General features: G+C 49.3%; 96 protein-coding genes and 2 tRNA genes (1 of these 98 running past the window's edge). 38 read left to right on the forward strand and 60 right to left on the reverse strand.

All coding sequences use genetic code 11. The features are described 5' to 3' along the window. On the reverse strand, positions 1-2,576 hold a 2,576-nt coding region (gene ppdK, locus OCV81_RS01955; protein WP_148328074.1), incomplete at its 3' end, for a pyruvate, phosphate dikinase. Between the two features lie 234 nt (positions 2,577-2,810). On the opposite strand from ppdK, the gene rlmD reads away from it, so the two are divergent. From rlmD to OCV81_RS01975, 4 genes are all read left to right on the forward strand, one after another. Then, positions 2,811-4,229: a 23S rRNA (uracil(1939)-C(5))-methyltransferase RlmD gene (gene rlmD, locus OCV81_RS01960; protein ID WP_148327914.1), complete on the forward strand. Its 1,419-nt coding sequence runs from the start codon at positions 2,811-2,813 to the stop codon at positions 4,227-4,229. Between the two features lie 51 nt (positions 4,230-4,280). Continuing rightward, complete coding sequence (locus OCV81_RS01965) at positions 4,281-5,201, forward strand: RluA family pseudouridine synthase (RefSeq protein ID WP_148327916.1); 921 nt, start codon at positions 4,281-4,283, stop codon at positions 5,199-5,201. A gap of 10 nt (positions 5,202-5,211) precedes the next feature. Beyond that, on the forward strand, positions 5,212-5,835 hold the full coding sequence (locus OCV81_RS01970) for an HAD family hydrolase (protein WP_148327918.1): 624 nt from the start codon (positions 5,212-5,214) through the stop codon (positions 5,833-5,835). A 187-nt stretch (positions 5,836-6,022) separates the two neighbouring features. After that, positions 6,023-6,448, forward strand: coding sequence for a hypothetical protein (locus OCV81_RS01975; RefSeq protein ID WP_239464655.1), 426 nt, complete (start codon positions 6,023-6,025; stop codon positions 6,446-6,448). 194 nt (positions 6,449-6,642) lie between these two features. Here OCV81_RS01975 and OCV81_RS01980 read toward each other — a convergent pair whose 3' ends face one another. The 18 genes from OCV81_RS01980 to OCV81_RS02065 all read right to left on the reverse strand — a co-directional run bounded on the left by OCV81_RS01980 (position 6,643) and on the right by OCV81_RS02065 (position 26,058). Continuing rightward, complete coding sequence (locus OCV81_RS01980; RefSeq protein WP_148327920.1) at positions 6,643-7,530, reverse strand: F0F1 ATP synthase subunit gamma; 888 nt, start codon at positions 7,528-7,530, stop codon at positions 6,643-6,645. 5 nt (positions 7,531-7,535) lie between these two features. Beyond that, positions 7,536-9,125, reverse strand: coding sequence for a F0F1 ATP synthase subunit alpha (gene atpA, locus OCV81_RS01985; protein ID WP_148327922.1), 1,590 nt, complete (start codon positions 9,123-9,125; stop codon positions 7,536-7,538). A 95-nt stretch (positions 9,126-9,220) separates the two neighbouring features. Continuing rightward, positions 9,221-9,775, reverse strand: a complete 555-nt coding sequence (locus OCV81_RS01990; protein ID WP_148327924.1) for a F0F1 ATP synthase subunit delta — start codon at positions 9,773-9,775, stop codon at positions 9,221-9,223. Between the two features lie 7 nt (positions 9,776-9,782). Next, positions 9,783-10,286 (reverse strand): F0F1 ATP synthase subunit B, encoded by a 504-nt coding sequence (atpF, locus tag OCV81_RS01995; RefSeq protein WP_148327926.1) that lies wholly within the window; start codon positions 10,284-10,286, stop codon positions 9,783-9,785. Positions 10,287-10,304: 18 nt separating this feature from the next. Continuing rightward, positions 10,305-10,559 (reverse strand): ATP synthase F0 subunit C, encoded by a 255-nt coding sequence (atpE, locus tag OCV81_RS02000; protein ID WP_072542418.1) that lies wholly within the window; start codon positions 10,557-10,559, stop codon positions 10,305-10,307. A gap of 46 nt (positions 10,560-10,605) precedes the next feature. Next, positions 10,606-11,622 (reverse strand): F0F1 ATP synthase subunit A, encoded by a 1,017-nt coding sequence (gene atpB / locus OCV81_RS02005; RefSeq protein ID WP_148328078.1) that lies wholly within the window; start codon positions 11,620-11,622, stop codon positions 10,606-10,608. Further along, complete coding sequence (locus OCV81_RS02010; protein ID WP_262639955.1) at positions 11,582-12,043, reverse strand: hypothetical protein; 462 nt, start codon at positions 12,041-12,043, stop codon at positions 11,582-11,584. Before OCV81_RS02010 ends, atpB begins: the two co-directional genes overlap by 41 nt. A gap of 99 nt (positions 12,044-12,142) precedes the next feature. Then, the gene (locus OCV81_RS02015) at positions 12,143-12,388 is read right to left on the reverse strand and encodes a F0F1 ATP synthase subunit epsilon (RefSeq protein ID WP_072542415.1); all 246 of its coding nucleotides are present in this window, start codon (positions 12,386-12,388) and stop codon (positions 12,143-12,145) included. Positions 12,389-12,425: 37 nt separating this feature from the next. Then, the gene (gene atpD / locus OCV81_RS02020) at positions 12,426-13,955 is read right to left on the reverse strand and encodes a F0F1 ATP synthase subunit beta (RefSeq protein ID WP_148327930.1); all 1,530 of its coding nucleotides are present in this window, start codon (positions 13,953-13,955) and stop codon (positions 12,426-12,428) included. Between the two features lie 327 nt (positions 13,956-14,282). After that, a complete protein-coding gene (locus tag OCV81_RS02025) occupies positions 14,283-14,696 on the reverse strand; it encodes a hypothetical protein (RefSeq protein ID WP_148327932.1) in 414 nt (137 codons plus the stop codon). A gap of 62 nt (positions 14,697-14,758) precedes the next feature. Further along, on the reverse strand, positions 14,759-15,946 hold the full coding sequence (locus tag OCV81_RS02030; protein ID WP_148327934.1) for an ABC transporter permease: 1,188 nt from the start codon (positions 15,944-15,946) through the stop codon (positions 14,759-14,761). 20 nt (positions 15,947-15,966) lie between these two features. Further along, the gene (locus tag OCV81_RS02035; protein ID WP_148327936.1) at positions 15,967-16,611 is read right to left on the reverse strand and encodes an ATP-binding cassette domain-containing protein; all 645 of its coding nucleotides are present in this window, start codon (positions 16,609-16,611) and stop codon (positions 15,967-15,969) included. Beyond that, positions 16,612-18,108 carry a DUF4836 family protein gene (locus OCV81_RS02040; protein ID WP_148327938.1) on the reverse strand — a complete coding sequence of 499 codons (1,497 nt, stop codon included), beginning with the start codon at positions 18,106-18,108 and terminating at the stop codon, positions 16,612-16,614. A 29-nt stretch (positions 18,109-18,137) separates the two neighbouring features. Then, positions 18,138-18,839 (reverse strand): 16S rRNA (uracil(1498)-N(3))-methyltransferase, encoded by a 702-nt coding sequence (locus OCV81_RS02045; protein ID WP_148327940.1) that lies wholly within the window; start codon positions 18,837-18,839, stop codon positions 18,138-18,140. 2 nt (positions 18,840-18,841) lie between these two features. Next, positions 18,842-19,513 carry a bifunctional nuclease domain-containing protein gene (locus tag OCV81_RS02050; RefSeq protein WP_148327942.1) on the reverse strand — a complete coding sequence of 224 codons (672 nt, stop codon included), beginning with the start codon at positions 19,511-19,513 and terminating at the stop codon, positions 18,842-18,844. Positions 19,514-19,539: 26 nt separating this feature from the next. Then, positions 19,540-20,799 carry an MFS transporter gene (locus OCV81_RS02055; RefSeq protein ID WP_148327944.1) on the reverse strand — a complete coding sequence of 420 codons (1,260 nt, stop codon included), beginning with the start codon at positions 20,797-20,799 and terminating at the stop codon, positions 19,540-19,542. Between the two features lie 19 nt (positions 20,800-20,818). Further along, on the reverse strand, positions 20,819-23,284 hold the full coding sequence (locus tag OCV81_RS02060; protein ID WP_148327946.1) for an SLBB domain-containing protein: 2,466 nt from the start codon (positions 23,282-23,284) through the stop codon (positions 20,819-20,821). A gap of 446 nt (positions 23,285-23,730) precedes the next feature. Beyond that, the gene (locus OCV81_RS02065; RefSeq protein WP_148327948.1) at positions 23,731-26,058 is read right to left on the reverse strand and encodes a transglycosylase domain-containing protein; all 2,328 of its coding nucleotides are present in this window, start codon (positions 26,056-26,058) and stop codon (positions 23,731-23,733) included. A 194-nt stretch (positions 26,059-26,252) separates the two neighbouring features. Between OCV81_RS02065 and pyrB the strand changes: the two genes are divergently transcribed. The 7 genes from pyrB (at position 26,253) to mtgA (ending at position 31,815) form a co-directional block, all read left to right on the forward strand. Further along, the gene (gene pyrB / locus OCV81_RS02070; protein ID WP_148327950.1) at positions 26,253-27,194 is read left to right on the forward strand and encodes an aspartate carbamoyltransferase; all 942 of its coding nucleotides are present in this window, start codon (positions 26,253-26,255) and stop codon (positions 27,192-27,194) included. A 28-nt stretch (positions 27,195-27,222) separates the two neighbouring features. Further along, positions 27,223-27,681 (forward strand): aspartate carbamoyltransferase regulatory subunit, encoded by a 459-nt coding sequence (pyrI, locus tag OCV81_RS02075; protein WP_148327952.1) that lies wholly within the window; start codon positions 27,223-27,225, stop codon positions 27,679-27,681. A 2-nt stretch (positions 27,682-27,683) separates the two neighbouring features. Then, the gene (locus OCV81_RS02080; protein WP_148327954.1) at positions 27,684-28,253 is read left to right on the forward strand and encodes a flavin reductase family protein; all 570 of its coding nucleotides are present in this window, start codon (positions 27,684-27,686) and stop codon (positions 28,251-28,253) included. Between the two features lie 4 nt (positions 28,254-28,257). Next, the gene (locus OCV81_RS02085; protein ID WP_148327957.1) at positions 28,258-28,995 is read left to right on the forward strand and encodes a porin family protein; all 738 of its coding nucleotides are present in this window, start codon (positions 28,258-28,260) and stop codon (positions 28,993-28,995) included. A 31-nt stretch (positions 28,996-29,026) separates the two neighbouring features. Next, a complete protein-coding gene (gene glyA / locus OCV81_RS02090) occupies positions 29,027-30,307 on the forward strand; it encodes a serine hydroxymethyltransferase (protein WP_148327959.1) in 1,281 nt (426 codons plus the stop codon). Between the two features lie 17 nt (positions 30,308-30,324). After that, a complete protein-coding gene (locus tag OCV81_RS02095) occupies positions 30,325-31,041 on the forward strand; it encodes an OmpA family protein (RefSeq protein ID WP_148327961.1) in 717 nt (238 codons plus the stop codon). A gap of 84 nt (positions 31,042-31,125) precedes the next feature. After that, entirely contained in the window at positions 31,126-31,815 is a 690-nt protein-coding gene (gene mtgA / locus OCV81_RS02100; RefSeq protein WP_148327963.1) for a monofunctional biosynthetic peptidoglycan transglycosylase, read from the forward strand. 6 nt (positions 31,816-31,821) lie between these two features. Here mtgA and OCV81_RS02105 read toward each other — a convergent pair whose 3' ends face one another. After that, positions 31,822-32,442: a trimeric intracellular cation channel family protein gene (locus OCV81_RS02105; RefSeq protein ID WP_148328080.1), complete on the reverse strand. Its 621-nt coding sequence runs from the start codon at positions 32,440-32,442 to the stop codon at positions 31,822-31,824. A gap of 36 nt (positions 32,443-32,478) precedes the next feature. Beyond that, the gene (locus OCV81_RS02110) at positions 32,479-33,945 is read right to left on the reverse strand and encodes a DUF3078 domain-containing protein (protein WP_148327965.1); all 1,467 of its coding nucleotides are present in this window, start codon (positions 33,943-33,945) and stop codon (positions 32,479-32,481) included. A 296-nt stretch (positions 33,946-34,241) separates the two neighbouring features. Between OCV81_RS02110 and OCV81_RS02115 the strand changes: the two genes are divergently transcribed. The 5 genes from OCV81_RS02115 to OCV81_RS02135 all read left to right on the forward strand — a co-directional run bounded on the left by OCV81_RS02115 (position 34,242) and on the right by OCV81_RS02135 (position 40,309). Then, positions 34,242-35,840: a CTP synthase gene (locus OCV81_RS02115; RefSeq protein ID WP_148327967.1), complete on the forward strand. Its 1,599-nt coding sequence runs from the start codon at positions 34,242-34,244 to the stop codon at positions 35,838-35,840. Positions 35,841-35,869: 29 nt separating this feature from the next. Continuing rightward, positions 35,870-37,726 (forward strand): membrane protein insertase YidC, encoded by a 1,857-nt coding sequence (yidC, locus tag OCV81_RS02120; RefSeq protein ID WP_148327969.1) that lies wholly within the window; start codon positions 35,870-35,872, stop codon positions 37,724-37,726. 182 nt (positions 37,727-37,908) lie between these two features. Further along, positions 37,909-39,999: a S9 family peptidase gene (locus OCV81_RS02125; RefSeq protein ID WP_148328082.1), complete on the forward strand. Its 2,091-nt coding sequence runs from the start codon at positions 37,909-37,911 to the stop codon at positions 39,997-39,999. Positions 40,000-40,124: 125 nt separating this feature from the next. After that, positions 40,125-40,199, forward strand: a tRNA-Pro gene (locus tag OCV81_RS02130). Positions 40,200-40,234: 35 nt separating this feature from the next. Beyond that, positions 40,235-40,309: transfer RNA gene (locus OCV81_RS02135), tRNA-Pro, on the forward strand. Positions 40,310-40,366: 57 nt separating this feature from the next. Here OCV81_RS02135 and OCV81_RS02140 read toward each other — a convergent pair. The 4 genes from OCV81_RS02140 to recR all read right to left on the reverse strand — a co-directional run bounded on the left by OCV81_RS02140 (position 40,367) and on the right by recR (position 42,915). Continuing rightward, positions 40,367-40,795 (reverse strand): hypothetical protein, encoded by a 429-nt coding sequence (locus OCV81_RS02140; RefSeq protein WP_148327971.1) that lies wholly within the window; start codon positions 40,793-40,795, stop codon positions 40,367-40,369. Positions 40,796-41,300: 505 nt separating this feature from the next. Beyond that, complete coding sequence (locus tag OCV81_RS02145; RefSeq protein WP_148327973.1) at positions 41,301-41,816, reverse strand: GNAT family N-acetyltransferase; 516 nt, start codon at positions 41,814-41,816, stop codon at positions 41,301-41,303. 7 nt (positions 41,817-41,823) lie between these two features. Further along, the gene (locus OCV81_RS02150; protein ID WP_148327975.1) at positions 41,824-42,285 is read right to left on the reverse strand and encodes a hypothetical protein; all 462 of its coding nucleotides are present in this window, start codon (positions 42,283-42,285) and stop codon (positions 41,824-41,826) included. Between the two features lie 12 nt (positions 42,286-42,297). Continuing rightward, positions 42,298-42,915, reverse strand: a complete 618-nt coding sequence (recR, locus tag OCV81_RS02155) for a recombination mediator RecR (RefSeq protein ID WP_148327977.1) — start codon at positions 42,913-42,915, stop codon at positions 42,298-42,300. A 112-nt stretch (positions 42,916-43,027) separates the two neighbouring features. Between recR and yihA the strand changes: the two genes are divergently transcribed. Further along, complete coding sequence (gene yihA, locus OCV81_RS02160; protein ID WP_022354146.1) at positions 43,028-43,639, forward strand: ribosome biogenesis GTP-binding protein YihA/YsxC; 612 nt, start codon at positions 43,028-43,030, stop codon at positions 43,637-43,639. A 64-nt stretch (positions 43,640-43,703) separates the two neighbouring features. Here the strand turns inward: yihA and OCV81_RS02165 are convergent, their stop codons facing one another. Beyond that, positions 43,704-44,492, reverse strand: a complete 789-nt coding sequence (locus OCV81_RS02165) for a DUF4738 domain-containing protein (protein WP_148327979.1) — start codon at positions 44,490-44,492, stop codon at positions 43,704-43,706. Between the two features lie 20 nt (positions 44,493-44,512). Next, complete coding sequence (locus OCV81_RS02170) at positions 44,513-45,826, reverse strand: UDP-glucose dehydrogenase family protein (protein ID WP_148327981.1); 1,314 nt, start codon at positions 45,824-45,826, stop codon at positions 44,513-44,515. Positions 45,827-45,945: 119 nt separating this feature from the next. Here OCV81_RS02170 and OCV81_RS02175 point away from each other — a divergent pair, with 119 nt between their 5' ends. The 6 genes from OCV81_RS02175 to hydF all read left to right on the forward strand — a co-directional run bounded on the left by OCV81_RS02175 (position 45,946) and on the right by hydF (position 52,882). Continuing rightward, entirely contained in the window at positions 45,946-47,085 is a 1,140-nt protein-coding gene (locus OCV81_RS02175; protein ID WP_148327983.1) for an HU domain-containing protein, read from the forward strand. 18 nt (positions 47,086-47,103) lie between these two features. Then, the gene (locus OCV81_RS02180) at positions 47,104-47,643 is read left to right on the forward strand and encodes an FHA domain-containing protein (RefSeq protein ID WP_148327984.1); all 540 of its coding nucleotides are present in this window, start codon (positions 47,104-47,106) and stop codon (positions 47,641-47,643) included. A 67-nt stretch (positions 47,644-47,710) separates the two neighbouring features. Continuing rightward, positions 47,711-49,186, forward strand: coding sequence for a 4Fe-4S dicluster domain-containing protein (locus OCV81_RS02185; RefSeq protein WP_148327986.1), 1,476 nt, complete (start codon positions 47,711-47,713; stop codon positions 49,184-49,186). A gap of 3 nt (positions 49,187-49,189) precedes the next feature. Then, complete coding sequence (gene hydE, locus OCV81_RS02190) at positions 49,190-50,236, forward strand: [FeFe] hydrogenase H-cluster radical SAM maturase HydE (protein WP_148327988.1); 1,047 nt, start codon at positions 49,190-49,192, stop codon at positions 50,234-50,236. 14 nt (positions 50,237-50,250) lie between these two features. Further along, positions 50,251-51,669, forward strand: coding sequence for a [FeFe] hydrogenase H-cluster radical SAM maturase HydG (gene hydG / locus OCV81_RS02195; RefSeq protein ID WP_148327990.1), 1,419 nt, complete (start codon positions 50,251-50,253; stop codon positions 51,667-51,669). A gap of 28 nt (positions 51,670-51,697) precedes the next feature. After that, positions 51,698-52,882, forward strand: coding sequence for a [FeFe] hydrogenase H-cluster maturation GTPase HydF (hydF, locus tag OCV81_RS02200; protein WP_148327992.1), 1,185 nt, complete (start codon positions 51,698-51,700; stop codon positions 52,880-52,882). Positions 52,883-52,898: 16 nt separating this feature from the next. Here hydF and OCV81_RS02205 read toward each other — a convergent pair whose 3' ends face one another. After that, a complete protein-coding gene (locus OCV81_RS02205; protein ID WP_148327994.1) occupies positions 52,899-53,546 on the reverse strand; it encodes a hypothetical protein in 648 nt (215 codons plus the stop codon). 136 nt (positions 53,547-53,682) lie between these two features. Continuing rightward, complete coding sequence (ric, locus tag OCV81_RS02210; protein ID WP_148327996.1) at positions 53,683-54,411, reverse strand: iron-sulfur cluster repair di-iron protein; 729 nt, start codon at positions 54,409-54,411, stop codon at positions 53,683-53,685. A gap of 177 nt (positions 54,412-54,588) precedes the next feature. Here ric and OCV81_RS02215 point away from each other — a divergent pair, with 177 nt between their 5' ends. Beyond that, positions 54,589-55,842 (forward strand): GTP-binding protein, encoded by a 1,254-nt coding sequence (locus OCV81_RS02215; RefSeq protein WP_148327998.1) that lies wholly within the window; start codon positions 54,589-54,591, stop codon positions 55,840-55,842. A gap of 112 nt (positions 55,843-55,954) precedes the next feature. Here OCV81_RS02215 and OCV81_RS02220 read toward each other — a convergent pair whose 3' ends face one another. The 7 genes from OCV81_RS02220 to OCV81_RS02250 form a co-directional block, all read right to left on the reverse strand. Next, positions 55,955-57,283 (reverse strand): glycoside hydrolase family 28 protein, encoded by a 1,329-nt coding sequence (locus OCV81_RS02220; protein ID WP_262639965.1) that lies wholly within the window; start codon positions 57,281-57,283, stop codon positions 55,955-55,957. A 36-nt stretch (positions 57,284-57,319) separates the two neighbouring features. Beyond that, positions 57,320-57,493 carry a hypothetical protein gene (locus OCV81_RS02225; RefSeq protein WP_262639966.1) on the reverse strand — a complete coding sequence of 58 codons (174 nt, stop codon included), beginning with the start codon at positions 57,491-57,493 and terminating at the stop codon, positions 57,320-57,322. 174 nt (positions 57,494-57,667) lie between these two features. Then, positions 57,668-58,186, reverse strand: a complete 519-nt coding sequence (locus OCV81_RS02230) for an HD domain-containing protein (RefSeq protein WP_148328084.1) — start codon at positions 58,184-58,186, stop codon at positions 57,668-57,670. Between the two features lie 23 nt (positions 58,187-58,209). After that, the gene (locus OCV81_RS02235; RefSeq protein WP_022354851.1) at positions 58,210-59,205 is read right to left on the reverse strand and encodes a quinone-dependent dihydroorotate dehydrogenase; all 996 of its coding nucleotides are present in this window, start codon (positions 59,203-59,205) and stop codon (positions 58,210-58,212) included. Between the two features lie 251 nt (positions 59,206-59,456). Continuing rightward, positions 59,457-62,885, reverse strand: coding sequence for an AAA family ATPase (locus OCV81_RS02240; RefSeq protein ID WP_148328000.1), 3,429 nt, complete (start codon positions 62,883-62,885; stop codon positions 59,457-59,459). A gap of 6 nt (positions 62,886-62,891) precedes the next feature. Further along, positions 62,892-64,106 carry a metallophosphoesterase family protein gene (locus OCV81_RS02245; protein ID WP_148328002.1) on the reverse strand — a complete coding sequence of 405 codons (1,215 nt, stop codon included), beginning with the start codon at positions 64,104-64,106 and terminating at the stop codon, positions 62,892-62,894. A 5-nt stretch (positions 64,107-64,111) separates the two neighbouring features. Next, positions 64,112-66,556, reverse strand: a complete 2,445-nt coding sequence (locus tag OCV81_RS02250; protein WP_148328004.1) for a S9 family peptidase — start codon at positions 66,554-66,556, stop codon at positions 64,112-64,114. 85 nt (positions 66,557-66,641) lie between these two features. Here OCV81_RS02250 and OCV81_RS02255 point away from each other — a divergent pair, with 85 nt between their 5' ends. The 5 genes from OCV81_RS02255 to aat are packed head-to-tail and all read left to right on the forward strand — an operon-like array spanning position 66,642 to position 71,359. Next, positions 66,642-67,439 (forward strand): M48 family metallopeptidase, encoded by a 798-nt coding sequence (locus OCV81_RS02255; protein WP_148328006.1) that lies wholly within the window; start codon positions 66,642-66,644, stop codon positions 67,437-67,439. 15 nt (positions 67,440-67,454) lie between these two features. Beyond that, positions 67,455-68,135 carry a glycine zipper family protein gene (locus tag OCV81_RS02260; protein ID WP_148328008.1) on the forward strand — a complete coding sequence of 227 codons (681 nt, stop codon included), beginning with the start codon at positions 67,455-67,457 and terminating at the stop codon, positions 68,133-68,135. A gap of 32 nt (positions 68,136-68,167) precedes the next feature. Continuing rightward, complete coding sequence (locus OCV81_RS02265) at positions 68,168-68,476, forward strand: ATP-dependent Clp protease adaptor ClpS (protein WP_022353114.1); 309 nt, start codon at positions 68,168-68,170, stop codon at positions 68,474-68,476. 14 nt (positions 68,477-68,490) lie between these two features. Then, positions 68,491-70,707, forward strand: a complete 2,217-nt coding sequence (locus OCV81_RS02270) for an AAA family ATPase (RefSeq protein WP_148328010.1) — start codon at positions 68,491-68,493, stop codon at positions 70,705-70,707. A gap of 10 nt (positions 70,708-70,717) precedes the next feature. Next, positions 70,718-71,359: a leucyl/phenylalanyl-tRNA--protein transferase gene (gene aat, locus OCV81_RS02275; RefSeq protein ID WP_148328012.1), complete on the forward strand. Its 642-nt coding sequence runs from the start codon at positions 70,718-70,720 to the stop codon at positions 71,357-71,359. Between the two features lie 70 nt (positions 71,360-71,429). Here the strand turns inward: aat and proS are convergent, their stop codons facing one another. From proS to OCV81_RS02290, 3 genes are all read right to left on the reverse strand, one after another. Next, positions 71,430-72,920, reverse strand: coding sequence for a proline--tRNA ligase (proS, locus tag OCV81_RS02280; protein ID WP_022353111.1), 1,491 nt, complete (start codon positions 72,918-72,920; stop codon positions 71,430-71,432). Between the two features lie 89 nt (positions 72,921-73,009). Next, positions 73,010-74,260: an ABC transporter permease gene (locus OCV81_RS02285; protein ID WP_148328015.1), complete on the reverse strand. Its 1,251-nt coding sequence runs from the start codon at positions 74,258-74,260 to the stop codon at positions 73,010-73,012. After that, on the reverse strand, positions 74,257-75,459 hold the full coding sequence (locus OCV81_RS02290) for a pyridoxal phosphate-dependent aminotransferase (protein ID WP_148328017.1): 1,203 nt from the start codon (positions 75,457-75,459) through the stop codon (positions 74,257-74,259). Before OCV81_RS02290 ends, OCV81_RS02285 begins: the two co-directional genes overlap by 4 nt. Before the next feature lie 201 nt (positions 75,460-75,660). On the opposite strand from OCV81_RS02290, the gene OCV81_RS02295 reads away from it, so the two are divergent. From OCV81_RS02295 to OCV81_RS02310, 4 genes are all read left to right on the forward strand, one after another. Then, positions 75,661-76,899, forward strand: coding sequence for a fucose isomerase (locus tag OCV81_RS02295; protein WP_148328019.1), 1,239 nt, complete (start codon positions 75,661-75,663; stop codon positions 76,897-76,899). An 80-nt stretch (positions 76,900-76,979) separates the two neighbouring features. Next, the gene (locus OCV81_RS02300; RefSeq protein ID WP_148328021.1) at positions 76,980-77,462 is read left to right on the forward strand and encodes a DUF4494 domain-containing protein; all 483 of its coding nucleotides are present in this window, start codon (positions 76,980-76,982) and stop codon (positions 77,460-77,462) included. A 19-nt stretch (positions 77,463-77,481) separates the two neighbouring features. After that, positions 77,482-78,150 carry a YggS family pyridoxal phosphate-dependent enzyme gene (locus OCV81_RS02305; RefSeq protein ID WP_148328086.1) on the forward strand — a complete coding sequence of 223 codons (669 nt, stop codon included), beginning with the start codon at positions 77,482-77,484 and terminating at the stop codon, positions 78,148-78,150. A 13-nt stretch (positions 78,151-78,163) separates the two neighbouring features. Continuing rightward, entirely contained in the window at positions 78,164-79,141 is a 978-nt protein-coding gene (locus tag OCV81_RS02310; RefSeq protein ID WP_148328023.1) for a dihydroorotate dehydrogenase-like protein, read from the forward strand. Between the two features lie 90 nt (positions 79,142-79,231). Here the strand turns inward: OCV81_RS02310 and OCV81_RS02315 are convergent, their stop codons facing one another. After that, positions 79,232-80,317, reverse strand: a complete 1,086-nt coding sequence (locus OCV81_RS02315) for an HpaII family restriction endonuclease (RefSeq protein WP_148328025.1) — start codon at positions 80,315-80,317, stop codon at positions 79,232-79,234. A 460-nt stretch (positions 80,318-80,777) separates the two neighbouring features. Here OCV81_RS02315 and OCV81_RS02320 point away from each other — a divergent pair, with 460 nt between their 5' ends. Continuing rightward, a complete protein-coding gene (locus OCV81_RS02320) occupies positions 80,778-81,239 on the forward strand; it encodes an alanyl-tRNA editing protein (protein ID WP_022354057.1) in 462 nt (153 codons plus the stop codon). Positions 81,240-81,251: 12 nt separating this feature from the next. Then, positions 81,252-82,175, forward strand: coding sequence for a DNA/RNA non-specific endonuclease (locus OCV81_RS02325; RefSeq protein WP_148328029.1), 924 nt, complete (start codon positions 81,252-81,254; stop codon positions 82,173-82,175). A 26-nt stretch (positions 82,176-82,201) separates the two neighbouring features. Here OCV81_RS02325 and OCV81_RS02330 read toward each other — a convergent pair whose 3' ends face one another. Genes OCV81_RS02330 through OCV81_RS02345 form a run of 4 tightly spaced genes read right to left on the reverse strand, consistent with a single transcriptional unit; the run spans position 82,202 to position 88,363 of the window. Next, positions 82,202-82,702 carry a hypothetical protein gene (locus OCV81_RS02330; protein ID WP_148328031.1) on the reverse strand — a complete coding sequence of 167 codons (501 nt, stop codon included), beginning with the start codon at positions 82,700-82,702 and terminating at the stop codon, positions 82,202-82,204. 12 nt (positions 82,703-82,714) lie between these two features. Then, positions 82,715-84,049, reverse strand: a complete 1,335-nt coding sequence (locus tag OCV81_RS02335) for a TolC family protein (RefSeq protein ID WP_148328033.1) — start codon at positions 84,047-84,049, stop codon at positions 82,715-82,717. Between the two features lie 42 nt (positions 84,050-84,091). Next, entirely contained in the window at positions 84,092-87,235 is a 3,144-nt protein-coding gene (locus tag OCV81_RS02340; RefSeq protein WP_148328035.1) for an efflux RND transporter permease subunit, read from the reverse strand. 9 nt (positions 87,236-87,244) lie between these two features. Then, positions 87,245-88,363, reverse strand: a complete 1,119-nt coding sequence (locus OCV81_RS02345; protein WP_148328037.1) for an efflux RND transporter periplasmic adaptor subunit — start codon at positions 88,361-88,363, stop codon at positions 87,245-87,247. Between the two features lie 223 nt (positions 88,364-88,586). Between OCV81_RS02345 and OCV81_RS02350 the strand changes: the two genes are divergently transcribed. Next, entirely contained in the window at positions 88,587-89,483 is an 897-nt protein-coding gene (locus tag OCV81_RS02350; protein ID WP_148328039.1) for a helix-turn-helix domain-containing protein, read from the forward strand. Positions 89,484-89,501: 18 nt separating this feature from the next. On the opposite strand, the gene OCV81_RS02355 is transcribed toward OCV81_RS02350, so the two are convergent. From OCV81_RS02355 to OCV81_RS02390, 8 genes are all read right to left on the reverse strand, one after another. Continuing rightward, positions 89,502-90,176 (reverse strand): ABC transporter ATP-binding protein, encoded by a 675-nt coding sequence (locus tag OCV81_RS02355; protein ID WP_148328041.1) that lies wholly within the window; start codon positions 90,174-90,176, stop codon positions 89,502-89,504. A gap of 52 nt (positions 90,177-90,228) precedes the next feature. After that, on the reverse strand, positions 90,229-92,601 hold the full coding sequence (locus tag OCV81_RS02360) for an ABC transporter permease (RefSeq protein WP_148328043.1): 2,373 nt from the start codon (positions 92,599-92,601) through the stop codon (positions 90,229-90,231). Positions 92,602-92,624: 23 nt separating this feature from the next. Continuing rightward, positions 92,625-94,172, reverse strand: coding sequence for a TlpA family protein disulfide reductase (locus OCV81_RS02365; RefSeq protein WP_148328045.1), 1,548 nt, complete (start codon positions 94,170-94,172; stop codon positions 92,625-92,627). A 39-nt stretch (positions 94,173-94,211) separates the two neighbouring features. Continuing rightward, complete coding sequence (locus tag OCV81_RS02370) at positions 94,212-96,620, reverse strand: ABC transporter permease (protein ID WP_148328047.1); 2,409 nt, start codon at positions 96,618-96,620, stop codon at positions 94,212-94,214. A 15-nt stretch (positions 96,621-96,635) separates the two neighbouring features. Further along, on the reverse strand, positions 96,636-98,984 hold the full coding sequence (locus OCV81_RS02375) for an ABC transporter permease (protein ID WP_148328049.1): 2,349 nt from the start codon (positions 98,982-98,984) through the stop codon (positions 96,636-96,638). A 20-nt stretch (positions 98,985-99,004) separates the two neighbouring features. Further along, positions 99,005-101,386, reverse strand: a complete 2,382-nt coding sequence (locus tag OCV81_RS02380) for an ABC transporter permease (protein ID WP_148328051.1) — start codon at positions 101,384-101,386, stop codon at positions 99,005-99,007. A 178-nt stretch (positions 101,387-101,564) separates the two neighbouring features. Continuing rightward, positions 101,565-102,815, reverse strand: coding sequence for an efflux RND transporter periplasmic adaptor subunit (locus tag OCV81_RS02385; protein WP_148328053.1), 1,251 nt, complete (start codon positions 102,813-102,815; stop codon positions 101,565-101,567). Positions 102,816-102,827: 12 nt separating this feature from the next. Then, positions 102,828-104,261 carry a TolC family protein gene (locus tag OCV81_RS02390; protein WP_262639986.1) on the reverse strand — a complete coding sequence of 478 codons (1,434 nt, stop codon included), beginning with the start codon at positions 104,259-104,261 and terminating at the stop codon, positions 102,828-102,830. A 214-nt stretch (positions 104,262-104,475) separates the two neighbouring features. Between OCV81_RS02390 and OCV81_RS02395 the strand changes: the two genes are divergently transcribed. Both OCV81_RS02395 and OCV81_RS02400 read left to right on the forward strand, forming a co-directional pair. Next, positions 104,476-105,843, forward strand: coding sequence for a sigma-54-dependent transcriptional regulator (locus tag OCV81_RS02395; RefSeq protein WP_148328055.1), 1,368 nt, complete (start codon positions 104,476-104,478; stop codon positions 105,841-105,843). Next, complete coding sequence (locus OCV81_RS02400; protein WP_262639977.1) at positions 105,840-107,114, forward strand: sensor histidine kinase; 1,275 nt, start codon at positions 105,840-105,842, stop codon at positions 107,112-107,114. The genes OCV81_RS02395 and OCV81_RS02400 overlap by 4 nt, the downstream gene beginning before the upstream one ends. A 17-nt stretch (positions 107,115-107,131) precedes the next feature. Here OCV81_RS02400 and OCV81_RS02405 read toward each other — a convergent pair whose 3' ends face one another. The 8 genes from OCV81_RS02405 to def form a co-directional block, all read right to left on the reverse strand. Beyond that, the gene (locus tag OCV81_RS02405) at positions 107,132-108,283 is read right to left on the reverse strand and encodes a lactonase family protein (protein ID WP_148328058.1); all 1,152 of its coding nucleotides are present in this window, start codon (positions 108,281-108,283) and stop codon (positions 107,132-107,134) included. A gap of 13 nt (positions 108,284-108,296) precedes the next feature. Beyond that, a complete protein-coding gene (locus OCV81_RS02410) occupies positions 108,297-109,058 on the reverse strand; it encodes an EFR1 family ferrodoxin (RefSeq protein ID WP_148328060.1) in 762 nt (253 codons plus the stop codon). A gap of 379 nt (positions 109,059-109,437) precedes the next feature. Continuing rightward, positions 109,438-109,788 (reverse strand): 50S ribosomal protein L20, encoded by a 351-nt coding sequence (gene rplT, locus OCV81_RS02415; protein WP_072542913.1) that lies wholly within the window; start codon positions 109,786-109,788, stop codon positions 109,438-109,440. A gap of 106 nt (positions 109,789-109,894) precedes the next feature. After that, the gene (rpmI, locus tag OCV81_RS02420) at positions 109,895-110,092 is read right to left on the reverse strand and encodes a 50S ribosomal protein L35 (protein WP_072542914.1); all 198 of its coding nucleotides are present in this window, start codon (positions 110,090-110,092) and stop codon (positions 109,895-109,897) included. A gap of 69 nt (positions 110,093-110,161) precedes the next feature. Then, positions 110,162-110,743 carry a translation initiation factor IF-3 gene (gene infC / locus OCV81_RS02425; RefSeq protein ID WP_148328062.1) on the reverse strand — a complete coding sequence of 194 codons (582 nt, stop codon included), beginning with the start codon at positions 110,741-110,743 and terminating at the stop codon, positions 110,162-110,164. A 103-nt stretch (positions 110,744-110,846) separates the two neighbouring features. Next, the gene (thrS, locus tag OCV81_RS02430; protein ID WP_022354171.1) at positions 110,847-112,787 is read right to left on the reverse strand and encodes a threonine--tRNA ligase; all 1,941 of its coding nucleotides are present in this window, start codon (positions 112,785-112,787) and stop codon (positions 110,847-110,849) included. Between the two features lie 75 nt (positions 112,788-112,862). Next, a complete protein-coding gene (locus OCV81_RS02435) occupies positions 112,863-114,869 on the reverse strand; it encodes a tetratricopeptide repeat protein (RefSeq protein WP_148328064.1) in 2,007 nt (668 codons plus the stop codon). After that, positions 114,866-115,343 carry the 3' portion of a peptide deformylase gene (def, locus tag OCV81_RS02440; protein WP_072542917.1) on the reverse strand. 77 nt of this gene lie beyond the right edge of the window, so the window shows 478 of its 555 coding nt (coding positions 78-555); its start codon lies beyond the right edge, outside the window — the gene reads right to left on this strand; it ends in the stop codon at positions 114,866-114,868. The genes OCV81_RS02435 and def overlap by 4 nt, the downstream gene beginning before the upstream one ends.

The raw sequence follows: 115,343 nt of genomic DNA on the forward strand, positions 1-115,343 counted from the left end.
AGATCGGGACGTACCGAACGGCCTTTGGCTACGGCCATCTCGATGAGCTGTCCCACTCCGTTCTGGTCGAGCACCTGGAACGGGTCGACCTTCAGAATCTTCTTCTCCAGGTACACCGGCAAGAAGGAAGCGATGTCGTCGCGCGAATAACCGAAGGTCATCTGGGTCAGGTCGTTCGTACCGAAAGAGAAATATTCGGCGTGTGAAGCGATGCGGTCGGCGGTCAGGGCAGCACGCGGCACCTCAATCATGGTACCCACCTTGAACGGGATTTCCACGCCTTCTTCCTTGAACAGCTGAGCAGCCGTAGCACGAATCACTTTCTCCTGCGCCTCAAACTCATACAGGATACCGATGAGCGGCACCATGATTTCCGGATGCGGGTCGTAGCCTTCCTTCTTCAGCTCGCAGGCGGCACCCAAGATGGCGCGGGTCTGCATCTCGGTGATTTCCGGATAAGTATTTCCCAGACGACAGCCGCGGTGACCCAGCATCGGGTTGTGCTCGCAGAGGTTGTCCACACGCTGGCGGATGTATTCCACAGTCACGCCCATGGCCTCGGCCATTTCTTCCTGCCCCTTCAGGTCGTGCGGCACGAACTCATGCAACGGCGGGTCGAGCAGACGCACGTTGACCGGCAGTCCGTCCATGGTCTTGAAAATTTCCTTGAAGTCGGCTTTCTGATAAGGCAACAGCTTGTCGAGGGCTTTCTTGCGGCCTTCCACATCCTCGGCCAGAATCATTTCGCGCATAGCGATAATCTTTTCGTCGTCGAAGAACATGTGTTCCGTACGGCAGAGTCCGATACCTACGGCACCGAAACCGCGGGCATCCTGTGCGTTGCGCGGCGTGTCGGCATTGGTACGCACTTTCAGGCGGGCGTACTTGTCGCAGAGTTCCATCAGTTCGGCAAAGTTGCCCGACAGCTTGGCCGGCTGGGTCGGGATTTCTCCGGCATACACATAACCGTTGGTTCCGTTGATGGAGATGTAGTCGCCTTCCTTCAGCACCACCCCGTCGATTTCCACCGTACGGGTCTTGTAGTTCACGTTGATGGCTCCGGCACCGGATACGCAGCACTTACCCATACCGCGAGCTACGACGGCTGCATGCGAGGTCATACCTCCGCGGGCGGTCAGGATACCTTCTGCAGCCTGCATACCGGCCAGGTCTTCCGGTGAAGTTTCGATACGTACCAGCACCACGCGATGACCGCCGTCATGCCATTCGGCTGCATCTTCAGCAAAGAAGACAATGCGTCCGCAAGCAGCTCCCGGAGAGGCCGGCAGACCACGGGTCAGGACACGGGCACGTCCCAGCGCTTCCTTGTCGAACACCGGATGCAGCAGTTCGTCGAGCTTGTTCGGCTCGCAACGCATCAGGGCCGTCTTTTCGTCAATCATGCCCTGGTGCAGCATTTCCATGGCGATGCGTACCATAGCGGCACCCGTGCGCTTTCCGTTACGGGTCTGGAGGAACCAAAGCTTGCCTTCCTGTACGGTGAACTCCATGTCCTGCATGTCGTGGTAATGGTTCTCCAGCTTGGTCTGAAGCTCGTCGAGTTCTTTGTAGATGGCGGGCATGGCTTCTTCCATGGAAGGATACTTGGCCACACGTTCCTCTTCCGAGATGCCTTGCAGTTCAGCCCAACGCTGAGAGCCGATTTTCGTAATCTGCTGCGGTGTGCGGATACCAGCTACCACGTCCTCACCCTGAGCATTGATCAGGTATTCCCCGTTGAACAGGTCTTCTCCGGTAGCGGCGTCGCGTGAGAAGCAGACACCTGTGGCCGATGTCTCGCCCATATTACCGAAGACCATGGCCTGCACATTCACGGCTGTTCCCCACTCTGCCGGAATGCCTTCCATCTTGCGGTAGAGAATGGCGCGCTCGTTCATCCATGAATCGAATACGGCACAGATGGCGCCCCACAGCTGTTCGTAGGCGCATGACGGGAATTCCTGTCCGGTCTGTTTCTTCACGGCTTCCTTGAAGCGGACCACCAGCGTCTTCAGGTCGTCCACGTCGAGTTCGTTGTCCAGACGCACGCCCTTGGCCTTCTTCACGTCCTCGATGATGGCTTCAAACGGGTCGATGTCTTCCTTGTTCACGGGTTTCATGCCCAGCACCACGTCGCCATACATCTGCACGAAGCGGCGGTAAGAATCCCAGGCGAAGCGCGGGTTGCCGGTCTTGCGGGCCAGTCCCTCCACCACCTCGTCGTTCAGTCCCAGGTTCAGGATGGTATCCATCATTCCCGGCATGGACGCTCTGGCACCCGAACGTACGGAAACGAGCAACGGGTTTTCCACATCGCCGAATTTCGACTTCATCAAAGTTTCCACTCCCTTGATGGATTTCTCCACGTCGTCTTTCAGCAGGGCAACCACATCGTCTTTTCCTTTCTCAAAATATTCGTTGCAGACCTCCGTGGTGATGGTAAATCCCGGAGGTACAGGTACACCAATCAGATTCATTTCGGCCAGGTTTGCCCCCTTTCCACCCAGCAAGTTTCTCATGTCAGCTTTTCCTTCGGCATGTCCGTTTCCGAAGGTATAAACTCTTTTCTTTTCCATGTTTTCTTATATTGATAAGGTTGAATAATGTTTTTTCCGTTGGTTAACGAGTGTGTTTTTCGTTGGTCAACGGCGCAAATCTATACATATTTTATTACATTACAAATTTTACAAAGATATTTTTCGACATATTTTGCAACATAGACTTTGCAAAATCAACTTCTTTCCAAAACATAGCAGAATGTCAGGAAAAATGTATAAATTTGCTCCCAAATTGGTTTTATTGAAAAGAACGTGGCAAGAAAGAAGAAAGAACTTCCTTTATTGGAGAAAGTGACAATAACAGACGTAGCCGCAGAAGGCAAAGCCGTGGCTAAAGTGAATGAACTGGTAGTATTTGTCCCGTATGTAGTGCCGGGCGATGTAGTCGATTTACAGGTGAAACGCAAGAAGAACCATTATGCCGAAGCGGTAGCCGTGAAGTTCTATGAAAAATCACCCCTGCGCGTAGAGCCGTTCTGCTCTCACTTCGGGGTGTGCGGAGGATGCAAATGGCAATGTCTTTCTTACGAGGAACAGCTCAAGTACAAGCAGAAACAGGTGTTCGACAACCTCACCCGCATCGGGAAGGTGGAACTGCCGGAATTCCGTCCCATCCTGGGTTCGGAAAAGACCCGCTTCTACCGCAACAAGCTGGAGTTTACGTTCTCCAACAAGCGCTGGCTCACCGAAGAGGAGGTGAAGCAGGACGTGAAGTACGACCAGATGAACGCGGTGGGATTCCATATCCCGGGGGCGTTCGACAAGGTGCTGGCCATCGACAAGTGCTGGTTGCAGGACGACATCTCCAATCAGATTCGCAACGCAGTGCGCGACTATGCCTACGCGCACAATTTCCCGTTCTTTGACCTGCGCTCGCAGGAGGGCTTGCTGCGGAACATCATGATTCGCACCTCGTCTACGGGCGAGCTGATGGTGGTATTGCAGTGCAAGGTGACGGGCGACGACGACCGCCGCAAGATGGAGGAAATCTTGCAGTTCATGGCCGACCAGTTCCCGCAGATTACTTCGCTGATGTATGTCATCAACAACAAGTGCAACGATACCATCGGTGACCTCGACGTGGAGGTGTTCAAGGGCAACGACCACATCTTCGAGGAGATGGAAGGACTGCGCTTCAAGGTGGGACCAAAATCGTTCTACCAAACCAATTCAGAACAAGCATATAATTTATATAAGGTGGCGCGCGAGTTTGCCGGACTCACGGGCAACGAACTGGTGTACGACCTCTACACAGGTACGGGTACCATTGCCAACTTCGTGGCACGGCAGGCACGCAAGGTGGTGGGCATCGAGTATGTGCCCGAAGCCATCGAGGATGCCAAGGTGAACTCAGCTCTGAACGGCATCGACAACACGCTGTTTTATGCGGGCGACATGAAGGACATCCTCACCAACGACTTCATCGCGGAACACGGACGTCCGGATGTCATCATCACCGACCCTCCCCGCGCGGGCATGCACAACGACGTCATCGACGTGATTCTGGCCGCCGAGCCGAAGCGTATCGTCTACGTAAGCTGCAACCCAGCCACACAGGCACGCGACCTCCAGCTGCTCGACGGCAAATATAAGGTAACCGCCGTACAGCCGGTCGACATGTTCCCCCACACGCACCACGTGGAGAATGTGGTACGCTTGGACCGCCGTTGAACGCACAGTATTTACCCAACTGATAACTAACCCAAGATTACGATACACAAAGTGGCAAGAAGAAATACAAACGGCCGGCGTCCCCTTCCGCGGGCTGCCGCCAGATATACGGTCTATCCGGTCACCGAACCGGCGGAACTGATGGAGTTCCTCATAAAGAAGATGGCAGGCATCAGCCGCACACGTGTGAAGGCTTTGCTGACCAACCGCGTGGTTATGGTGGACAACAACATCCAGACGCAGTACAACTATCCCCTCAAGCCGGGCATGAAAGTGCAGGTGAGCCGGGAAAAGCATAACCACGAATTCCGTCATCCGATGCTGAAGATTCTCTACGAAGATGCGTACCTCATCGTGGTGGAGAAGAAAGAGGGACTGCTCTCCGTGGCTACCGACCACCAGAAGGAACGTACCGCACAGCATATCCTCAATGAGTATGTGAAGCGGGAACACCGCAACAACCGCATCTTCGTGGTACACCGCCTCGACCGTGAGACCTCGGGCATCATGATGTATGCCAAGGACGAAAAGACACAGCACACGCTCCGCGACAACTGGCACGACATCGTGTACGACCGCCGCTACGTGGCCATCGTCATGGGCGACATGGAGAAAGACCAGGGCATGGTACGCTCCTGGCTCACCGACCGCAAGCTGTATGTCAGTTCCTCGCCGGTGGACGACGGGGGAAAACTCTCCATCACGCACTACCGCACCATCAAACGGGCCAATGGCTACTCGCTCGTGGAACTGCAGCTGGAAACGGGTCGCAAGAACCAGATTCGCGTACACATGCAGACCCTCGGACATCCGATTGTGGGCGACACACGCTACGGCTGTGAGACCGACCCGCTCGGACGGTTGGCGCTTCACGCTTTCAAACTCTGCTTCTACCATCCACTCACGGGCGAACGCATGGAATTTGAAACACCTTACCCAGGTTCGTTCAAAAACCTGATGCTGAGAAAATAAAAACGACATTATGATAAAAAATCTGATTTTCGATTTTGGAGGGGTAATTGCCCCTATCAGCCGCGAAAAAGCCGTAGAGGCCTTTATCCGACTGGGACTGGCGGATGCTGACCAACGCCTGGACAAATATCACCAGACGGGTATCTTCCAAGAGCTGGAGGAAGGAAAGATTACAGCGGACGAATTTCAAACAAAACTGGGAGAACTGTGCGGACGTACACTTACATGGGAAGAAACCCGAGAGGCATGGATGGGTTTCTTTACGGGACTGGACGAACGTCTGCTTGACTGCCTTAAGGAACTGCGTAAACGCTATAAGCTATTCGTGCTGAGCAATACCAATCCTTACGTGATGGATTGGGCATGCAGTCCTGAATTTTCATCGAAAGGAAAACCGCTGACGGATTTCTTCGACAAGCTTTATTTGTCGTACCAGATTGGAATAACAAAACCTGACCGGCGGATTTTTGACTTTCTGATAGCTGATGCCGGCATCGACCCGACAGAATCGCTCTTCGTAGACGATGGTGCTGGAAACGTGCAGGCAGCTCATGCACTGGGATTCCAGACGTATTGCCCGCATAACGGCGAAGACTGGCGCGACGCACTGACCGTACTGCTCCAGAAGGCCTGACCAATTCAAACAAAAAGAAACCTCGCTGCCCTGCATCGTGCTTCCCTCACGGTGTGGGGCTTCTTTTTGTACCGATATCCCTACTCCCAATAGGGAAATTCCTTGGGAAGAATAGGAAAAATCATTCGTCTATATACTTTTCCCCATGTATCTTTGCCTTATCAAGAAAACCAAAACACAAAGAATTATGAAAACAAAGGCACGAAAATTCATGTATATAGCGATGCTGTTGCTCGTCACACTCGCTCTCCCCTCATGTGAGGTAGATTTGTCACTGGGTAATCATACTTTGGAATACCGTGAACGTACGGCTTACCTTTGCAGTTCTGACTGGCAGGATGACTGGTACGACGACTACGGATACCACCGCTTCCAGGTGCTGCGCTTCTATGCCGACGGCACGGGCGAAGACTATCTCCGCGTACAAGATGCCTACGGACGGTGGGACGAATACCGCTACACCTTCGTGTGGGACTGGTACGACGCGTTCTACACCAGCATCCGGCTGAACTATGGCGGTGGCGATTATTCCTACATGGACCACATCCAACTTGGAAACGGACGTCTGGAATGCCAACTAGATGGAGCCTGGGTTAGTTTCTATAATTATTAAAAAGAGATGAAATAAAAAAAACACGAAAAGAGATGAACAAAGTGACAACCAGTTTGTTATATAATTAAAAGACCGAGCATTTTCATGTTTTCTTTTTAAGATAATTAATTTTTTAGTTTATTCGTTCAAAAAAAAACGTATCCTGCCAAAAGGCAGTGATACGTTTTTTTATGCATTGCAAGAACCCAACCGTGTCAGGCCATTGTCCCACCCACGATATCCAGCAGTTCATTGGTAATAGCCTGCTGGCGGCTCTTGTTGTAAATCAAGGTCAGTTCCTGTATCAAGTCGTTTGCATTATCCGTAGCAATCTGCATAGCCATTGTACGGGCAGCATGTTCTGAAGCTGTAGAGTCCAACAGCACGGTGTAAATCTTCAAACGAAGCACCTTCGGCAAGAGCTCCTGCATCACCTGTTCCGGTGAGGGTTCGATGATGTAGTCGGCCTGCATTTCGTCGGCAGCCCCTTCCGTATCGTCCACCTTCGCTGCATTCAGTTCCAGCGGGAGATACGTCTCGCGGGTCAGAATCTGCGAAGAAGTCGACTTGAAGTGGTTATACAGCAGCTCCACCTGCTGGATTTCACCGGCGGCAAACCGTTTCATCAGGTCGGCGGCCAAATCGGCAGCTTCCTTGTAATTGGGTTTTCCACTCATGTGCTGATAATCGCCAGCTGAAACCACGCCTTCCATCTTCTTTACCGCGTCGGCTACCTTTCGGCCTACCGGGTAAATCAGAATGTTTTCGCGGCCTACTTGCCGGCCATACTCTTCTACTACCTCATTCAAATGACGAATCACGTTCACGTTGAATCCACCACATAAGCTGCTATTGGATGCAAACACGACAACGGCCACTTTCTTCACCTCACGCTTCACTGCAAAAGGCGACTCCACGGTGAGCCCCGCACCCAGAAAATGATCGAGCATGCGATGCAACCGGCGCTCGTAAGGAAGCATGTTTTCAATGGCCTCCTGCGCCTTGTGCAGTTTAGACGAGGCCACCATCTTCATCGCTGAGGTAATCTTCAGCGTGCCGTTGATTGAGTTGATTCTTCCTTTAACTTCTTTCAGTGATGCCATGAGAATTATGCTTTAAATTGTCTGGCAGTTTCTGCCGCTACTTTTTCGATAATGGCTGTAATGTCGTCGTTGATCTTTCCAGCTGCCAGCACGTCGAGTACGTCGGCCTGATGGTTCGCACGCAGAGTCGTAAGGAAAGCATCCTGGAATGCACGTACCTTAGCGATAGGGATGTCACGCATCAAGCTGTGCGTACCACAATACAGGATAGCCACCTGCTCGCCCACCGGCATCGGTGAGTACTGCGGCTGAATCAGCAACTGGTTGTTCTTACGTCCGCGGTCGATGGCCATGGCTGTGACAGGGTCCATGTCGCTGCTGAACTTGGAGAAAGCTTCCAGTTCACGATACTGAGCCTGGTCGATTTTCAGCGTACCGGCCACTTTCTTCATACTCTTGATCTGTGCGCTACCACCTACACGGGATACAGAGATACCTACGTTGATGGCCGGACGGAAACCTTGGTTGAACAAGTCAGTTTCCAGGAAAATCTGACCATCGGTAATAGAAATCACGTTGGTCGGGATATAGGCAGACACGTCGCCGGCCTGCGTCTCGATAATCGGGAGGGCAGTCAGTGAACCGCCGGCCTTCACCTTGCCTTTCAGGCTAGCAGGCAGGTCGTTCATCTGCTCAGCCACTTCCTGCTGGCTGATAATCTTGGCTGCACGTTCCAACAGACGAGAGTGCAGATAGAAGATATCACCCGGATAAGCCTCACGTCCGGACGGACGACGCAGAATCAAAGACACCTCACGGTAAGCCACGGCCTGTTTTGACAGGTCATCATAGACCACAAGGGCATGACGGCCGGTATCACGGAAGTACTCACCGATGGCGGCACCCGCAAACGGAGCGAAATACTGCATAGCAGCCGGGTCGGAAGCCGTGGCAGCCACCACGATGGTATAGTCCATGGCACCCTTTTCACGCAGGGCGTTCACGATGCTGGCCACCGTAGAACCTTTCTGACCGATGGCCACATAGATACAGTACACCGGATTTCCGGCTTCAAAGTTCGCACGTTGGTTGATGATGGTATCGATGGCGATGGCGGTCTTACCCGTCTGACGGTCGCCGATAATCAACTCACGCTGTCCGCGACCGATAGGAATCATCGCATCGATGGCCTTCAGACCCGTCTGCAACGGTTCGGTTACCGGCTGACGGAAGATAACTCCCGGCGCCTTGCGCTCCAGCGGCATTTCGCAGAGCTCGCCGCCAATCTCACCGCGTCCGTCCAAAGGCACGCCCAGAGGGTCGATGACACGTCCCAGCATGGATTCGCCCACGTTGATGGAAGCGATATGCTTGGTACGCTTTACAATCATCCCCTCCTTAATCTGGTCGGTCGGACCCAGGAGCACGGCTCCCACATTGTCCTCCTCCAGATTCATCACCGTTCCCATGATACCGTTTTCAAACTGCAGCAACTCGTTGGCTTCCGCATTACGCAGACCGTAAATACGTGCCACACCATCGCTCACCTGAAGTACGGTACCTACTTCGTCGAATTTCAGCGAGTTGTCAATCCCCTTCAACTGTTGGAGCAACACCTCGGAAACTTCGCTGGGTTTTATTGTATTTTCTGGCATAGTTCTTTTTAATTAATAATTAATAATGAACAATTAAAAATGAATAGCGAACAATTGAAACCGTTTTTCATTATTCATTTTTCATTATTCATTGTTTACACTATTCTTCTGTTCTTCGCGATAAACTGCTGTTTCACGCGCTTCAGCTGATTGGCCACACTGGCATCCAGCCGGTAGCCCGCCAGTTCGATGACATACCCTCCAATCAGGTTCTTGTCCACCTTTTCTTCGAGAATCACCTTTCCGTGCGTACGTTCCGCAGCCAGTTTCTGCAAGTGTTCCACCAGTTTGGGCGAGCTTGCAGCGGTCGTCAGCTTACCGATGAGAATGTTTTTGTCCTCCTGATAAAGGTCGATGTACGACCACGTCATGAACTGCAAGAACTTTTCCCGTCTCTCCTCCAGCACCAGATTAAAGAAACGTGTCAGCACCTTGCTCACCGTCTTTCCACCCGACGCCTCGCAGAGCAGCTCCACTTTCTTGCTTTTCTCCAGCACAGGATTCTCAATGGCGTGGCGCAGGCCGGGCACCTCCACAAAGTGTGCGGCCAGTGTTCTCACCTCCTCATACACCTTGTCTTCCTGTCCCTCTTCCTTTGCATACGCCAGCAGCGCCTTCGCGAAACGCCTCGAAACGACTCCTGTATTCATAACTCATTTATTTTTTAGAAGATTCAATCATTTCATCCAGCAGACGGTCAATCAGCGCGGCCTGTTCCTTCTCGTCGGCCAGTTTGCTGCGCATGATTTTTTCCGCAATGCCCACCGACAGCACAGCTACCTGACGGCGAATGTCACGGATGGCACTTTCCTTTTCCGTTTCAATCTGCTTCTTCATCTCCTCCATCAGGCGGTTTCCTTCACTGAAGGCCTTCTCCTGAGCGTCCTTGATGATACGGTCGCGTGTAGCCGCTGCCTCACTCAATATGCGGCTCTGCTCCTCGTGAGCCTGTGTCAGGATTTTCTCTCCTTCCACCTTCACGTTCGCCTGCTGTTCGTTGGCTTCGCGAGCTGCCTTGAGCGAGTTGTCAATGTATGCTTTCCGGTCCTCCACCGTCTTGATGATTACCGGGAAGCCGTATTTCGCCAAAATGAAGAACACGACTCCGAAGGTGATAATCATCCAGAACAGCAGCCCCGGGTCCGGAGTTAATAATCCCATAATTTACTGTTTTATTTATTACAAGAACAATGTCAACAAACAAACCACGATAGCAATCAGGGCCACACCTTCTACCAGGGCGGCAGCGATGATCATGTTCATACGCAAGTCGCCTGAAGCTTCCGGCTGACGGGCCATTGCCTCCATTGCCGAGCCACCAATCTTACCGATACCGATACCGGCACCCAAAACTGCAATACCTGCACCGATAGCGGCGCCCAATTTACTAATACCTACACCTGCAGCTGCCTGCAATAAAACTGACAATAACATAATTTTCTTGTTTTAAAAGGTTATACTTTAATTTTCTTTGAATCGATTATTTCTTGGCATGCTCTTTCACCTGTGACAAGCCGATAAACACGGCCGACAACATTGTGAACACGTATGCCTGGATGAATGCCACCAGAAGTTCCAGCGCATCCATGAATATGCCGAATGCCACAGCCACCACTGTCATCGAACCGTTGATTACCGGCCCTGACTTCACCGTGATGAAGATAATGGCAATCAGACTCAGCACTGCCGCATGTCCTGCCATGATGTTGGCAAACAAACGGATCATCAGTGCGAACGGCTTGGTAAAGATACCGAAGAATTCAATCAACGGCATCATAGGTACCGGCGCCTTCAGCCATGTGGGCACATCGGGCCAGAAGATTTCCTTCCAGTAAGCCTTCGTACCGTACACGTTGGTCAGCACGAACGTACACAAGGCCAGCACCATCGTAATGGCGATATTACCCGTCACGTTGGCTCCCCCAGGGAAAATCGGAATCAATCCCATCAGGTTGTTGGCCAGCACGAAGAAGAAAGCGGTGAGCAGATAAGGTGCGTAGCGGCGGTAGTTCTCGCCTACACAGCCCTTTATCACGTCGTTGTAAATCGACATCACCGTGGCTTCAATCATGCCGACACCCCCTTTGGGTGCTCCGTCTTCCAGCGGATGTTTCTTGTACCAGCGCACGCAGCTCATCATGATGACCAGCAGCACCGCACTGTTGATAAACAAGCCCAGCACATTCTTCGTAATGGAGATGTCCAGCGGACGCACCTCCTCGCCGGCCGCGTTCCGTTCCACGATTTTGCCGTCGTAGCTGCCGCCCTTGGCCACGTAGAGACCCTCATAAGGACCTTCCTCCAGCCGGGCAGACGAGAACACGTGCCAGCCTGTACTGCTTTTCACGATGACGGGCAGCGGGATGCGTACCTCCGTGTTGCCGAAAGTCGCGATGTGCCACTCGTAGGCATCGCCGATGTGTCCGAACACCAGTTCATTCACGTCCACGTCGCCCTCAGCGGCCTGCGCCTTCACCGTGGCGGCCGGAACCACCATCAGCAGTAACAGCGTAATCACTATGTACCGTATTTTTTTCATCATTTGTTTTTTGTCTTAATTTGAGTTTCGCTTCAAAAAGAAGGAAAAAACGGGTTTCGAATATCAGAAACGCAAAGTAAAAGAAGATGAAGGTCACCATGAAGGCCACCACTTCATGTTCAATCACAAATCCGTAGAATATCAGCACCAGTGCGCTCAGGATGAATTTCAGCGCCTTGCACACCAGATAAGTCATTGCAATCTTCTCGATACCCAGACGGTAATTGAACGCGAACATTTCTATGTAAAAGAGGCCGAAAAGATAAAAGAATATCGGAATGGCAGGAAACCACAGGAAATGCCTGTCGGGGATGAACAAATGATACACCACAGCGACAAGCGCTGTCAGTATAATTCCTATCACGGTCAATTCTTTCACAAATTTTTTCTTTACGGTCAACAAAAACATAGTATCGTGCGGTTTTTCATTCGGAAAGCCGCCAAAAACATATTCGGTTCAACGTCCGCCCCACTCTTCTCAGAGTTCGGCACAGACTGAAATCTGATTGTTTTTGACTTCCACGAACCCGCCTTTGATTTGCAGCGAGTGCGTTTCCTTTCCGGCCACGTATTTCACTTCCCCTGCCGCGAGCGTGGAAATCAGCGGGGCATGGTCGGCCATGACCTGGAATTTTCCAGCACCTCCCGGAAAGGTCACCAAGCTCACTTTTCCTTCGTAAACCAGGCGTTCGGGTGAAACGATAACCAGATGAAGTTCTTTCATATTAAGCTATCAGCTTTTAACTTTTAACTTTTAATTATTAACTCTTCGCAGCTTCCAGCAACTTCTTACCCTTCTCAATGGCATCCTCAATGGTACCCACGTTCAGGAAGGCCTGTTCCGGCAGATAGTCCACCTCGCCGTCCAAAATCATCTTGAATCCCTTGATGGTATCTTCGATAGAGACCATCACTCCCGGCACACCGGTAAACTGTTCGGCCACGGCAAACGGCTGTGACAGGAATCGCTGTACACGGCGGGCACGGTTCACGGTCAGACGGTCTTCGTCCGAGAGTTCATCCATACCCAGGATGGAGATGATATCCTGAAGTTCCTTGTTACGCTGCAGAATCTGTTTCACGCGCTGAGCGGTTTCGTAGTGCTCCTTGCCCACAATCAGCGGGTCGAGGATACGCGACGTAGAGTCCAGCGGGTCCACAGCCGGATAGATACCCAGCTCGGTAATCTTACGGCTCAACACCGTAGTGGCGTCAAGGTGCGTAAAGGTCGTAGCCGGAGCAGGGTCGGTCAAGTCATCGGCAGGCACATATACTGCCTGAACAGAAGTGATAGAGCCGTTCTTCGTAGAAGTGATTCGTTCCTGCATCTGTCCCATTTCCGTAGCCAACGTCGGCTGGTAACCTACGGCAGACGGCATACGTCCCAGCAAGGCAGAAACCTCAGAACCGGCCTGCGTAAAACGGAAGATGTTGTCGATGAAGAACAAGATATCACGCGGACCGTTCTCACCAGTCTGACGGTCACGGAAAGATTCTGCCAGCGTCAACCCGGAAAGTGCCACTGACTGACGGGCACCAGGAGGCTCGTTCATCTGTCCGAACACCATAGCAACCTGTGATTTTTCCACTTCCTTGTAATCCACCTTCGAAAGATCCCAGTTACCTTCTTCCATACTCTTAAGAAAGTCATCACCGTAGCGGATTACGCCAGATTCAATCATTTCTCTCAACAGGTCGTTACCTTCACGGGTACGCTCACCCACTCCTGCAAACACAGAGAAACCATTGTGTTTCTTGGCAATGTTGTTGATTAACTCTTTGATGAGCACGGTTTTTCCAACGCCCGCCCCACCAAACAGACCGATTTTACCACCTTTCAGATAAGGTTCCAGCAAATCAATTACCTTGATACCGGTAAACAATACTTCCTGGGTGGTGGCCAGGTCTTCGAATTTCGGAGGTTCACGGTGAATGGGGAATCCGTCCTTCTTGTCCAGACTCTTCATTCCGTCAATGGTGTCACCCACCACGTTCATCACACGGCCCTTGATTTGGTTACCGATAGGCATCGTAATCGGATGACCCGTAGGAACGACTTCCATTCCGCGCTTCAATCCGTCCGTGCTATCCATGGCCACGCAACGTACCGTGTCTTCACCGATGTGCTGCTGTACTTCAATCACCAGCGTACGACCGTCATTACGGGCGATCGTCATGGCATCGTGGATTTTCGGCAAGGCGTGTTCCACGTCTTGTCCTTCTTCGAACTTGAAGTACACATCGACCACCGGACCGATTACCTGCGAAATGTGTCCAACGATTTTTGACATAAGCTATTATTTTAATTAAAAATGAATCTTCTTGGTCTCTCTTCTTCCAAACGTCCCGGGTGTTTGTCAAAAGTTTGACCATTTATGTAACGCAAATTTACAGAATAAACTCGCATAGGTGTAACTCCATGTAACATTTTTTAGACTGATTCCCCTAATAATAGACATAAATCAAGGGATATCGGACAGAGCGTTTTACACTCGTTCACACAGCTACAAAACATTAAACACTTATTCACACGGAAATCGTACGTGTGTGCGGTCACACTTAGGGCATAAAATGCAATAAAGCCGCAAAATGCGGCTTCTTCCTGTCTATCGGATTCCTTATACCCGTTCAAAAGTATAATTTCCTTCCTCCGTATACATTTCCGACTCAAACGTACAAGTATAAGTGGCCTGTATCTTGTCGTCCGCATAAGAAAGAATTACAACCCGGATATTTCTTCCTCTGCTGTCCGAAAGTTCCAGCACTCCCTTTTTCAAAGTCCAGTCAAATGACTCTCCCCGAAAGGCAGCCGTGGCATCTTCTTTCACTGAAAGAGTCTGACCCAAATGGTCATTACGTCCGGAATCTTCTTCCGAATTAGTCCAATCATTCGCCGTCACTTTCCATGTACCAATAATCTCACTCTGCGATACTTCTACCCCTGTAGGGTCATCCTCTGTACTACAGCAAGCCATTCCTAGAGTCATCAGCAACAAGCTTAAAATAAGCCATACGTTCTTTAATTTCTTCATGTGTTACTTGTTTTTATAAATAATTGTTTTTGATAGATAATAGATAAAATAAATATATACTTTTACTTTTTCACCCGGATAGAATCTACCTTGCGCCGTACGGCCAGTACATTCAGCACGGACACGACCAAAAAGAGTATCCCTGCTGTCAGCAGAGCCGGCCACAAACTGCCTTTCTGCAAATCGGGTACCATCCGACGCAACATATCCATATATCCCCCGCGAACCATATACAGCACCAATATTCCAATGACAGCTACTGCAGCATTCAAGGCTACAGTAAGCACCTGATAGGGACGAGCAACCGCCGCCGGGCTAAAGCCAATGAGCAATAAATTTTCCATTTTTTTTGTATTCTTCTGTAACAGCAGATAAATGCTCAACATCAACAGATAGAATGACAGCACACTGATTATCAGGCCAACCGAAAGGACAATGCCAACTATCATCTTCAAGAACCAAGTTGTTTTTCCTGCATCCAGTTTATCGCCTTCCGTATCATATCCTTTATCCTTAAAATATTTTGCTATGCGATCGTCGGCCGGATTGTCAACTTCCACAATCAGTCGCGAAGGTGCGTTCTCTTCTCCCTTCCCAAAAGTCACATTGGCCCAGTCCATAAAAGCCTGAGGCACCAAAATGGTATTCAACCGATTCGAGAAACCTACAATACGTCCTTTCATTTGTTCCGTACGCCCCTGTCCGCTCAAGCGGATATCCAGTGTCATCATCCCCATCACTCCTTCTGAAAGTTGCGGAAGATTACGGCTCTGTGCAAAACCGAAATTATATAAATTCAAGTAATTGCGTGGAATGATAATCGGAATTTCGTCCTGTCCCTCACGGTATGTCCAGCCTTCCAGCCGTACATCGACAAACTCATCGGGCACCGACTCAAAAAACATGGCTGTAGAAAGTTGCATACCTGCCATGCCCATGCCCGCCGACACCTCAAACTGAGCCGGTGTGAAAGCACCCGTTTTCTTAGCAAACGGCTGTTCCTGCATCTCAGCAATATCCGTTTTCGAAAAGGTAGCCCCCTTGCTCACCAAGCTGCCCAATGTACTTACCTTTTTGCTGACAATCACATAATCTTTTTTCATGAAACTATCGCCCTGCGTAAAAACCGGCAACACATCCTTATAGAATTGTACACTCAACAACACTATGACCATGCCACACAAGTTAGCTAGAAAAAATCCCACCAACTGCGCCACGCTGATATGCTGTCTCAATAATTTCCAAATCATTATTCTTCTTATTTAATAACTTACAAACACAACACCTTGTCATACTCCAACGGCAAATGTTTACCGATAGAAGTCACAATCACTCCTGCTCCCTGACGAGTAGCCTCCTCTTTCAAAATACGAGCCATGATTTGTCCGTTGCCATCATCCAAATGGCTTACCGGTTCATCCAGAAAGAAAAAGTCGGCCGGCTGACACAAGCATCTCACGAAAGCCACACGCTGCTGTTGTCCGTACGACATCTTGCCTACTTTTACATCCCACTTGTCGGCAATACCCAGTTGTTCGAACCAATCTTTCACTTGCTGTTTGCGACAGAATCCTGTCAAACCATTCTTCAACTGTACATTCTCCCAAGCTGTCAACTCTCCAAAAAGCCGCAGTTCCTGAAACAACATGCTCAACGCACGTTTACGGATAGAAGTCCACTGCTTTACCGTCAATTTACGCACATTCTCTCCATCAAACGTAATAATTCCTTGGTAATCGGTGCGATAGCCATAAATAAAACTGCACAATGATGATTTCCCTGTACCTGAGGCAGCTTCAATCAAGTACATTTTTCCTTTTTGAAAAGCCACCTGCCGGTGCCATACGTCGGACACGATACCGTCTCGTCCGGCGAAGACTTCCGGCAAGGTTTGCTGTAATTCGATTGTATTCATTTATTTAGCCAGTAAAAATAACTGTTTCAACACATTTTCTTTATGATCTTTCATCTGCAATACCATACGTACCTTCGTCGGTTCTTTTGCTTCAATTGTCAAAAAATCCAGCATACCCACGTAAGGCAACTGCGGAAGTGCGGCAGACAACGCCTGAAAATTCAGATTCAAATAAAAGCGCTTGCCTTTCACATCCTTGGCCCAGCTACAGTCATCCAATGTCAATCCTTTCACGTCACTGTCAATCAGATTCTCGCGGTTGGTCAAATAGAAACGCTTGTCCTTCACTCCCAGCCAAAGCGAAACCGGTCCGCGTCCCATACCCATCATCGAACCATCCACAGCAACAAACTGATAAGCATTCTTTCCTTTGTCCAGCAAACGCATCTGTCCGTTAGTCATAGCCAGCAATGGTTTCAAATCTTCAAATGTACGCATGAAGTCACTATTCGTTACATCGGCATACAAAATAAATCCAGGCGAAAGCGACATTTCCGGCATAGCCAACGCCATATCACCCTTCATGGCCTTGAAGATAGCCTCAAAATCAAGCGGCATCATTGAATTATCCAGTTCCTGACGTACCGTCGGATTCTCACGCAACAATTCATAGGCCTTTTCTCCATCTACATTAATCCCCATCCAAGCTACAGAATTGGCCGGGAAACACTTCAAATATGAACCTTTCAAAGGTCTCATCACATCGGCCTGTTTCTCCAACAAATCTTTGTAAACCTTGTTGTCGGTCATCGTTTCTACTTCCAACACTGCTTTTCCTTCCTGAAAATCCAGCGTGGAAAAAGTTTTTAAATCTTGCAGCTTCAAATCAGCAGGCAAACCCATAGTAGCCATGGTCAAATATTCCTTCGGCAATATATTCAACGAGGTCACCATAGCAATGTCCTCATCGGCGTCTTTTAGTTTCTTGAAATCCGTTGTACCTGAATACCCTTCCTCGTTTTTCTGACGAAGCCACATGGAAGCCTGATGCTGCAAGTCTTTGGGGTTGCCGTTGTGTGCAACCAACAAAAAAGCATCATCCGTCCATGCCATCAGTCCACCGCCACCTATGGTCCAACGACAGCCATCTCCATCTGCAGGAGCCTCACATGCCTGCTGTTCGTGAAGTATTGCAATCAAATCTTCCAGCTTATCCTTATCGGCCATACGTATCAGCGCTCCTCCCATTTCCGTTTGCGGAGTGGCAAAAAAGAACACCCGGTCAGTCAGCCGCAATCCACTTTCCTCCGGATCTTCCATTATTTTATCTATTAAAGCATCCGCACGACCTTTGAGATTCGTTTTCAGCATCTGCTCTACTGACTTCCGTGTCTGCTCGTCAAGCGCACACTTCCGCACCATCCCATCCACATCCAATGAAATTACCATAGCTGCATCTTTCGGCAATGCGTTCGTGTACGTATTACCGCCACTACATGAAGCCAGCATGCACGCCATACCTAGCGCCAAACTTCCTAACCAATTCAATGTTTTCATAATCTCATCATTTAAAAGTTACACAAATATTACTTGTAATGTGTTAGATTCATCAAATGAACGGCAACCAGTGCCGCAGTCTCTGTACGCAAACGCGATTTACCCAAACTGACAGGTTGAAATCCCTTTTCCATTGCCAGTGTCACCTCCTCCGGGCTGAAATCTCCTTCCGGGCCAACTAATATTACAGCATCCTCATCAGGGTGTAACACGTCCCTCAACAACGGTTTTTCTCCTTCGTAACAGTGGGCAATAAACTTCTGTCCCGAAAAATCACGCTCCATGAACTTACGAAAATCCGTCATCTCATTCACCACTGGCTTGCGGGCCTTGAGCGATTGTTTTACCGCTGAAACTACAATTTTCTCTATACGATCCGTCTTTATGACTTTGCGTTCCGAAAAACGACAGTTCAGAAACGTAAGCTCATCAAATCCGATTTCAGTAGCTTTCTCTGCCAGCCACTCCATCCGATCCATGTTTTTGGTAGGGGCCAATGCCAGATGCAAATGTCCACCCCAAAAAGGTTCCTGTTCTGTTTTTGAAACGATTTTCACCATACAGCGCTTCTGGGTAGCAGCTGCGATAACCGCCTGATAGAAGAAACCTCTTCCGTCAGTCAGCATCACCTCATCACCAATCCCTAAACGTAACACCCGCAAACAATGTCCCGCTTCTTCTTCCGGCAATTCCTGTGTATTGGCTATATCAGGAGTATAAAATACATGCATAATTATAGATTATTTTTTCTATTTTCTTTCTTTTGTTCCATTATTTTTCTCACAGCCTCCGCATATTCGTATTTCTCATGACGAATCGCAATATCCATTTCTCTCTGAAGATCCTCTACCGGCATTATATGCAATAATTCCAATTTCAGATCTGCCCCATATTTTTCTGTCGACTCCAATGGCTGTTGTTGAGCAGACAGAAGTCCCTCCTTTGCATATAAAGGGACATCTGCCAATAAAGTAAGTATTAATGCATCCACCAGCCGTAAATCCAATGCAAATTCATGGCCATCGGCTTTCTGTACATACAATTTTGCCTTCATCTCAAAATTTTCGCACGAATACAACACAGCACCTTCGACTTCTGCTCCCAACAAATAAAAAGTTTTCATCATCTGAAAAGGCAGTGCCAATCTGTCGGCCCTCCGTTTGCCCATGGCCATCCACAGCAAATTTCCTTCTTCGGCCGTCACCACTTCCATTATGAGTCGCTTCTGCGGTCCCTCTTCTTCCAGCACCAACTTCATTGTATTCAGCGACATCATTAACTGCTCCGCCTTTTCTGTTTTATCAATCAAGTCATTAAAAGCCAGATCTTCTACAGTTTTTCTCATATCCATAGCTGTAGCCAGATCCTTAACCAGCATCTTAACTAAATCTTTTGAAACGTCCATACAGCCAATGGATTAAACACATTTCTTTAATTATGTGTATGTTTATATTTAAAAACCAAAGCAAAAGCTACCGCTACAACCAATGCATAAATAGAAAAGATGAACCAGGCATGGCTCCATCCCTCCACCTGAGGAGCTGTCGAATTAAAATCCACAAAGCGATTCACTACCGCCTGTGCACTTAAGGTACCTACCGTAGCCCCAATTCCGTTGGTCATAATGATAAAAAGGCCTTGTGCACTAGAACGAATCGACAAGTCTGTCTCCTTATCCACAAACAACGAACCTGAGACATTGAAGAAATCGAATGCCACACCATATACCAACATGGAAAGGACAAACATCCAAACTCCGTCGCCGGGATCACCCAAACCAAACAAGCCAAACCGAAGTACCCAAGCTATCATGGCAATCAACATTACCCGTTTGATACCGAAACGTCCCAAGAAAAAAGGAATAAGCAAAATACAACACGTTTCACTCACCTGAGACAACGAAATCAACAGATTGGCATGCTGTACACCAAACGTATTCGCATATTCAGGGATGGCACTAAAACTGGTAATAAACGGGTTTGCAAAACCATTCGTAATCTGCAGTGAGACACCCAACAGCATAGAAAAGATAAAAAATATTGCCATTTTACGGTCCTTAAAAAGCAGAAAAGCCTTCAATCCCAAAGCTTCAACCAAAGATTTATGTCCACCGTTTCCACGACTTACCGGACACTCCGGAAGTGTACAAGAATATATAGCTAGTACTACTCCCCAAGCTGCACAAGTGAAAAACTGCATGTAGTTGGCCTGAAAGCCCATTAAATCGACCAGCCACATAGAACAAATAAAGCCGATTGTCCCAAACGTACGGATGGGAGGAAAAGCCTTAATTGTGTCCAGACCAGCCTTGTCAAGCGCAGTATAGGCTACTGAATTTGACAAAGCCAAAGTCGGCATATAAAAAGCAACACTCACAGAATAAAAGGCAAATAAAGCCGGGAATTCCACCTGTGCTCCCATTGTCATGCCATAATAGCCTGCCCCCGCCATAAACAAGGCAGCCAGCAAATGACTCAATCCCAGCAATCGCTGAGCCGGAATCCACCTGTCGGCAATAATACCTAATACAGCTGGCATAAACAACGACACAATTCCCTGCATAGCATAAAATATACCTATATGTCCTCCCAGTCCGACGCTAGCCAAATACGTACCCATTGAGGTCAGATACGCTCCCCACACGGCAAACTGCAGGAAGTTCATCACAATCAGTCTTAACTTAATACTCATAATATATTCGATTTAATGGTTATTTCATCATTGTGGCCAATGAAGCCAACATTGTGGCCAACGAAGCAAAAGAAGTAGCATTGGATATTATCGTGGCAAAATTAAACTTCTTCGTCTTGTTAGGTACCACAATCTCACAACCTGGCTCAATTTGCTTCTTTCCGTTTCCTTTCACCTCGGCTACCTGACCATTCATATAAATAATAAATTTCTGATTCTTCTTGGCATTGACAGAATACCCTCCAGCCTGGCTCAGGTAATATTTCACGCTTTTCCCTTTCGCATACGATACTGTATTGGGCATCATGACAGCTCCATTCACCTTTACGGTATTATTATACTCAGGCACCATCAGTACATCTCCTTCGCGCAATACCAGATCTGCATCACTTCCCGGATTGGCCAAAGCAGCCTCCAAGTCTATCCCGACCGTATATGTACTGTCGACCTTTAAACCCAACGTATTGGCCATAGCGGCTCCGATTTCACGACGCATCATCTTCACCACATCCTCCATCCTGCGCAGTTCCTCTTCATTCGCGACCCGACGCAATTTTGCTCCTCGCACGTATGCAAACCGGCTCACTCCTCCAGCTCGTTCTACCAGACTACTCAAACGTTCATTCTTTGTATTCAACGTATAATCACCCTGATACAAAACTTCCCCTTCTATCGTCACATTCAATTGTTCCGCATAACTAGGGCTACGCCGTACAAATACCTGATCATAAGGCTGCAATGTAAAACCAGGTTCTCCATCTACAATAAAGCCATCTTTCAAGCCAAAAGAAAAATTTTGTCCAATAATATCGGGTTCAGTAGTGCTTTTCGAGTTACGGATTCGGCGGGATACATCCACACGCACCGTAGAAGCAGACTCTTTCAGACCTCCTGCCGTAATTACCAAATCTTCCAGGCTCATGTGGTCTGCATAAGTATAACTGCCAGGCCGATTCACCTCACCACTAATCGTGACTTTCCCCATGTCCTGCAAATCATGTATGCTTGGAATGTATAACACATCGTTCTTTTGCAAAGCTATATCAGGCGATGTCCCGGCTAAAATTCCTTCAATATTTACCGGCAAAACCTCCCGTGTCAGATTCTCCCGTTCCCGATAAAGTACGGCACGTGCTGTAAAAGCCTCTCCCAACAATCCATCAGCTTTCTCTACAAGCTGACGCACCGTATTTAGAGATCCGCTTAATTCATATATTCCCGGATGATATACAGCTCCTTTGACCTCCAATCGGTTTTTAAAGCGATTCAGAATAGAATCTACTGTTACCCAGTCTCCATCTTGCAATTTAAAGGTCGAAAAATTCAATTCATCCACAGTAGCCACAGAAAACTCCTTTCCATCCTGCCGCAACACCCTGATACTTTTCTTGTATCCATCAGAAGAGAATCCACCTGCATATTTCAACAAGGTCGCAGCCGACTCACCTTTTTTCATTTCATAAAACATCGGGCGCTTTACCTTTCCTGTAATTTTAACAAGCTCCTCATAGGTAGGTACGATTATCACATCGCCATCCTGTAGATGAATATCATCTTGAATCTGTCCCCTCATGATGTAATCATACACATCCAAATGAGCCACTGTTTTTCCTCCACGCGCCACTTGCACATTACGCAGGCTACCAATATCGCTCACACCTCCTGCTACATAAAGAGCATAAAAGACCGTAGAAAGTGAAGATAAAGAATAAGTACCCGGTGCCATCACCTCTCCCATTACATTCACCTGAATTGTACGAATATTACCCAAAGTAACACGAATATTGTTTCCCGAGTCCGCATAAATCTTACTCAATTCCTGTTTTAACAAGCGCCGGGCTTCTTTTATAGTTGTATTATTCAGAAAAACGGGCCCCAAATTGGGGATATTCACATAGCCATCAGGCGAAACTGCAAGCTTCAATGTAGTCTGACTGGCTCCCCAGACATCAACAATCACTTCGTCTCCTGGCCCCAAACGATAATTTTCCGGTGTAGCCATATTCAAGTTAGGCTGGAATGTCAATTTCTCAATATTAAAGATATTGCGCCCGAAGACATCGTTCTCACCCGCAGGTTCCGTCATCAGTCCCCGACGCTTCTCCATACTTTTTTTCATTTCATCCGACCATCGGCTCGCATCCTGAGTACCTGTTGCCTGCGACTGTTCCGAGGTATTTGATTCTTTTCTTACACGACTGACTTTTTCATCCGAATTTGACTTCGACGCTACCTCTGTTTCCGTATCCGATGATACAGAAGAATCCAATGCACCCGAATAAGTAGATTTCAACCGCAACAACTGTTCCTGAGTCGCTCCCTTCGCCAACAACTCCATGGCAATGGTCTGCTGGTCTTTCCCCTCCAAATATGCCTGTTTTGCATATTCTATAATCTGGCTGTCCGTCATCCCACTTTGAGCATACACACTCGCCCCGCCAAGCAGACATAACCACAGCACCAATCTTGCGAACTGTTTTCTCATTCTGTCTATAATTTTATCGTTTTAAGGACAAAGATACATGTTTACGAGATAACCACCAAGTTTACAGCTATCCTAATAAAAAACGATACTATGAAAAATGGAAAAAATCTGTCAAATAAAAAATACGAATCCTTTTTCTAGCTCCTATTATTTATCAAACCAATCGAGATAGGAAATCGCCAGAATTCAAAACATAAATATTGTTAATTCTTCGCAAATATAAGCCCTATAAACATGTTACATAACATAAAAGCATTATCTTTGCATCGTGTTTTTCATGGTATTAGATTTAAGGTTAATGAAGATTGGGAGTCTGGGAAGATTCCCTTTTTTTATACTCATTCATTCCATCCAATCATCCGATTTAGAAGTTAAAATATTGCCAAAAAAAGGACCGCCTCGAGTGAAGCAGTCCTTAACTCTATTTCTATTCTTTATTATTTCAGCTATTGGAAAAATACATCATCGAGGCGTGTATTATTTTCCTCTTCAATCTCCGTCAGTCTGTCTTTACACGGATCAAAATCTCCCGGTATGTCAAAAGTCTCATCCTGCGAATATCCAAGCGTTTTGTCCGCATAAACTTTCTGCATATAAATTCCCCAAATCGGTAAAGCCATGGAAGCGCCTTGTCCATCACGCATGGTATCAAAATGAATATCACGCTCTTCACCACCAACCCAGCATCCAGACACCAATGAAGGAGTAAATCCCATAAACCATCCGTCGGAATTACGATTTGTTGTTCCTGTCTTTCCTCCCATATCAGCCTTAATGCCATACAAACGACGTATACGTCCACCTGTTCCCTCATTAATAACTGCACGCAACATCACAAGCATTTTATAAGAAGTAGATTCACTGACAACTTCATTTACCTGAGGTGTAAAGGTAGCCACCACATTGCCGTCGCTGTCTTCTATACGAGTAACGAAAAGCGGAGCCGTACGAATGCCCTTATTTACAAAAGCAGTATAAGCACTCACCATTTCCCCTACTGAGATCTCACAGGGGCCCAGGCATAAAGACACCGTAGGCTGAATATCCTTATTCAGCACCCCAAAGGAATGTATCAAACGAACCAAATCGTATGGGCTAAGCTTACTCATCAAATAAGCCGAAATCCAGTTATTAGAATTAGCCAACCCCCACTTCAAGGTAACAATTTCCCCATAATGCGATTTAGAACTATTACGAGGCGACCAAGCCTTTCCGTTCTCATCAAAAAGTGTCTGCTCCACATTACGCACTTCATCACAAGGAGAAAAACCGTTTTCCATGGCCAGCGCATACAAATAAGGCTTGATGGTAGAACCTACCTGACGACGTCCCACCATTGCCATGTCATACTGAAAATAATTGTAGTTAGGCCCTCCTACATACGCCTTGACATATCCCGTAATCGGATCCATCGACATAAAACCAGCCCGCAAGAAGTGCTTGTAATACTTTATAGAATCAAGCGGCGTCATAATGGTATCCTTTTCTCCATCCCAAGAGAAGACCGACATTTCATATTTAGTATTGAATGCCTTCATGATTTCCGCTTCTGAACATCCGTCCGCTTTCATAGTCCGATAACGGTCGCTTTGATGTATAGAACGACTCAGAATCTGTTCCACCTCTTCCGGAGTCAACTGATTCGTATAAGGAGCTGTTTTCCGTCCGCTTTTTTCTTTAAAGAAACGTGGCTGCAAATATTTTGCCACATGCTCATAGACAGCTTCTTCCGCATACTGTTGCATCCGGGAATTAATTGTTGTATAAATTTTCAGGCCATCTACATAAAGATTGTAATTGGTACCGTCTTTTTTCTTGTTTTTAGCACACCAACCATACAGCGGATTCGTTTCCCAAGCGAGAGAGTCTTCGTAGTATTTCTGCATTTGCCATCCACGATAATCGCTTCTGTCAGGCTTACGAGCAGTCATTATTCCTCGTAAATATTCACGAAAATAAGTAGCCAAACCATCTTTATGGTCTACAGGCTGAAATTTCAAGACCAAAGGAAGAGCTTGCAAAGAGTCACATTCCTCTTGGGTAAGATACCCCGCCTTACGCATCTGATCAAGGACTGTATTACGACGACCACGTGAACGTTCATTAAAACGACGCGGATTATAAAGCGAAGGATTCTTACACATTCCTATCAACGTGGCAGCCTCCTCTATTTTCAAGTTTTTAGGATCTTTCCCGAAATAAGTTTTAGCCGCGGTCTTGATTCCCACAGCGTTGTTCAAAAAATCAAACTTATTAAGATACATGGTCAAGATTTCTTCTTTCGTGTAATAGCGTTCCAGCTTTACAGCAATCACCCACTCAATCGGTTTCTGCAACAAACGCTCCATTACGTTGTCGGCAGTAGGTGAATAGAACTGCTTGGCCAACTGCTGGGTAATGGTACTGCCCCCACCTGCATGTTTCTGCATAAAAATTCCACGTTTGACCACCGCACGCATAAATGCACGGGCATCAATCCCCGAATGATCTTCAAAGCGAACATCTTCTGTCGCCACCAATGCATGTACTAAATGAGGAGACAAATCTTCATATCCTACATACACACGGTTTTCCTTACTAAGAGACCAAGTGCCCAACAACTTTCCATCATCTGAAATAATCTGTGTGGCAAACTTCAGGTTCGGATTTTCCAATTCCTCTACCGGAGGGACATAACCTATTTTTCCATTGGCAATGGCCGCAAAAACAATCGCCACAGTCAGCATACACAAAAGGACAAATGCCCACAATACATATATGAATATTTTTCTCATACGTTATTATATTCTTTGATTCGTTCTGTTGAAGTCGCAAATTTACGGAATTTATCCGAAATAATGGTTCATTTTTCACAATATCCTGAGAAATGCGAAAACATCGCCCGAAATCTGAATAAAACGGTGGTATTTTTATTTTTTTTACCTACCTTTGAACTCCGGTATTATAAAAGTAATCAAAAACAGCTAACATGGAAAATAGAAGTTTAGTTACTATCGCCGAACATTCCAAAGAGAAAATCCTGTATCTTCTGGAAATGGCAAAAGAGTTTGAAAAGAAACCTAACCGCCGCCTTCTGGCTGAAAAAGTAGTTGCAACCTTGTTTTTTGAACCTTCCACTCGTACGCGCCTGAGCTTTGAAACAGCCGCGAACCGCCTAGGGGCAAGAGTCATCGGATTCACAGACCCGAAAGTGACCAGTTCTTCAAAAGGAGAAACACTGAAAGACACCATCATGATGGTCAGCAACTATGCCGATATCATCGTAATGAGACACTATCTGGAAGGTGCTGCACGATATGCCAGCGAGGTAGCTCCTGTACCTATCGTCAATGCAGGAGACGGAGCCAATCAACATCCTTCGCAAACCATGCTCGACTTATACTCTATTTATAAAACTCAAGGCACACTGGAAAACCTAAACATCTATCTGGTAGGTGACCTGAAGTACGGAAGAACTGTTCATTCCCTTTTGATGGCCATGCGTCACTTCAATCCTACTTTCCATTTTATTGCTCCGGATGAGTTGAAAATGCCGGACGAGTACAAGCTGTATTGCCAAGAGCATCACATCAAATACGTTGAACATACCGATTTTACAGAAGAAACTATTTCCGACGCAGATATCCTCTATATGACACGTGTACAGCGTGAACGTTTTACCGATCTGATGGAATATGAAAGAGTAAAGGACGTGTACATTCTGAACAATAAAATGCTGGAACATACACGGCCCAACCTGCGAATTCTTCACCCACTACCCCGCGTAAATGAAATTACTTACGACGTAGATGATAATCCTAAAGCTTACTATTTCCAACAAGCTAAAAATGGTCTTTATGCACGTCAAGCTATTCTATGTGATGTACTAGGTATTACACTTGACCAAGTAAAAGCTGACACTGAAAAATAATCCGGAAAAACATTCAATTCAAGTAACTATGAGTGAGAAAAAAGAATTACAAGTAGCCGCTCTCAAAAACGGTACGGTTATCGACCATATACCATCTGATAAATTATTTACGGTTGTCTCCCTGCTGAATCTACAGGATGAAGACGCCAACATTACAATCGGCAACAACTTTGAAAGCAAGAAACTCGGGAAAAAAGGAATTATCAAAATAGCCGACCGTTTCTTTACAGAAGAAGAAATCAGCCGACTGTCAGTTGTTGCTTCCAATATCAAACTAAACATCATCCGTGACTATGAAGTAGTGGAAAAGAAAGAAGTTGTAATGCCCGATGAATTGAAAGGTATTGTAAAATGCAATAATCCCAAATGCATCAGCAACAACGAACCGATGCAAACTTGGTTTCATGTAATCGACAAGGAGAAAGGACTCCTGAAATGTCATTACTGTGAAAAGGAACAGCAGAAAGACAATATCAAACTTCTGTAAGCATGAAGCAGGACTGGAAACCAGGAACCATGATTTATCCACTTCCAGCTGCCTTGGTTACATGCGGGAGCTGTGAAGAAGAATACAACATTATTACCGTAGCGTGGGTAGGTACAATTTGTACCAACCCGCCTATGTGTTATATTTCTGTCAGGCCAGAGCGATACTCCTATTCTATTTTGAAAAAGAATATGGAGTTTGTCATCAACCTAACCACAAAAGACATGGCTTTTGCGACAGACTGGTGCGGAGTACGCTCAGGAAAAGATTACAATAAGTTTCAGGAAATGAAACTTACACCCGGAAAATCCAGTATGGTACAAGCTCCTTACATTGAAGAATCACCACTCTGCATTGAATGTCGGGTGAAAGAAGTGATAAGCTTGGGATCACACCACATGTTCATCGCAGATGTGGTAAACGTAAAAGCTGACGAAAAATACCTGAACACTGAAACCGGGAAATTTGAACTGGCACGTGCCAACCTATTGGTTTATGCCCATGGAGGCTATTACGAACTAGGAGAGAAAATTGGAAAGTTCGGATGGTCAGTAGAAAAAAAGAATAAATAAAAGAATGATAAGAAAAGTCGTATTCACTGTCATAGGAACTGGAATGCTAGCCATTTGCGACCTGCAAGCACAAGCCATGCTCACGCCTATGGTCACGCTGAAACAGCCCCGTTTCAACGTGGGAGTGAAAGCCGGCTTTAATTCCTCCATGTTCTTTACAGATGAAATATCCATCAATGGTAAGAAACTGGAAATGGCGCAAAACAACTACAAAGTAGGCTACCTAGCTGCCGTATTCTGCCGATTTAATCTAAAGAAACACCATTTTATTCAACCAGAATTTTCCTGCAACATCACACAAGGCAGCGTGTCTATTCCGTTCACGCTGGCCAACTCGGAGCTCCTCAAAGAAAATGCATTGATAAAGAAAAAAACAACTACACTTGATATTCCCATTTTATATGGATATAAATTCATTGATGTACATCCCTATGGAATGGCTTTCTTTATCGGGCCTAAAATTACCTGGATATGGAAACAGCACAGTTCTACCGAATTCACTGGCTTTTATCAACAAGAAATCAAAGAAGAACAACACCCGCTCCAATACAGCGGAGTAATAGGATTGGCTGTCAACGTGTCGAACATTTTTTTTGATTTCCGTTATGAAATCGGTCTGCATAACACCATACGGTCAATGACCTATAACTCCAACCTCACTGAATCTCCATACAATGAAGGAAAGATTCAGCTTCAGCAGCGGAAAAACATACTTAGTTTTTCCGTAGGAGTAATTTTTTGACATGAGAGTTTTCACTTTAAAAGAATATATCATGAAACGAGACGATTCAATTTTTAACATTATTGAAAAAGAACATCAGAGACAGCTGAAAGGTATCGAACTGATTGCTTCTGAGAATTTCGTAAGCGAACAAGTCATGCAAGCCATGGGCTCCTGCCTAACCAACAAATATGCGGAAGGATATCCAGGAAAAAGATATTATGGAGGATGCGAGGTTGTAGACCAAAGTGAACAATTGGCCATCGACCGTATCAAGCAGATCTTCGGAGCAGAATGGGCCAACGTTCAGCCTCATTCTGGAGCACAAGCCAATGCAGCCGTCTTCCTGGCAGTACTGAATCCTGGCGACAAATTCATGGGATTGAACTTAGCTCATGGAGGTCATCTGTCACATGGATCTTCGGTCAATACCTCTGGCATTTTATACACCCCCTGTGAATATAACCTGAACAAAGAAACAGGTCGTGTTGACTATGACCAAATGGAAGAAATAGCCTTGAGAGAACATCCGAAATTGATTGTCGGTGGAGGTTCTGCTTACTCACGCGAATGGGACTACAAACGGATGCGTGACATTGCTGACAAAGTAGGTGCTCTACTGATGATTGATATGGCCCACCCTGCTGGATTGATTGCAGCCGGCTTGCTTGACAATCCGGTGGAATATGCGCATATCGTCACTTCTACAACACACAAGACTTTGCGTGGGCCACGTGGCGGCATTATTTTGATGGGTAAAGATTTTCCGAATCCATGGGGAAAGAAAACGCCGAAGGGAGAAATCAAAATGATGTCACAATTACTGGATTCAGCGGTATTCCCCGGAATTCAGGGAGGCCCATTGGAACATGTCATCGCAGCCAAAGCTGTCGCTTTCTACGAGTGTATGCAACCAGAATACAAGGAATATCAAATTCAAGTACAGAAGAACGCCCGTGTGCTTGCACAAGCTTTAATGGACCGTGGCTTTACCATTGTATCAGGAGGCACTGACAACCACTCCATGCTAGTGGACCTGCGTACAAAATATCCAGACCTGACCGGAAAGGTGGCAGAAAAAGCACTGGTTGCTGCCGACATTACAGTCAACAAAAACATGGTACCTTTCGACACACGTTCTGCATTCCAGACTTCTGGAATCCGTCTGGGAACTCCAGCTATCACTACTCGTGGAGCAAAGGAAGACCTGATGTATGAAATTGCGGAAATGATTGAAACAGTTTTGTCTAATGTAGACAACGAAGAAATAATTGCTTCTGTACGCCATCGCGTGAACGAAACTATGAAAAATTATCCTATATTTGCATATTAACTAAACGAAAAAAAGAAATGAAAACAATGAATTCTATGGCTATCTTACTGAGCGCATGCTTAGTATTTAGCAGTTGTGGTATGACAAATACGGCCAAAGGTGGATTACTCGGAGGAGGTAGCGGTGCTGCATTAGGTGCATTGGTAGGTGGAGTCATCGGCCATGGTAAAGGAGCAGCTATCGGTGCCGCTGTAGGTGCAGCAGTGGGTACTGGTGCAGGTGTACTGATTGGAAAGAAGATGGATAAAGCTGCCGCACAAGCAGAACAGATTGAAGGAGCACAAGTAGAACAAGTTACTGACAACAACGGATTGCAGGCCGTAAAGGTCACTTTCGATTCAGGTATCCTGTTCAACACCAGCAGTGCCACTCTGAGCAGTTCTGCCAAATCAGCCTTGAGCAAATTTGCCAACAATGTGCTCAATCAGAACAAAGATATGGACGTAGCAATTTACGGATATACGGACAACACAGGATGGAAAAACAGCACTGCAGAACAGAGCAAACAGAAAAACCTCGACCTCTCACAGGAACGTGCACAGAGCGTATCCAGCTACCTGCTGGGATGTGGCGCTTCTTCCAGCCAAATTAAGTCTGTAACCGGTATGGGTGAAGAAAATCCAATAGCGGACAACTCCACCGAAACCGGGCGTCAACAAAATCGTCGTGTAGAAGTTTACATGTATGCCAGCCAACAAATGATTCAGCAGGCAGAAGCTGGAACACTTCAGTAAACACACCTTTCAAAAGTCTATAAACAAATTATGCCGGGTCTGTCAGGCCCGGCATAATTTTCATATAAAACATTCACACAAAACATGAATAAAAAACGGATATTAAAATACCTTCGCAACTTGATTATCTTCTTCTTTGCTTCTTCCATCCTCTCAGTCGTTGCATTGAAGTTTATTCCAGTCTACATTACTCCGTTGATGGTAATACGAAGCGTAGAGCAACTGGCGCAAGGTGAAAAAATTGTAATGAAACATCACTGGGTACCTAAAGAAAAAATCTCACGCCATCTCCCCATGGCCGTCATAGCCTCAGAAGATAACCGATTTGCCAGCCACAATGGATTTGATTTCAAGGAAATCAGTAAAGCCATGAAAGAGAACAAAAAACGTAAAAAAGCCAGAGGAGCCAGCACTATTAGCCAACAGACTGCCAAGAATGTATTTCTATGGCCTTCTTCTTCATGGGTAAGAAAAGGGTTCGAAGCATACTTCACGGTATTAATCGAGCTAATTTGGGACAAAGAAAGAATTATGGAAGTCTACTTGAATTCCATTGAAATGGGCAACGGTATTTACGGAGCAGAAGCTGTAGCAAAGTCGCATTTCCATACCACAGCTGCCCAACTCACACGCAAGCAATGCGCACTCATCGCCGCCAGCCTTCCGAATCCGCGCAAATTTAATTCAGGAAAACCCAGTTCTTACATGTACAAGCGTCAACGAAAAATCATGTACTTGATGAAATGCATCCCTCCCTTTCCCGAAAAACGGTAAAAGGCATCAGGGATGCTCTGGATCTCCCTTTAATATAGGAAGCGTAATCTGATATTTCACTGCTAGAATACGAGTGACAAATACCGTCATACCGCCCATAATCTGTGACAGCACGGCATCCATGTCTAATCGCAGACAAATCCAATAAACAAGACCGCCAATGACACAAGCCATAGCATAAATCTCTTTGCGGAATATCAACGGTATCTCATTAATAAAAATGTCACGTAACACACCTCCTGCTGCACCAGTAATACTACCCATCAAAATAGCAATCCAAAAAGGATATCCCAATGTATAGGCTTTACTGAAACCCACAATGGTAAACAAGGCCAAACCAATGGTATCAAACAGGAAAAAAGTATTGTTCAGACGAATCACATATTTTCCAAATAGAATGACAAAAAACATCGCAAAAGCTGTACATATCAAGTACATGGGGTCGGTCATCCAACCCGGAGTCACATCCAACAAAAGATCACGAATTGTTCCTCCACCGATGGCTGTCGCCAAACCGACTACATAAGCACCAAACCAGTCAAACCGCTTAGCGGAGGCCAGACGAATCCCACTGATAGCAAAAGCGAACGTTCCTATAAAATCCAGAACTGTTACAAACGAAGGCATCTGAAATAATTCCATATCAAATTCTAAAAGAAGTTTTTACCATGTATAGCTCAAACCAAAACTGAGAAGCTCCTGCAATTGGAAATAACTGGCATCTTCTTCCCGTGCAACTCCGTCATCAAATCGCCCGTGTACAAAAAGTTTTGTAGAAAGATACTTGTTCACCGAAAATGTAAAAGTATTCTCCCATTCAGCCAATACCTTCTCATAGTTGGTCGTATAAGAAAGACGTGATTCCCACATCAGAGCCGAAAACACCTTCCATTTCAAGGTAGTCTCCAAACGAGAACCCCATACGCTTTCACGCTTATGTCCTTCTTTAATATTAAACTTTGTAGGATCAACTCTATCGCTAGCTACACTATAAAGCGTGTAGTTAAGCGGATTAACCAGCACAGACAAATTGCAGACACCGTCTTTTACATACTTATAATCCATACCTAAACCAACATTCAACTCGGCTGGAGAAAAGAAAGCAGATACGAGATTGTCTGAATTTGTATCATAATTTGAGAAGAACTGTGTCTTGAATTCTGCCGACAACGTATAATACCACGTACTGAAAGCCTTATAGCCCAACTTCGAACTCAGTCGGAGCAAGTCATTGTTAGCCTTATAGCTATGCACCGTATCCGAAGGAGCCGTTATAAAACCCAGTTTCCATTCTATCTTGTTTTCAAACTGAACACGCTGTCTGTCATCGTAATTAGCCTGCCAAGTAAAGCCTGAAAGCAAAGACTTCGTACTTTCTCCACCCTTATACCAGTTGGCAGATATGTAGTTTTGCGAGAACTGCAAATACCCGTTCCCTCCCAAGGTCCAAAAATTAGGTTTGATTACCAACAAATCTTTCTCAGACACCCGGTTAGGCAACTCATCATTTTGCATCATATCCAGCAAGTTTTCTTTTCGAGGCTGATCAATAATCACATCTCCATAAATCGGTTTCAACCCTTCCAGGTTATCCTCATTTTGTTTGACCAACTGAGGATAAGTTAAATAAAAAGAAAGCAATTGACGATTGATATATCGGTCTACCTTTTCCGTATGACACAGATTCTTCACCTGAGGCAGAGACTTCATCCATTCATTTTCCTCTTTTATAAAAGGTATTCTTGGTTTCCAGTCAGAAATACTGAACGCCTGTTCAATCGGTTCCTCATAATAAGTCGCAGGCATGGAGAGTTTATAGTAATCCGGGTTAGAACGAATTCCTGTAATCAACAGATAAATATCGTCCCAACGTTCCAGTTTCGCGTCATAATCCTTTCGGAAATCCTGAACCAGTTGATTGAAATTTCGTACCTGCATAGAAGGTATATCCGATGTAATTCTAGCCATTGAAGCAATCCCGGCCTTTTTTTTTATCCCCCCAGCAGAACGAGAGGTCACCCCAGCCGAATCTACTGCATTTGTCAAAGTATCAGCTGGAATCGCATCCACTTGTGCAGCCAATCCGCTACACATTAAAGTCAATATTCCCAAAAGAATCGATTTTTTCATTTCATTTCATGCTTAAAACCTGTGCAAAAGTACGATTTATTTCTCTAAAAACCGCTTTACCTAACAGTAATTACACAATAAAACAAATTTACTATTCCTTTGGTTTGAATCCACCCGCATGAAACTAGTGAAAACCCAAGGATATTCCATGCAAAATAAGGTTTTACCCCCTCTTACTTTTGTGGGTTCAGCTTTTTTTTATAATTTTGCAACTTTGAAGAAGTAGTTCTTCGTGTCAGAAGGCAGGTATCTTCAGACATATATAATTTAGAATCAAATTTTTAAATATTCATATTGTGGCAGAAACAAAGTATATTTTCGTAACAGGTGGTGTAGCCTCTTCATTGGGAAAAGGAATCATCTCATCATCTATCGGTAAGTTGCTGCAGGCCAGAGGCTACAGCGTAACCATCCAGAAGTTTGACCCGTATATCAACATCGATCCGGGAACTCTGAACCCTTATGAACACGGAGAATGCTACGTAACCGTAGACGGGCACGAAGCCGACCTCGACTTGGGACACTATGAACGATTCTTGGGTATCCAGACCACCAAAGCCAACAACATTACTACCGGCCGTATCTACAAGAGTGTAATTGACAAGGAACGCCGGGGTGACTATCTGGGTAAGACCATCCAGATTATCCCTCACATCACCGATGAAATCAAACGCAATGTCAAACTGCTGGGTAACAAGTACAAATTCGACTTTGTTATCACTGAAATCGGAGGAACAGTGGGTGATATCGAATCACTCCCTTATTTGGAAAGTATCCGCCAGCTGAAAAGGGAGCTGGGCAAAAACGCTTTGTGCGTACACCTTACCTACGTGCCTTATCTGGCTGCCGCCGGAGAGCTGAAGACCAAGCCGACCCAGCACTCTGTCAAGGAACTCCAGTCAGTAGGTATCCAGCCGGACATTCTGGTGTTGCGTACCGAACACGAACTGAGCACGAACCTGCGCAAGAAAGTCGCTTTGTTCTGTAACGTAGACGAAAGCGCCGTTATCCAGTCTATGGATATGCCAACCATCTACGAAGTACCTTTGCGTATGCAGGAACAGAAGCTTGATGTCACCATTCTGGAAAAGATGGGACTTCCGGTAGGCGAAACCCCGACCCTCGGCCCGTGGAGAGACTTCCTGAACCGCCGTCACAATGCCACTGAAAAGGTAAAAATCGGTCTGGTAGGAAAATACGATTTGCAGGACGCCTACAAATCTATCCTCGAAGCCCTTTCACAGGCGGCTACCTACAACGACCGCAAGGCAGACATCCACTTCATCAACAGTGAGAACCTGACAGAAGAAAACATTGAAGAAAAGCTGAAAGACATGGACGGAGTTATCATCTGTCCGGGATTCGGCCAGCGCGGTATCGAAGGTAAGTTCATCGCCATCAAATATTGCCGTACACACAACGTGCCGACCTTCGGTATCTGTTTGGGTATGCAGTGCATGGCCATCGAATTTGCCCGCGATGTACTGGGTTATGCCGATGCCAACAGCCGCGAGATGGACGAAAAGACTCCGCACAATGTCATCGACATCATGGAGGAACAGAAATCCATCACCAACATGGGAGGTACCATGCGTTTGGGAGCTTACGAATGTGTCATCGACCCGACTTCCAAAACGTATCAGGCTTACCAGAGCGAACACATTCAGGAACGCCACCGTCATCGTTACGAATTCAACAACAGCTACAAGGAAGAATTCGAAAAGGCCGGCATGAAGTGCGTAGGTATCAATCCGGAATCAGACCTGGTGGAAATCATCGAAATCCCGACCCTGAAATGGTTCATCGGTACACAGTTCCATCCGGAATACAGCAGTACGGTACTGAAACCCCATCCGTTGTTCCTGTCCTTCATCAAGGCAGCCATCAACAAGTAAGTCAAAAATAACATTGTAAAGAAACAGAAATGGACAAAAACACGTTAGTGGGCTTTGTCCTGATTGGAGCGGTGATTGTAGGTTTTGGTATCTACAACCGCCCCAGCCAGGAAGAAAGAGCACGCGCACAGCACTATCAAGACTCTATCCAGCAGGTCATCAAGCAACAGCAGGAAGTACAGGAGAAAAAGGCCGCGGCAGCCGTTGAAGCTGCACGTCCGGACAGTTCCTCCCTCTTCTTCCAGTCTGCACAAGGTACGGAACAGTTCACCGTACTGGAAAACGACTTGGTGCAGCTGACCTTCTCCAACAAAGGTGGACGGGTAAGCAAGGCCCTGTTGAAAGAGTATAAAGACCAGAAGAAACAGCCGCTCGTTCTTTTCGACGGAAAAGATGCTTCCATGAATTTCGGCTTCGAAGGAAAGGGAGAAAACATCCTGAGCGACCAGATGTATTTCGAGGCAACCAACGTGACCGACTCCACCGTAACCATGCGGTTGAACGCGGCCAACGGCGGACACCTGGACTTCAACTACCGCTTGCTGCCAAACTCCTACATGGTGGACTTCACCATCCAGGCCAGCGGCTTGCAGAATTTCTTCTCTCCTTCCACCAAGACGATGAGCATCGAATGGAAACAGCGGGCCCGCCAGATGGAGAAAGGCTACAACTTCGAACAGCGTTACACCTCGCTGACCTATAAGCCGGTGGACGACAGCTTCGACTACCTGAGCGAGACAAAGGATGCCAAAGAAACCATTCCGGAAGCTCTCGACTGGGTAGCCTTCAAGAACCAGTATTTCTCTTGCGTCTTCATGGCAGAGCAGAACTTCGACAATGCTACCCTCGAATCCAAGATGGAACAGCAAGGCAGCGGTTATATGAAAAACTATACTGCCGACATGAAAACGGCTTTCGACCCGACGGGTGCCAAGGCCTCACACCTACAGTTCTACTTCGGCCCGAACCACTTCAAAACTTTGCTTGCCAGCAACGACTTGAGCTTTAAGGACAAAGACCAGGAGCTGGAAGATTTGGTCTACCTGGGATGGCCGATTATCCGACTCATCAACCGCTGGTTTACCATCAACCTATTCGACTGGCTGTCGGGTTGGGGACTGAGCATGGGTATGGTAATCCTGCTCATGACTATCATCGTCAAGGTACTGGTACTTCCTACTACTTGGAAGTCCTTCATTTCCTCGGCCAAGATGCGTGCCCTAAAACCGTATGTGGATAAAATCAATGCCAAATACCCGAAACAGGAAGATGCCCTGAAAAAACAGCAGGAAACCATGGCCCTCTACCGACAGTACAATGTCAGCCCGATGGGAGGCTGTCTGCCGATGCTGTTGCAGACACCGGTGTTCATGGCTCTCTTCTTCTTCGTGCCGAATGCCATCGAGCTTCGCCAGCAAGGATTCCTGTGGGCAACCGACCTCTCGGCATACGATGACCTGATTAGCTGGAGCTACCACATTCCGTTGCTGGGTAACCACCTGAGCTTATTCTGTCTGTTGTTCAGCATCACCACAGTCTTGAACCAGATAATCATGATGAAGCAGCAGGACATGGGCAACAACCCGCAGATGGCTGCCATGAAATGGATGATGTACATCATGCCCGTGATGTTCTTCTTCATCTTCAACGACTATGCATCGGGATTGAGCTACTACTACTTCATCTCCGGTCTGATTGGTATCATCACCATGTGGATTATGCGCCGTATGACCGACGAGAAGAAACTGCTCGCCCAGCTGGAAGCCAACAAGAAGGAACCTTCACAGCAGAAAGCCAGCGGACTGATGGCCAAACTGGAAGCCCTGCAGAAAGAACAGGAACGCTTGCAGAAAGAACGTCAGGAACATATGAACAAAAAGAAATAAAAATATCCTGAAAAGGAACAGAAAGAGCGGAACAGGAAGGCCATCAGAAGCCTTTCGTTCCGCTCTTTTTCTTTCTGTCTTCTCTTTTTCCATTTATTATCTTACCTTTGCACAACGGAAACGTGCACAAAGACACGCATCATCTAAAAACTAAAAATAAAGACATGAAAAAAACAGATTTAATGAACATGACTGCGGCCGTATTGATGGCTTCAGCTCCGATGGCTGCCGTACAGGCAGAAGGAACTGACGCACCTTTCATCGGCAAGCAGGAAATTACTGTGAAAGACGGACGGATGACCCCGGAAACCCTGTGGGCCATGGGACGTATCGGAAGCTCTTGTGTGTCTCCCGACGGAAAGAAGATTGCTTACACCGTATCCTACTACAGCGTGAAGCTGAACAAGGGACATCAGGTAATCTATGTGATGAACGCCGACGGCTCCGACAACAAGCTGCTGACGACCTCTGCCGACAGCGAAGGCGAACCGGCATGGATTAAAGGCGGAAGCAAACTGGCCTTTATCACGAAAGGACAGATTTGGGAAATGAATCCCGACGGAACCGGACGCCAGCAGCTCTCAGACTATGCAGGCGGCATCGACGGATTCAAGTTCTCTCCCGACGGCACCAAAGTGCTTTTCATCTCACAAGTGAAATATGGCGAACGTACTGCCGGCAAATACCCCGACCTAGACAAAGCCAGCGGAAAAGTCATCGACGACCTGATGTACAAGCACTGGGATGAATGGGTAGAAACCGTTCCCCATCCGTTCGTGGCTTCCTTTACCGACAATAAAATAGGTGAAGCCACCGACATCCTGGCCGGTGAGCCCTACGAATCGCCGATGAAACCTTTCGGCGGCATCGAACAGCTCGCATGGAGCCCCGACTCCAAGTCTGTGGCCTACACCTGCCGCAAAAAGACCGGAAAGGATTATGCCGTATCCACCGATTCGGACATCTATTTATACAATGTGGAAACCAAGCAGACCCGCAACCTCTGCAAGGAAGATGTCACCGACAAGAACATGGGTTACGACACTAACCCGCAGTTCTCTCCCGATGGAAAGAACATCGCCTGGCAAAGCATGGAACGCGACGGATACGAAAGCGACCGCAACCGTCTCTGCGTGATGGACCTGAACAGCGGAAAGAAAACCTACGTGACCGAAGCCTTCCAGTCGGGCGTGGACAGTTACTGCTGGGCACCCGACAACAAGACCCTCTACTTCACAGGCGTGTGGCATGCCACCAGCATGATTCACAGCACCAACCTGAAAGGGGAAGTGAAACAGCTCACCGACGGCATGTATGACTATGCTTCCGTGGCCATGCTGAACGAAAAGCAACTGCTCACCACCCGCCACTCCCTGAGCGAAGCCGACGAGCTGTTTACGGTCGACCTGAAAAAGAAAAACGAAGTGACCCGTATCACGAAAGAAAACGACCACATCTTCAGCCAGCTGAAACTGGGCAAGGTTGAGCCCCGCTGGACCAAGACCGTCGACGGAAAAGACATGCTCTCATGGGTGGTTTATCCGGTCAACTTCGACCCGAACAAGAAATACCCCACCCTCCTGTTCTGTGAAGGAGGACCGCAAAGCCCCGTCAGCCAGTTCTGGAGCTACCGCTGGAACTTGCAGATCATGGCCGCCAACGACTATATCATCATTGCCCCCAACCGTCGCGGACTGCCGGGATTCGGTATGGAATGGCTGGAAGAAATCAGCACCAACTATGGCGGCCACTGCATGGACGACTACCTGAGCGCCATCGATGACATCGCCAAGGAACCCTATGTGGACAAAGACCGTCTGGGATGCGTGGGAGCCAGCTTCGGAGGCTACTCAGTATACTGGTTGGCCGGACACCACAACAAGCGCTTCAAAGCCTTCATTGCCCACGATGGTTTCTTCAACATGGAACAGCAGTATCTCGAAACCGAGGAACTCTGGTTCACCAACTGGGATTTGGGTGGTCCGTACTGGGACAAGAGTAACCCGGCCGTACAGCGCAGCTACGCCAACTCTCCCCATCTGTTCGTAGACAAATGGGACACCCCGATTCTCTGCATCCACGGCGAGAAAGACTACCGCATCCTGGCTTCACAGGGTATGGCCGCGTTCAACGCCGCCAAGCTGAGAGGCATCCCTGCCGAACTGCTGATTTTCCCGGATGAGAACCACTGGGTATTGAAACCACAGAACGGAATTCTCTGGCAACGTACCTTCTTCAACTGGCTTGACCGCTGGCTGAAGCCGCAAAAATAACCTATAAAACCTTTCCGGACACCTTTACGTCATGTTTTTTCACGAAATTTGCAGAAAAGAGGTGTCCGGATTTGCATATTAAAATAAAAAGTCATACCTTTGCATCGCTTTTGAGAAAGACACTTCGGGGTGTAGCGCAGTCCGGTTAGCGCACCTGCTTTGGGAGCAGGGGGTCGTGGGTTCGAATCCCGCTACCCCGACAGAAGTCAAAAAAGTAAAAGTTATTACAAACGTTCGGGGTGTAGCGCAGTCCGGTTAGCGCACCTGCTTTGGGAGCAGGGGGTCGTGGGTTCGAATCCCGCTACCCCGACAAGAAGAAAGGCAATTTATCTGACATGATAAGTTGCTTTTTTTATTTTTCATATTGTCAGATTGCCAAAAACATCGATATTCCCGTTTCAATATTCGCCTGAACATTGCCATTAGCAACAAGAAAATAATGCACAAAACAGTTTGCAGCTTCCAAACGAACCACCATCCGCGAAATAATTTGCGGAAAATTTTCTTCACTCAATAACTCTCGTTCGTAAAAAAGCCAAAGAGTTTTCCCTAATCTATAAGCCTTTACATATTTCAGCATAGCATTTACTCTTTCAGCCAAGTCCTGAAGTGGCATGCTCCTTCCCGACTCACCGTCACACACACAAGGAACAGAAATATTCAAAAAATCTTCATCTTCACTATTGGGAATATAAAGAAGATTAGTACCTTCACAACTAAAGCCATACCCCATCTCGTCTGTTTTTATTAATGAAAAACCCAACTGCTTAAATGCATCAAGTATCTTTTCTTTCATAGTTGTTTATTTTGTAATAAATGTTTATGTTAATTCAAATAATCGACTTTACTTCTTTATTTCCGCACTGTCGATTCTACGTGCGATTACATATCAAAATACCTTGTTAGTATCTCTAAAACCCTCTCTGCAACAACGACAAACCATACGTAAACAATCGCATCAATTTTCTTATGTGTAATAATTTAAATTTCCCTTATTTACTTTATATTCCTAAGAACAAAAAATGAAACCTACCTCCACCTAAAAAACAATTAACTTATATAATATAAAAATATTAAAATATAAATTTAACTTATATAATTCGAAGATAATGAAACATACACAGAAATGCAACTTACAAAAACACAAATAAAGGCTATCCGTGTTATATTCATGCTCAACTGGTAAAAAAGCACTATCACATGGATAGTTATTTTAAACGATTAAGATCAAAATCACCACGAACTCAGAGAACTTATACGACTATAAAACAAGTTTATACAACATAATGCCCCACCAAGCATCACATGGCAACTTTTTGAAATAAATATACATCTTGATACGATACACCTATCCGTATCCAATCTTTCAGAATCGCACATTCCACGTAACCTGCGGATAAGAACAATTTTCTACTTGCCACATTCCCCGCCGGGATATAGGCATATAACTGATGCAAACCAAGCTGCTTAAAGCAATGAGCCTCCATCAAATCGAGGGCCTTTCCTGCTATCCCCTTTCCCCTCAAGTCTTTCCGTATAACCAGCCCTACCTCCGCACGATTATGGCGCACATCAAACGAAAATACATCAATGATACCCGCCACTTCACACTCTCCTTGTACAATCATTAAGCGCAACTGTCCATCGACATATAAATTATTTTGGTTCTCAGCTATATAACGTTTCAGCTGAAAGCGAGAATAAGGACCGGTAGCTGTCCCTAATTCCCAAAGTTCAGCATCATTCTCAAAAGATAGAATTACCTCCAAATCTTCCGGCTCCGGCGCCCTGAGCCTAATAGTCTCTTTATTCTCCATAAGCCACTCATTTTTGGTCTCCATCTATCTCCAAATCCAGTTCCCGCATCAACCTTCTACGCCCCGGCACACAAAAAAGCGAAGCTACCAACAGCATTCCCACACACAACAAACTTGTCAGATTAAGCGTTGTATAATATACTGTCAGATTAAACAATACCGGAGCCCCTAGCATAGCCAGCCGAATTTCACACCAGCGACGATAGCTCACCAGTGCTTCCGGTAATGACAACTGCCGCACATAGCGTGTCAATGAAAGGCTGAACATACGTAACGAAAGAGGTATCAGACAGACAGCCAACAAAATGCCCACCGTCTGAAGGATATATTCTGCTCGCACATCACCCACCAAGCTACCCTGAGGAAAAACATCTGTTTCATACAACACACACCATACGACAGCAAAAATCCACCACAAGGCAAACTCTACTTCCAACAACCGAAGCAAACAAGATATTTTCTTTTCCATCACACATTCTTTTTAAATGGTTCCTGTAAAAGCGACACGATTCACGATAGACCGCCCTAACGTCACTTCATCTGTATACTGCAATTCATCACCAATAGATATCCCCCTGGCAATCATGGTTATTTTCACCTCACAACCTGCCAGTTTACGAAAAATATAGAAATTGGTCGTATCGCCTTCCATGGTAGAACTCAATGCCAGAATGACCTCCTTGACCGTACCTTCCTTGACACGGTTTACCAAACTCTCGATTTCCAAATCGGAAGGACCTATACCATCCATGGGAGAAATCACGCCCCCAAGCACATGATACAACCCATGATACTGCTGGGTATTCTCTACCGCCATCACGTCGCGTATATTTTCTACCACACATACAGTCGTTGCATCACGCAAAGGGTTAGAACAGATACGGCACACGTCGGTGTCGGAAATATTGTGACACACCTTACAATATTTTACTTCTTTCTTTAAAGTGGAAATCGCATTGCTGAAAGCTTCCACCGTAGCATTATCCTGGCGTAACAGATGCAGTACCAGACGCATGGCAGTTTTCCGCCCGATTCCAGGAAGTTTAGCAAACTCTCCCACTGCCTTTTCCAGCAAAACTGAAGGATATTGTTGATTCATTCTTTATGATTACTTTTCTTACAAAAGGCAAAAATACAGATAAAATCCTTTAGCTGTATGCGGCAAAAGAGAAAAACAATTACCTTTGTATCAAACAACTCAAATTCGACCTATGGACATTACCAGCGCAGAGTTTGTCGTAAGCAACTCACGGGCCGACATGTGCCCCCAAACCCATTTACCGGAATACGCCTTTATCGGACGCTCCAACGTGGGAAAATCAAGTCTCATCAACATGCTGACCAAAAATCCCAAACTGGCCATGACCTCATCTACGCCAGGAAAGACTTTGCTTATCAATCATTTTCTGATCAACAAAGAATGGTATCTAGTCGACCTTCCTGGATATGGCTATGCACAGCGGGGAAAAAAAATGATGGAAAAAATCCAAAAACTCATCGAATACTATGTACTCGATCGGGAACAATTGACCTGCCTCTTCGTCCTCGTAGATAGCCGACTTGACCCACAACGTATTGATTTAGAATTTATTGAATGGTTAGGAGAAAATGGAATTCCTTTTGCACTGATTTTTACCAAAGCTGACAAACAAAGTGCCGGAAAAACCAAAGTCAACGTCAACCGTTATCTGGAGAAACTGAAAGAACAATGGGAAGAGCTTCCCCCTTATTTTGTATCCTCTTCAGAAAACAAAATTGGACGAGAAGAGATTCTGAATTATATCGAACAGATTAACCATTCGATCAAAGAACAGGCAGAATAAAAGGATCTCCTCAAAATGGCATAAGTCACTTTGAGGAGATTTTATTTTACAGACAACTCAATCATCAACGGGAGAATCCGATGTTCCCATTCTTATCTATATCCAGATGTACATTATAGCATGATGCCCCATCGGGAATACAAAGTGTTGCCACATAACGATAACCTTTCCCGTCTACCCTTACAAAATCCATATCACTTAGAATGGCATTACTCAGGAAATCTGCTGGCACCACCCGTTCAAACATTTCTTTCTTGATATCCTTGGAAAACAAGCGTTCCTTCCCTTTGTACACACAAATATGAATAATGTTGTCGTAGTATATATTCTCCACCGGAAGTCCTTCCTCACTGATACTCAGCAGGGTCACCCTTTTCTTGGTAGGATTAATATAGGCATATCCACGATAACGTTCTCCGTCATAAAGAATGACCGAATCCTTCTCAAAAACTTCGCTTTCAGTTTCACGGACCGGTACCACCGTTCCAAAAGAAAGCGTATCCGATTCGGCTTTATGCAAACTCACCACCTCCCCAATCGATGTCCGATAACGCAGGCTATACACTTTCTGCTCTTCAATAAGATAATGAATGGGCTGTGCACTATATACAATCATCGTATCATGACGTATCGTAAACGGCATAGGAGCATTTATCTGACTGGAATAATAAATACTGTCACCCTGAACCTTGAACAAAGGCGCTTCTGTATTATCATCCAACCAGATGCCTTGTAACAACCGCATGGCCTCACGGTCTTCCACCTGCTCTTCCGCTCCTTTCTGCTGAGGAGACATACATCCCCACATGAACCCTATCCCCCCAAGAAGCATTATCAAGCCTGATTTCTTCATGTGTCAATGAATCTATAAATTTATTTTCCGATGCAATAGTAAGCTATTCCCAATTCAGAGAGTTCCTGCATGTCATAAATATTTCGCCCGTCAAAAATGACCGGATGGTTCATCGTTTTTTTGATAACTCCCCAAGCCGGCAAACGGAATTCTTTCCATTCCGTCACCATCAGCAAAGCATCTGCATCCAGCAGAGCATCATACATATCACGCGCATAGTAAATGCTATCTCCCAGCCGACGACGAGCTTCATCCATAGCCGCAGGATCGTAAGCCCTGATCTGACAGCCGGCTTCTTTTAGCTTTTTAGTCAACACCAAAGCTGGAGCCTCCCGCATATCGTCTGTTTCCGGTTTAAAAGCCAATCCCCATAAAGCAACCGTCTTCCCTTTCAAATCACCTTGATAATACTTACTGAGTTTACGGAATAGAATATCTTTCTGATCTTCATTGACAGCCTCCACCATTTTCAATACCCGCATGGAGTAACCGTGTTCTTCGGCTGTCTTGATTAAAGCCTTTACATCTTTCGGGAAGCAAGAGCCCCCGTAACCGCATCCCGGATAAAGAAACTTACGTCCGATACGGGTATCCGAACCCAATCCGCTACGTACCATGTTTACATCCGCTCCCACAAGTTCACATAAATTGGCTATGTCATTCATAAAACTAATTCGCGTAGCCAACATCGAATTGGCCGCATACTTTGTCATTTCTGCAGATGGAATATCCATAAAAATCACCCGGAAATTGTTCAGCAAGAAAGGACGATAAAGCTTGCTCATCAAATTACGGGCACGCTCCGACTCCACACCTACCACCACACGGTCGGGAGTCATAAAGTCGTTGATTGCATTCCCTTCTTTGAGAAATTCCGGATTGGAAGCCACATCAAAGTCAATGGATACCCCGCGACGGTCCAGTTCCTCACGAATCACGGTTTTCACTTTTTGTGCCGTCCCCACCGGCACCGTACTCTTCGTCACTACCAGTACATATTTCTTCATGCAACGGCCAATGGTACGAGCCACCTCGAGCACATACTGCAAATCAGCACTTCCATCTTCATTAGGTGGAGTACCTACAGCACTAAACACAATAGACACCTCGTCCAGACAATCGGCCAGCGAAGTAGTAAACCGTAAACGCCCGGCTTTGACATTTCGCTGTACCATATCTTCGAGTCCTGGCTCATAGATAGGAATCTGCCCGTTCTTCAATGCAGCGATTTTTTCTTCATTCGTATCTACACAAATAACATTCGCCCCAGTTTCTGCAAAACATGTCCCCGATACCAAACCTACATATCCGGTCCCAACAATTGCTATATTCATGATGATTAAAGTATTTCTTGCATTTTTCCCCGACAAAATTACAACAAATTTGAATTCAAATCGAAAAATGCCCGCCGAAAGATAACCCTCATAAGAGAAAAATGTATTAATTTTGCAATATGATTGAATTAGCAAAACATATAGAAGTACTATTGCTGGAAAACGACTGCGTCATTGTCCCGGGCCTAGGAGGCTTTATTGCACACAGACGTCAGGCTTCTTTCTCAGAGCACACAGGAGAATTCCAGCCTCCTCTCCGTACCATCGGATTCAATCCTCAACTGGTTATGAACGACGGATTGCTTGTACAGTCGTACATGCAGGCATACAATACAGACTTTCCCGACGCTACACGACGAATTGAAAAGATTGTTACCGAAATGAAAGATCAGCTTTACCAGCAAGGCCAGGTAGAGCTTAAAAACGTGGGTACAATTTATTACAACATGAATGGAGGTTACGCCTTTGAACCGGCAACTTCCTCGTTTTTTACTCCAAGCTTATACGGTCTGGAAAGTTTCACGCTTTCAGCACTTCAACCGATTACGAAACCTTCTGGCTCAGAAAAAGTTCTTCCGGAAATAAAGGTCTCTCACAAGAAACATATTTCCGTACGCCATTGGGCACGTAACATAGTAGCCGTAGCAGCTGCCGTCTGCCTGTTTTTCATTCTTTCTGTACCGGTAGAAAACACCTATATGGACGATGCGAACTATGCTTCCCTTGGATCAGTCAGCATGTTTGATGCCATCCGCAACCAATCGGTTGCCACCAGCATACAAACCCATCAGACAGCTAAATCTCAGAAAGCAATCCAAAAGCAACAGAGCGGTGAAAAAAGAGTTCGCAACAACATCAACACCCTCAAACCTGTAGTAATTAAAACGGAAAAAGTAGCTGCGGATCCTACCGTAGTAAACACCACGAAGAAAAAATCCAAAGCTGTACAGGCTTCCTCCGTAAGAACAAAGGCAAAAGTTGCGGCTGAAGCTACTCCAAAACAAAATCCGATACAACCTACAGCCAATAAGAAAAAAACTTATATTATTGTAGCCAGCCTGACAACTGCCAGTGACGCGCAAAAGGAACTGAAGAAACTCCAACAAAAAGGTTATAAAGACTGTCAGGTACTGGAAACCGACGGACGATTCCGTATTGCATTGGCAAGCTATACAAATGCGGGCGATGCATATAAAAAGGTACAAAATTTGCGTAACCAGGAGGAATTTAAAAGTGCCTGGGTTTTCACTTCAAAATAAATACGTTTTTTAAAACAGATGAAAAGAGTAAGATGCCCCAAATGTGACAATTTCATCCAGTTTGATGAGACTAAATATAAAGAAGGACAGTCACTCGTCTTTATTTGTGACAACTGCAAGAAACAGTTCAGCATCCGTATCGGCAAGTCCAAACTGAACGCAGCCAACCGCAAAGCTGAGGTGGTGGACGAAAAGGAAGGCGTGCAGGACTTCGGCAATGTACTGGCCGTAGAGAACGTGTTTGCCTACAAACAGGTGTTGCCGCTGCATGAAGGCGACAACCTCATCGGACGCCGGTGCAAGGGAAACGACATCGACATTCCCATCGAAAGCAACGACCCGAGCCTGGACCGCCGGCATTGCTACATCAACGTCAAAAAAGACAAACAAGGAAAAATTATTTATACGCTCCGTGACAACGACAGCATCACGGGCACTTTTCTGATGAACGAAATACTGGGCCCGAAAGAGCGCGTCCGCATTGAAGACGGAGCCGTCATTACCCTCGGTGCCACAACCCTGATTCTGAGAGCGGCAGAAGGACAAACGGAAGAATAACCGCCGCACTTATCTTCGTATATACAATTTAGGATAACTATAACACTAACAAACCTTTTACTCAATTATGGCTTTTACAAACAACGTAATGATTGTCCGGCACAAACTGCTGGAAAACCTGGTTGCTTTATGGAAAGAAAATCAATTAGTAGAGAAAATCGACCGCATTCCTCTGGAACTCAGTCCGCGCCGTTCACAACCGGTGGGACGCTGCTGCATCCACAAGGAACGTGCCGTTACCAAATATAAGTTGCTCCCACTGCTGGGTTGGGATATGACCGACGAAACGGATGAGCTGACTCCCCTTTCTGAATATGCTCGCAAGACATTGGCACGCAAGGAAAGAATCAAGGAAAACATTCTTTGCGTCATCGACGAGGCATGTTCTTCCTGCGTGCAGGTGAACTACGAGGTAAGTAACCTTTGCCGGGGTTGTGTGGCCAGAAGCTGCTACATGAACTGTCCGAAAGGTGCCGTACATTTCGACAAGAAAACCGGCCAAGCCCATATTGACCACGACAAGTGTATCAGCTGCGGTATCTGCCACAAGAGCTGTCCGTACCACGCCATCGTGTACATCCCGGTGCCGTGTGAGGAAGCTTGTCCTGTAAAAGCCATCAGCAAAGACGAACATTACATCGAACACATCGACGAAAGCAAGTGCATCTACTGCGGCAAGTGCCTGAATGCCTGCCCCTTCGGTGCTATCTTCGAAATTTCCCAAGTGTTCGATGTACTGGAAGCCATCCGCAAGGGAGAACAGGTGATTGCCATCCCGGCTCCTTCGGTATTGGGCCAGTTCAATGCCACCATCGACCAAGTATACGGGGCATTGAAAGAAATCGGTTTTGCCGATGTGATTGAAGTGGCCGAAGGTGCCATGCATACCACCAGCAACGAAGCGCACGAACTGCTGGAGAAACTGGAAGAAGGACAGAAATTCATGACTACTTCCTGCTGTCCGTCGTACATCGAGCTGGTCAACAAACACATTCCGGCCATGAAGCCTTACGTATCCAGCACCGGCTCTCCGATGTATTATGCAGCCCGCATCGCTAAACAGAAATACCCGAATGCCAAAGTAGTCTTCATCGGTCCGTGTATCGCCAAACGAAAAGAAGCACAGCGCGACGAATGTGTGGACTACGTGCTGACCTTCGAAGAACTTCATCCGATGTTCCGCGGACTGGGCATCGAACTGGAAAAAGCCAATCCGTATAAGGTGGCCTACGAATCTGTCTGCGAGGCACACGGATTTGCACAGGCTGGCGGTGTGGCCGGAGCAGTGAAAGCTTACTTGGGTCCGAAAGCCAACGGCATCAAAATCATGCAGTTCTCCGACTTCACGAAGAAGAACATCGGGGTGCTCCGTGCATACGCCAAGACGGGTAAGGTAGACGCCCAGTTCATTGAAATGATGGCCTGCGAAGGCGGATGCGTGACCGGTCCGAGCGCACACAATGACCCGGTATCCGGCAAACGCCAATTGAACCAGGATTTGCTGAAACGTACCCTCAAGTACGAAAACAGCAATCAGGAATAATCCATGAAAGAATTGATAGAACGCCTTTACCGGGAGCAGACACTGGCTCCCGGTGAATTGCGTACCCTTCTGCTGGAGTGCCGGGGGGAAAACCTCGACTTTCTCATGCAAAAGGCACGCACGGTGGCCCAAAGCCATTTCGGCAACAAAATCTATATCCGCGGCCTCATCGAAGTGGGCAATTGCTGCCACAACGACTGTCTGTATTGCGGTATCCGGAGAAGCAACCGCCACCTGGAACGCTACCGCCTAGATGAGGAAACCATTCTGGCCTGCTGCCGCCACGGATACGAACTGGGATTCCGTACGTTTGTGCTGCAAGGAGGCGAAGACAACTACATGACCGATGAACGGGTCACCTCCATAGTGGCCGCCATCCGTACCTTCTTTCCCGATGTGGCCATCACCCTTTCCCTCGGTGAACGCCCTACCGTTTCCTACGAACGTTTTTTTCAGGCGGGAGCCAACCGCTACCTGCTGCGTCACGAGACGCACAACGAAGCCCATTACCGTCGTCTGCACCCCGACAGCATGTCACTTTCCAACCGTCTGCGATGTCTGGAAGACCTGAAACGCATCGGATTCCAGACGGGTACCGGCATCATGGTGGGAAGTCCGGGGCAAACCGTCGATAACCTGGTGGAAGACATTCTCTTCATCGAGCAGTTCCGCCCTCAGATGATTGGCATCGGACCTTTCCTGCCGCATCACGACACTCCCTTTGCTTCCTGTCCGCCCGGCAGCCTGACTCAGACCCTGACGTTGCTCTCCATTTTCCGGCTGATGCACCCGCAGGCACTGATTCCCTCGACCACCGCACTGGCCAGCCTCACGCCCGACGGACGGGAGAAAGGTATCCTGGCAGGCGGTAACGTAGTGATGCCCAACCTTTCGCCGGTGGAACAACGGAAGAAATATGCCTTGTACGATCACAAAGCCTCCATGGGTTCGGAAGCCGCCGAAGGATTGCGTCTGCTGGCACAACGGCTGGCAGCCATCGGATATGAAATAGATAAAAGCCGCGGAGACTATCCCGGCAAGACGTTATAACTTACATTGCAACTATGTACAAGATTGATTCTCAAAAGGCAGAGGAATTTATCTGCCACGAAGAAATTCTGGATACCCTGGAATATGCCCAAAGCAAGAGCCAGGACAAGGAACTGATACGTTCCATCATTGAAAAGGCCCGCCTGTGCAAGGGACTCTCCCACCGCGAAGCTGCCGTACTCTTGGAATGCAACGACCCGGAACTGGTGGAGGAAATCTACCATCTGGCCCGCGAAATCAAGCAGAAATTCTACGGTAACCGCATCGTGATGTTCGCCCCGCTGTACTTGTCGAACTATTGCGTGAACAGCTGTACCTATTGTCCCTACCACGCGAAGAACAAGACCATCGCCCGCAAGAAACTGACACAGGAGGACATCCGCCGCGAGGTCATCGCCCTGCAGGACATGGGGCACAAACGCCTGGCACTGGAAGCCGGCGAAGACCCTATCCACAATCCACTTGAGTACATTTTGGAGTCCATCCAGACCATCTATAACATCAAGCACAAGAACGGAGCCATCCGACGGGTGAACGTGAACATTGCCGCCACTACGGTAGAAAACTACCGTCGCCTGAAAGAGGCCGGCATCGGCACCTATATCCTGTTTCAGGAAACCTATCACAAGGAAAACTACGAAAAATTGCACCCCAGAGGTCCGAAGAGCAACTATGCTTACCACACGGAAGCCATGGACCGCGCCATGCAGGGAGGCATTGACGACGTGGGCATCGGTGTATTGTTCGGCCTGAACACTTACCGCTATGATTTTGTGGGACTGCTGATGCATGCTGAACACCTGGAAGCAACCTACGGCGTAGGTCCGCACACCATCAGTGTGCCGCGTATCTGCTCGGCCGACGACATCGATGCTTCCACCTTCGAGAACGCCATCTCCGACGAAATATTTCAGAAGATTGTGGCCGTCATCCGCATCAGCGTGCCTTACACCGGCATGATTATCTCTACCCGTGAATCGCAGCGTTCCCGCGAAAAAGTGCTGGCCCTCGGCGTATCACAAATCAGCGGTGGTTCCCGCACCAGCGTGGGAGGCTATGCCACCGAAGAACTGCCGGAAGAAAACTCGGCTCAGTTCGACGTGAGCGACCACCGCAGCCTGGATGAAATCGTGGCCTGGCTGCTGAAACTGGGCTACATTCCCAGCTTCTGTACGGCCTGCTACCGCGAAGGACGTACGGGCGACCGCTTTATGTCGCTGGTCAAAACCGGACAAATCGCCAACTGTTGTGCGCCCAATGCCTTGATGACGCTTCAGGAGTATCTTTATGACTATGCCTCACCGGAAACACGCCGTTTGGCAGAAGACATGATCCGCAAGCAGATGGAAGAGATTCCCAATCCCGCCATCCGTAAAAGAGCGTTGGAGAATCTGGAACGGATTGCCGAAGGGAAACGCGACTTCCGTTTCTAAATGTAGGACTTAAAGACTTATTAAACGTATGAACGATACCCCCCGTGCCAACCGACTGCACATCGGTCTGTTTGGCAAACGCAACGCCGGAAAGTCGTCGCTGATCAATGCCCTGACGCATCAGGACACGGCCCTTGTGTCGGAAATCCCCGGCACGACCACCGACCCGGTTTTCAAGGCCATGGAAATCCATGGCCTCGGTCCTTGCGTGTTCATTGATACGGCCGGATTTGACGATGAAGGTGAACTGGGCGAACTCCGCATCCGACAGACACAGCGTGCGCTGGAAAAGACAGACATCGCCCTGATGGTCTGCACCGACGACCACTTGGAAGAAGAATTGCACTGGCAGCACCTGTTGAAGGAAAAGAATGTACCCATCATCTGGATATTGAACAAATGTGACCAACTGCCCGATGCCGAGCAGACCATGCGCCGAATTGAAAAACAATGCGGACAGGTTCCTCTGCTGGTGAGCACCCTCACCGGACAAGGGCTGGATGACATTCTGCGCAGCCTCCGGCACAAGTTGCCGGATGAAACCATGGCACAAGGCATTGTAGGCCGGCTGGTGGAAGAAAACGACACCGTCATGCTGGTCATGCCGCAGGACATCCAGGCTCCCAAAGGCCGCCTCATCCTGCCGCAAGTACAGACCATCCGGGGACTGCTGGACCGCAGATGCCTGGTGATGAGCTGTACCACCGACAAGATTGATGCCATGCTAGCTGCCTTGTCCCGTCCGCCGAAGCTGATTATTACCGACTCACAGGTGTTCCGTACGGTGTATGACAAGAAACCTGCCGAAAGCCGGCTTACCTCCTTCTCCGTCCTCTTTGCACAGTACAAAGGTGACATCGACTACTACCTGGAAGGAGCCAATGCCATTGCCCGGCTGACCCCGGACTCACGAGTATTGATTGCCGAGGCATGTACACATGCCCCGCTGGCAGAAGACATCGGACGGGTGAAAATTCCGAACATGCTCCGCAAGCGCATCGGCGAAAGCCTGCAAATCGACATCGTATCGGGCACGGACTTCCCAGAAGACCTGACCCCATACGACCTGATTATTCATTGCGGGGCCTGCATGTTCAACCGCAAGTATGTGCTGAACCGCATCGACCGGGCTCGCACCCAGCAGGTTCCCATGACCAACTACGGAGTGACCATTGCCTACCTGGCGGGGATTCTGGATAAGATAGATTACTGATTTCTGAGAAGTAAGACTAGTTACCCTTCGTTATTCTGACGTGGATTGTTCCCTCAGAGGGCTTATCCTCCTCTAAGCGGAGGGTATAATACACATAATCGTCAATGCCATACTTCTCATACCATTTGCGTGGCTCTACTCCGGAGTCACGCAAACCACAAAAGTAAGTACCTCCCTCAACAGGAATACCGGAAGTATAACTCATAATAGGGGTTTCAAGGCCATCGCCCGGTGTGTATGTCTCCATGAGAATCTTGTTTCTGCCCACGCATACCGTATCCGTAAACAACCCCATATTGGCTGCAGAATTATCTAGAGGCGAATAAAAACAAGTAATACGCAGACTGTCTTCCTTGTAGGGTACAGCCATAAAGTCAACAGTCTCTACGCTGTCGACCAATATCAAATGAAGGAAATCGGGTAATAGTTCACGTTTTGTAAATATACCTTTATGGCAAGATACCTTTTGTAGCTTGGCACGCTTTCCATTAAACTCGCCCCGGATTGTCAGTCTCAGATGCTGCACACCTTGCATCTGGAAATATTCCTGCAAAGGCACGGAAAGAGAATGTGCCGGGTACTCATAACTAACTTTCACTTGTTGTGCCCATACAGGCATACTTAACAGGAGCAATAAGACTGCCCCCAAAATTTGTCTCTTCATAACGGTCTCTTTTTATCTTATTTTCCTCCTCAAATATAGGTATTTCAGACAAGAAACAGACCTTCACCTACAAAAAATGTGGCGCATACTTCTCAGCATGCACCACACCGTTATCCATTCTTTCCAATATCAAAAATCAACATACGATTTCTCGTTCAATCTCCTCAAAGCGCGGGAAAAGCAGATTGTTTTCCAGGTGAATATGTTCGAACAAAGCATCCACAAACGCCTCCAGTTCCTGCATCAGCAAACGGTAGCTGCCACAGCCATCCTGAGGCACCGAGAAATAATCCGTCAGCTGAATGATGTGCAAGTAGCGGTTTCCCTCTCCTTCATGCTCCATCTTCATCACCCGGATAGGATTGGAAATCGTACCACAGTGCATCGGTGCCATACGCTGCCCCTGTTCCTTCGCCGCATACAGCTCATAGAGATACGGGAACAACACATTTTCCTCTTTCTGCAAGTGCATTTCCAAATCTTCCAGCGACTCGCTCACCAGCGCCTTCAGCTCATGCAATTCCGGATGTGCTTCCCCATGCACACGCTCCACTTTTTCCAGCAATGCCAGCAGCTCCGGTCCATTGGCACGGATACCGCGGTGGTGTATCTTCAGGATATAATCCATCAACAAGTCCAACGGCCATGAAGCAAACGGAATCCGCCCGTTCCCGGCCTCTTCCTGACGCGTCAATGCCTGCTCCACGTCTTCCATCGACAAGTTCAAATCGGCACAAGCCTTTTCCAGCGTCACCTCTCCATGACAGCAGAAGTCGATGCCATATTTCTTGAATACTTTCGCTGCAGCAAAGTCATCGGCTACAATCTGTCCTACACTCGTATATTTCCAGTCTTTCGTTTCCATATTCTTTTCTTTTTATTTGATTACGGGTGCAAAGATAAGGCCTCCCCTCCAGAAACTTTGTCACCTATGTGACACCGACCTATAACGAAAGTTAAACCCGTGTTCTGCCGAAAAGAAGTGACACTATATGCAGAAAAACACTAACTTTGCAGGCACGTAAAAAAACAGAACAATAAGATGAAAACAAAAGACATGCCTATACTCCTGCTCACCGGTTATCTAGGAAGCGGGAAAACCACTTTATTGAATTATTTGCTGAGCAACCGTGAAGGAATCAAGTTTGCTGTCATCGTGAACGACATCGGTGAAGTCAACATCGATGCGGAACTGATTCAGAAAGGCGGCATCGTGGGCCAGAAAGAAGACAGCCTCGTGGCCCTGCAGAACGGTTGCATCTGCTGTACGCTCCGCACCGACCTCATCGAACAGATTTTCGAACTGATGAAAATGCAGCGTTTCGACTACATCGTCATCGAAGCCAGCGGAGTATGTGAACCGGAGCCTATCGCCCGTACCATCTGTTCCATTCCCCAGCTGGGTGGAGCCTATACCAAATACGGAACCTGCCGCCTCGACAACATCGTGACGGTGGTCGATGCCCTTCGTCTGCAAAGCGAATTTGACTGTGGAAAGGAACTGACCCGCAAGGATCTGGAAGAAGAAGACATTGCCAACCTGCTGATTCAGCAGATAGAGTTCTGTTCTACTATCCTGCTGAACAAAGCTTCTGAAGTCAGCCCGGAAGAACTGGACCGCATCCGAAGCATCATCCGTAACATCCAGCCCCGTGCAGAAATCATCGAATGTGACTATGCAAAGGTAGATTTGGACAAGATTGTCGGTACTCACCGTTTCGACTACGAAAAGGTAGCCACTTCTGCAGCCTGGATTCACGAAATAGAACGTCCGGTAACCGAGGAAGAAGAGGCCGAAGCTCATGCTCACGAAGGACATCACCATGACCATGAGCATGAGGAACACGAGCACGAAGCGCATGATCATGACCACGAGCATGGACATCATCATCACGACCACGAACATCACCATGACGAAGGCGAAACGGAGGAATACGGCATCAGCAGTTTCGTGTACTATCGCCGTCCGTCCTTCGACATTCATAAGTTCGACCGGTTCCTGGCAACCAAATGGCCGCGCAACGTGATTCGTGCCAAAGGGGTATGCTACTTTGCCCACAACCGTGACATGTCGTTCCTCTTCGAACAGGCAGGACGCCAGAAACAGATTACAGAAGCTGGACTCTGGTATGCCACCATGCCCGAAGACGAACTTATTGAAATGATGAAACGCGAACCTGGACTGGTGAGAGACTGGGACGAACGCTACGGTGACCGCATGCAGAAGATTGTCTTCATCGGCCAGCACCTCGACAAGGAACAGCTGATTAAAGACTTGGATGCTTGTCTGGAATAACTTGAAACAAACTAAATAAAAATATGCCTTCCTGAGTCCGCCGATTAAGCGCTTCAGGAAGGCATACTTGCTTTTCACCTTTATAATATATATTGACCTTTCCGGCCTCTACTCAATCCACCTCCTGCAACTGTTCCTTTACGGTGGCATCCACTTCCTGCAACGTGCATTTCCGCAAGACTACCTGTCCTGCCTGCTTGTTCTCCGGCAGATCAATCCCCGTCAGACGAATACCGCTTACCCGGTCGAACACAAAAGCCGGACGGAAATCATCTTCCTGCAAACGCAGTTTGATGTGACGCATCTGAATTCCTTTCACATGGCGCACATAAAATCCCCACGAAGGCAGTTCCTCAAACATGGTAAACTCCGGATATCCCTTTTCATTTTCAGGCACATCCTTCAACCGGCTCACCGACATGTAGGCCATCCCCCGCGTAGCACGGCCCGGATACACAATCTCGATGTTCTCCAACGTCACATCTTCAATATCATGCCCCGGTATGCCTGAAATGGAACTGGGGAACGGGTTATGGAAGAACGTCACCGAAGGTCCCCGCAAGTCATAATTAAGGTCCGGACGGCCAAAAGGCACTTCCACATACACATTCTTGATGGACACATGACGCAAGTACCCCGGCTGGTCTCCCGAACGATGCCCCAGACGGATAAAAATCGCATTGCCCGTATTCACCGCATGTACATTGGAGACCTGCACATGCTCAATCTCCGCTCCGTCGACCGACTCAATGGCAATGGCCGAACGGTAGGTATCCTTTACCCAGATGCTATCAATCTTTACATTCTTGAATCCACCGAGTGACTCCGTACCAAACTTGATGGCACTGGCACTGCTGATGATGTGACAGTTGGAAATAGAAACTCCGTCGTTCCAAGCCCCCCGGTTGTGCGATTTCAGGCAGATGCCGTCATCGGCAGAGTTGATGTAACAGTTTGAAATGCGTACCCTCTTACAGTCGCTGATATCAATCCCATCGTTGTTCCAGTAAGCCCGGTTTTCGACATGCAGACTGTCCAACGTCAGGTCGGAGCACAATGAAAACGACAATCCCCACGCGGCGCTGCTCCGAAGACGGGCATTACGGATCTCCACATTGCGACACCCGCGGATGAAAAGCAATTTCGGACGCGTATTCGGCCGCTTACAGTATGTATTATAATGCTTATCCACCAGCTCTCCCGTATGATGCAGACTGTCAATCGTCAAGGCAAGTTCCCTACCCTGGCCGTCAATGCAACCGTCACCCCGGATACCGATATGTTCCGCCCCCTCGGCATAAATCAATGCCTGGTCAAAATGGTCATCGTTCACCTTCAGCTCCTTCTCCGTGCTGAAACCCGGATAATCATACGGGCTCGTACTTCCCAGCAGCACCGCCTCCTTCTCCAGATAGAGCACCACATTCGATTTCAACTGCAAACTGCCGGTGAGATACCGTCCGGCAGGGAAATACAACTAGCCGCCTCCCGATGCATGCAACTTATCGATAGCAGCTTGCAGGCTGTCTGTATTCAGTGTTTTTCCATCGCCCACCACTCCGTGACGAAGCACATTATATTCAATTGCCGTGGCTGTGTTCATCCACAAGCACAGGCCACATAAAAAAAGAAATAAGGTTTGTTTTTTCATGGTATATCTGTCTATTCACGGGTAAAAATACACATTTCATCAGACAACCACCCTATCATCCGTCCATAAAATGGCGGTATCTGACAGAATTTTTCACCTAAACCTGCAAAAAAACGTCTTTTTGAGGCACTCTACCAGCCTCAAAAAGACGCCATCCAACGGCTTCCGTCTTACTTACAGATACATTCTATCGAGCAATGACAAACCAGCCCGGGTCTTGAAGATCTTTTCCCGTACCTTCCGGACAGCTTCTACCGGCAGGTTGTCTTCATAAATATTGACCAGAAAATCGGCTTCCACCAGAATCTGATAGTCCATTCCCTCTATACAATCATACGTGTGATGATGCCCCACCAGCCAGCATATCCGTTCAATCTGTGCTTCAGAGAATGTGCCCATTTCGGTCAGCAGTTTCCGGGCCTCTGCCGGACCTTCCTGTTCCTGATGTTTCCCATCGCACACTCCATATTTCTTCTCGGAAATCCGGATGCCAATGTCGTGTACAATCGCGGTCGCTTCCAGAATCAGCTGCGTAGCCGCATCCAATCCCTCTGACAAACCAATCATCCGGGCAAAGTAATGCACCTTGATGAGGTGCTGTATCCGTTTCGGGTCACCCGCATTGTAGGTCACCATCCGGTCTGACAATTCATGCAACTGCCAGACGGCTGTTTTTTTCTCGTTTACTTCCATATCTTGCATTCATAAGTTATCTTTTATTCATTGCATGCCTCGGCAATGTGCTTGACAATGCCCGGTCCTTCATAAATAAAGGCAGAGTACACCTGTACCAAATGAGCCCCCGCATTGCGCATGACTCTTGCCTCGGTCGGTGTCATCACTCCCCCTGCTCCAATCAGAAGCATATCCTTGGGCGCATGTGCCGACAAGTATTTCACTATTTCTACCGACTTATAAATAACCGGCAGTCCGCTGATACCTCCCGCTCCAACCTGCGTCACCTCTGCCTGACTGGAATGAATCAGCAACGAACGGTCCTGAGTTGGTCCCGTGGCAATAAACCCATCCATGTGATGTACTTTGGCAAATTCAATAATGCCATCCAGTTTTTCAACAGGCACATCTGCCGGAAGCTTCAACAAGACAGGCTTGTTCAAACGCTGCTTATGGACATCAAGAGCAGTCAATGCCCCAGCCAAGACCTCTGGAGTCATGCTCCCCCAGTTCACTGTATAATAATCCGCATACTGACCAAACGCTTCATATAATCCTGCGAGGTCGGCTGCAGCCCGCTCGTTATCGGCCGGACTATTGGTATTGATATTCACTCCCAGAATGTATTTTCCCTCACGCTTCCGCTGCAGGTTTTTCAAGAAAACCTCTTTTCCAGGATTATTGAAACCTGTACGCGATACCAATGCATGATCCTCAGGCAAACGGAAAATACGTGGGGAAGGATTGCCTGCCACTTTTTCCGGCGTCACGGTTCCCACTTCCAGAAAGCCAAAGCCCAAATCACTCAGTTCGTCGAAACAACTTGCCTCCTTGTCAAATCCGGCAGAAAGACCCACCCGGTTACCAAAAGTCAAGTTCCGCCATTGAAACGGAGCAGTCTTGGGACGATAGTATGCCCGCACCAGACATTTCACTGGCGTTAAATGACGATACACATGAAGCAACCCCATAATCTGGTTGTGAATTTTCTCAGCATCGATGCGAAACAACCAGGGACGAAGAATAGATTTGTACATAAACATAATATTTTTAGTTTCGTGTGACAAAATTACGACATCTCCTCGAAATTTTATCATAAAAAAAAGTTATCCCTTATTACCTTCCCAAAACGCCTAAGCATTCGGAATAAAACGCCTAAACGTTTTGATCGAAACGTCGAAACGTTTTAGTTGAAACGCCGAAGCGTTTGAGATGAAACGTTTAGGCGTTTCAGCACAAACACTTAGACGTTTTCAGAAGGTCTTCAAAAGTCTTCTTTTCTCTTCATTTAAGTTCTACTCACCACCTCCACGCGGCTCAGTGTATGGTTCACCCGCTCCACGTGAATCTGCGTGGCAATCCGTTCGCGCAGGGCCTCCACATGACTGATGATACCCACCTTCTTGCCGCCAATCTGGTGCAGCCTTTCGAGCGACTCCATCACCGTGTTCAGGTAATCGCTGTCCAGCGTGCCGAATCCCTCGTCGATGAAAAGCACATCCACCGAAAGACTCTTCCGGTTGAGCGACGACAGTCCCAAGGCCAGCGCCAGCGACACCAGGAAACTCTCTCCACCCGAGATGGTGGAAGTGGGACGCTTCGCCCCACCCTGGTACTCGTCGCGCAGCAAGATAGTCAGTCCCCCCGGCGGACACTCCATCCGGTAGCGGTCGGTCAGGCGGCTCAGGTAATGGTTGGCCCCGGCCAGCAACTGGCGGAGCACATAACTTTGGGCGATGTTGCGGAACTTCTTCCCGTCGGCACTGCCGAAGAGGGCAGCCACTCCCGCCCAGTTGTCCACTTCCTTCTGTTTCACCTCTATCTGTTCCTTGAGTTTCCGGATGCGCTGCAAGCCCTCTTCCTGATGCGCCAAAACCTGCGCAATGGCCCCCAGACGGGACACCTTCGCGGTCAGCGCTTCCTCCCGGCGAGCCATCGTTTCTTCCACGACCTCCGGCGTCACCGCCTCCATATCCTGCGGACGCTGCGCCCGATGCCCCTCCAGTTCGCGGGCCACCCGCTCTTTTTCCGCCCGGCACGCAGCCAGTTCATTGTCCAGTTTCTGCAAGGTACGGCGGGCCGTCTGCACTTTCTCCACCTCCAGCCCCGCCAGCTTCTCCAGGTATTCGCCCGAGATTTCCGGATGGGCCGCCAGGAAGGCTTCTACGCCCGCCCTCTTTTCTTCCGCCAGCTTGCGGGAAGTCTGCAAAGCCTGACAGACGGAAAGCACCGCCGCGTGCAAGGCATTCCACCGGGCCGGAAGCCCCTCGGGACACGGACCGTCGGGCACCGCCTCCCCGTCTGTCTCTTTCCAGGCCGGACACACCGTCCAGATGGACAGCCGTATCTCCTCCACCTGATTCTGCTGCCCCGTGAGCGACTCCACCTGATGTGCAAGTCTTTCCTTCTCTTTCTGCCGTTCCGCATAACAGGCCACTTCCTCCTGCAAGCGGGTGATAAATTCCTCCCGGCCGGTCTGCCAGTCGGCTTTCCACGGAACGAAAGTCACCAGCGCCTCCCCTTTCTCCATACACTGGGAAACGGTGAGCCGCTCCCGCGCGAGGGCTTCCTCCAGCATACGGAGTTCCGCTTCCAGACGGGACACGGCCTTGTCGGCCTCCTCCACCTTCCGGTGCCACTGCTCCCGGTCGGCGGTCAGCACCTCGCGTGCCTTGGTCAGCCCGTTCAACCGCTGCTGCAGATCCTCGGCCTGCTGCCACTGGGTGTCCAGCCGGCCACAAACCTCCTGCTGTGCCTGCAACGCCTGTTCCACCTGCGCCATCCCGTCGGCTGTCTCCGTCACCGCGGCCACCAGCGGCTGCTGCTTCACCGCCGCCTCCGCCTGCCGGAAAGCCACTTCTGCCGCCGTTTCCTTCTTCGCTTCCATGGCTTCCTGCCGCGTCAGGGCACGCACCTCCGCCTCGGCCCGGGCCAAGGGCGCCAGTACCTCTTCCGTCCGGCGGGTCTTTTCCGACAGCAAGACACGTACCGGCTCCAGCAACGACACAAAGTGGGCTTCATTCTCCAGATCCTCCTCCACCGGACGGCCACAGACCGGACACACATCGCCTTTCGACAGCCGGGCACGTGCCTCCCGCGCCCAGTCCGTACACGCCATCTGCTGCTTGTCGTACACCTGCTGCACTTCCTCCTTTTCCTTGCGGCACGCCTCGGCCTGTGCTTTCAGTTCCTCCACCGCCTGCTGCTGCCGACGGCTCTCTTCCTGCAAAGCCTTCCGGTTCTGCTGCACCTCCAGCCAAGCCTTTTCCTTCTCCATCTGGAGCGCCAGTGCCTCCCGCAACGCCTTCCAGTCGCCCAACCGGGTATCGGCTGCCTGCTTCTCCCGCCGGAGCTTCTCCGGCTGCAAGGCCTCCAGCTGCGTGCGGCAAGCCGTGACTTCCGCCTGTTTCTTTTCTTCTATCTTCCGGGCTTCTTCATACGCCGCTGCAGCCTTCTGACGTGCCTCGGCTATCTTCCGCTGCTCTGCCCCCTTGTGGACCTGCTCCTTCCGGCAATCCTCCGTCACCTGAAGCGCCCGCCGAATTTGGTCGGACAAGGCCGTGAGCGACTGCACCGCCTCGTACACCGGCACCTTCTCCTGCACCCCGGCGAGGAAGTTCTCGCACGCCGCCAGTTCCTTCCGGCTACGGTCGCGCACCCGCTCCAACCGGACATACTCCCCGTTCAGGACATGATACTTCTGGGCCAGCCGGGCCAGTTCCTCTTCCGACGTGCGGATGCGCTGCTGCAAAGTCACCTGCTCGGTCCACTGGAAACGCACGTCAGCCGTACGGTCCCAATCCTCCAGCAACGCCTTGTTGCGCCTGTAGCCTTCCGACTCCACCCGTTCCGTCACGGTCTGGAGCGCCTTTCCGGCCTCCTCCTGTGCCAGTACCAGCTTTTGCTCGTCGGTCATCCATTTCCGCAAATCCTGCCATTGCTTCAGTTCCTTGCGGAGTGTCGTGGTCTCTGCCGTCACCTGCGTCTGTTCCGCCTGCAACGCCACCAGCTCTTCGTCGCCCAACAGCACGATGCCGCCCGTCTGTGCCTTCAGTTCCTGCAACTCGGCCTCTTTTTCGGTCTTCATCACATAGATTTCCCGGCTGATGCGCGAATAGATTTCCGTGCCCGTGAGTTTCTCCAGGATGTTCGATTTCTCTTCCTCCTTGCTCTTGAGGAACTTGGTAAACTCTCCCTGCGCCAGCAGCGTGGTCCGGCAGAACTGCTCGAAAGTGAGGCCGATGCGCCGTTCAATCTCCGCCCGCGTCTCCGTCGACTTGTTGGTGAGCGGGGTACCGTCCTGCAAGGAAAGGGTCCACACCACTTTCTGGATTTTTCCACCCGCCTTGTTGCGCGCCCTTGCCACGCTCCACACCGCCCGCAGAGCCTCCCCCGCGGCATCCGTGAACCACAGTTCCACCTGCGCCGACACACTGTCGCGCCGCATCAGCATGCGGGAATCGTCGATGCTCACACCTTCCGTCTGCCCCGAGAAACTGTCGTTCTCGTCCTGATAGCGTTCGTTGGCCGCCTGTTTCAGGCGGGGCGTGGTGTTGTAAAGGGCCAGGCACACCGCATCCAGCAACGTGGACTTGCCCGCTCCCGTCGGTCCGCAAATCAGGAAGATGGAATCCTCGCCCAACGGCCCGTGTGCAAAGTCAATGCACGCCTTCTCGATGGAAGCAATATTTTCGATAATGAGTTTCTGTAATTTCATGCGTTCTTATTCCTCTTCTTGGGTCTGCACCCGTTTCACAGCCTCTTCCAGCAGGTCGAGCATTTCCGGCGAAATGTCGCGCTGGAACTTATCGCGATAATAGATGGCGGCCACCTGCGACGGAGAGAAAGTCTGCAAACGGTCCACGTCAAGTTCCGTCGTTTCCTCGGTCGGTTCCGCCGTATCCCGTTCCCACTTGTAACGGCAGAAACGGCACTGCTTGCCACGGGTCAGTTCGTAGGCCCGCTCCATGCAATAGGCCGGAGGCACGTCCTGAATACGGACATGCAGCTGCACGTACAGCTTTTCTTCGTCGGGAAGGGCCTGCAAGACCGCCAAAGCTTCTTCCAGGGGGACAGCCTGCGCGGGCAGCACCTTCAAGGGCCAGAGGTTCCGCACGGGGCACGTACGCACTTCGGGCGCAGCACCGTGTGAGGCCAGTTCCACTACGCTCACGGAATGTCCGTAACTCTCGTCGAAGCTGACGGGCAGCGGAGAACCGCAATAGCGGGCCCGTCCGCCGGGCAAGGTCTGCGGAAAATGAATGTGTCCCAGGGCCAGGTAATCATACCCCTCGCCCATCAGACGAATATCGGTGTAATCCATGCCGCCGCGTCCGTCGTCCTGTCCAGTAATATCGCTTCCCGTCACGGCCAGATGGGCCATCAGCACCACCGGCAGCCGGGCCACGTTCCGCTCCGCCACCCGGTCGAGCAAGGTCTGGATAAAGAAGCGCTGCCGGTCTTCGCGCGGCACCTCCTCGTCCAGAGACGGGAAGTTCTGCGGATACACATGAGGTAGGGCCACCACATAGCCCCTCAGTTCCCCGTTTCCATCCTTTACCTCCACGAGATGACGCTCCAGATCCACCTCGCCCGCCTCGTTGCGGCAGATGGAGCCGACCACGGTCACTCCGGCATACTTCCACAGGTTGCGGCTGATTTCCAACTTGGAACTGCTGTCGTGATTGCCCGCCGTAATGACAATCTGCATCGACGGACACGTCTCGTGCAAGGCCACCAGGGCATCGGTGTACAACCGCTGGGCAGAGGCCGAAGGGCTACAGTAATGAAACACGTCGCCCGACACAAGCAACGCATCGGGCTGTTCTGCGGCTACCCAGTCGCGCAGCTGCCGGAGGAAATCCCGTTGTTCCTCGCCCCGGTCATAATCGAACAGCTGCTGCCCCAGGTGCCAGTCACTGGTATGTATGATTTTCATCCGGCTTACAACGTTTTAGGGGGATAAAGAGTGTTCCACCACGTCGGGTCATCCTGCAACCATTTGGCAAACCACGCAAAGATGGTGTTCTGCCACTGGATACGCTTCTGATAGTCCAGAATGTGATGGTCTTGTCCGTCCACTACCACCAGGGCCGTTTCCCGTCCCAGCAGTTTCAGGGCCGTGAACATCTGAATGCTTTCGCCCACCGGCACATTGGTATCCGCCGAACCGTGGAGGAAGAGCAGCGGGGTGTGTACCTTGTCGGCATTGAACAGCGGACTGTGGCCGACAAAGAGTTCCGGGTTCTGCCACGGGTAACTGTTGGCAGCCGACACCTCGCTGTAGGAATAGCCCCAATAGCCTTCGCCCCAGTAGCTGGTGTGGTCGCTGATGCCGGCATGCGAGATGGCAGCCGCAAACAAATCGGTCTTCGTCTGGAGGTACTGGGTCATAAAACCGCCGTAGGAAGCGCCAATACATCCAATCTTCTTGCCGTTGACAAACGGATGGGCTTCCACAAACTTGCGGGTGCCTTCAATGATGTCGTCGGCCACATAGTCGCCGAAAGTGTTCACATGGCGGGCAGAGAACTCCTGACCGAAGCCAGTAGCTCCGCTCGGCTCTATCACATACACCACGTAACCCAAGGCGGCATAGGCATGGTGCGGATAACGGCTGCCGAAGTTCCGGCTAGTAGGACTGCATCCGCCGTAGTAGTTCACAATCATCGGGTATTTTTTGTTCGGGTCAAAATGAGGCGGCAGGTAGTAGCGTCCGCAGATGGTATCGCCCCGCGAATTGACAAAATCCCAGGCCTTGCATTCGCCCAGCAGCACATCTTTCAGTTCCCCGTGCAAATCTTCTTCCAGCTTCGAGGCATCCTTCTTCAAATCGACCACATACAGGCGGTGCGCATTGGAGGCACTTTCCCCGTAGAACGACAGGGAAGACGCCTGCTCGGCCACGGAGAATCCCAGTACCATTTCTTCGGGCACATTCACCTTTTCAATGTGCTTCTTTGCCGGGTTCAGACGGAACAGGGAGATGCAGTCGCGGTCTTCCGCATTGAAGTAGACACAGTTGTCGGCAGCCGACCACACCGCCTGCATCACGTTCGGGTTGAAGGTCTTGGTGAGCGGTTCAATCTGCTTGCTCTGCAGGTCCATCAGGTAAAGCTGGATGTCAATCATACTCGGCGTCTGCCCTTCCTTCACGTTCTTGCCGATACCTCCCAGACACTCCGGCGAACCGGCCAGCAGCACCTGACGGCCGTCGGGCGAGAAGAGGGCGTTGGTCAGGAAGCCGTCATCTTTCACCAGCTCTTCCACCTGCAAGGTCTGCACGTCCATCTTGTAAAGCGAGAACAAGGTGGTCGGACGCTTGCCCATGCGGTGGTTGGAAGCCATCATCAGGACATACCGCCCGTCGGACGAGATATCCGTGGCCCACACGTTCTTGTAGCCGAAGGTCAGCGGCTGGCAGACCCCCGTCTTCACGTCGAAACGCGCCAGATAGGTACGGTTGCGCCATCCCGGCTGACGGTCGTCGGGGTCGATGAACTCATAGATTTCCTTCTTCTCTTCCGGACCTTTCTGCACCAAGGTAAACAGCAGGTAGTCTTCGGTGGGCGCTACCCGGAAACTACCTTCCGGCAAGTGGCTCACCCACACTTCCTCCTGTCCGGAGACAGGGTCCACCGTCACCAGTTCCCGTCCGGATACGCCCTGACGTACATAATAATACTTAGCGGAACGCGGCATCCAGTGCAGCGTCTCTTCCCGCGTAGCCAGCACCTTGCCGGTCTTCAGTTCCTTGACCTTGGTCTGCGAGGTAGTCTTTCCGCCTTCCTTCGTCACCGTGTACGAAGTAATCAGGTATTTCCCGTCGGCTGAAAGCTCGGTGGCTGTGATACGGGTGCCGTGGAGCACATCGGCCAGGGTGAACAGACGCCCCTGTTCGGTACGGAGGCTGAACACCCCGTCCTGCTTGGCATCGAGGCTCACTTTCGGCACACTCTGTTCGCCCGGCACAGAAAGGTATTTGATGACCACCTGATGGGTAGCCGGATCCAGCGACAGCGAAGTATCTTCCACCCGCTTGCCGTCCACGTACACCTGATAGTGGGAAGCCCCCTCCACCTTCAGCGACACCTGGCCGTAGTGCGTGTTCTCCAGCACGAAGCCCATGAGGTGCAGGGCATAGTCGGACGAAGGTGTCAGCTGTCCGGCCTGCTTCACCTCCGCTCCGTCGAGCAGGGCAAACGACACCGGCGTGTCCAGCAGTGATTCCGCCTTCCACGGTTTGGAATTAACATCCACACTGTCAATCTGATAGGGTTGCATCAAGGTATAGGGACCTGCGTACTTGAACGAGGTCACTTCAATATTCTCGGCATTCACCAGCATGGCTCCGCAAAGAGAACATGCTATAAAAAGTTGCTTTTTCATCTCTTTTTTTCAGTTTATTGCCACAAACATAATCAAAAATCATCATTTTTTATGTATGTTTGTAGAACAACTAACAAAGAGCACCATGAAAAAACATCTGAGCGTATATGCCATTTCCCTGCTGATGCTGGCAGGATGCAGTTCGGTTCCTATCACGGGCCGTAAACAATTGTTGCTGGTCTCCGATCAGGAAGTCTTGTCTTCCAGTCTGACCCAATATAACAGTTACATTAAAAGTGCCCAAAAATCTACCAATGCTGCCCAAACGGCCATGGTAGTAAGAGTGGGAAAAAACATTGCGGCAGCTACGGAACAATACCTGCGAAACAACGGACTGGCAGCAGAGATTAAAGAATTTTCCTGGGAGTTCAACCTGGTAAAAAGCAGTGAAGTAAATGCTTTCTGCATGCCAGGTGGAAAAATTGTGGTATATGAAGGACTGATGAAACTAGTATCATCGGATGATGAACTGGCTGTCGTTCTAGGACATGAAGTAGCTCATGCTGTAGCTAAACACAGCAACGAACGAATCAGCCAACAAATGCTGACGCAATATGGTGCGCAACTGTTGAGCGAGAGTCTTTCAGAGAAAAATCAGATGATACAGACCATCGCCAACACAGTATACGGCATCGGATCTCAATATGGAGTAACCCTTCCCTTTTCACGCAAGCATGAGTCGGAAGCTGATTATATGGGACTGATTCTGATGACCATGGCAGGCTACAACCCTGACAAAGCCGTGACATTCTGGCAAAAGATGTCGGCCAGTTCGGGAGGGAAGGTACCGGAACTGCTGAGTACACATCCTAGTGACGCACGCCGTATCAGCGATATCCAGAAGGAACTTCCTGCCATCAAAGCTAAATTTGGAAGAAAATAAAAATACACACCTGCCATGAAAAAAATCGTAATATTACTTTTGGCTGTATCCTTATTAAGCAGCGGATGTGGAACGACACAACCACAACGCACAGGCGCCATCATGGGTGGAGCTACCATCGGCAACAGTGTAGGGGGTGCCATCGGGGGACTGATTGGAGATTCCCGTCACGGCTGGCGAGGAAGTTACAGAGGGTCTGCAATAGGAAGCATTGTCGGCACACTGGCGGGAGCTGCCATCGGGGGAGCGTTGACAACTCCCAGAACACGCGAGAACAACAATCCTCAACGTGAACCACAAAATCAACCCGTAGAACAAGTTGCTCCTTCCTATGATTTCCAATCATCGCTTTCGTCTTTGCAAATCCATAATCTGCGATTCATCGATGAAAACCGTAATCATATTCTGAACGCAGGAGAAAACAGCAAGATTATTTTTGAAATCATGAACGAAGGCAGTGAAATAGCCTATAACGTGATTCCCAGTGTAACCGAAATCAGCGGAGCCAAACAGATACACATATCTCCGTCTATCCTGGTGGAACAGATTCTGCCGGGCAACGGAGTGAAATATACAGCGACCGTCAGCGTAGGCAAACGTGTGAAAAACGGCACAGCTACTTTCCGTGTGGCTGTCACCGATACCCGCGGACAAATTTACGACCGGCAAGAATTTACGTTGAATACGTCACGCTGACTTTACTGACCACTATTCTAAATTAGACCATCATGGAAAAAGAACAATCGTTATGTAAAGAAAAGAAACGGGTGGAGCTGCATGAACCTAAGCACTATAAAGTCGTGCTCCACAACGACGACTTCACCACCATGGACTTCGTGGTGAAGGTACTCAAAATCGTGTTTTTCAAATCGCAGGAGGAAGCCGAATCCCTGATGCTGAAAGTGCACCAGCAGCAGTCGGCCACGGCAGGAGTCTATTCTTACGATATCGCGCAGTCTAAAGCGCAAAAAGCTACTCAAATGGCCCGTGAAGAAGGATTCCCCTTGCGACTGACCGTAGAACCCGAAGATAATTAAACAGTAAAACATCAATGAGTCACATCGAAAAATCTGTATATGTAGACAAAGCGCTGTCGTTTGCCCAAGGGTTGGCCTTCCGTTACCGCCATGAATTTATCACCCCTGAGCACATTCTGAGCGCACTCTTTAACCAAGACCCTTTCGTGGAAGCTGTGGAAGAATGCTTCTGTCACATTCCTGTGATGGAAGAGGAAGTAGACGAATACCTTGCTCAAAAAATGGAACAAGTGCCGGAAGACACTCACTACGAGTTGCAGTTCTCGGCACAGTCGAACTTGCTGTTCCAAAATGCATACGCCTTCGTAGAATCATCGAATGCGGAGGTACTGGACATTCCTCACGTGGTACAGGCCATGTTGCTGTTACCCGACTCGTGGGCTTGCTATTTTCTGAAAAAACACCTGAAAGAACGGATTCCCGACTTTATCAGCCAACTGGTGGTCATCTATGGAGATGATCTCAGTCTGGAGGAGAACGATTCAGAAGAGTCACACGGTCCATGGAAAAATTTCGTCACCTGCTTGAACGAGCAACTGAAGCACCACAACCCGCTTATCGGCCGGGAAGAGGAACTGGAACGCACCATCGAGGTACTGTGCCGGAAAGAAAAGAATAACCCGCTGCACATCGGCGAACCGGGTGTGGGAAAGACAGCTCTGGCCTATGGATTAGCTGCCCGCATCGAGGCTGGGGAGGTTCCTGAACGACTGCAAGGAAGCCGAATTTACGAACTGGACTTAGGAAGCATGCTGGCCGGCACGCAATACCGAGGCGACTTCGAACAGCGACTGAAAAACGTCATGAAGAGCCTCAGCGCGGAAAAGAAGGCCATTCTCTATATCGACGAGATACACAACCTCATCGGTGCCGGACAAATCGGTGAAGGTTCGATGGATGCGTCGAATATGCTGAAACCGTATCTGGAACAGGGAGATATCCGTTTCATCGGTTCCACGACCTACGAAGAATACAACCGGTACTTCTCACGCAGCAAGGGAATGGTACGTCGCTTCCAGCAAATTGACATCCAAGAGCCCAGCATCGACGAAGCCGTCCGCATCGTGGAAGGGCTGAAGGAAAAATACGAAACGTATCACCACGTGACCTATGAGCCGGGAGTCATTGAATATGCTGTCAAGGCGAGCGCCCGCTACATCAGCGACCGTTTCTTGCCCGACAAGGCCATCGACCTGATTGACGAGGCCGGAGCCTACCGGGAAATCCATCCGGCAGCCGACGGCGCACAAACGGTCGACAAGAAACTGATTATGGAAGTCTTGTCGCGTACTTGCAAGATTGATGCCAATGCCCTCAAGGAAGAAGACAATGCAGCCTTGGAAGCATTGTACGAGCGAATGTCCGGACAGATTTACGGACAGGACGAAGCCATCAAACAGGTGGTGGAGGCCGTGCAGATGGCCAAAGCAGGACTGCTGGACGAGAACAAGCCGCTGGCCAGCCTGCTGTTTGTCGGCCCTACGGGAGTGGGAAAGACAGAAGTGGCCAAGGTACTGGCATCGGAACTGGGCATCTCACTGGTACGTTTCGACATGAGCGAGTACATGGAGAAGCATACCATCGCCAAACTGATTGGTTCGCCGGCAGGATACATCGGCTACGAAGACGGAGGCTTGCTGACGGATGCCATCCGGAAAACACCCAACTGCGTGCTGTTGCTGGATGAAATCGAAAAAGCACACCCTGACATCTTCAACATCCTGTTGCAGGTGATGGACTATGCGGTGCTGACCGACAACAAGGGACGGAAGTCTGACTGCCGCCACCTAATTCTCATCATGACCTCGAACGCGGGGGCACAGTATGCACACCAGGCATCCATCGGCTTCAATAGTCAGGTGACCACAGGACAGGCCATGCTCCGCCAGGTAAAGAAAACGTTCAAACCGGAATTCTTGAACCGTCTGTCGGCGGCTGTGGTCTTCCATGACATGAGCCGGGAAATGGCAACCCAAGTGCTCGACAAGAAGCTGCGCCAACTGGACGAGAAGCTGGAGCGCCGCCATGTCTGCCTGCACCTGACCCCCGAAGCCCACGAATGGCTATTGAAGGAAGGCTTCAAGCCGGAATATGGAGCCCGGGAAATGGACCGTGCCATTGCAGCCCACCTGAAACCGCTACTGATGCGCGAAATCCTCTTCGGCTCGCTGAAGCAGGGAGGCGACATCACGGTCACTGTAGCAAACAACCAACTGAGTATTCTCTCATAATCTGTACACCATGGTTTTCCAACTGACTAAAAAACTGGCTTTCCCCGACCCGCACTGGGGAGACCCCGACGGCTTGCTGGCCATCGGGGGCGACTTGTCGGTCGACCGGCTCATCCTGGCCTATTCCAACGGCATCTTCCCCTGGTATGCGTTCCGACAAAAAGTCATCCAATGGTGGTGCCCCTTGCAGCGTTTCGTCATCTTCCCGGGAGAGATTCACATCTCCCACTCCATGCGCACGCTGATGAATAAAAACACGTACAAAGTGACGTTCAACCAAGCCTTCGAGGAAGTGATACGGAATTGTTCGAAGCTCCGCATCGACGAGGAAGGAGCCTGGCTGGGCGAGGAAATGATTGAGGCTTACATCCGCCTGTACGAGCAGAACCTAGCAGCCAGTGTGGAGGTGTGGGAAGGCGACAAGCTGGTCGGTGGACTGTATGGCGTGACCCTCGGCACGTGTTTCTTCGGAGAAAGTATGTTCTCGCTCGTGCCCAGTGCCTCCAAGCTGGCCCTGATCCGGCTGGCTCAACTGTTGCATGCCCACGGAGCCACCCTCATCGACTGCCAGTTTGAAACGCCCCACCTCAAGTCAATGGGCGGGCGTTACATCAGTTACGAAGAATACATGAAATATTTGAGAGCAGAATAAAGTCCATAAAAAAGTCCGGTTCCCTTGCGAGAATCGGACTTTTTTATGAATAACTGTAAGTAAAATCTTATTAATAAGCGCGGGCAAACAGCACACGGCGTGCAGAAGGTTTGCCGGTCAGCATATCCACACCCGGAGTCAGACTTTCTTCGTCGGCTTCGAAAGGCAGACAGCGGATAGTAGCCTTGGTTTCTTCCTTGATGCGGTCTTCCGTTTCCGGTGTACCGTCCCAGTGAGCCAGGATGAATCCACCCTTCTCAATCTGTTCCTTGAATTCTTCGTAAGTATCTACCTTGTAGATGTGTTCGTTGCGGTACTTCAACGCCTTCTGGTAGATGTTCTGCTGGATTTCTTCCAACAGGTTCTTTACGTATTCTTCGATGCCTTCGCAAGAACGAGTTTCCTTTTCCAGCGTATCACGACGCATGATTTCCATCGTGTTGTTTTCCAAGTCGCGGCCACCCATTACCAAACGTACAGGTACACCCTTCAGTTCATAGTCTGCAAACTTGAATCCCGGACGCTTGTTGTCGGCGTTGTCGTATTTCACGGAGATGCCCATGCTGCGGAGCTTGTTGACAATGCCTTCCACCTTGGCGTCAATCTGCTTCAGCTGCTCATCGTTCTTATAGATAGGCACTACTACTACCTGAATCGGAGCCAAGTGCGGTGGAAGTACCAGACCGTTGTCGTCGGAGTGAGTCATGATCAAGGCACCCATCAAGCGGGTAGATACCCCCCAAGAGGTAGCCCATACATAATCCAACTTGTTGTTCTTGTCGACGAACTGTACGTTGAAGGCCTTGGCAAAGTTCTGTCCCAGGAAGTGAGACGTACCGCACTGCAATGCCTTTCCGTCCTGCATCAGCCCTTCGATGGTATACGTATCCAAGGCACCGGCAAAACGTTCGTTGGCTGATTTCACACCCTTGATGACCGGCACGGCCATGTATTTTTCAGCGAAATCACCGTACACGTGCAACATCTTCTGTGCTTCTGCTTCTGCTTCTTCACGAGTGGCATGTGCGGTGTGACCTTCCTGCCACAAGAACTCAGCGGTACGCAGGAACAGACGGGTACGCATTTCCCAACGAACTACATTTGCCCACTGGTTGCACAGGATAGGCAGGTCGCGGTAAGAGTTAATCCAGTTCTTATAGGTACTCCAGATGATGGTTTCAGAAGTCGGACGGATAATCAGTTCCTCTTCCAGTTTGGCAGCCGGGTCTACAATCACACCCGAACCGTCTTCCGCATTTTTCAGACGATAGTGTGTCACCACCGCACATTCCTTGGCGAAACCTTCCACGTGTTCTGCCTCACGGCTCAGGTAAGATTTCGGAATCAACAGCGGGAAATAGGCGTTCACATGTCCTGTAGCCTTGAACATATCGTCCAGGATGCGCTGCATCTTTTCCCAGATAGCATATCCGTAAGGCTTGATTACCATACAGCCACGCACCGGAGACTGTTCAGCCAAGTCGGCCTTTACCACCAAATCATTATACCATTGTGAATAGTTCTCACTTCTTTTGGTAAGTTCTTTTAATTCTTTTGCCATAACTTTATGTAGTTATTTTATTTTTAATATCAATTGAGACCGCAAAATTAGTAAAAAAGATTCGTTTGCCTCTGATTTTGAAACAGGATTTATTCAAAACGAATGGATTTTGCGGGATGAATGTGACTAATCAGATAAGACGGACCCACCAGCATGGCCACAGACACCAGCAGGGTGCAGACGTTCAGCAGCACAATCCAACCCAGATGAAGCTCCACGGGAACCGCACTGACATAGTATGTGGCCGGATCCAGCTTGAAAGGCTCAAAGAAATACTGGATGACGCAGAACGCCAGTCCGATAACATTCCCCCAGCACATGCCCCTCCCGATGAGGAAGACAGAGAACGACAAGAATATCTTCCGAATGGAAGCATTGTCGGCCCCCAGCGCTTTCAGGATTCCAATCATCTGCGTACGTTCGAGAATGATAATCAGCAAGCCCGAAATCATAGTAAAGCCCGCCACTCCGGTCATCAGAATCAGGATGACCCACACGTTCGTGTCGAGCAAGTCCAGCCAGGCAAAAATCTGCGGATAGAGTTCTTCCGACGTGCGTGAGCAATACACCGCCCCGTAACGGTCGATCCGCTCCTGGATATGTGCCCGGATGGCATCGTTCACCGTATTCAAGTCGTCGTAATCTGATACGGCCACTTCCACGCCCCCTACCTGGTCCGGTTCCCATCCGTTCAGGCGGTTCACGGTGTACATGTCCGTCACCAAGAAATAATCGTCGAAAGCTGAGAAATGGGTTTGGAAAATCCCGCTCACCGTCAGCCGGCGTGCCCGCACATTGTCTTCAATGTAATAGGTGTACAGCTTGTCGCCCACCTTCAAGGAAAGCTTGTCGGCCATGGAACGGGAAATCAACACGCGGTTGCTGGCCACGGAATCCGTGAGCACCGGAATCTCCCCTTCCTGCAAATGCGCCTTCAGGTAAGTCCAGTCGTATTCCTGGGCCACCCCCTTCACAATCATTCCCTGAAAATTATCGGCCGTCATAATCATGCCCGGCTTCGTGGAGTAACGCTGCACATGACTCACCTCCGGAATCTGCCGTATCACCGAAAGCAGGCTGTCGTTGCCCACCACCGGGTTCATCTGGTAAAGCTGTGCCCCGTCGATGCTGGAGACCACAATGTCGGACCCCATGCCGATGACCTTGTCGCGCACCTGATGCTTGAAGCCGATGACCACGGCCACCGATACCAGCATCACCGCCAGCCCGATGGCAATACCGGCCATCGCAATCCGGATAGCCGGCTTAGAGACCTCCTTCCCGCCTTCCCGGCTGCGGTAAATCCGCCGTGCGATAAAAAATTTCCAGTTGCTCATCATTCATCCACTCTTCCCGGATAGGCTTCGAGTGCTTTACGCAGGATGAACAGCGCCCGTACCAGGTCTTCTTTCTTCAGTACATAGGCCACACGCACCTCGTTCTTGCCGCCGCCCGGCGTGGTATAGAAACCACTGGCCGGAGCCATCATGACGGTTTCCCCCTCGTAGTTGAAGTCGGACAAGCACCAGGCACAGAACTTCTCACAGTCGTCGACCGGCAGTTTGGCCACCGTATAGAAAGCCCCCATCGGTATCGGCGAATACACGCCCGGGATACGGTTCAGTCCGTCAATCAGGCACTTACGTCGTTCCACATACTCGTCGTACGTTTCGCGGGCATATTCTTCCGGTTCGTCGAGCGAAGCCTCTGCTGCAATCTGTCCGATGAGCGGAGGACTCAAACGGGCCTGACAGAATTTCATCACGGCCTTGCGCACTTCCGGGTTCTTCGTAATCAAAGCTCCGATGCGGATACCGCACTCCGAATACCGTTTCGACACGGAGTCAATCAGCACCACGTTCTGTTCAATGCCTTCCAGATGGCAGGCAGAGATATAAGGAGAACCCGTATAGATAAATTCACGATACACTTCGTCGGAGAACAGGAAGAGGTCGTACTTCTTCACCAGGTCCCGAATCTGGTTCATCTCCCGGCGAGTGTACAAGTAGCCGGTCGGGTTGTTCGGGTTACAAATCAGGATACCCTTCGTGCGTTCATTGATCAGTTCCTCGAACTTCTCCACCTTCGGCAAAGAGAACCCCTCGTCGATGGTCGTCGTCACCGTACGGATAATTGCGCCGGCAGAGATGGCAAAGGCCATGTAGTTGGCATAGGCCGGTTCCGGCACAATAATCTCATCACCCGGGTTCAGGCAACTCATGAACGCGAACAACACCGCCTCCGACCCCCCGGTCGTGATGATGATGTCGTCGGCATCCAAGTGAATGTCATACTTCTCGTAATACCCCACCAGCCGCTCGCGGTAGCTACGGTAACCCTGGCTGGGACTGTATTCCAGCACCTTCCGGTCGATATTTCGAATCGCATCGAGGGCCGCTCGCGGAGTAGGCAGGTCAGGCTGACCGATATTCAAGTGATACACATGAATTCCTCTCTCTTTCGCAGCTTCAGCCAGGGGAGCCAGTTTACGAATCGGCGACTCCGGCATTTCAGTTCCTCTGATGGATATTTGTGGCATATTTTATGTTTTTAAAAAATTCTGAATTGCAAAGATAAAGCGATTGCCGAAATAAACCAACTTTGTGTCCAGAAAAAACAGCAGTTTGCTATCCGTAAAAAAAGCCCTCCAAGTAAAGTTTAACGCCTTTTCAGGCATTTTCCATGTCTTCAACCCAAAAAATCCGTATGTTTGCTCTCGATAACCAAACATCCAATCTATATGAATCTTTACCTAATTATATTTACCGCCGGAACCTACCGGGCAGAGCAAGTTTACGACAAGCACAAAGATCTGTTTGTCGAACTGGAGAAACACTTCACGCTCCACCTGGTCAACTATACTGAAGCTGATAGCATCCCCAGCAACGAATACAAAATGGTATTCATCGCCAGTGGAGGTGTGGAAAATGCCGTAGTACGCTTTTTCAGCATCCTACCCTATCCCATCACCCTGCTCACTGACGGCCTGAACAACTCGCTGGCCGCCGCCCTTGAAATCTCTGCATGGATACAATCGAGAGACATGAAAGTGAGAATCATTCACGGACTGGCGCCCGACATGGCCAACCAGGTACTTCTGCACCATCAGGCCTTTGCCGCCAAACGGGCCCTGAAAAAGAAACGCATCGGTGTCATCGGTACCCCAGCTTCCTGGCTGGTAGCCAGCCATGTGGACTACCTGCTGGCCGGACAGCGCTGGGGAGTGATTTATACCGACATCCCCATCGAGCATGTGGAAAAAGCCTTCCATGAGATTACCGAAGACGAGATAGGAGTGGAAGCCTCCTTGTTTGCCAACCGTGCCAAGGGAATTCAGGAAGCGACCCCCGAAGAACTGCTGCGGGCCATGCGCTTGTACAAGGCCATCCGCCGCGTATGTGAAGAAGAAAAACTGGACGCCCTTACCCTTTCCTGCTTCTCGCTCATCCAGAGCCTGAAGACCACGGGTTGCCTGGCCCTCTCCCTGCTGAACGACGAAGGCATCCCTGCCGGATGCGAAGGCGACCTCCAGTCCATCATGACCTTGCTGATGGTGAAAGAACTCATCGGCCAGCCGGCCTTCATGGCCAACCCGTCGTTTGTCGACCTGACCCGCAACGAGGTGCTCCTGGCCCACTGCTCCATCCCCACACGAATGGCCGAGCAGTTCATCATCCGTAACCATTTCGAGACGGAAAGCGGCATCGCCATCCAAGGCATCGTGCATGCAGGTGAAGTAACCCTCTTCAAATGCGGCGGCGAGTGCCTGGACGAATACTACCTGTCGTCGGGCCACCTCATTGAAAATACGAACCTGGTGACCTGCTGTCGTACCCAGCTAAAGGTACGGCTGGACAAACCAGTCGGCTATTTCCTGCACAACCCGCTGGGCAACCATCACATCCTGATACAGGGAAACTATGCCGACGTCATTCAGGAATTCATGCAACAAAACCGGTGCAAATTGCGAATTGACTGATTTTTCAAAACCATTTATTCTCTCATTCAATTTATAATCGTATCTTTGTGTGAATAATTACAAATTGAAAAGCAAGAAAAATTATGATGCATAACTGGTTTGAATGCAAAATCCGTTACGAAAAAGTAGTCGAAAACGGCATGAACAAGAAAGTAACGGAACCCTATCTGGTGGACGCACTCAGCTTCACCGAGGCTGAATCGCGTATTATCGAAGAAATCACTCCCTTCATCAGCGGAGAATTTACTGTATCCGACATCAAACGCGCCAACTACAGCGAACTCTTCCCTAGCGAAGAGGAAGCAGCCGACCGCTGGTTCAAGTGCAAGCTCTATTTCATCACCCTCGACGAGAAAAGCGGTGCTGAAAAGAAAACGGCTACCAACGTGCTGATACAGGCTGCCGACCTGCGCGACGCGGTAAAGAAACTGGACGAAGGCATGAAGGGCACAATGGCCGACTACGTGATTGCTTCCGTAGCCGAAACCGCCCTGATGGATGTATATCCTTACTCGGCAGAGCCCGACGTGAAACCGGAATTCCCGGATGCAGACAAACGATGAACAAACACTTATCAAAACCATGGATATTCAGTCTAATTTAAATGAGGTACGGACACAACTTCCTCCCCAAGTGCGCCTGGTAGCTGTATCCAAGTTCCATCCCAACGAAGCCATCCTGGCGGCCTACGAAGCCGGACAGCGCATCTTCGGGGAAAGCAAGGAACAGGAGTTGAGCAAGAAGCAGGCTTCCCTGCCCGCCGACATCCAGTGGCATTTCATCGGCCACCTGCAGACCAACAAGGTGAAGTACATTGCGCCCTACATCGCCATGATTCATGCGGTAGACACCTACAAGCTGCTGGCCGAAATCGACAAACAGTCCGCCAAATGCAACCGCGTGATTCCCTGCCTGCTGGAAATCCATATCGCCGAAGAAGACAGCAAATACGGATTTTCTTTCCAGGAATGTCGCGAGATGCTCGACACCGAGCCGTGGCGGGAGCTGACCCATGTGGCCATCAGCGGCGTGATGGGCATGGCCACCAATACCGACGACCAAGCGGAAATTATGAAGGAATTTGAAAGTCTGCACCGCTTCTTCACGGAACTGAAAGACACGTATTTCGCGCACGACGACCGCTTCAAGGAGATTTCCATGGGCATGTCGCACGACTACCAGCTGGCCGTGAAAGCCGGCAGCACGATGGTACGCGTAGGCAGCAAGATTTTCGGAGAAAGAGTATATTAAAAACGAGAAGAATATGGCACAACTAAAAACAACTTTTGCGGGGTTAACCCTGAACAACCCGATTATCATCAGCAGTTCGGGCCTGACGAACAGCCTGGCCAAAATCCAGAAACTGGAAGAAGCCGGAGCGGGTGCAGTGGTACTGAAATCAGTTTTCGAAGAACAAATCAATATGCAGGCAGGCAGCATGCAGGGCTACGGTTCTCCCGAAGCCGACGACTACCTGGGTGCTTACGTGCGCTCTCATGCCCTGAACGAGCACATCGCCCTGATTGAGGACGTGAAGAAGCACTGCAAGATTCCGGTCATCGCCAGCATCAACTGCTACAGCGACAGCGAATGGACCGACTTTGCACGCCTGATGGAACAGGCCGGAGCTGATGCACTGGAAGTGAACATCCTGTCTTTGCAGACCAGCAAGGACTACAAGCCGGGCAGCTTCGAACAGCGCCACATCGACATCCTGCGCCACATCAAGAAGGTGGTCCGCATCCCGGTCATCCTGAAACTGGGCAGCAACCTGACCAACCCGATAGCCCTCATCAACCAGCTCTATGCCAATGGAGCAGCTGCCGTGGTCTTGTTCAACCGTTTCTACCAGCCGGACATCCAGATTGACAACCTGACCTTCACCACCGCCAGTGTGATGAGTTCTCCTTCCGAACTGGCCGACCGTATCCGCTGGGCAGCCATTGCTTCGGCTGAAGTGCCGCAACTGGACTATGCCGTTTCGGGCGGTGTACATTGCGGAAAAGGTGTCATCAAGTCCCTGCTGGCCGGAGCTTCTGCCGTAGAAGTGTGCAGCGTCATCTACCAGCACGGCAACCAGATGATTGAGACCATGAAGAAGGAACTGGCAGAATGGATGGACGACAAAGGCTACACGACCATCGCACAGTTCAAGGGCAAGATGAACGCAGCCGCCGCCGGCGAAGTGAACCCCTTCGAACGTACCCAGTTCATGAGATACTACAGCAACCACGAAGAATAAAACGGCTTCGCGGAAACGCATAAAAAAGCGGATGCTTCCTTCCTTTTCCAGGTAGAAGCATCCGCTTTTTTTGTCTTCATCTATCCGGCCTCAGCGTTTCAGCAGACCGATTTTCAGGTTCAGCTTGAAATAATACACCCCGTTTTCACGCTCCAGGTAGCCGTACTTGTCTTTCTCGGTGGAGCCTTTCTCCAGGCGGCTGTTCTGGAACAGGAAGTCGGCAAAGGTCTGGCGGAACGCCCGCTGGTAGCACAACACCTCGCCGTCGCCCGTCACGAACAAGAAACCGGCGATGGCCGAGTCGGTACCGTTGTACAGCTTGGCCGGACGCATGCCCGTGGCCAGCGCCAGCAGCAGTTCCTTCACCTTGTATTCATAGAAGCGGTGCTTCGTAATCAGTTCATCCTTGATTTTCAGCGGATTCAGTTTCTTGAGCTCCTCCGTCAGGTCCGACACCTTCGTGAGGCCGTCCAGCCACATCAGGCGGGTCATTTCGGCCAGCAGACGCCCCATGTGCAGGTCAATCATCGACAGGTTGCTGCGGAAAATCTTGTCGGCCACGTCGCTGTACTTCAGCACACCGCCCAGCCGCTCAATCATCAGCATCCGCGACACCACGTCGTCTTCCTCCCCTTCCGCATTGATTTTGTTGACGGTAGGCGTAGCAAACTTCACACCCGTCTGCTCAAACTTGAAGTTGGCCGTGCGTCCGCCGTCGAGCAGCGGAATCATCATCCCCAGCCGGGAACGTACGCAGAAACCCGTGAGCGGGGCATCCCCCGAATAGAACGCCACACTGAAATCCGTACGGTCGTCCGTGCGGGCCTCCAGGTCGAAAATAGCCACCTCGTCGAGGAACTCCTCCACCCCGTCGGGCGAGGTCACGTCGTCTTCCCGGCTCTGACGGATGGCGGCATAGATGAGTTCGGCCACCGTGGCAAAGTCCTCGCGCGGAATCCGCTTGTCGATGTGCTCCCCTTTCAAGTGGATAAAATCTTTCTCCAGAATATACTGACGCGTACCGTCGTGCTCCTCACGCTGCACCATCGCCACCGGAAGACGGAGCGTTTCATCCTTCTTCACGTCGGGAGTTCCGCCGTACACGTAGCCGTCGGCCAGCAGCCGGAAAAACGCATACAGTTCCCCCCATTCTCTTTTCGTCGCTTCAAATGCCATAATCTCTTTATTTTTTAAGTGCAAAGGTAGTAAAAGAAGCGTTAACAAAAACGTTTCCGACAAAAGCAAATCCTAATAGATGTTATTAAACAGATTTTTCCGGGCATTTTGCTTGCAGAGTACCAGAAAATACGTACCTTTGCAATGTGTTTTTCATAGTATTAGATTTAAGGTTAACAAAAGGTTGGAGTTCAGCGGAACTCCTTTTTTTATGCCCGTTCATCAACCGTTTTTCCCCTCCCTAAAAACGCTTCGGCGTTTCACCCAAAACGTCTAAGCATTTCAAGCAAAACGTTTAGGCGTTTTCATTCAAACGCTTAGACGTTTGATTCCAAACGCAAAGGCGCTTTATTCCAAACGTAAAGGCGTTTTCCCTAAGGTGTCAAAAGTCATGAAAAATCTACAGAAAGTCTACATATATCCTCCCATTTTGTATCTTTGTCGCCAAATCAAATGAATTATGGAACAAACTACTCAACTTAACGAACACCACAAGCAGGAATATCCTCCCATGCATACCTGCGAACACATCGTCAACCGCACGATGGTGAATCTTTTTGGATGCGGACGGGCGGTATCGGCCCACATCGAACGGAAGAAAAGCAAACTCGATTTCGCCCTTCCACAAGCGCCTACTGAAGAAGATATTACCCGCATTGAAAATACGGTCAACGAGGTCATTGCCCGTCATCTGCCGGTTACCACGGAATTCACCACCCAAGAAGATGCCGCCGGACGCTTCGACTTGAAACGCCTGCCCGAAGGGGCCTCCGACACGGTGCGCGTAGTACACGTGGGCGACTACGACGAATGTCTGTGCATCGGACTGCATGTAGAGAATACCTCAGAAATCGGTACGTTCAAAATCATCAGCCACGACTACAAAGACGGCATCTTCCGGATGCGTTTCAAACTGGTTTAAACCGCACGTATTATGGCAAAGAAAAAAAGAGGCTCTTCCACCGGCTCGTTAAAAGGGTTCATCCTCCTGCTGCTGATTCTCGGTGGAGGGGTATACTTCTACCAAAACCAGCAGAACCAGCCCGAAGCAAAAGGGCTGGAAAAAGGAATCTCGGAAACCTTGGAAAAAGCCCGGGAAAAAGTATCACAACGGGGGACCAAGGATGCGACAGAGGAAAGCGCTTCACCGTCGACGACAAACCGCATCAGCAGCAAACTGGAAATTCCGGTCGTGCTAAAGAAACGGGAGGAAATCCAGTTGCAACGCACGGGCTACACGGTGTCGTACAATAATTTCTACAAGACGCCCAACTGGGTGGCCTGGGAACTGACCCGCCAGGAAACGAAGGGAGACGAGGAACGGAAAAACCGCTTCGTGCCCGACCCGGACCTGCCTGAACCGCGCGTGGAGCATGCAGACTACACACACTCCGGCTACGACCGGGGGCACATGGCACCGGCTGCCGATATGAAGTGGAGTAAAAAGGCCATGGAAGAATCGTTCTACATGAGCAACATCTGTCCGCAGAACCAGAAGCTGAACCGTGATGACTGGGGCGATTTGGAAGAACTGTGCCGCAGCTGGGCACGGAAATACGGTACGGTGTACATTGCCTGCGGCCCGATTTACGACCAGAAACAGCCGAAGCGTATCGGAGAGCATCGGGTGGCCGTACCCGACCGGTTCTTCAAGGTGGTACTGATTTACAACCGGAAAAATCCCATCGCCATGGGCTTCCTGTTCGACAACAAGGCCCATCATCAGGCCCTGCAGAAATACCTGGTACCGGTCGATTCAGTAGAGAAAGTGACAGGTATGGATTTCTTCTCCAAACTACCTGACAACGTAGAAAATCGTATAGAGGCCGAACTGCCGGCACTGCCTTCAGGAAGATGAAGGCAGACTGGCAACCGGTCGCTCTGTTATTCTTCCTCCTTGTATTCTTCAATGCAAAAACGGTTGACGGTGCAATGTATGAAATCCTGGCTGGCACGGTAGACCACCATCTTCACGGCCATCCCGTCGTTAGCCTCCAACACATATTCATGGGTACCGGTCGTATTCATCCGATACCACATTCCGTTTTGTCCGTAATATATCCGCAAAAGATTCTCTGATGTATAATCCCAGCTGATACGGTAAAGTCCGGTTTTCCCTTTATGAAAGGAAAAAGTACAGGAGTTCTCGTCATAATCCACACAATCCAACGAGGTGACTTCGTCTTTATAAAAGTTCAGCACGGCCGCCTGCCCCAAAGTATCATATTCAAGCCGGGTATAATTCTCCTCTCCACACTGATACCTGAAAGTTTCTCCCAAATGAATCTTGGGAAGAGGCGTATAGCCGTCTACATCTTCCTTGTCACAAGAAAACAAAAAGAGTAGTGCCCACAGGCACATTCCTACATATAGCAGTTTTTTCATCGCGTATTATTTTTATTCCTCTTCACATCCCCCACCCAATGCATGGTAGAGGGTGATTACACTTTTAATCTCTGAATTTCGGTCGGCCACCAGCGACAACCGTGCCGTCAGCAACGACTGGCGTGCCGTCAGTACCTCCAGATAATTTATCGTCCCATGCTCCATCAGCAGTTCCGTATCGTGCAGGGCATCCGATAAGTGCCCCACCTGCTGCTGGTCGAGCTCCGTTTTCCGCCGGGCCGTCTGCCACTGGTTCAGGGCATTGTTCACCTCCGTACCGGCATCCAGCAACGTCTGCTGGAACTGAAGCAAAGCCTCTTCCTGCTGCGCCTTACTGATTTTCAGGTTGGCTATCAGTTGCCCGCGCTGAAAGAGGGGTTGTACCAGCGAGCCCACCGCCTGTAGCAGCCAGGCCCCCGGGTTCGTCACCAACGCTCCTCCGCTGTTGGTCCATCCGACCGCACCGCTCAACGTCACACTGGGATAGAAGCTGGAACGTGCCTGATTGGTGGCATAGAAAGCCTGCTTGAGCGTAGCTTCCGCCTGCCTTACGTCGGGACGACCAGCCAGCAAATCCAGCGGCACCCCTATCGACAGGGTCTGCGGGAAATTCACCTCGCTGAGTGTGCCGCGTGCAATGTGCTGCGGAGTCCAGAAATCGAGCAAAGAGGCTTCCGTATTCAAACGAGAGGCCTCCGCCTGATTCACCGTCGCACGGTCGGCCTGTCCGGCCCGCATCAGGGCATTCAGGCTACGGATATATTCTTTCCAACTCTCCACCGTTTCTTCCGTCACAGCCACCTGCTCATCGAGCATCAGCAAGGTGTAATAACTTTCCGCCACCGTAGCAATCAGCTGGGTCTGTACCGCCTGCCGATACGCCTCGCTCTGTTCCAACGCCGCCCGTTCTTTCCGTTTGGCATTGGTCAACTTCCCAAAAAAATCCAGCTCCCAACTGGCAGAAGCCCCCAACGTGTAGGTTTTGGTGGGTTTGCTCCCGTCGTAACTGCTCAACGCCCCTTCCGGGTCCAGCTGTGCCGATGGCAGATAGGCCTGCTTGGCCGAAACCAGCGAAGCCCGTGCTTCCTCCACTTTCAGGCGAGCCACGTTCAAATCCGTATTGGCCTCCAGAGCCCGTTCAATAAGCTGTTGCAAAGAAACGTCGGTAAACAATTCCTGCCATTTCAAATCCCCCAGCGAGGAGGTGGTATCCACCTCCTCCGGGAGCGTTCCAAACAGTCCGTCGGTTTGCACTTCCGGCTGCTGGTATTTGGTATAGATGCCGCACCCGGTCAGCATACTGCCCAGGCAAACGAGCATTCCTAAATGACTTATATTTTTCTGCATATCAAAATCGTCTTTAGTAGATTAACTATTTCTGCCCGGACCTCAGGCATCCGTATTCTCTTCTGTATGTCGGCGCGGCATCACCTTTTCCTCAATCACTTGGAACACGGTAAACAACACCGGCACCACAAACAGCAGGGCTACCGTACCGACCAACATTCCTCCTACCGTACCGACACCCAGCGAACGGTTTCCATTGGCTCCGGCTCCCGTAGCGACAATCAGCGGGAACAAGCCGATAATCATGGTCAGCGCCGTCATCAGAATCGGACGCAAACGGACTCCGGCAGCCGCCACGGCAGCCTGCACAATGCTCATTCCCTGCCGGCGACGGGCAGAAGCATATTCAGTCAGCAAGATGGCTGTCTTTGCCAGCAAACCAATCAACATAATCAATCCGGTCTGCATGTAAATGTTGTTCTCCAATCCGAAGCACTTGGCAAACAGGAAGCTTCCCATCAGTCCGAAAGGCACGGCCAGAATCACCACCATCGGGATAAAGAGACTCTCATACAGTGAGCACAGAATCAGGTAGATGAACACGATACAGATAATGAAGATAATCACGGTATTTCCCGTACTGCCGGATTCCTCACGCGTAATACCGCTGAACTCATACCCATAGCCGACAGGCAAAGTCTGCGCTGCCACTTCCTCGATGGCTGCAATGGCATCTCCCGAACTGTATCCGTCGGCCGGCATTCCGTTCACCGGAATGGAAGTGTACATGTTGAACCGTGTCAGCGTTTCTGCCCCGTACACCTTGGTCAGGGTGATGAACTGTCCCACAGGCGCCATGGCCCCGCTCTCGGTCCGTACGAACATGTTGTTGAGCGACTCCTTGTCCAGACGATAATCCTTGCGTGCCTGAATCATGACACGATACAGCTTGGAGAAACGATTCAAGTTAGAGGAATAGTTACCGCCGATATATCCGGAAAGCACACTCAACACATCGGACGTGGTGACACCCGCCCGCTGGCACTTCGCGGCATCTACCTCCACCATATACTGCGGGAACTTCGTATCGAAAGTGGTGTAAGCCATGGAAATTTCAGGCCGCTTGTTGAGGGCCGCAATGAAATTCTGGGTGTACTTCTGCAAATCGTCCACACTGCCTCCGGCACGGTCCTGCACATACATCTCGAAACCGCTACCCATACCGTATCCCATGATGGTAGGCTGGGCAAAGGCAAAAATCTTGGCCGACTTGATGTCTGCCGTATGCTGATAGATGGCGGAAATTACCGCATTGATATTGTCCTCCGCTTTCTCCCGTTCATCCCAATGTTTCAGTTTGATAATCAGCATACCTCCTGAGGCGGCCTGTCCGCCCATCATGCTGTAACCTGTCACATTGGAATACGTCTTTATCTGCGGAATCTCACGGATACGCTGGTCAATCATTTCCATCGTCTTGCGGGTCTGTGCCAAACTGCTTCCGGGAGGGGTGGTCACATTGACAAAGACCGTACCCATGTCTTCATCCGGCACCAGTCCTGTTTTTGTGGTCCGCATGAAGAAAACCAACAAGGCACAAACGGCCACCAAGGAAACCCAGGCAATCCATTTCCGCCGCAGGAAGAACGACACGCCGTTTTTGTATTTCAGCACCAAGCGGTTGAACGAAGCCTCAAAGGCATGGTGGAAACGGGAAGAGAAGCTCAATTTCTCGCCCGTCGTCTTGTCCATGTGAGGTGTCATAATCAGGGCACACAACGCCGGACTGAGGGTCAAGGCATTGATGGCCGAGATACCCACCGCCACCGCCATGGTCAGACCGAACTGCGTATAGAATACCCCACTGGTTCCTCCCATGAACGAGGTAGGAATAAATACCGCCATGAACACCAATGAAGTAGTAACAATGGCCGCAGAGATGCCGTCCATGGCAGCCACCGTCGCCTTATAAGGAGAGCGGTAACCTTCGTCAAACTTGGCCTGTACGGCCTCCACCACCACGATGGCATCGTCCACCACCGTACCAATCACCAATACCAGGGCAAAGAGAGTCAGCAGGTTCAAACTGAATCCGGCCACATAGAGGAAGGCAAACGTACCCACCAGCGACACGATAATAGAGATTGACGGAATGATGGTGGAACGTACACTCTGCAAGAAGAAATAAACCACCAGCACCACCAGAATGATGGCCTCAATCAAGGTCTTCACCACCTCATGCACCGACGCATCCAAGAAGTCCTTCGTACTCATCAGGTCGGTCAGCACCAGCCCCTTGGGCAAGTCTTTCGAGATTTCCGCCATCAAAGCATCCACCTCCTTCACAATCTCGTTGGCATTCGATCCGGCGGTCTGCGAAATCATACACGTAGCACCGGGGTGGCCCGCAATCTGGCTGTTATAGGCATAAGTCTGGGCACCTAATTCCACCTCGGCCACATCCTTCAGGCGGAGCACTTCACCTGTCGGCAAGGCCTTGAGCACCATGTTGCCAAACTCTTCTGCCGTTTCATACCGACCCCGGTACTTGAGCGTGTATTGAAATGTATTTTCAGAATCCTCGCCCAGCGTACCTGTAGCCGCTTCCACGTTCTGGTCATCAAGCAAAGCGATGACATCGGCCGGCACCAGCTGATGCTGGGCCATCTTCTGGGGATTCATCCAGATACGCATGGCATAATCCCCTCCCATCACGTTCACATTTCCGACGCCCGTGATACGGGAAAGACGAGGTTCTACGTTAATCTTGAAATAGTTGTTGATAAAATTCTGGTCGTAACTGTCGTCGGGACTGTACAATGCCAGAATCTTCACCATACTGTTCTGGCGTTTCTCCACGGTAACTCCCACTTTGGTCACTTCCGCCGGCAACAGTCCTTCCGCTTCCGACACACGGTTCTTCGTGTTGACAGTCGCCATGTCCGGATCGGTTCCCTGCGCAAAATACACCGTAATGGAAGCTGACCCCGTATTGGTCGCCGTAGAAGTCATATACGTCATGTTCTCTACCCCGTTGATGGCTTCTTCCAGCGGAGCGATGACACTCTTCAGCACCGTTTCCGCATTGGCACCGGTATAAGTGGTCGACACCATGATGGTAGGTGGTGCAATGTCGGGATACTGCTCCATCGGAAGATTGCTCAGACCGATGATTCCCAACATCAGAATCAGCACGGAAATGGCACACGACAAGATGGGCCGGTCGATAAAAGTCTTCAGTTTCATGGCACCCTCCTATTTTTCAGTATGTGCGGAAAGTATCTGCGTATTTTCCTGAATCAGTCCTGCCCCTTCGGCCACAATCACGTCGCCTTCCTGCAAGCCACTCTCCACAATATATTCCTGTCCGTTGTTCAGCGGGAAGACCGCCACCTGAGCCGATTCAGCTTTTCCATCTGCATTGACCTTGTATACATACACCTTGTCCTGAATTTCGAAAGTGGCTTCCTGCGGAACCACCAGCACATTGTTCTTGGTATAAGGCAGTACCAGCGTGGCCGTACTTCCATTGCGCAACATGCCTTCCGGATTGGGGAACACAGCCCGCAGACTGATGGCTCCGGTCTCCGTATCGATGGTACCGCTGATGGCATCCACCGTACCCTCATGGGCATACGTCGTACCGTCACTCAGCAGCAACGACACTTTAGGCATGCCCGCCAGCGCCTTTTCCACACTGCCATACTGGCGGACCAACGACAGTATCTGGTTTTCCGTAAGGGAGAAATACACATAAATTTCCTCATCGTCGGAGACCGTCAGCAACGGAGTGGTGATGGACGAGTTGACCAAGGCCCCTACTCGATAGGATGACATGCCTGCCACTCCGTTCACCGGGCTGCGTACTACGGTATAAGAAAGGTCGTTGCGGGCATTGGTCTCGGCTGCCTTGGCCTGTGCCAGACTGGCTTCTGCTTCCAGCAAGGAATTCCGTGCCGTCTGGCGGTCAAAATCAGAAACCACCTTTTCCTTGAAGAGTTCCTCCTTGCTATCCGAGGTCAGACGGGCCGTAGCTACCGCCGCTTCCGCACTCTTCACATTGGCCACTGCCGTCTGCAAGGCTGCCTGATAGGGCACCTGATCGATGACAAAGAGCACCTGCCCTTTCTGCACCTTGGCCCCTTCCTTCACGCAAATGTCGGTAATCGTACCGCTCACCTGCGGACGGATTTCCACACTCTGCCTTCCTTTCACCACCGCCGAGTAGCTGTTGGTGAGAAGACGATTTTCTTTTTTTACGGTCATGGTCTTGTATCCGCCCTCCTGCGAAGTTCCAGCCGACTGTGTACAAGCCGTCAGGAGTCCCAGCAAAGTCACAAGACACGTTCCGACAAAAACAAATGCTTTTTTCATCTTGTTCTCTTTTTAGTTGATTTGACTCATTCTGTTGTTATAGCAAGCGCAAATTTAGAAGCCTGACCTATCAAGGCACTTGTCCCAATCCTAAGAACATTTGTCTGAATCCTCTCTTTAGCATTTATTCTGTTTACGATTTCTAAAACATACAAAAAGACTTTCAGACATAGATTTATGTACGTACTTTAGACGCGCAAATACAATACAACCATACAATAAGATGAGAGAATATGCTTTTACCAAATGGCTTCAGCCATTGTCTTCCGAAGGGGGAAAAGAGGAAGGAATGATTTACAACGAGCTGATGGGCCTTTTTCATGTACAAGGCGACGAGGTTTTCCGGAAGGGTACCATCGATACCCAGCACACGGTTTCCCTGCTCATGCTAAAAGGAGAACTCAGTCTGCAAATGCCCGAGGGACGCATGGCTATCCAGGCTCCCGCCTACATTGAATTTATCGAACCTCACCAATGGACCGACCTGAAAACCGATGCCCAATTTGAAGGTTGCCTGCTCATTACCCGCCGGGAACTCTTCCTGCAAGCGGCAGAATGTATCCGACCGAGGGTTACACCTTACATTTACCGGTATGTACAAGCGCCCTTCCTTACGCTAAAGGAAGACGACATCGCCCGTATCCGTGTCCTGTTCGATATCCTGCGGCACACCCTTGCACAGACAGAAAACAATTTTCAGCATGAAATTCTGGAGAACACGCTCCGTTCCCTGGTACTGGAAATCTGGAACATCATTTTCCGTACCTATAAACAGGAAAGCGAAGAAGAGCCCGTCCTCCCATGGGACGATACGCTTCCCCGCTTTCTTTACCTGATGCATACCCACTGCCGCTTTCATCACACAGTGAAATGGTATGCCGACCAGCTTTGTGTGTCGCCCGACGCCCTGTCGGCCAAACTGAGAAAGGCCTACCACAAATCGGCCAACCAGCTCATCAATGAAAGCCTGATGGAAGAGGCCAAAATCTGCCTCCTCAATCCGGCTTATACCGTACAGGACGTGGCCGAAAAACTCTGTTTCGCCGACCAGGCCGCATTCAGCAAGTTCTTCAAGCGTCACAGCGGCATGTCGCCCGGTCGGTTCAAGAAACAGTTATAGAAAGGCGCGACCTGCTCCTTACAGGTTGACTTCCGTCACCACCTGTCCGTCGAAGAGGTTGATCACGCGGTCGGCAAAACCGGCATCGTGCTGCGAGTGTGTCACCATCACGATGGTAGTGCCTTCCTTGTGCAACTCAGTCAGCAGCTCCATCACTTCCCGTCCGTTCTTGGAATCCAGGTTACCGGTAGGTTCGTCGGCCAGAATCAGTTTCGGGCCCGACACTACCGCACGGGCAATGGCCACACGCTGTTGCTGACCGCCCGACAACTGCTGCGGGAAATGCTTGGCCCGATGCGTAATCCCCATCCGTTCCATGGCTGCCTCCACCTTCCGCTTACGTTCTGCCGAAGGCACTCCCAAATACAGCAAGGGCAGTTCGATGTTCTCATATACGTTCAGTTCGTCAATCAGGTTGAAGCTCTGGAACACGAAACCGATCACGCCCTTACGCAAGGAGGTACGCTGCGATTCGGTGTAGCTGCCCACTTCCACCCCGTTCAGGTAATACTTTCCTCCGGTGGGGTTGTCCAGCAATCCCAAAATGTTCAGCAAGGTAGATTTTCCACAACCGGAAGGGCCCATAATGGCCACGAATTCCCCTTCTTTTACTTCGATACTTACATTATTCAATGCCCAAGTTTCCACCTCATCCGTGCGGAACACTTTCTGTAAATTTTCTGTCTTAATCATACGCTTAAAATTTAATTGAATTATATTATCAGTCTCCATTCTTGACTATTAATTAATTATCTTGTTTCATACACTCTACCGGATTTACCCGACTCAATATCCAACCTTGCAAACAAACGATGAGTGCCGAGAGGCCCCACACCACCAGCAACGGCCATACAAAGATACCGGCCGAAAGCGGGGCACGGTAGGCAAACTGCTCCAGCCAATGCAGCATGAACCACCCGCCAACGGGCATGGCCACCACATAGGCTACGATAGCATAGAGGCAGAACGGCTTGTTGAGCAGCCAAATGATTTGCCCACGCGTGGCCCCATGTACCTTGCGGATACTGATTTCACGTATCCGCTGACGGGTGGCGTACCAGGCAATGCCAAACAACCCGAAGCCTGTCAGCAACAGACCGATGACGGTATAGAACGTCAGGATATGCGACAAGGAAAGCACTTTTTGATTGCGTGCCATAAACTCCTGATGCATGTCCGTATATCTGAAAGGCTGGTTGGAATTCATCTCATTCCATACCGTCTCTATCTGCCGCAAGGCCTCCTCACGGCTTTCCGGACGAAGACGAAGCTGCAAATAGAATCCTTTCTGCAAGTCACTTGCCGACAGCAGTGTGATGACAAGGGGCGTTACGGCTTCTTCCAGTGAATTGATAGAAAAATCACGCACCACACCACCTATTACCGCCAGACTGTCTTTTGTTTCCGTGTCGAATTCACGCAAGGCATGTCCCACGACCTCCGTACCCGCAGGCACTAACAGCCGGACAAAACTCTCGTTCACCAGTACAGGAGAGGCCTGACGCTCCAACAGGCGGGAAGGAGATTCTCCACTCAACTGTTCAATGCGCAAGGTACGCGATAAAGTGGAGTCGCCTTCCAAGGTCAGCAGATTGGTACGCACTTCCTTCCCACCGGGACGCTGCACATTCAACTGACGTATCCAGGCACTGAGTACCGAAGATTTGGAAAGGGTCATGGATTCAATGCCTTTCACCCGTTTCTCCAGTTCCGCCTTGAAAGGAGCCAGCGGAGCGCCAAAAGCATCCCCTATCTCAATGCAGCCTTCGTAACGTGACGCCCGCTGGCGGGTCAGTTCCATCTGGTTGCGGGCTGTCAGCGTAGCCAGCAACAAACCGATGGAAATCACGAACTGCACCGTTACCAGTACCGCCACAAATCGCTGCTTGCGCCGGCCACTGTAAAGCGTACGGTATTCCGTGAACGACAAGCGTGACAGGCGATAGCTGATGTACCACGCCGGTATTACCGACATCAACAGAATGAATAACAGCAACCACGGCAGCATCTGACTACTGAAGAAGAACGTCATGGTCAACCGCGAACCCAACAGGTCATTAAACAGTGATAAGCAGTCGTTGACCAGCAAAATGGACAGCCCGAACGCCAGTACCACCGTCAGGAAAGCATCCCCGAAAAGTTGCAGACGAATATTGCGCAAGGTAGCCCCCATCAATTTCTCCACATGAATCATACGCAGCTGTTGCAGCAAGCGACTCAAACTCATGTTGGTATAGTTGCAGCAGGCAATGAGCAGTATCAGCACGGCTGCCAGCAGACTGATATAGAGAGTCTGCACGGGTGTCTGACTGACATAATCGAGCGTCTGCTGGGAAGCATCGTCGGGAGTCGTGAAACAAATGGCATCCAGCGGGTCCAAGTAATATTTCGTCTGACCGGGCATCAGCGTAGGTACCTTGTCCACATTCAGTTTATCAGCCAAACGAGCAGCATCCGTACCCGGAGTCAGCTTCAACAACGTAAGGCCACCCCAGAAGAAATCAGGATCGTGTGCTATCAGCATGTCAAACTGCAGAAGCGACTGTTCGCGTTCCTTCAGCACCGCCGCCACTTCGTACGTACGGGCCTCTCCAAAACGGAAATGTGCCTCCACCTGCTTTCCTACCGCTTGTTTCTCTCCGAAAAGGCGACGGGCACAAGCCTCACTCAACGCCACTTTTCCCGGTTGACAAAGTACCTGACTCAAACTACCTTCTTCCGTACGGTAATCAAAAAAACTCGTCAGGGTCGTATCGGCCGACAGCATCTTAAAATCCCCTTCCACCTTCTGCTCGTTCACCTTGCAGTAAAGCAAATCCAGTTTCCCTAACCGAAGAAAGTCCTCCACCTCGGCATAGTTCTGTTTCAGTTGCGGAGGAATCTCGGCTCCAGCAAAGGCCACCCGTTTCCCTTCCGTCATCGGGTCATCCTGCTGTAGAAAAAACATACGGTCACGGTCCGGATTATGCCCTTCCAACCCATGCTCGTGCACAAAGTACGTCATCAGCAAGTTGGTACAGGCCAATCCCAATGCCAGACTGGCTACCGAAACAAGGAAAAACACCTTGTTCCGCCACCAGCTTCGCAAAATCATTTTCAGTGTAATACTCAGTATCATCCATTGTCAATTTTAGTACGTTATTATTCTGTCAGACGGATGCCTTCGATATAGTATCCCCCTTCCACGTGCTCGCCTTCCGAAAAGTCAAACCAACGGGTATCTTTCGGCAGTGGAGCAAAATAGAGCGTGAAATCCATTTCTCCGCTATCAGGCATAAACACTTGCTCGTCTATTGCGAAACCTTCACTGCGCAGGAGCGGATAGTTCACCCCCTTGTCCGATATCAAAAAAGTCGCTTTGTCCAGCCGAATCCAATAGTTTGGAATATACCGTGCATGCACGCGAAGCACCGTAGCCGAGTCAGTCAGTTCCACCTGACGGATGGTCAGCACATCCACTTTCTCTGTTTTCTTCCGCGGATGATGCACCAGTTTGTGACCGTCTTTCCATTCGATACGCATCGGCTGTTTGGGAGCCAACATGCCTTCGACTTTCAGCTTCAACAGGCCCTTCCCATATCCACTCCAGCTGTCAATTACCTTTCCTTCCGGAGAAATCAACACAAAATGGGGAATTCCTATGACGCCATAACGGGCATACAATCCATTGGTTTCCTCCAAATCGTTCCAGTTATTCCAAGTCATGGCATGCGCTTTAGAAGCCTCTTCCCATCCCTTCCGGTTCTCAATGCTCAAACTGACCACCTCCAAGCTGTCCTTGTACCTCTCGCTGATTTCTTTCAGCTCCGGCTGCGACATGATGCAAGGGCCGCATCCCCGGCTCCAGAAATCCAGCAGGACGTATTTTCCGCGAAACTCTGCCAAATGGTGAACCTTGCCTTCCAAATCATACATATCCGCATCGACAGCTTCCTCGCCCGCCTTGACCACGGTCGGCGGATTCAAAGCCAGATACACGCTCTTCCCTTCTGAAGTCTCTTTCTGTGCAGCATCCAAACGGTTGTACAACTGCTGCACGTCTTCTTTATACGGATAGCCTTTACGGAACTTCACCGACATCCCCATCCGATACAGTTCATCCATCCAGACGGCATTAACCGGCGACTGTTTCATAAGTGCGATATTGTGCTGCGTAATCTGATCGCTCAACTTCTCAGTCAGCTGTTGCAGACTATCAGCTTTCGCACGAGCCTGTTCCTTGTTTCCTCCCTGTGCAGCCGACCTCATCAGTTCAAACTCTTGCATGGTCAACCGCTGAAATTCCTCCCATTCCTTACGGGAAGCTTGCATCAGCTGCTGCTGGAACTGTTGTTCCTTCACATCGCTCTCTACCGTCCAAGAGTAGATATACGAATTTTCTCCCTGTACGAGCAAACGACTTCCGGGATTCACCCACAAGCTGAGCGACATGGGTGGAAAACTCGTCCTGTCATGTGCCATCAAATCATAGCGTTCCAGCCCGTTTCCGGCGGTAGTCAGCTCAAAACGGAATGTGCCGTTCCGCAACGTGTCGGTAGCCGCCATACTCCCTACATTCCCCTCTCGCTTCATCAAACTGAACACGGTTCCGTCGGGAATGTGCTTCAACTGTCCTTCCACTACAAATTTCTCTTGTGCCTGTGCTCCCAATGCACCTAAGAGCAGACAGGCTAATACTTGTTTTCTCATGGTTATTTATTCATTTTAGGTTATTATACTATTATTATATCACTCCCGCTTGATTTCTTCTGCCGGATTCACCCGGGACACCTGCCAAATACGGAAAGCCACTGTAAAGGCGACGAACAAGGAGACACACAGGAAGAGGCAAAAATAGAAAGCCACCCCATGCCGGAAGAACACCGTGTACAAGGTACTAAACTGCCTCAACAAGAATTCAACCAACACAAATCCCCACACAGCCGTCACCGTCAGTAAAGTCACATAAAGCCGGGCAAACAGCCAGATTATCTGACGCATTCCGGCACCGTTAATCTTTCGGATAGCCATCTCCTTCCGCCGATATTCCGTGTCGATGGTCACGGCTGAATACACGCCCAACAACGAAATCACCAGCACCACTACCGAAAAGAACAATACAATTCCGCGGAGCTTGAACTCAAGCGCCTGTGACTCACGGATGTCGTCCATGAACGTGCTGACCTTCACTTCCACACTTTCCGGCAACGTTTTTTTCAGTATCTTCCGGACCTCTTGAGATACGGTTTCCGTCTGCCCCTCCTTACATTTCACATAACAATGCCCACAGTAATCGTCGAACCCGCTCAGAAGGAATATAAATCCTTCACTATCATAATACACACTGGACACAAATGTCTGGCACACTCCTTTAACCGTGTAGGCATCTCCGTCATAATTATAAAGCGGTTTCCCCATGATGTCCTTTCCGAGACGACGAGACAAAGCCTCGTCTATCACCAAATCAGACGATTCACGCAGCGTATGTCCCGACCGCATCGGAATGTGCATGAAACGAAAGAAACCGGGAGTTACACGCATCACATTTACATCCACATAACTGTCTTTATTGTCTTTCTCCGTATACATACCCGAACCGGAAACGCCTCCCAAATAATTGATGTCGGCCGGAAGTACCTCTTCGACTCCCGACAAGTTTTTAAACTGATGTATCAAATCCAGCTTCTGCACAGTGTTCATAAAGGAAAAATCCATCGGAATGCTCAAAATCTGCTCTTTCTCCTCCAAACTCAATGTCCCGAACAAGGTACGTCCTGTTTTATCCGATTGCAGATAAAGCGCCGCTGCCAGTGAAATAAAAACCCAACAGATAAACAACTGCACTCCCAACAACAGATTCCGCATCCGCCTCTTTCCTCCCCGGTGTACACCGCCCGATACCCCCGCATGCACCTGCGTGCGACGTACCTTCCACACGACTATTCCACACACCCAAGCACATAGTCCCAACAGGCCAGCCAAATACTCAAAACTCTGTACCATCAGCAGAGAAGCGTCAAACTGCAAAGACAAACCGGCCATTTCCAGTCTCAACCAGGGAGCCATCACCTCGATGCAGACACCGGTCAACAGGCCGGCCAGCAAAACCAACAAGGCAGACTGTATGAACAGTTGGACGAAAAGACTGCCTCCGGCTGCTCCCGTCATTCGCCGAATACTGAATTCACGCATACGAGTAAGAAAAGACCCCACGAGCAGATGAAAGAAATTGAGCAAGGCCACCAGCAAAATCAATACCCCGGCTACCATCGTAGTCCATACCATCGTACGAAGCAGTCCCCCATTCCAGCCCCTATCTCCCATCGGATGAGCTTCCACCGCAAAGCTTGTATCATGCATCCGATGCGTCTGTTTGCTGCGATAAAACCACTCATTGAGTTGCTCCTGAGTAAAACCTTTACGCAGCAACGCATACGTAAAGGAACTGATAATGGCATAACGGGCATCATTCTGGATGATTCCTTCCGAATCGTTGAGGGAAAACATATTCAGATGCTCCATAAAAGCAATACTGTTGTTCTCTGGAATATCCTCAATCACTGCCTGAATGGTATAAACCGTTCCCCCGGTACGTGGAGTAGAATCCGGCGAAGTGTACAACCGGCGCATCAGTACCAGCTGTTTTCCTACCGCCTGGCGAATATCCCCATATACCCGGCGTGCCATGCTCTCACTCACAACCAATGAATTTGGCATCATCTTAGCTACCTCAGCCGAACCACACAAAATTTGAGGAGTCAGCACTTGAAAGAAGGAAGAATCCGTCTCTGCCACGGCGAAGGAATAAGGTAACTGCTTCCCGTCGGGCATCTCCACGTTGAAAGGCCGTTCTATCGGTGAATAATCCACCACACACAACGCCTCAATCCCATCCGGCTTTTGAAGACGCAGTTCCTCGACCAACGTCGCAGGAGTATAATTCAACACCTTCTCTTCTTTCATGTCACGAATATTGAGTTCGGCAATCCGTTCATAGTTTGCAAAACAATGATTCGTGCTGAAAGCATAACGGACCACGTAGAGACAGATACTGAAACACAGCAAGGCCACCCCTACTCCGACCAACGCAATCAGATGCTGTGTCTTGTATTTCCACAAATTACGGAAAGCTACTTTCAAATAATGTGCAATCATCATAAATTCATTCTTTTATTATTCACTTTTCATTACTTCACTCGGATTGATGCGGGAAGCCTTGTGCACCTGCCAAAGCAACGTAGCCACGGAAATCACCGCTACTATCAGGAAGGCTATCAGGAACAAGCCGACCGTCACCGGAGCCTTCACCACCAAATCGGCGGTATAGTAGTGGATGGCCAGCCAAGCCAACGGAACTGCCACTACGGCTGCCAGCAACAGCATCCCCACGTAACGGCGGAGCAACAGCACATACAAGTCTTTCAGCATGGCACCGTTCACCTTGCGGATGGCAATCTCGCGATAACGCTGGCGGATGTCGAACAAGGAAATGCCGAACAACCCCAGACAGGAAATGACAATGGCGATAAAGGCAAAGGCCGAATAAATGGTAGCCACCTGCCGATCAGATTTATACAACTTCTGCACATCGTCCTTTAGTAACGAATACTGGAAATTCTCCGTGCCATACACTTCCTTTTCCAACTTCCGCAGATAATCTATCACCTGAGGAATCCGACCCGGCTGACACGCAATATGATACACATCTCCCTGCATAGTAGGAAAAACCATGAAAAGCATGGGGCGTATCCCCTTGGATATATGTCCGCTATAATAATCCTCTATCACCCCCACAATCGGTCGGGCCGGAAAGTCAGGCGCCGCCTCTTTCATACGGAGATCCAACACGGTAGCTCCCTCCAAAGAGGTGTATCCCAATGCCCGCATAGCAGCCCGATTCACCACATAGCCATCCTCCTCGACAGGCAATCTTCCTTCCACAAGCTTCAGATTGAACAAGGTAAAGAATTCAGGAGTGGCAAAATTCTGATTCAATGAAACGGTTTCCCCTTTCACATTCTGAAACTCCGCCGTATAGTCGAAATCCAGAATGGAATACACATCCGCTGTCCAACATGAAATGTCCGGACATTTGCTCAATGCCTCATCAATCTGCGCAATCCGCTGCTTCCGGGCCTGTATCGATTCATCGGTATAAGAAGCATAATCCGTTGATTCATATATAAGGTTGGCCTGAATCACGTTTTCCATCCGAAATCCCGGTGGAGTATTCAACAGCAAGTTGAGATGACGATGAAAAAACAAAGCAAGGACAACCAGTACAATGGTCACCGTATATTGCACGAACAGGAATCCCTGACGCAAGCGTATGGATTTACGGTCATTCCCCGAACGAACCAGCGACATGCCCAACGGGAATTTCCAGCACCGAAATACCGTACACAATGATATCAGCAGCGGCAACCACACCACCAAAGCCAATGAGACCCATACGTCAAACGCCCCGACAGTAAATACCGTATCAAAGACACGATTGACAAAAGGCTGAGCAAGTTCCACCACTGTCCAAGCTAACAGCAACGACAATGCCGACAGCACCAGATTCTCCCAATACATCAATAGAAAAAGTGAACGGAAACCTGCTCCCCATACCCGATGAATCAGGTAAATCCGTAACCGCTTGCCCATCAGCACCGCATACAAATTGAGGTAATTAAGCAGACCGATAAAGAATATAAAGATACACATGGCCGACAAGACATACAACTGAGCGCGGTTGCCCGACACACACATCGTAGGAGAAGTGCGGTACAACAAACGGGACTCCCAATACACATCCTTCAACGACAGAAGGGAAAAAGTGTACATGCTGCCGTCACCCACCCGTGTAGGACGCAACGTCTTGCCTGCCTCATTCAATTTCTGAATATCCACTCCCGGTACAAAACGGATAAACTCCATGGGCATTCTCTCCCAAAGTGCTCCCGGCATTTCGGAAAGAATGGCATCCACCAACAAAAAACTTTTATTCTTCGGCGTGGCAAAAATACCGGATATGGTCACTGATTTCCCGGTAGACAAGACAAAGGTTTCTCCAATGGGATTCTGCTTGCCAAACAACTTATGTGCCAGGTGCTCACTCAGCAAAGCCATCCCAGGCTTTGAAAGGGAACTTTCTCCTTGCAAGAGCTGATAATGGAACAGTTTCAAGAAAGTCGTATCGGCCACTATCATATTTACCTGGAAACGATTATCCTTGTAACGTATCATGTCATGATCCAGCAGTGTGACCCGTGAACGTTGCATGACCAGTGAAGGGTCTACAGCCAGCGTATCGCCATTCAATGTGGAAGAGACCAATGCATCGTTCTCACCAATCTGACAACGAGACACATATACATTTTCCCGGTCCACACAATGGGTATCGACCGTCAGTTCCCGATGGATATATCGAAGTAAAATAATACAGCAGGCCAGACTGAAAGCCAGCCCCAACAGATTAATCAGGGTGTACGTCCGTGCTCGGAGCAGGAAACGTAAGGCATAGCGTAGTGTGTTCATATAAATTTATCTCTCTTTTATTATTCACTTTTCATCACTTCACTCGGATTGATGCGGGAAGCCTTGTGCACCTGCCAGAGCAACGTAGCCACGGAAATCACCGCTACTATCAGGAAGGCTGTCAGGAACAGGCCGACCGTCACCGGAGCCTTCACCACCAAATCGGCGGTATAGTAGTGGATGGCCAGCCAAGCCAGCGGTACTGCCACCACGGCTGCCAGCAACAGCATCCCCACGTAGCGGCGGAGCAACAGCACATACAGGTCTTTCAGCATGGCACCGTTCACCTTGCGGATGGCAATCTCCCGATAACGCTGGCGAATGTCGAACAAGGAAATGCCGAACAACCCCAGACAGGAAATGACGATGGCGATAAAGGCAAACGAAGTATAAAGCACTGCCAGCCGACGGTCTGCCGCATACATCTGTTTCACCTGGTCGGAAAACAAGGTATATTCAAACTCTTCGGTACCATATATTTCACGTTCCACTTTTTTCAAGTAATCCATCACCGCAGCTAGACGTCCCGGACGGAATGACAACGTATACAGGTCACCGGAAGAGCCACGTCGCACCACAAATACCATCGGATGTACCCCCGCGCTGATATGTCCGTCATAATAATCGTCGATGACCGCCACAATAGGATGCGCTTCCGGATTTTGAGCCCTCATCTTGTCATCTTCATGCATCAATGTAGCTCCTTGACAAGAATCATACCCCAACGCCTTCAGTGCCGCACGGTTCACCACATAATACTCCCTTTCCCAATCTTCTTCCTCTTCCATTGAGGGAAGCGTTCCCTCTACAAAACGCAATTCATAAAGACGGAAAAAAGAAGGATTGGCATATCGCATATACAAAAAAGCCGTACGCCCGTTATTCCCTATAAACTTCATTCCAAAATCACTGGAAATCAGCGCAAATTGATCCGCTACCCAATACTCTATATCGGGGCAAGCTTTCATCTTGGCCCCAAGTTGTTTCACTCGCTGCACACGTGCCTGTATGTCTTCCGGGCTCCGATAAGAAGCGAAATCCTTCGACTCGTGGGCCAGATGTGCCACCAAAATATTCTCCGTACGATACCCCGGGTCTGTATGCAGCAAGGTATCAAGCTGACGATTGAAATAAAAAGCCAGTACCACCAGTATCAAGGTAAGTACATACTGCAACACTAGCAATCCCATTCTCGTCCGTACCGACTGCCCGGCGGTACTCACCAGACGAATGCCGACAGAAGGTAAGATACGCGTGAAACGGAAATACGGATAAAGTGAGGCTACCAGCGGCAGGAATACAAGTAGCGCCAAGGACAAATACCCATCGAAAGCAGTATAGGGGAAATCAAACCCGAAAAAGCGGGATACAGGCACCCGGGTCAGCTCAATGCATACCCACGCAAGCAACACCGCCAAGGCGGAAAGCAGAAAGTTTTCGGTGAAGATTTGTGCAAAGACAGCTCCTCTTCCTGCTCCAAACACCCGGCGTATACCGTATTCGTGCGTGCGTTTGAGCATAAAAATCATGTAAAGGTTAATGAAGTTCAACAACCCGGTAACCAGCAGCAGCGCACAGATACCCATGAATATCTGCAACTGTCCCCAATCTCCCCATACATAAATAGATGCTTTATCCCTTATTTCCAACTTGGAAAAGTAACATTCTTTCAAAGGTACAAAATGAAAAGTGTACACCCGTGTATCCTCCGGATAGTACGGATTCAGACGTCGTGGATGTTTCCCCACCTGGTTAAGCATATTCATATCTGCTCCAGGTACAAAACGATACAAATCCAGCGGCATCTTCTCCCACCTATTGGAAGAGGTATTTGCCAGAAGCAAATCGAAATTCAGCCAGGTTTTGTTGGTAGGAAGCCCAATCACGCCTTTCACCACATATTCTTGTCCGTTGGAATAAGTAATTGTCTTTCCGACAGGGTTGTCCGAACCAAAAACCTCCCGTGCATACGATTGGGTCAGTACCACTGAAGAAGGATCAGTCAGGTTCTTTTCTCCCTGTATCAGCGGATAAGAGAACAGTTGAAAAAACGTGCTATCCGTAGCAAGGGCATCGCAACAGTAGCGGTGTCCCTCACTGACCAGAAAATCATTCTCCAACGGAACAAAACTACATTTCGTTTCTATCAGTTCTGGAGCAATCAGTACACTGTCATTCCAATAAGCTGCATAAGAGCCCCAATACGCCCCTCCCGACACATTCACTTGCACGGCATATACATTTTCCCGGTCCACACAATGGGTATCGACCGTCAGCTCCCGATGGATGTATCGGAGCAAAATAATACAGCAGGCCAGACTGAAAGCCAGCCCCAACAGATTAATCAGTGTGTACGTCCGTGCACGGAGCAGGAAACGTAAAGCATAGCGTAGTGTGTTCATATAAATTTGTTTTTCTTTTCTACTAATCTTATAACTTCTTATATTTCTTCACTTTAATCGTTTTCAGTACTTCCCTGTCAGTACTTCAGTACTCCCTTGAAAGTACTCCAGTACTTCTTAGGCAGTACTCCGGTACTTCCGGGGAAGTACTGGAAGCAGGTGGAAACATCTGGTTCATTCACTTAAACACCAGCTCTTCCGCGTCGCCAAAGTTATCATATCCTGTGGTAATCACCCAATCGCCGGGCTGCAAACCTTCGGTGATTTCGTATTGCAGGGGGTTCTGGCGCCCGATGACCACCGGAACCTTTCTCGCCTGGGTCTTGTCGGCATTGAGTTTGTAAATCCACTGACCGCCGGTCTGCGAATAGAAATTACCGCGTGGAATCACCAAAGCTTGTTCCGGTTGTCCTAACTCAATCTGTACCCGAAAGCTTTTTCCCAGACGGACGTTCTCGGGCATTTCTCCCGTAAAGACCAAGTCCACATCAAAGGTGCGGTCTTTCACCTCCGGCACCACCTTACTCACTTTCAAGGCATAACGTTTTCCCTGGTAAGTCACAGACGCCGGCAAGCCTACCGTCACCCTATCCACGTAGTATTCGCTCAGGGAAGCATGCACCTTGAACTGCGACATGACCTTCACTTCCGCCAGATTCTCTCCGGCTGCCACCTGCTGCCCTAATGTGACCTTCACAAAACTAAGCTGCCCATCCGACGGCGCACGTACCACCAGCTCTTCCATCCGCTCCAAGGAACGCTCCAGCTTCTTCTGTTCCCGTTCCCGGTCGTTGCGCAACAGTTCCCTGCGGATGACCGTCATGGCCGAATCGCTCTGCAGGCTCTGCATCTTCAGCTGGGTGGAGGCCGTCTTGTAACGGAACTCATCTTCCGACACCTCCAGCTGCGCCTTGCTACGGATGCCCATGCGGTATTCTTCCTGCTCTAAGGCAAAGCTTTTCCGTATCTTGTTCAGCTCGTAAGCAGCCTCCAGTGTCTGCTGTTTCAGGGTCAGACTTTTCTGTTCCATCTCAAGGGATTTCTCCTGATAAGAGATGCGCTGCTTTTCCCATTCATCCCGCTGGTCGTCTATCTCACGCAACAGGTTGGGATTGGTCAAGACCAAAATGGTGTCTCCCTGCTGCAGCAAACTGCCCTCCTCGGCCACGATACGCTCTACATTACCCGACTCGCGGGCATTGACCATCAAGGTCAGGATGGGATGCACCACTCCTTCCACATCCACGTATTCACGGAAAGGGGCCTGCTTCACCTCGGCCAGTTGCACGGAGTCTGCATCAATGCGTAAGCGCTGCGGACCGGAGGCCAGTACAATCACATAAATCAGTCCGGCCAGCAGAAGTACGCCGCCTGCCAGATAAAAACGATAGCGCACGTACCAGGGTTTCTTTTTCAATTGTATATCCATAATCGGTTTGTGTTATATTTCAGGTAAAGTTTCAGTCAGCGGACAATTCCGGTAAAAATCATATTGCGTCAGGCTGCGGAGTCCGTAATACAGCATCCAGTAGGTTTTCAGGGCCTCGATATAATTGCGCCGGGAGGTGTCTTTCTCGGTGGTGGCTGCATTCAAATCGAGCACCGACGATTTGCCCATCAGGTAAAGGCGGAGGGCCACTTCATACCGCCGACGGGCTGTTTCATCGGTACGGGAAGCGACTTCCACCTGCCGCGCCTGAAGATTGAACTGCCGCACCATCTGCCGCACGTTCAGTTCAAAGTCGTTCATGCCCTGCTCCACCTGCGTCTTGACCAGTTCAATGTTCGATTTGGCCACACGTACCTTTCCTTTTCCTCTTCCCCAGTCCAATATCGGAATCACTACCGACAGGCTCACGTATTGCTGGTCGAGGGGATTACGATAAGAATCCCGAAGCCGGTCGGCCGTCTGCGAAAGCCCGAACTGGAGATACAAATCTGCCTTCAATCCCCGGCTCGCACGGGCGGAAGCCAACTGGCTGCGGCTTTCCAACTGCCTCCGCCGGTAGGTCTCGATTTCCGGACTGTGCAGATGAGCCTGTTCCAGCGCCTTGTCCAAAGGCACTTCAAAAGCCGGCACACTGTCGTGCGGAATCACCTCTATCTCTTCTTCCTCCCGGATACCCAAGAAAGAACGGAAGGTAAGCATCGCGTCTTCCACACTGATACGGGCTTTCATCAGGTTGGTCTCCTCGGTCAATTTGTTCACCTCCAGCTGCAACATCTCGTTCTCCGTAATGTTGCCGATGCGATACCGTCCGCGGGCATAGCGATACAAGGTATCGGCAGACGCATAGTTGGCACGGGCAATCTCCATATCGGACTGGGCAGCGGCTAATGCGAAAAACAGTTCACAGGTTTTCGAAGCAATCAGCTCCAACGTCTCGCTATATGTTTTCTTGGCTTCCTGAAAACGGACCGGTTCAATGCGGCGGTTCCACTTCAAGGAATTATAGCCAAAGAGAGACTGCTGGTAACCTATCGTGAAGGGCTGGGTGTTATAGGCTGTACTTTTCTCACCCAGTTCATCCATACGCTGGGCAGCCGTCTGCATGAAAAAGTTACCTCCTGTAAACCACACGTTCTGGCTGACGGAAAGGGTCAGGTCGGTAGCCAACTGGTTCTGGCGGAGAAACAGTTCCGTACCATCAGGCTGGGTTACTTTGTTAATCTGCCGGTTCAGATAAGGAGATGCCGACAAACTCACCTCAGGCAGATAGTCTGCCCGAAACGAACGGTAACTCCAGTACGCCGCCCGATAAGTATGCCGGGCAGCTTCGGCCTCCGGAGAACTGGCCTGTGCCATCCGGATGGCCTCTTGCAGTGTCAGCTTCTCGCCCCACACGGTTTGTCCACAGAAAAGCAGACAAGCCATAAGTAATCCTATTTTGTGTTCCATCTTCATACGCATAGTAATCTGCTTTTTTAGTTCCAAAAACCGTGCCATTCGGATAACACGTTGATTATGCATAAGATAGGAAGAATGGACAAATTTATTTCATGTGCGCATTCGCACAAAAAGCGTGCGAAAGTGCACATACAGCACAAGCAAAAAAGCATTATCTTTGCGAAAGACACCTTGATATTGTATGGAAGAAAAAGGAAAAATACTCATCATTGACGACAACGAAGACGTGCTCTTCGCGTTAAACCTGCTCTTGGAGCCTTATATGGAACAAATACGGGTCACTACGCAACCTTCCCGGATTACCCATTTCATGACGACTTTCCACCCCGACGTGATTCTGCTCGACATGAATTTCCAGCGGGATGCCATCAGCGGGCAGGAAGGACTGGATTACCTAAGACAGATTCTTCACCTCGACCCGCAGGCGGTAGTGGTGTTCATGACGGCGTATGCGGATACCGATAAGGCGGTACAGGCCATCAAAGCCGGAGCTACCGACTTTATTTCCAAGCCGTGGGAGAAAGAGAAATTGCTGGCCACCCTGTCGTCCGCGGTAAAGCTGAGCCGTTCCCGTCAGGAAGTCGGACGGTTGCAGAATGAAGTGCAGGCGTTGAAAGGAGACGACACGCTTCCGGAACTGATTGGCGACTCTCCGGCCATGCAAAAAGTGAAAGAAACCATCTACAAGCTCTCCGATACGGATGCCAACCTGCTGATACTGGGAGAAAACGGTACGGGAAAAGACTTGGCGGCACGCATGCTGCGCTTCTTCTCACCCCGACGGGAGCAGGTGTTCATTCCGATTGACTTGGGAAGCATCCCGGAACAGCTGTTCGAAAGTGAATTGTTCGGGTACGAAAAGGGGGCTTTCACGGATGCCCGGAAAGCGAAACCGGGCCGAATGGAAACGGCTTCGGGGGGTACATTATTTCTGGATGAAATCGGCAACCTGTCCCTGCCCATGCAGGCCAAGTTGCTGACGGCCATCGAAAAGCAGTGCATCACCCGCCTGGGGGCAGTGAGTCCGATACACATCGATGTCCGCTTGATTTGTGCCACCAACGCCAACCTGCACCAGCTGGTGGCGGAAGGGAAATTCCGACAAGACTTGCTCTACCGCATCAATACCGTGGAACTGCACATCCCTCCCCTCCGGGAACGCGGAGAGGACATCCTGTTACTGGCCATGCATTTCTTAAGTCAGTACAACCGGAAATACCGCAAGGAAATCAAGGGACTGACGCGTGAAGCGAAAAACAAACTTTTGAAATATGAATGGCCGGGCAATGTGCGCGAATTGCAGCACACCGTGGAACGGGCCGTCATCTTGAGTGAAAACGGACTTCTGAAACCGGATGACTTCCTGTTTCCGCAGGGAAATACGCCTCGTCCGCAAGCGCTGGCGGAAGAACTGAATCTGGAGAAACTGGAAAAGAATGCGATTGAACGGGCCTTGAAAATAAGTGCAGGAAACATGAGCAAGGCCGCCGAACTGTTGGGAATTACGCGTTTTGCACTGTATCGGAAACTGGAAAAATGGGGCTTATGAAAACGTATGGACACCACCTCATATTGCACATTGTGGGCTTAGTTCTCTGCATCACCGCAGGCGTACTGGCCATCCAGCATGAACTTTTGTTCTGCAGCATTATCTGTGGACTGCTGCTGGTGGGCATCTGCTATCACTTATACCGCATCCAGATGCGTCAGACCGAAACCATGGGTCGCCTTGTGGAATGTATGAAGCAGAATGACCTGGGGCAACGGGTCTGTGCGCCTTTTGCCGACCCACAGATGCAGAAACTGGCCGACGACCTTTCGCTGGCGCTGAAGAATCTCCGCACCTGCATATTGGATGAGGAGGTGAAACACCAATACTATGAAATGCTGTTGAACAAGGTGGACACGGCCGTTCTTGTAGCCGACCGGGACAACCGGATAGAATGGATGAACAAGGCGGCCCGCGAACTGTGGGGACATTGTGCCCTTCTGCCGGAAGAAATCAGTACCGCCATCCAGGAGAATCGGCAAGTAGCCCACCTGCAAAAGGGGAATGCCACTTTCGACCTCTCCCTATCCGTCACACACATCCAACTGCAAGGACGAACCTGCCGATTAATCAGCCTGAAAAATATTCACGGGGCCTTGGAATACAAAGAAATGGAAGCCTGGCAGAAACTGATACGGGTGCTGACGCATGAAATCATGAATTCCATCACTCCGATTATTTCCCTGGCAGACACCTTGAACGAACGGAGTCAGGAACACCCCGACGATGCCCGTACACGCACCTACGTGCAGCAAGGATTGCAAGTCATCTACCGCCGGGGAAAGGGATTGCCGGAGTTTGTGGAGAATTACCGGAAGCTGACCCGCATTTCCGCCCCCGTCAAGGTGGAAATTCCCCTGGAACAATTCTTTACCGACTTGCAACGCCTTTATCCGGAACCGGAATTTCATTTTGAATATCCGTCTTCTCACCTTAAATGGCTGGCCGACCGCACACAGATGGAACAGGTGTTCATCAACCTGCTGAAGAACGCCCGCGAGGCTTGTGCCCATCGTCCGCATCCGGATATCCGTGTCCGCGTGGAAGCTCATGCGCAGGAGCTGGTCTTCGAAATCCGTGACAACGGGGAAGGCATGCTGCCGGAGGTGACAGAGCGTATCTTTGTTCCTTTCTTCACCACCAAAAGCAACGGTTCGGGCATCGGACTCACCCTTTGCAAACAGATTGTCAGCCTGCACGGAGGACAAATCAGTGTACAAAGCACGGCGGGGAAAGGAAGCTGTTTCCACCTCTCTTTCCCCGCCGTATAATCAAGTTTTACAAAGACTCATTTCATAACCCATTGCAGGCAGACCGGTTTATCGGTGTGGATGGTCTTTCCTGTATCCTGCAAGAGACCGGTTTCTGCATCACGGGCAAATACCTGAATCTCGTTGGTATCCCGACAAGCTACCAGCAAGTACTTGCCATTGGGCGTAATCGTGAAGTTACGGGGATGAATACCCGTCAGCTGATAACCGACCTTCGTCAGGGTTCCGTCGGCAGGAGACACCTTGAAAATGGCCACTCCATCCGCCTTCAGACGGTTGGAAGCATACAAAAACTTCCCGTCGGGTGAAAGATGGATATCGGCACTTCCCTTCGCGCCTACCGTATCTGCCTTGATGACCTGCTGCTGCATTAAGGTCTTTCCATCGTATGAAAATACCACGACTTCTCCTGAAAGTTCTGTCAACAGATAGGCATGTTTCCCTTGCTTGTCGAAACAAGCGTGACGCGGCCCAGAACCCGGTGCCAGTTCAATGTCAAAAGCGGCAGCCTCATCCAGCAAATCAGTTCCCTGTGTACCGGAAGCCTGTTTCACCGGAAACGCGTGGATACGGTCGGTACCTAAATCATTCGCTAAAAGAAGTTTGCCGTCGGGCGTGAAATATACGCAATGCAAGTGAGGCTGGTCCTGACGTTCCTTATCGGCTCCTTTTCCCTGAAAAGCAATGGCATGCCCCTCTCCCAGACTTCCATTTGCCAGACGGGGAAAGACAGTGATATTGGCTCCCATGTAATTGGCCGTCAGCACGAATTTCCCGTCCGGACTCACTGTGATGTAACACGGTGACGCTCCTTCGGTCGACTGGCTGTTCACCAGCGACAGACTGGCGGTCAAGGAATCCAAGGCCAAGGCGTTGGCCGTAAAACCTTTCTCGGTTTCTCCCACGGCATACACGTGTGTACCGTCCTGATCTGGTACCAGGTAAGAAGGATTCTCAATTCCCGACAAGGCACTGGCCTGTACAGCATCGCCTGTCTCCTGATTGAAGCGATATACTTTCACCCCTTCCTGGTCGGCTTTTGCATAACTGCCCACCAGCATCAGCAACGTGTCTGCCTCATGGGTCACACTTGTTTTCTGCTCACTCTTTCCGGCGCAGGCTCCCATCAGGATACCGCCCACACACAACGACATTAAAATCTGTTTCATCTTAGATTTACGGTTATTTTAATAAAGAATTCAAATACTGTCCCTTCTTCTGCGTCAGCTTGCCATAACATACTGCATGCTTCGGACAATGGTGGTAACAAGCCTGACACATCGCACAACGGCTGCCCCACTGTGGACGTCCTTCTACCATACGGATATTCTCCAACGGACAACTTTTGGCACAGAGTCCGCAACCAATACATGCTTCCGATGCATAAAACTTTTTCGGACGAATCATGAAACGGTTGAACATCGGACGCACCACATACGTCTTCAGCCAAGGCACACTTCCTTCATGGCAATCCAATCCCTCTTCCCGTCGAGTAATCCTCCGGCTGAGATCTTCCACTCTGCTGGGAGCCTGCTTCAACTTACGAGCCGCCAGTTCCGGTTCATCCACATCAAATCCCGACATACAAACGTATGTGTTGGGCATCATCACCGAAAAGCCAGCCTTGCAACGCCATCCCCGCCGAGCCGCAGCCCGCGCAAACACCTGTGCCGTCTTTCCCGTATCATCGCCACAGGTACAGACAAAATACAGGTAATCAGGCACTCCCTTCCATTCCAACTTGGCCAGTGCTTCCAATACCACCGGAGGAGGCCCCCACGAATAAACCGGAAACACAAAACCCAGCATTCCATCTGCAGACTGCGGAAAGTCCGGTTTTCCGTTCAGTAAATCCGTCAATTTATATACAGAATCCTGCAAATGTTCTCCCAACTTCCGGGCCACCCATTCCGAATTTCCCGTTCCAGAAAAATAAAAAATCATACGAATCCTATTACGTTCAACGTTCACATACAAATAAGGCGAAGAACCTTGACACTGATACATCCAAGATTCTTCGCCTTAGAAAAAGAAGAAGCCGTACCCGAGGCGTGACGAAACTCCGAATGACAGGTTTTGAGTGCCCCCCTTCCTTTGTAATCCACCGGCATAAATGCTACCCGAAGGCGTGGCCCGCCATTGGAAGAAGACGCTTGTCTCGGTATTTCTTATAATTTGATGAGTTTCCCGATTCTGCAAGTACGGCTTCAATTTTGTATGACAAATATACGACAATAATTTGAATCTGCAAAGAGATTGCATAAAAAAAGGATGCCATTTTATGTGGCATCCTTTATACGTTGTCTCCGTTTCCGGAAGAGAATTAAGCAGCTTTTGCTTTAGCAACTACAGCCTTGAAAGCTTCCGGATGGTTCATGGCTAAGTCAGCCAACACCTTACGGTTGATTTCAATACCTGCTTTGTGCAATGCACCCATCAACTTAGAGTAAGACATACCTTCCAGACGAGCAGCTGCGTTGATACGCTGAATCCACAATGCGCGGAAGTTACGTTTTTTGTTCTTACGGTCGCGATATGCATAAGTCAGACCTTTTTCCCAAGTATTCTTAGCAACGGTCCAAACGTTCTTTCTTGCACCAAAATAACCTCTGGTTAAACCTAAAATTTTCTTTCTTTTTGCTCTAGAAGCAACGTGATTTACTGATCTTGGCATAGTTTTTTAATTCTTTTTGAATGATAGCGCCGATATTTTACAACCGGACTTGAGGCTAATGCATTCGGTTAATAATTTAAATGATACGTGTACGCTCTCGTGAAGATTAACGCATGCACAGAAGTTCCTTTACCTGATTCAAGTTAGCATTGTCTACTAAGCCCATGTGGCAAAGGTTTCTTTTCTGCTTTTTAGTCTTCTTAGTCAGAATGTGACTGTGAAAAGCGTGCTTTCTTTTGATTTTACCTGTTCCGGTAAGAGTGAATCTTTTTTTAGCACCGGAGTTAGTCTTGATCTTTGGCATCTTGTTAAATTTTTAATTATTATTATTCAACGTGGCAACGCACTATACCGGCGCGTTACGCACTTTTTTTCATTCTTTCGGTTCAACCGGTTTAGCAGCTTCAGGTTTGGCTGCTTTCTTCGGAGCTCCTGCCTTCTTCGGAGACAACGATATCGTCATTCTCTTTCCTTCGAGCAACGGCATCTGTTCTACCTTTGCATAGTCTTCCAAGTCGTTGGCAAAACGGAGCAACAGCACTTCGCCCTGTTCCTTGAACAAGATGGAACGTCCTTTGAAAAACACGTAAGCCTTCACCTTGTCTCCATCCTGCAAGAAGCCGATGGCATGCTTCAACTTGAAATTATAATCATGTTCATCGGTCTGAGGTCCGAAACGGATTTCCTTCACGTTCACCTTTACCTGTTTTGCCTTCTGTTCCTTTGCACGTTTTTTCAACTGGTAAAGGAACTTAGAATAATCTATAATTCTACAAACTGGAGGAACGGCATTCGGTGAAATTTCGACCAAGTCGGCTTCATGTTCTTCCGCAAGTTTCAAAGCCTGCGCAATCGGATATACAGCCGATTCAATATCATCTCCCACAATACGTACTTCTTTGGCGCGAATCTGTTCGTTGATTCGATGTTGCCCTTTTAACGTGTCATTTTTCATTAAAAATAGTGTCTTCCTTGTTTGTTTCTTGAATTATAAATTAATATTGAAAAATCCGTTTGCAGTCCCTTGTTTTTGATAGGGGCTGCAAACGGCTGCAAATTTACCATTTATTTATCATATTATGAACTTCTTCTGCAATATTTTTTGCAAAATCTTCGATTTTCATGGTTCCTTTGTCTCCTTCACCCTGCTTACGTACGGCTACTTCACCGTTTTCGGCTTCTTTTTCACCCACAACCAGCATGTAAGGAATACGTTTCATTTCATTGTCGCGAATCTTACGGCCAATCTTTTCGTTACGGTCATCCACAATGGCACGGATGTCGTATTTCTTCAAATCCTGACGAACCTTATCGGCATAGTCGTTGAATTTTTCAGAGATAGGCAGGATAGCCACCTGATCCGGAGTCAACCACAACGGGAACTTACCGGCTGTATGTTCAATCAATACGGCCACAAAACGTTCCATTGAACCGAACGGTGCACGGTGAATCATTACCGGACGATGTTTCTGGTTATCAGAACCCATGTATTCCAGTTGGAAGCGTTCCGGCAGGTTGTAGTCTACCTGGATAGTACCCAACTGCCAGCGACGGCCGATGGCATCCTTCACCATGAAGTCCAGTTTCGGACCGTAGAATGCAGCTTCACCGTATTCTACTTTGGCTTTCAGTCCTTTTTCTTCGCAAGCTTCTACGATGGCACGTTCAGCCTTTTCCCAGTTCTCATCGCTACCGATATACTTTTCACGGTTCACTTTGTCACGCAGAGAAATCTGTGCTTCAAAGTTTTCCAGTCCCATGGAAGTGAACACGATAGAAATGATATCCATCACACGGAGGAATTCATCCTTCACCTGATCCGGACGGCAGAAGATGTGTGCATCATCCTGCGTAAAGCTACGTACACGAGTCAATCCATGCAATTCACCACTCTGTTCGTAACGGCAAACCGTACCAAATTCTGCGATACGCAACGGCAGATCACGATAAGAACGCGGAGAGTTCTTGTAAATCATACAGTGATGCGGGCAGTTCATCGGTTTCAGGAAGTACTCTTCGCCTTCTTCCGGAGTGTGGATAGGCTGGAAAGAATCCTTACCATATTTCGCATAGTGTCCGGAAGTGACATACAACAGTTTGTTGCCAATCGGCGGACACATTACTTCCTGATAGTCATAACGTGACTGGATGCGACGCAAGAAATCCTGCAGGCGGATACGCAGTGCAGTACCTTTCGGCAACCACATCGGAAGTCCCTTACCTACCGTATCCGAAAACATGAACAAATCCATTTCCTTACCAATCTTACGGTGGTCACGTTTTTTGGCTTCTTCCAGCATCACCAGGTATTCATCCAACATTTTCTTCTTCGGGAAAGTAATACCATAGATACGGGTCATCTGCTTGCGGTCTTCCTGTCCTCTCCAGTAGGCACCGGCTACCGACAACAGCTTGATGGCCTTGATCGGAGCCGTAGAAAGCAAGTGCGGGCCACGACACAAGTCTGTAAACGCACCCTGCGTATAAGTAGTGATGTGACCGTCTTCCAGTTCGGAAATCAGTTCACACTTGTAAGTTTCTCCTCTTTCACCAAACATCTTCAGCGCATCATCCTTCGAGATGTTCTGGCGAACAAGTTCTTCTTTCTTGGCAGCCAGTTCAGCCATTTTCTTTTCAATGGCAGGCAGGTCGCCTTCCTTGATGACAGCTTCACCCGGATCTACGTCATAATAGAATCCGTTTTCAATGGCCGGACCGATACCGAACTGAATGCCCGGATACAATTCCTGCAGCGCTTCAGCCAGCAAGTGTGCACTTGTGTGCCAGAAGGCATGCTTGCCTTCTTCGTCATCCCATTTATAAAGAACGAAGTTTGCATCTTCGTTGATAGGGCGATTCAAATCTACAGTTTCGCCGTTTACTCCACATGCCAGCACATCCTGTGCCAGACGGGAACTGATGCTTTCTGCAATCTGCAGACCCGTAACTCCTTCGTTGTATTCACGAACAGAGCCATCAGGAAAAGTTATCTTAACCATAGTCTTTATAGTGTTAATCTGTTATTGAGACGCAAAAATATAAACTTTTTAATTAAAGAAGAAAATTGCATTCATTTATTTCTCCTCCACTGTGGTAAATCGCTTGATAATGTTGTACGCAGAGAAAATTCCCAACTCGCCAGCCTTACTCAAGTCCTGGATACCCTGCCGGTTATTACCTAGGAAGATATTCGTCAGCCCGCGGTTGAAATACGCATCCGCGAAACGTGGATCCAGCTCAATGGCCTTGTTGTAATCCACCAGTGCAGCCCGGTAGTCTTTCATCACGGCCAGAATATTTCCTCTGTTATAATATGCATACACAAAGTCGGGAGCCAGCTCAATCACACGGTCCAAGTCCTCACGTACCTTGTTATAGTCATACGAACGCACCTGCAAGTCCTTGTTGTTATCCACTGTTTCCACTTCATACTTCCGGTCGCGCTTGCGGTATTCCAACTGCTTGTAGTAAATCAGCGCACGACTGAAATAGGCCGGGAAGAAAGTAGAATCACAACGGATGGCATCATCCAAGTCCTTCAATGCATTGTCGAAATCCTGTACCAAATAGAAATCAAGCGCACGCGCATAGTAATGCAACGCATCATTCGGTTCCTTCACAATGGCAGCCGTCTGTTCATCGATGGATGCGAAATGCTGTTTCACCTGCTCTTCCGAGAGCGAAGCCTCGTTGTTCGTAATCAGCAGACGATGAGGAAGAGCCCCACGGGCATTCATGTCATCAATTTCTTTATAATAGTTGATCTGCCGCTTCACTTCTTCCGGACGCTCGTAATAGCTCAACGCAAACATCGGCTGTGGCAAAATAGTTACATTCTTGTCCTGTACCCTGCCCCGATAGTCCGTCTTGTAACGGTCGTCCTCCGAATCGTTGTCGGCCACTACAATCTTACGGTAGTTCTCCACGTTCTTGTCCGATTTCTTACGCGTCTTGTCCGCCGAAGCCGTCTGCTTCTTCGTTCCGTTCTGCGATTCAATCTGCGCTTTCAGCACTTTGAACTCATCGGCATCCGCCCCTTTCAAGTCGCCCACTTTCCGTCTGGCCTGCGCACGATACTGATAGCCGGCCAGGAAGTTCGGATATTCCTTCAGCACCGCCGAATAATCTTCGATAGCCCCCGGATAATCCCCTGTACGGTCACGCAACAATCCTCGGTTGAACCGGGCCATCAGATTGTCGGGTTCCATCTTGAGCACGAAGTCGAAGTCCTCGATGGCACGATTGTCATCTCCCACCTGCGCACGCAACAGACCACGGTTGTAGTGACCGATGAAATTGTTCCGGTCCACATCCAATGCCAAATCATAGTCCGACATGGCCCCGCGCAAATTGTTCTGGTGATAACGTGCCAGCGCGCGATTGATATACACGCCCGCATTGCGCACCGAAAGACGGATGGCCTCCGTCAGATCCGCTTCCGCATCCTTGTACTTTCCACGCTGCAGGAACAGCATACCTCTTGACGACCATGTGTCCGGATTATAACGGTCCATTTCAATCGCCTTGTCGGCATCCGTCATGGCCTGCAACGTATCCTTCTGCTTCAATGACACCTCCGTACGCATCAGATACGCATCCGTATAGCGTGGAGAGATACGAATCAGCGTATCCAAGTCGGCCCGTGCCTGTGCATACTCTTCCTCATGCATCCGGCAAAGCGCCAGGTTGTGCCACAGGCTGATATTTTCCGGATCCATTTCCAAGGCTTTCCGGTAATCCTGGATGGCCCCTTGATAATTCTGCTGCCGGATACGCGAGATACCCCGCACCTGATACGCATTGACTACGAACGGATTGCGTTGCAACGCTTCCGAACAGTCGGCTTCTGCTCCCTGATAATCGTCCAAGTTCATCTTGGCCAGTCCGCGATAAAAATACGGTTCAGCCAAATACGGCTTCACTCCGATTACCTGATTAAAGTACTGGATAGAGAGGACATAATCCTCGAAATAAAGTGCATTTTTCCCGATGGTCATCACCCTGTCCGTATTAATCTGACACAGGGCAGCCACCGGGAAAAACATACCTATATATAATATGTATAGGAATCTTCTGATCATCTGACTGTTTTCACTTTATAAGAGCAACGAGCCTTGCCATTTACCATGCCATTCAGTTTGCCACGAATCATCTGCTTGCGCAAAGCCGACAGATGGTCGATGAACATGGTCCCTTCCAAGTGGTCAAACTCATGCTGCATCACGCGTGCCAGATAACCCTCCACCCACTCGTCGTGCGGCTGCATGTTTTCGTCGAGGTAAGTGACATGAATCTTGTCCGGACGCTTCACACTTTCATGGATGCCCGGCAAACTCAGACAGCCTTCCTCCATAGATACCATCTCTCCGCCTGTTTCCAGAATGTGAGGATTGATATAGGCACGTTTGAAATCCTTGAACTCCGGCATGTCGTCCGACAACACGTCCAAGTCAATCACTACCACCCGGATAGGAAGTCCCACCTGCGGAGCAGCCAGTCCCACGCCGTCTGCACGGTCCATCGTTTCAAACATATTTGTAATCAGCTCTTTCAAG

It is taken from the genome of Phocaeicola fibrisolvens (genome assembly GCF_025567125.1).
Lineage (GTDB): Bacteria > Bacteroidota > Bacteroidia > Bacteroidales > Bacteroidaceae > Phocaeicola > Phocaeicola fibrisolvens.

What these genes read in the sequence shown, in the direction of transcription:
- OCV81_RS01970 (WP_148327918.1), top strand. Translation starts at nt 5,212, where the DNA reads ATGATAAAAAATCTGATTTTCGATTTTGGAGGGGTAATTGCCCCTATC.
- OCV81_RS01975 (WP_239464655.1), top strand. Translation starts at nt 6,023, where the DNA reads ATGAAAACAAAGGCACGAAAATTCATGTATATAGCGATGCTGTTGCTC.
- OCV81_RS01980 (WP_148327920.1), bottom strand. Translation starts at nt 7,530, where the DNA reads ATGGCATCACTGAAAGAAGTTAAAGGAAGAATCAACTCAATCAACGGC.
- atpA (WP_148327922.1), bottom strand. Translation starts at nt 9,125, where the DNA reads ATGCCAGAAAATACAATAAAACCCAGCGAAGTTTCCGAGGTGTTGCTC.
- OCV81_RS01990 (WP_148327924.1), bottom strand. Translation starts at nt 9,775, where the DNA reads ATGAATACAGGAGTCGTTTCGAGGCGTTTCGCGAAGGCGCTGCTGGCG.
- atpF (WP_148327926.1), bottom strand. Translation starts at nt 10,286, where the DNA reads ATGGGATTATTAACTCCGGACCCGGGGCTGCTGTTCTGGATGATTATC.
- atpE (WP_072542418.1), bottom strand. Translation starts at nt 10,559, where the DNA reads ATGTTATTGTCAGTTTTATTGCAGGCAGCTGCAGGTGTAGGTATTAGT.
- atpB (WP_148328078.1), bottom strand. Translation starts at nt 11,622, where the DNA reads ATGGTGGTTCCGGCCGCCACGGTGAAGGCGCAGGCCGCTGAGGGCGAC.
- OCV81_RS02015 (WP_072542415.1), bottom strand. Translation starts at nt 12,388, where the DNA reads ATGAAAGAACTTCATCTGGTTATCGTTTCACCCGAACGCCTGGTTTAC.
- atpD (WP_148327930.1), bottom strand. Translation starts at nt 13,955, where the DNA reads ATGTCAAAAATCGTTGGACACATTTCGCAGGTAATCGGTCCGGTGGTC.
- OCV81_RS02025 (WP_148327932.1), bottom strand. Translation starts at nt 14,696, where the DNA reads ATGAAGAAATTAAAGAACGTATGGCTTATTTTAAGCTTGTTGCTGATG.
- OCV81_RS02030 (WP_148327934.1), bottom strand. Translation starts at nt 15,946, where the DNA reads ATGATTTGGAAATTATTGAGACAGCATATCAGCGTGGCGCAGTTGGTG.
- OCV81_RS02035 (WP_148327936.1), bottom strand. Translation starts at nt 16,611, where the DNA reads ATGAATACAATCGAATTACAGCAAACCTTGCCGGAAGTCTTCGCCGGA.
- OCV81_RS02040 (WP_148327938.1), bottom strand. Translation starts at nt 18,108, where the DNA reads ATGAAAACATTGAATTGGTTAGGAAGTTTGGCGCTAGGTATGGCGTGC.
- OCV81_RS02045 (WP_148327940.1), bottom strand. Translation starts at nt 18,839, where the DNA reads ATGCATGTATTTTATACTCCTGATATAGCCAATACACAGGAATTGCCG.
- OCV81_RS02050 (WP_148327942.1), bottom strand. Translation starts at nt 19,513, where the DNA reads ATGGACGTTTCAAAAGATTTAGTTAAGATGCTGGTTAAGGATCTGGCT.
- OCV81_RS02055 (WP_148327944.1), bottom strand. Translation starts at nt 20,799, where the DNA reads ATGAGTATTAAGTTAAGACTGATTGTGATGAACTTCCTGCAGTTTGCC.
- OCV81_RS02060 (WP_148327946.1), bottom strand. Translation starts at nt 23,284, where the DNA reads ATGAGAAAACAGTTCGCAAGATTGGTGCTGTGGTTATGTCTGCTTGGC.
- OCV81_RS02065 (WP_148327948.1), bottom strand. Translation starts at nt 26,058, where the DNA reads ATGAGAAAAATATTCATATATGTATTGTGGGCATTTGTCCTTTTGTGT.
- pyrB (WP_148327950.1), top strand. Translation starts at nt 26,253, where the DNA reads ATGGAAAATAGAAGTTTAGTTACTATCGCCGAACATTCCAAAGAGAAA.
- pyrI (WP_148327952.1), top strand. Translation starts at nt 27,223, where the DNA reads ATGAGTGAGAAAAAAGAATTACAAGTAGCCGCTCTCAAAAACGGTACG.
- OCV81_RS02080 (WP_148327954.1), top strand. Translation starts at nt 27,684, where the DNA reads ATGAAGCAGGACTGGAAACCAGGAACCATGATTTATCCACTTCCAGCT.
- OCV81_RS02085 (WP_148327957.1), top strand. Translation starts at nt 28,258, where the DNA reads ATGATAAGAAAAGTCGTATTCACTGTCATAGGAACTGGAATGCTAGCC.
- glyA (WP_148327959.1), top strand. Translation starts at nt 29,027, where the DNA reads ATGAAACGAGACGATTCAATTTTTAACATTATTGAAAAAGAACATCAG.
- OCV81_RS02095 (WP_148327961.1), top strand. Translation starts at nt 30,325, where the DNA reads ATGAAAACAATGAATTCTATGGCTATCTTACTGAGCGCATGCTTAGTA.
- mtgA (WP_148327963.1), top strand. Translation starts at nt 31,126, where the DNA reads ATGAATAAAAAACGGATATTAAAATACCTTCGCAACTTGATTATCTTC.
- OCV81_RS02105 (WP_148328080.1), bottom strand. Translation starts at nt 32,442, where the DNA reads ATGCCTTCGTTTGTAACAGTTCTGGATTTTATAGGAACGTTCGCTTTT.
- OCV81_RS02110 (WP_148327965.1), bottom strand. Translation starts at nt 33,945, where the DNA reads ATGAAAAAATCGATTCTTTTGGGAATATTGACTTTAATGTGTAGCGGA.
- yidC (WP_148327969.1), top strand. Translation starts at nt 35,870, where the DNA reads ATGGACAAAAACACGTTAGTGGGCTTTGTCCTGATTGGAGCGGTGATT.
- OCV81_RS02125 (WP_148328082.1), top strand. Translation starts at nt 37,909, where the DNA reads ATGAACATGACTGCGGCCGTATTGATGGCTTCAGCTCCGATGGCTGCC.
- OCV81_RS02140 (WP_148327971.1), bottom strand. Translation starts at nt 40,795, where the DNA reads ATGAAAGAAAAGATACTTGATGCATTTAAGCAGTTGGGTTTTTCATTA.
- OCV81_RS02145 (WP_148327973.1), bottom strand. Translation starts at nt 41,816, where the DNA reads ATGGAGAATAAAGAGACTATTAGGCTCAGGGCGCCGGAGCCGGAAGAT.
- OCV81_RS02150 (WP_148327975.1), bottom strand. Translation starts at nt 42,285, where the DNA reads ATGGAAAAGAAAATATCTTGTTTGCTTCGGTTGTTGGAAGTAGAGTTT.
- recR (WP_148327977.1), bottom strand. Translation starts at nt 42,915, where the DNA reads ATGAATCAACAATATCCTTCAGTTTTGCTGGAAAAGGCAGTGGGAGAG.
- yihA (WP_022354146.1), top strand. Translation starts at nt 43,028, where the DNA reads ATGGACATTACCAGCGCAGAGTTTGTCGTAAGCAACTCACGGGCCGAC.
- OCV81_RS02165 (WP_148327979.1), bottom strand. Translation starts at nt 44,492, where the DNA reads ATGAAGAAATCAGGCTTGATAATGCTTCTTGGGGGGATAGGGTTCATG.
- OCV81_RS02170 (WP_148327981.1), bottom strand. Translation starts at nt 45,826, where the DNA reads ATGAATATAGCAATTGTTGGGACCGGATATGTAGGTTTGGTATCGGGG.
- OCV81_RS02175 (WP_148327983.1), top strand. Translation starts at nt 45,946, where the DNA reads ATGATTGAATTAGCAAAACATATAGAAGTACTATTGCTGGAAAACGAC.
- OCV81_RS02180 (WP_148327984.1), top strand. Translation starts at nt 47,104, where the DNA reads ATGAAAAGAGTAAGATGCCCCAAATGTGACAATTTCATCCAGTTTGAT.
- OCV81_RS02185 (WP_148327986.1), top strand. Translation starts at nt 47,711, where the DNA reads ATGGCTTTTACAAACAACGTAATGATTGTCCGGCACAAACTGCTGGAA.
- hydE (WP_148327988.1), top strand. Translation starts at nt 49,190, where the DNA reads ATGAAAGAATTGATAGAACGCCTTTACCGGGAGCAGACACTGGCTCCC.
- hydG (WP_148327990.1), top strand. Translation starts at nt 50,251, where the DNA reads ATGTACAAGATTGATTCTCAAAAGGCAGAGGAATTTATCTGCCACGAA.
- hydF (WP_148327992.1), top strand. Translation starts at nt 51,698, where the DNA reads ATGAACGATACCCCCCGTGCCAACCGACTGCACATCGGTCTGTTTGGC.
- OCV81_RS02205 (WP_148327994.1), bottom strand. Translation starts at nt 53,546, where the DNA reads ATGAAGAGACAAATTTTGGGGGCAGTCTTATTGCTCCTGTTAAGTATG.
- ric (WP_148327996.1), bottom strand. Translation starts at nt 54,411, where the DNA reads ATGGAAACGAAAGACTGGAAATATACGAGTGTAGGACAGATTGTAGCC.
- OCV81_RS02215 (WP_148327998.1), top strand. Translation starts at nt 54,589, where the DNA reads ATGAAAACAAAAGACATGCCTATACTCCTGCTCACCGGTTATCTAGGA.
- OCV81_RS02225 (WP_262639966.1), bottom strand. Translation starts at nt 57,493, where the DNA reads ATGAAAAAACAAACCTTATTTCTTTTTTTATGTGGCCTGTGCTTGTGG.
- OCV81_RS02230 (WP_148328084.1), bottom strand. Translation starts at nt 58,186, where the DNA reads ATGGAAGTAAACGAGAAAAAAACAGCCGTCTGGCAGTTGCATGAATTG.
- OCV81_RS02235 (WP_022354851.1), bottom strand. Translation starts at nt 59,205, where the DNA reads ATGTACAAATCTATTCTTCGTCCCTGGTTGTTTCGCATCGATGCTGAG.
- OCV81_RS02240 (WP_148328000.1), bottom strand. Translation starts at nt 62,885, where the DNA reads ATGAAATTACAGAAACTCATTATCGAAAATATTGCTTCCATCGAGAAG.
- OCV81_RS02245 (WP_148328002.1), bottom strand. Translation starts at nt 64,106, where the DNA reads ATGAAAATCATACATACCAGTGACTGGCACCTGGGGCAGCAGCTGTTC.
- OCV81_RS02250 (WP_148328004.1), bottom strand. Translation starts at nt 66,556, where the DNA reads ATGAAAAAGCAACTTTTTATAGCATGTTCTCTTTGCGGAGCCATGCTG.
- OCV81_RS02255 (WP_148328006.1), top strand. Translation starts at nt 66,642, where the DNA reads ATGAAAAAACATCTGAGCGTATATGCCATTTCCCTGCTGATGCTGGCA.
- OCV81_RS02260 (WP_148328008.1), top strand. Translation starts at nt 67,455, where the DNA reads ATGAAAAAAATCGTAATATTACTTTTGGCTGTATCCTTATTAAGCAGC.
- OCV81_RS02265 (WP_022353114.1), top strand. Translation starts at nt 68,168, where the DNA reads ATGGAAAAAGAACAATCGTTATGTAAAGAAAAGAAACGGGTGGAGCTG.
- OCV81_RS02270 (WP_148328010.1), top strand. Translation starts at nt 68,491, where the DNA reads ATGAGTCACATCGAAAAATCTGTATATGTAGACAAAGCGCTGTCGTTT.
- aat (WP_148328012.1), top strand. Translation starts at nt 70,718, where the DNA reads ATGGTTTTCCAACTGACTAAAAAACTGGCTTTCCCCGACCCGCACTGG.
- proS (WP_022353111.1), bottom strand. Translation starts at nt 72,920, where the DNA reads ATGGCAAAAGAATTAAAAGAACTTACCAAAAGAAGTGAGAACTATTCA.
- OCV81_RS02285 (WP_148328015.1), bottom strand. Translation starts at nt 74,260, where the DNA reads ATGATGAGCAACTGGAAATTTTTTATCGCACGGCGGATTTACCGCAGC.
- OCV81_RS02290 (WP_148328017.1), bottom strand. Translation starts at nt 75,459, where the DNA reads ATGCCACAAATATCCATCAGAGGAACTGAAATGCCGGAGTCGCCGATT.
- OCV81_RS02295 (WP_148328019.1), top strand. Translation starts at nt 75,661, where the DNA reads ATGAATCTTTACCTAATTATATTTACCGCCGGAACCTACCGGGCAGAG.
- OCV81_RS02305 (WP_148328086.1), top strand. Translation starts at nt 77,482, where the DNA reads ATGGATATTCAGTCTAATTTAAATGAGGTACGGACACAACTTCCTCCC.
- OCV81_RS02310 (WP_148328023.1), top strand. Translation starts at nt 78,164, where the DNA reads ATGGCACAACTAAAAACAACTTTTGCGGGGTTAACCCTGAACAACCCG.
- OCV81_RS02315 (WP_148328025.1), bottom strand. Translation starts at nt 80,317, where the DNA reads ATGGCATTTGAAGCGACGAAAAGAGAATGGGGGGAACTGTATGCGTTT.
- OCV81_RS02320 (WP_022354057.1), top strand. Translation starts at nt 80,778, where the DNA reads ATGGAACAAACTACTCAACTTAACGAACACCACAAGCAGGAATATCCT.
- OCV81_RS02325 (WP_148328029.1), top strand. Translation starts at nt 81,252, where the DNA reads ATGGCAAAGAAAAAAAGAGGCTCTTCCACCGGCTCGTTAAAAGGGTTC.
- OCV81_RS02330 (WP_148328031.1), bottom strand. Translation starts at nt 82,702, where the DNA reads ATGAAAAAACTGCTATATGTAGGAATGTGCCTGTGGGCACTACTCTTT.
- OCV81_RS02335 (WP_148328033.1), bottom strand. Translation starts at nt 84,049, where the DNA reads ATGCAGAAAAATATAAGTCATTTAGGAATGCTCGTTTGCCTGGGCAGT.
- OCV81_RS02340 (WP_148328035.1), bottom strand. Translation starts at nt 87,235, where the DNA reads ATGAAACTGAAGACTTTTATCGACCGGCCCATCTTGTCGTGTGCCATT.
- OCV81_RS02345 (WP_148328037.1), bottom strand. Translation starts at nt 88,363, where the DNA reads ATGAAAAAAGCATTTGTTTTTGTCGGAACGTGTCTTGTGACTTTGCTG.
- OCV81_RS02350 (WP_148328039.1), top strand. Translation starts at nt 88,587, where the DNA reads ATGAGAGAATATGCTTTTACCAAATGGCTTCAGCCATTGTCTTCCGAA.
- OCV81_RS02355 (WP_148328041.1), bottom strand. Translation starts at nt 90,176, where the DNA reads ATGATTAAGACAGAAAATTTACAGAAAGTGTTCCGCACGGATGAGGTG.
- OCV81_RS02360 (WP_148328043.1), bottom strand. Translation starts at nt 92,601, where the DNA reads ATGATACTGAGTATTACACTGAAAATGATTTTGCGAAGCTGGTGGCGG.
- OCV81_RS02365 (WP_148328045.1), bottom strand. Translation starts at nt 94,172, where the DNA reads ATGAGAAAACAAGTATTAGCCTGTCTGCTCTTAGGTGCATTGGGAGCA.
- OCV81_RS02370 (WP_148328047.1), bottom strand. Translation starts at nt 96,620, where the DNA reads ATGATGATTGCACATTATTTGAAAGTAGCTTTCCGTAATTTGTGGAAA.
- OCV81_RS02375 (WP_148328049.1), bottom strand. Translation starts at nt 98,984, where the DNA reads ATGAACACACTACGCTATGCCTTACGTTTCCTGCTCCGAGCACGGACG.
- OCV81_RS02380 (WP_148328051.1), bottom strand. Translation starts at nt 101,386, where the DNA reads ATGAACACACTACGCTATGCTTTACGTTTCCTGCTCCGTGCACGGACG.
- OCV81_RS02385 (WP_148328053.1), bottom strand. Translation starts at nt 102,815, where the DNA reads ATGGATATACAATTGAAAAAGAAACCCTGGTACGTGCGCTATCGTTTT.
- OCV81_RS02390 (WP_262639986.1), bottom strand. Translation starts at nt 104,261, where the DNA reads ATGGCTTGTCTGCTTTTCTGTGGACAAACCGTGTGGGGCGAGAAGCTG.
- OCV81_RS02395 (WP_148328055.1), top strand. Translation starts at nt 104,476, where the DNA reads ATGGAAGAAAAAGGAAAAATACTCATCATTGACGACAACGAAGACGTG.
- OCV81_RS02400 (WP_262639977.1), top strand. Translation starts at nt 105,840, where the DNA reads ATGAAAACGTATGGACACCACCTCATATTGCACATTGTGGGCTTAGTT.
- OCV81_RS02405 (WP_148328058.1), bottom strand. Translation starts at nt 108,283, where the DNA reads ATGAAACAGATTTTAATGTCGTTGTGTGTGGGCGGTATCCTGATGGGA.
- OCV81_RS02410 (WP_148328060.1), bottom strand. Translation starts at nt 109,058, where the DNA reads ATGATTTTTTATTTTTCTGGAACGGGAAATTCGGAATGGGTGGCCCGG.
- rplT (WP_072542913.1), bottom strand. Translation starts at nt 109,788, where the DNA reads ATGCCAAGATCAGTAAATCACGTTGCTTCTAGAGCAAAAAGAAAGAAA.
- rpmI (WP_072542914.1), bottom strand. Translation starts at nt 110,092, where the DNA reads ATGCCAAAGATCAAGACTAACTCCGGTGCTAAAAAAAGATTCACTCTT.
- infC (WP_148328062.1), bottom strand. Translation starts at nt 110,743, where the DNA reads ATGAAAAATGACACGTTAAAAGGGCAACATCGAATCAACGAACAGATT.
- thrS (WP_022354171.1), bottom strand. Translation starts at nt 112,787, where the DNA reads ATGGTTAAGATAACTTTTCCTGATGGCTCTGTTCGTGAATACAACGAA.
- OCV81_RS02435 (WP_148328064.1), bottom strand. Translation starts at nt 114,869, where the DNA reads ATGATCAGAAGATTCCTATACATATTATATATAGGTATGTTTTTCCCG.